The organism is Achromobacter insolitus, assembly GCF_002209555.1.
GTDB lineage: Bacteria > Pseudomonadota > Gammaproteobacteria > Burkholderiales > Burkholderiaceae_B > Achromobacter > Achromobacter insolitus.
On record NZ_NJIF01000007.1, the window covers coordinates 111079 to 225476 of the forward strand.

Sequence of the window (114398 nt, forward strand, 5' to 3'; positions counted from 1 at the left end):
AGCGTCCGACCGGTCCGGCTTGTCCCTTGCGGCTGAATTGCAGTTGTCCGCCGGGCCGCTTGAAGAACATCACCAGCTGGGAAGCGACGCTGGCAGCCAATTCCCGCCCCAGGTCTTCCTCGACCAAGGACAACGCCAGATCCAGGCCCGCCGTCACGCCGGCCGAGGTACGCACCTTGCCGTCGCGCACATGCAGGGCATCCTCCTCGACGGTCACCTTGGGATAGGCCTCGCGCAGCCGCGAGGCCGCGTTCCAATGGGTAGTCACCCGCCGGCCGTCCAGCAGGCCTGCCGCAGCCAGCATGAACGCGCCGGTACACACCGAGCCATAGCGCCTGGCGCCTTTGGCCGTCGCGCGCAGCCATCGCATGGCGGAGTTGCTGAGCACGGCGCCGGCCGCTTGCGGCGTGCCGGCCACAAGCAGGGTATCGAAACGGGGAGCCGGATCGCCCACCGCCATGTCGGGCAACAGGCGCGCGCCAGACGAACAGCGGATGGGACCGGCCTCGTAGCCCACCACGCGCAACGCGTACAGCTCACGTCCTAGCTCGGCATTGGCCTGGGCGAACACATCCAGGGGTCCGGAGACGTCGAGCATCTGCACGCCGGGCAGCGCAAGAATGGCAATGGTCTTGGTCATGACAGGAGCGCCTTGCCGCCAAGCGTCGCGAAATCGCATGTTTTGGCGGAATTTGGCGTATTACGACAATTGAAGCCATTCTAGTGCGGCGGGAGAATTTATCGACCTCTCCCCTTCCAAGGACTCCCGCCATGAATCCAGTCATCGACGGCATTCAGATTCCCGACAGCAAACTCGCCCGCGAGATCACAGAGCTGGTACGCGACACCGCCACGCCGCTGCTCTTTCATCATTCCAGCCGGGTCTATTACTTCGGCGCCCTGGCCGGCAAACGCCGCGGGCTGGCATTCGACCCGGAACTGCTTTATTGCGGCTGCATGTTCCACGACATGGGCCTGACGCATCAGCACGGCAGCGACTGCTGCCGCTTCGAAGTGGACGGCGCGAACGCCGCCCGCGATTTCCTGAAAAGCCGCGGCATTTCACAGCAGGACATCGATCTGGTGTGGACTGCCATTGCGCTGCACACAACCCCGGGCATTCCGGAGTTCATGCATCCCGTCATCGCGCTGGTTACGGCGGGCGTGGAAATGGACGTGCTGGGCTTGACCTATGGCGAATACGGCGATGCCCAGCGCGAAGCGGTGGTGGCGGCGCATCCGCGCGGGCCCCGCTTCAAGGAGGAAATCATTCAAGCCTTCTACGACGGTATCAAGCACAAGCCGCAGACGACGTTCGGCAACGTCAAGGCGGATGTCATTGCCGACAAGGAGCCCGCCTTCAGGCCCGGCAACTTCTGCAGCGTGATCCGCGGCTCGCGCTGGCCCGGCTGAAGCCGCTCGCGCCGCGACAGCGGCGCTTACGCTTCAATCCAGCGCAACCTTCAGCCGCGCCTGCACCAGTTGGCGCAGCACCAGCAGCTTGCCATGGAAAAAGTGCGATGCGCCCGGCACCACCACGACGGGAATGGAACGCGGGCGCGCCCAGTCCATGGCCTCGGACAGCGGCACCACCTCGTCTTCCTCGCCATGCACCATCAGCGTGTCGTCCGGCACCTGTACTTCGTGCGACTGGAAACGGTTCACGGCCGGGCCCATCAGCATCAAGGCGGAAGGCAGGACGGCGTCGCCCTGCTCTGCCAGCGCCGCATAAGTTTGCGCCGCAACCGCCGTGCCAAACGAAAAACCGGCCAGCACCCATGGCGCCTGGGCCAGATCGGGGTGCAGTTCACGCATCTGCGCCACCACCGCCAACATGTCCTGGGTCTCGCCCACGGACTTGTCGAACGTGCCTTCGGACTGTCCGACCCCGCGGAAATTGGGGCGCACGGCTACCAGGCCGTGCTGCACGCAGGCGCGCGACAAGGTCGTGACCACCTTGTTCTCGCGCGCACCGCCCTGCAGCGGATGCGGATGCAGGACCAGCGCCCAGCCTCGCGGCGTGCCCGCGGGCCAATCCACGGCGCAATCGATGCGGCCGGCGGCTCCAGTGAATGCGTGGGTTTCAGTGCGTGCGGACATGGCGAGACTCGGAATGCGGGAAAAATAGCGATGTTAACCGCCCGGTCGGGGCGTGGGCTTGAGGGTCGTGGCCAGCCACTGTGCCAATTGGTCGGCAGCCTCGTCCGTCGCTTGACGCAACGCCGCGACCCCGCCTTGCGCGTCCTGCGTGGGAGCGGGCGCCTGCGTCGCGATACGCGTCTGGCCCAGCACGTTGCGGCCGCTGAGCAAGACCGCTTGCAGCACCACGCGGCCTTCGCTGGCCTGGCCATCGGGCGCAAAAACCTGCTCGAACTGGGACAGGGACACCTGCAGCTGCGGCGTCTGGAGGGTGACGCGTTCGTCCAGCACGGGCCCCTGGCGCGACAACCGCTCCGTGAGTCTCTGACGCACCAGGTCCGCCGGCGGCGACGCCCAGCGATAGCCGGCATAGGCCTTGGGCGCGGCGCTATCGCCCACGCGCCAGATCACCCCGGTATCAGACAGGCTGGGCACGGCCTGGAAAACCAGCGCGACCGTGTCGCGGGCAGGCAATGCCGGCACCGGACGGGAATCCAGGCCCAGGTCGAACACCGAGGGCGGGGCAGCCACGCGGCCAATGCCGCATCCGGCCAAAGCCAGCGTCAGGATAAGAACGGCGCTACGCATCTTCATCATTTGGACGATCTCCCGAAGCCTGCAAAGCCGGCCTCGCCGGGTCCGGGCTCGCGGGGCGCCGGGCCGAACAGGAACGATTGCGGCGTGTTGTCCACACGGCGCAGGGTAACGGTCGCGCCTCGCGCGGCCGCGCTGACATTGGTGGCCATGCTGGTGATCGCCGGCAGGGTTTCGCCATCCAGCCGCGCGGCGGCCAGGGCGATGTCATTGAGGCTGCTGGTAGCGGCGGACAAGGGCCCGTCGGGCGCATTCAGCCGCGCCAGCGACTGGCGGGCCTGCTCGGCCAGGTCGGCGACTTCGCGCGCCGCGCGGTCGGCCTGGCGCGAAGTCTTGCCCAGCGAATCCATCAGAGGCCCAAGCTTGGCCAGCGTGGGCGCCAGATCCCGGCTGGCGTCCCTGAGCGATTGGGTGATGTCGGTGGCGTTCTGCAGGCTGGCGGTAAGCGCCTGCACGTTCTGCTCGCTCAGCACGCGCCGAAGCTGTTCGGTGACTTCTTCCACGTTCGAGATCAGCTTGCCGCCGCGCTGCTCGATGCGATCAAGAAAGCCGGGGCGCAGCGGAATGGCGGCGGGGTGCGCGGCCGACGACGCCAGCCGCTTCGTCGAGGTGCCGTCGTCGCGCAATTCCACGTTGGACATGCCCGTCACACCCTGCACGCCCAGCTCGGCCCAGGTCGATTCGGTGATCGGCGTATTCGGCGCAACGCCGATGCGGATGCGCACCTGCCCGGGCTTGTCCGGGTTCAGGGCCAGCGACTGCACCTTGCCCACCGGCACACCCTGATAGCGCACCGTGGACTGCGGATTCAGGCCGCTGACGGCGGTGGCGGAGATGATTTCGTATGGCTGCAGTTGGGTCCGGTCCCGTCCGATCCAGACGGCCACCAGCGCGGCGGCGGCCAGCAGGACCAGCGTGAAGATGCCGGCCATGAGCGCATGACTACGGTTTTCCATGATGCAATCCCTTCGGCGCCAGATCCCCGAGCGCGCGCAGGCCGCGCTCGCCAAGGAAGAACGTGTGAATGAACGGGTGATCGACCTTCAATACTTCCGGCACCGTGTCACACACGATCACCCGTTTGTCCGCGAGCACGGCGACGCGCGTGGCCAACGCCAACAGCGTGTCCAGGTCGTGCGTCACCATGACGACGGTAAATCCCAATTGCCGGTGCAGACTGCGCACCAGATCCACGAATTCGTCGGACCGCAGCGGATCCAGGCCGGCCGTGGGTTCGTCCAGGAACAGCAGTTCCGGATCCAGCGACAGCGCACGCGCCAGCGCCACGCGCTTGACCATGCCGCCCGACAGATCCGAAGGCCGTTTGTCGGCGTCGCGGGCCGACAGGCCCACCATGGCCAATCGGCACATGACGACGTCGCGCACCAGGTCTTCCGGCACCGTGCGCAACTCCCGCAGCGGCAAGGCCACATTGTCGAACACCGACAGCGCGGAAAACAACGCCCCCGCCTGGAACAGCATGCCCCAGCGGTAGGACAGCCGCCGGCGCTCGGCCGGCGTCAGCTCGAACAGCGAATGGCCCAGCACCCGCACCGTGCCGGCGGCGGGCTGGTCCAACCCGATGATCTGCCGCAGGAGCACCGTCTTGCCCGTCCCCGAGCCCCCCACCAACACGAGGATCTCGCCCGGAAAGACGGTCAGGTCCAGGTTGTCGTGCACCACGTGATCGCCGAATGCGGTGCGCAACCCGCGCACCGTGATGACGGGCTCTACGGTGACCCCGTCCTCCACGAACAGCTTGTGCTGGGTGGCGCTGTTCATCAGATGCCCACCGAACTGAAGATCACGGCGTAAAGCGCATCCAGCAGGATCACGCCGGTAATGGAAGTGACCACTGATGTGGTGGTGCCACGGCCCAGGCTTTCCGTGTTGGGCTGGATGCACAGGCCAAAATGGCAAGCGATCAGCGCAATCAGTATGCCGAACGTCACCCCTTTCAGGATACCGATCCAATAGTTGGTCAGCGAAATGGCATCCGGCAGCGACTGCAGGAACCATTGGGCCGATATGCCCAATTTCGCCTGGGCAGCCAGCATGCCTCCCATAAGCGCCATGGCATCTGTCCACAGCACCAGCAGCGGCATGGTCACGGCCAGGGCCACCACACGCGGCAGGATCAGGCGCTGTCCATGGGAAATACCCATGACCAGCATCGCGTCCAGCTCCTGGGTTACGCGCATGACGCCAATCTGCGCGGTGATAGCCGAACCCGAACGGCCAGCAACCAGAATGGCAGCCAACACCGGTCCCAATTCGCGCACGATCGACACGCCCAGCAGGCGGACGATGAAGCGATCGGCACCGAACATCTGCAACTGCTGCGCGGACAGATACGACAGGACCACGCCTATCAGGAAGCCGACCAGTGCCGTAATGCCGAGCGCTTGAGCCCCGGTGCGGTACACCTGCGCCGAGATCTCGCGCCATGGCCCCCTGCTCGGACGGCGCAGCATCCCGCCCAGGTCCAGGATGAGCTGCCCGAGCATGATCAACAAAGCGCGCCCGTTATCGAGGCCTTTGAATATGGCCTCGCCCACGGCGCGCAACCAGCTCCAGGGATCGCGTTTGGCAGCCGCAGCCGGGGCTTCGCCCTTGTTCATGGCCAACGCATTGAATACATCCTGCTGCCCGGCGGACCAGCGCACCCGTTCGGGCAGCTTGTGGCCCCAGGCCTCCCAGATCAACAGCGCGCCTATCGTGTCCAGGCGGCCAATGCCATGCAGATCCCAGCGCGCCCCGCCATCGGTCGCGCAGGCCAGCGCCTCCCGGCGGCGCTGCACCTCGCCCGGTTCGGCCAGCGCCAGCACGCTCCAGTCGCCGGCCACATGGCACACGCCTCCTTCGAAGCGGAAAGGCGCGGCGGCGGGTGCGGACGAAGCGGAATGCGGCATGCAGAGAGGCTACCAATGCAAAATGTGTCGTCAATGATATACGCAGATATGCGCCCCGCGCAGGCGCGCCGCCAGCGCGGCCGTACGCGGTGTGCCCTACAATCGCCGCCATGTCCGATCAAGTCCGCCCAATCGACCTGCCCGCGCCGCAAGCCCTGGCCCGGGAACTGGCCGCTCGCCTGCCCGCCTTCCAGGATATCGCCTGGACCGGCAGCACCGGGTCGACCAACGCCGACCTGCTGGCACGCGCCCGTGCGCGCGGGGTAGGCAAACCCTGGCTGCTGGGCACGCACCTGCAGGAAACGGGACGCGGACGCGCGGGTCGGCCCTGGCAGAACCGTTCGGGCTCCACCTTGATGTTCTCCTGCGCCTTCGACGTCCACCTGCCGGCCGTGCAACTGCCCGCGCTGTCCCCGCTGGCCGGCGTAGCCGCCTGCGAGGCCCTGCGCGCCGTCGCCGGGCCGGGCGCGGCGGGACTCTGCATGAAATGGCCCAACGACGTGCAATGGCGTGACGCCAAGCTCGCCGGCGTGTTGGTGGAAACCACCCGCAATCCTGGCGGCGCCGAAGCCGGCTACACGGTCGTCATCGGAATGGGCGTCAACCTGATCGATGCGGACCGGCTGTCGCTTGCGCTGGAACGTGAAGTCGCCGACTGGAGCCAGGTGCAGGCCCACGCTTCCCACATTGCCACCGCCGCCGATCTGGTCTGCGCCAGCGCTACCGCCTGGCATGAAGCCATCCAGACCCTGGAAAGCGAGGGGTTCGGCGCATTCAAGCGGCGTTTCGACCAGGTGGACGCCCTGGCCGGCCGCAAGGTCAACGTCCTGGACAAGGGCGCTATTCTTCTTAGCGGCACCGCATGCGGCGTGGACGATCATGGCCGCCTGCTGGTGCAAACGCCCGAGGGCGCCAAACCGATCCTGGTCGGTGAAATCTCGATTCGACGCCAAGCATGATTATTCTCATCGACTCCGGCAACAGCCGTCTCAAGGTGGGTTGGCTGGACGCCAGCAACCCCGACACGCCGCGCGAGCCTGCGGCGGTCGCCTTCGACGGCCTGGACCTGGACGCCCTGGACCGCTGGCTGGCCGCCCTGCCACGCCGCCCCTCGCGGGCGCTGGGCGTGAACGTGGCAGGCGAGGCCCGCGGCACGGCCATCGCCGCCATTCTGCAGAAGCACGGCTGCGAGGTGACTTGGTCGCCGTCGCAGGCGGCAACGTTGGGACTGGTCAATAGCTACAAGACACCCACGCAGCTGGGCGCCGACCGCTGGGCATCTTTGCTGGGCGTGCTGTCGCGCCTGCCCGGCGCGCACCCGCCCTTCGTGCTGGCCAGCTTCGGCACCGCCACCACCATCGATACTGTCGGCCCGGACAACGTCTTCGCCGGCGGCCTGATCCTTCCCGGCCCCGCCATGATGCGCAACGCGCTGGCCCACGGCACCGCAAACCTTCCCATCGCCAATGGCCAGGTCGTGGCCTACCCCACGGATACGCACGAGGCCATCGCCTCCGGCATCGCCGCCGCGCAGGCCGGCGCCGTGGTGCGCCAATGGCTGGCCGGACGCCAGCGCTACGGCCAGACCCCCCAGATCTACGCGGCGGGCGGTGGCTGGCCTGAAGTGCACCAGGAAATCGAACGCCTGCTGGCAGACGCGGGCGGCGCATTCGGCGCCGCGCCCGTACCCATCTATCTGGATCACCCCGTCCTGGACGGGCTGGCCGCGGTCGCCCGCGCCACCCTGGACGCCGAAGCCTGAACCGGAGCCCCGGCCATGCGCGTGCTCTTCATCCTCATCCTGCTTGCAAATCTGGGGGTCTATGCGTTGGGTCAGGGTTGGCTGGGGGTGCGCCCAGAGGACGAAGGCCGCGATCCGCGCCGCTTCAACCAGGAACTGAACCCGGGCGCCGTCACCTTGGTTCCCCGGACTACGCCCCCTCGCGCCGCGCCTTGATGCAGGATTCCGGGCTGGCGCCCCGTGGCGCAGGCAAACCGCAGCGCTATCCCGGAGTTTGCGTCTCCAGCCAGGGCGCCAATGCCTTGAGCGTGCGTCCCGTGGCGCCGGAATGCATGCGAAACCACGCCAGCGCCGCCTGCGCCGCGCGCCGCCGGCGCGCTTCGTCGCCCAGCAGCGCCATGGCGGCCTCCACTGCTTGGCCGGTATCGGGCGCGCGCAGCGCGGCGCCTGCCGCAATGGCGTCTTCCGCTGCCTGCTTGAAATTGAACGTATGCGGACCAACGATGACCGGCACGCCCGCTGCGCAGGCCTCGATCAGATTCTGGCCGCCCAGCGGCGCAAAGCTGCCTGCCACGATCGCGACATCCGCAGCCGCATAGTAGAAAGCCATCTCGCCCAGCGTATCCCCCAGCATGACCGCGGTATCCGGCCCAGGCTCCGCGCCCTGTGAGCGCCGGACATATGGCAGCCCGGCCTCCGACAAGAGGCGCGCGGCCTCGTCAAAACGCTGAGGATGCCGCGGAATCAGCAGGAACAGTGGTGCCCCCGGCAGCGCCGATTGGCCTTTGATGGCCTGGATGAAGCCGCCGTCCTCGCCCTCGCGCGTGCTGGCCACGGCCACCACGCGCCGGCCCAGCCGTTCGTGCCAGGCCTGCCCCGCGCCGACTTGCGCCGCAGGCAGGACGAGATCGAATTTCAGATTCCCCGTCACCACAGGTTGCGGCGCGCCCGCCTGCACCAGCCTGGCCGCATCCTCCGAGGTTTGCGCCAGCACCGCGTCCAGGCCTCCCAGGGCTTCGCGCATCACGCCGCCCATCCTGCCCGCTTGGCGCAAGGAAGACGCCGAGAACCGGGCGCTCACGAGCGCCATGGGTACTTTTGCCCCCCGGGCCGCGGCCAGCAGGTTCGGCCAGATTTCGCGCTCGATGAGCAACCCGCAGCGGGGCCGATAGGCCGCCATGAAGCGCCGCGCCGCGCCGGGAAAGTCGTAGGGCAGCCACGCCTGGCGCAACTGCCCGCGGGCGATGGCCTCGGCAAACAGGCGCGCGCCCTCGGCGCGGCCGGTGGCCGTCATGTGTGTAAGCAACACCGGCAAGCCGCGGTCCAGCAACGCCTGCAGCAGGGGCTGCGCCGCGCGGGTCTCGCCCAGGCTGACGGCGTGCACCCAGACGGGCGCGGTCCAAGATGCAGCATGCGCCCCGGCGACGCGGCCGAAGCGTTCCGGGGAAAAGATTTCCCATTGGCCCCCCGCGCGCCTGGCGCGGTGGCCCATCCAGAGCCAGACCAGCGGTGACAATGCCCTGAGCGCCAGCGAGTAGACGCCGCGGTTCATGTCACTGGGCGGCCAAAGCCTGCTCCACCGCCGCCATCACGGCCTCGCGCGACGGCGAAGCCCCGCGGTCGCCCAGGCTGGCGGTGTAGCTGGAGCCGACCAGCGGCGTGCGTACGGGTGTGGAAGCGCGGTAGATACCGATAGTGGGACGACCCAGGGCGGCCGATAGGTGGGTCAACCCGCTATCGAGCCCAACCATCAGGCGCGAACCGGCCAGCAGGCGCGCCACGGCAGTCAGATCCATGCGGGGCATCACCTCGGCGCCATCCATGCCGGCCACCAGCAAACGGGCGCGCTGGGCTTCCGCTTCGTTGCCGCACAGCAAGCGCAGCGTGCAGCCGGCATCGCGCAAGCGGCGGAATACTGCGCGCCAATCATCTTCCGGCCAGAGTTTGTCGTCGCGGCTGGCCGACGGCATGATGACTGCATAACCCCGGTCGGTATCCAGATGATGCAACCGCGGCGGATCGGCCGGCTCGTTTTCCGCCATGGCCTCTGCGTTCCCGGCCTGCGCTGCCTGGCGCGAAAACGCCTGCAGCCCGAAATCGGGCTGGCCGGCGTATTGGTAGCCGAATGTCAACGCGGCCAGCTTGCGCTGACGTATGACGGCCGGTTGCCAGAACTCGACCCGGTGTCGCACGTTATAGAAAAGCGACGCCAGCGGCTCGCGCGCCGAACGCCAGTCCAAGCCATGCCGCACGCCTCGCGCCTGGCGAACCAGCCAAGCGGATTTGAGCAGCGCCTGCATGTCGAGCACGATGTCATATTGCTTGGCGCGCAAGCGCTCTTTCAGTGCGTGCCGTTCGGCCCGGACCTGCGACGACCACCATGCCTTGCGCCAGCGTCGGTGCGCTACTTTGATGACCTCATTGACTGCGGGATGCCAACCGGGAATCTCGGCGAATGCTTCTTCTGCTATCCAGTCGATTTCGGCGTCCGGCACGTGGCGCGCGATGTCGGATATTGCCGGCAGCATGTGCACCAGATCGCCCAGGGACGAGGTTCGGACAATGAGAATGCGGGTTGGCATCAAATCATGAGCAATACGGTCGAAAGAGCGAATGTACAACAACATACGTTGTGCGCTGCGGGAGGGACGAGGCTGTCCCCGATAGCCCGCCACTTAGCACATTTTGATGGCCCCGCATAGCATCGCGCGCCCCACGCATCAGGTCACAATCTTCTAACAGATTTATGCATCATCATTGTGACGACACGGCGGGAGCCCGGCATAATGCCAAAAATCAGACTCCTCTCAAGCGCCACCGGTAAAAATCAGATTCGTCCTGCGCAAGGCGGGCAAAAATCTCTCATACCGAGTGCTTATGAGGAACTTGCTGGCGGCGATATTGCCGCGCATAGACGCCACGCGACGAATATCGATACGACGAAGACCATTATGAGTTCATCTCCTTACAGCGATTCTGAAAATGATCGCTTCCTGCAGAAAATCCTTATTTCGCACTGGCTGCCCATCATCGCTGGCGCATTGGTGGGCGTCGTTATTGCAGTCGCCATTGTTATGGCACAACCGAAATTGTGGCCAGCCATTGCACTGGCGAAAATTGGCCAGGTTGGCGGCTCAGGTCCCGTTACCGACCCTGCGGCTGTGCTCGCCCGCACTCAATTTCCGTCCTTCATCCAGGACGCGCTTCGCGCAGCCGAGATGCCCATCGATATATACGGCGATGAGAGGGCAAAGCTGGCAAGAAAAACGCTCACCACGCTAATCCAGAGAGGCCCCAGCCTTTTCCAGATGCAGGTGGATGGATATACCAAAGAAGATGCCCAAAAACTCCTGATGGGCGCTCTCGCCGTCCTGCAGCGCGAACACCAGGCCCTGTTGGATGTCGCCGTCGAGGAAAAGAAGGAACGGCTCGCGAGCTTGGCGAATTCGATCGAGAGCAACTTGAAGGAACGACAGACCATACTCAACAGCATAGAGAGCAATGCGGTGAAAAGCGGGCAATCACAGCCCGATCCGGTCATGGTTTCCTATCTGTTGCGGGCGAACGAAGTGGAACATGCGCGGTTTGTGGAACAGCAGACCATCCTGAAAGATCAACTCCAAGAGGCCAAGACATATAACACCCGCCTCGAAGCGCCGATCTACGTCACCGAAACGCCCCGGAGCCCCAGCAAGATCATTGCTGCCTTTGTCGGAGCGTTGTTAGGGTTTGCGTTCATGGTGGCCCTCTTCGCCTTCCGCGCGTGGCTTGTGCCCAGCCGCAACTGAAACCCGGCCCCGGCCACGCACCCGCCGCATTACCCGCCCCTGCTCCGGCCGCGCCGGTCGCGCCGCCGCTGCCAGGGACGGATTACGCAGCTAGATCATATGCCCGCTCGCCGCCTTCCGACTGCTTCGAAAGCTAGATTATTACTGCTGTGTTCCGTGCTGGTTTACGGAGCTTCGATTTCCGTATCGCATGCGCTCTATCTCAGTTCGGAGCAGGCTTATTGGGGGTTTTTCGAGCCATCGCTCGACATTGCAAAAATTGTCGCGATCATTGTTGCGCTGGTGATGCCCACGCTGGCCATGCCGCTCAAATTCAACCGGGCTTCTTCCGTCATCCTGCTGCTGTTGTTTCTGCTCGTTTTTGTTCCGGCCGTCGTCATTAATCTGGAAAATCACGACGAAAGCATAGATAAATATGGCTACCTGATGGGAGCCTTTTCGCTCGGCATGACTTTGCTGTTCGCCTCGGTGCGAGCCTTCGGCGCGGAACCGGCAGCCGCTCCGGCCTATATTCCCAGCAAACGGATTGTCTCGATATTCTTCCTGTCCTGGTTATTTTGCTGCTTAATGCTCGTGGCGATTTACCACAACAGCATGAGCTTCCAGAGCCTGGAAAACGTCTACGACCAGCGAGAAAAAGGTGCGGCCACTTCACTCGTCGTTGGCTATGCGCAGGTCTATTTTGCTTATCTCTTCAGCCCTTTCCTGTTTGCCTACGGTTTGGCAAATAAGCGCCCGCTCGCAATAGTGTTTGCATTGTGCGGTTTTCTTATTACCTACATGATTACCGCGGAGCGGACGGTATTCCTGCTTCCCATCGCGATGTATCTGCTTTACCAGATCGTGCGGCGCGGCCTGATGGAGGCGCGGCATGTGGCGGTGCTGACCCTGGGTTTCTCCACACTGACTTTGCTGATCGCCTTTCTCTGGCGCTTCATAGGAATATTCGAGAAGCTCGGTTTTTACTTCCTGACCCGGCTTATCGCTTACCCGGGCGTCTTTGTGGCGCAGTATTACGACTTGTTTTCGCGGCTGGGATACACCTACTGGTCCCACGTATCCGGTGTCAACAAGTTCGTTGCCGCGCCCAGCCTGCTCGATTTCGACAGGAAATGGCCGATGCTCGGGCGGATTCTCGCCGAGCGCTCGTTCAATGTGGAAAGCAACTCGAACGCCAGCCTCTTCGCCACTGACGGCGCCGCAGCCCTGGGCCCCATCGGCATCATCGTCATCAGCATCCTGCTGGCGGCGTGGTTGATCCTTCTGGATCGTGCAACCCGGGACTGGAACCGCCGACTCGTACTGCCGTTGCTGCTGCCTATCGGGCTCGCCCTGGTAAACGTCTCGTTCTTCACGATGCTGACGTCTTTCGGCGGCATCATCTGGCTGTTGTTCTTCTATGGCACCTGGATCACGGCAAATCAGGTCGGACAAGTGCGCCGGGCTTGAGCCCCTTCCACCGCAACCTTCCCAGATGGCGGCATTCCCGCCGCCACGCGCTCAGGCCGACACCGGTTTGCCTCCGACGGTTTGGCCGCATGCCGCCTTGTACTGCAGGACGAAGTGCAAGGCATACATGACGCAGTACGCCGCGACCAGGAACACCACGGAGTAGAACAGGGAATTCAGGAAATAATATCCTGCCCATATTCCCACGCCGACCAAGACAAGGCGGGTCACTTGCCAGATCAGATCCAGCCGGTACATCTTGGTCAGCAGAACCGTGTAGCTCAACGGCGAAACCACCGTCTGGAAAAAGATCAAGGCTCCCAAGACTGCCGCTATTTTTCCGGCTTCGGCCCAAGCGTCGCCGAAGACGATGGAAAAAAAGAACGGAGAGGCGGCCATGGTGACCACTGCGGGGACCGCTCCGAGTATCGCCAGTTTCTTGGCAGTCTTCAGGAATACGGAACGGCAGTTTCCAATGCGATTGAATGTGGCCGCAGCCTCTTGGCGATACACCTCTCCGATCGAGGACGCGATAAAGGCGCATGGCATGACCAGCACCCGTTCAGGCAGGGAATAGAGGCCAACGGCGTGAGAGTCATATAGAAACGCCAGAAGAATGACGGGCGCCTGGCCCGACACCACGTTCGCCAATTGGCCAATGACCATGAAACGCGGAAAGTCCTTGTAGCGCTTGGCCACGGCGACCACCCGCTTCAGGCTTGCCGTACGCCAGAACCTGCGAAATTCGTCTGCATACTCTTGCAAGAGCTTGAGCATCATGCAGGCTGCGCCAAGCGCATGTCCAAGGATCAAGCCGAAACCACTCAGGGAAAGCGCGCCGAGCGCCACCTGCCCCGAACACAGCGTCAGCGCCTGAATGACTCGGGCCTGCGAAATGCCTTTGTAGCGCTTGCGGCGAGTCCCCCAGGACGTCAGGATCAGGTTGGCAGTGGTCAGGAAGATGCCCACCGTCAACATCGGAAATATGACAAACGGGGGAATATGCCTGGCGATCAGATCGGGGATTGCCATCACGACGATCCCCGACAGAACGATAAAGCCAGCGCTGAAAATGCCTGTCAGCCCAAAGGCCAGGAGCAACAGATAATAGGCGTACCGGTCCGTTGGCGCCAAGACTATGGTCAGCTCGAACCGAAGTGAAGCGAAAACCGAGCCGATCGCTGCAAGCGACGCATAAACGGCAAGGTACCCGAACTGTTCCGGCGAAAAAAACCGCGACAACAGAGGGCTGAGCAGGAGCGCGATGAGCAATGCCAGCGAACTACCGCTGAGCACAGTGAGTACGTTCTTGGAAAAATCGCTTTTTAGTAATTTCACTGGCTTTCAGCACGCTTTAGAGATGAGCCGAGCCCGCGAGCCTGTTTCGCGCGGAGATTCGGACAGGAATACGGATTCCCTGGAAACCTGACTGCTCGGACAATGCGCTACTGCAGAATGCGGCGTGCCATCTGCGAATAGTCCAACAGGCGACGCGCCACTTCAAACGAGCCCTGGGACATCGCTTCCAGCTGCGATTTGTCTGCTTCGATGGCAAGAAAGACCTGTTGCAGATCGGCGCCATTGCGAACCAACCAGCCGTTGCCCGCCACAAAGGGCTGGTGGCTGAGCACATCGTCCACGATGACCGGACGCCGGCAGCACAGCGCGGCCTGCATGGATGCCGACTGGCTCCCCGGCTGCACGTAGACGTCGGCCGCGCACAGCAGTTCGTGCAGCTCCTCGGACGTCTTCCATCCCAGAAAACTGACTCTGGAATCGGCCGCCATCAGCGGGTTTATTTCGGGAGCGACCGTCTCGGAAATGGCCCCGGCCACGACAAACTTCAGTTTCGGATCCGACGTCCTGGCAAACGCCCGCAAACTGTCCGCCAATTTTTTCTTGGCGTCTATTTTTCCAGACTGGAGAAAAACCACCTCATCGTCGGCGAACCCGTACTTCTCGCGCGTGCGCTTGCGGACGTCCGCATAGGCGGCGTCGTCCAGCACATTTCCGCCCAAGGGAAAGAACTCCAGCTTTTCCCTCGGAATGCCGTACTGTGCATGACAGAATTCCATGGTCTCCAGCGAAATGCAGAGCACCTTCGCGATATAAGGCAGGCATGCCTGAATAATGCGCCGGTAATACTGGCCGTGCAGCAGATGCTTAGATATGAAGTTCGTCGCGCTGTTATTGGCGTCTTCGTGGCTATCGGCATAAAAGATCACGCCCGGATGCCGTTTCACGTATCGGGCCACCGTCAGCAGTTCCCAGCCACACAGGCCGTGGAACATGATGGCATCCGGCTTGATTTCTTCCAGAATGCGGTCAATGCCCGGATGCACCCGCAGCTTGCGTCGCACAGCGCTCGGGAATGGTCCTGAATAGGGCAACCGGATTACCTTGGCGCCCTCCGCGCCGACATAAGTGCCGGGCTCGGTATAGCCAAGGTCCATATTGTTCACGAAGGTTTCCGTGGACGCGACCACAGTGACTTCGTGCCCCGCCTTGACGTGCTCGCGGATCAGTTCGTTCTCTTGGTACCTGTAGCCGTCGATATAAAAACAGGAGACGCAAAAATGGACAATCTTCACAGCAGCCCTTTCTTCTTGAGGAGCGCGACGGGATCCACGAACAACGGCGCCATCTCTGTTATTTCTTCGTCGGTCAACGACCACCAGCGCAAACGCTCCAGCGCAGCGATCACGTCGTCCGGAAACCGGCGCCGGATCAATCGCGCGGGATTGCCGCCCACTATCGAATACGCTGGCACGTCCTTGGTTACGACGCTGCCCATGCCAATCACCGCGCCATCGCCGATCGATACGCCGCCCTTTATCAGCACCCGTTCGCCGATCCAGACATCGTTGCCGATCCGTGTTTCGGGCTCCCACGAGTAGACATGGCGCGAAAGCTTGGTTTTGACGCTGTCCTTGTGCGACAGGAACACGGGGCTGGTGGACACGTACTCGATTGGGTGCCGGGCTCCGCCCACCACCACGCCGTTGGCGATCGAACAAAACGCGCCAACGCGTGTATTCAGAAAGGTGCAGTCGTAGCCACAGAATGAATGACGATCAAAACTCGAATTGACGACGACGCTGCCGGACTCGACCTTGGAGGTTGAATGGATATTGGAATTCTGAATGGCGGAGCCACGCAATTTTCGCAACACTCGGGAATATATGTATGCAAGAGATCTCATAGAACTCTGGGCAGGCCGCTTCGATTTATAAAGTGTATCGACGAAAAGGTATGGTTTACATAGTGCAAATCAACTAATTGCACCTCGCCACTTGCGCCTGAATCGGAAAATTAAACGGTGACGGGCCATTTGAAATAGGAATATTCCCGTTTGTATTTTTCGGCAGCAAATTGCTAAATACCCGAAAGGGTCCGGCAAAAATCTTCAACGGCTTCCATGCGTATGATTTTGAGCATGAAAGCTCTACTACAAATGGCTGAGCATATGGCAGAACGCAGACGGCTATAGTATAGTCTTTGGGATTGCTGCGCGCGACTCTGCTACCTGCGAATGCCGCAAGTTCTGCCAACCAGCAATACCCCGCATCGGGTCCGTTCTCGCCTACTATTTCGCTCTATTGCCGCCAACATGAAGAACGTAGCTCAGGTGGACAAGTCGGGCCGGCAGGTGAACCTTCGTCCTGACAGCCTACCATGCTTCCCCCGCGTAAATGGGGACGCCAGAATCCCTACGTTCTCGCTCCGCGCCGTCACCGACCAAGATGGCGCTTATCAATTCGTAGCGCATAGTAGCCAGGCTGTAAGCCTGCCGTCAGTGTGTTGCAAAGACCCCACCATTGCGTGGCGCGGGCACATATACTTTCACCCGAATTCGAGCAACAAGGCATAGTTGCTCCTGGTCATTTTTGCGTTTGCCCCCGGCCCATTAATCTACCGCTAGACACACGACAATTCCATGAAGAATTTTGCCCTGATCGGCGCAGCTGGATACATCGCACCGCGCCACATGATTGCCATCAAGGAAACCGGCAACGAGTTGGTCGCCGCGTTGGACCCGAACGATTCCGTAGGCATTATCGATAGCCATTTTCCCACGGCCGACTTCTTTACCGAATTCGAGCGATTTGATCGCCATCTGGATAAACTGCGCCGAGCGGGCGACTCGAAGCGCGTGGATTATGTCTCCATCTGCTCGCCTAATTATCTTCATGATTCGCACATGCGGTTTGCATTGCGCTCAGGCGCCGATGCCATCTGTGAGAAGCCGTTGGTATTGAATCCCTGGAATATCGACGGCCTGCAAGACATCGAACGTGACACGGGCCGCAAGGTAAATACCATTCTGCAGTTGCGCGTGCACCCGGCAATCATGGCCTTGCGCGAAAAAGTACAAAAAGAGAAAAAGGCGACCAAGCATGAAGTCGACCTTACCTACATTACTTCGCGCGGCCACTGGTATCTGCAGTCATGGAAGGGCGACCTGAAGAAATCAGGCGGCATCGCCACCAATATCGGCGTGCACTTCTTCGACATGCTCCATTTTATTTTTGGCGCACTGCAGGAGAACATTGTCCATAAATCCGAAGACACCAAGGCCGCCGGCTACCTGGAATATGAGCACGCACGAGTGCGGTGGTTCCTTTCCGTGGATGTCGAAGACGTCCCGCAAGCGCAGCGCGAGGCCGGGCAGCGCACGTTCCGCTCCATTACCGTGGACGGCGAGGAAATCGAGTTTTCGGGTGGCTTCACCGACCTGCATACGCGCAGCTACCAGGAAATCCTGGCCGGCCGTGGTTTCGGCCTGGAAGAAAACCGAGTGGCCATCAGCACCGTTGCCGCGATCCGCCAAGCGCCCATCGCCCCGCTCGCAGGCGACTATCACCCGTTCCTGAAGAAATGAGCCACTACCAGCATCCCAGCGCCATCGTCGACGACGGCGCCCAAATCGGAGACGGCTCTCGCGTCTGGCATTTCGTGCATGTGTGCGGCGGCGCTCGCATCGGCACCGGCGTTTCGCTGGGCCAGAACGTCTTCGTGGGCAACAAGGTCGTTATCGGCAACGATTGCAAGGTGCAGAACAACGTGTCGGTCTACGACAACGTCACGCTTGAAGACGGCGTGTTCTGCGGCCCCAGCATGGTCTTCACGAACGTGTACAACCCCCGCTCGCTGATCGAACGCAAGGATCAGTATCGCGACACGCTGGTCAAGCGCGGCGCCACCCTGGGGGCTAATTGCACCGTGGTGTGCGGAGTCACCGTGGGCGCGTTCGCCTTCGTCGGCGCCGGCGCGGTCATCAACCGCGACGTTCCCGACTACGCATTGATGGTCGGCGTGCCCGCGCGGCAGATCGGCTGGATGAGCGAATTCGGTGAGCAGCTGGATCTGCCGTTGGAGGGTACGGGGGTCGCGGTCTGCCCCCATACCAATGCCCAATACGTCCTCAATGGCAACGTCGTGACCAAAACGGATACCAAAGCATGATCGATTTCGTCGACCTCAAAGCTCAGCAGAACCGCATCAAGGACAAGATCGATGCGGGCATCCAACGCGTGCTGGCGCACGGCCAGTTCATCCTGGGACCGGAAGTCGCGGAACTTGAACAGAAGCTGGCCGCCTATGCTGGCACCGAATTCTGCATCAGCTGCGCCAACGGCACGGACGCCCTGCAGATTGTGCAGATGGCGCTGGGCATCGGCCCGGGCGATGAAGTGATCACCCCTGGCTTCAATTACATCGCAACCGCCGAGAGCGTCGTCCTGCTGGGCGCCAAACCGGTCTACGTGGACGTCGACCCGCGGACCTGCAACCTCGACCCCGCGAAGCTCGAAGCCGCAATCACGCCGCGCACCAAGGCCATCATCCCGGTTTCGCTGTATGGCCAATGCGCTGACCTCGACGCGATCAACGCCGTCGCCGAACGGCATGGCATTCCCGTCATCGAGGACGCGGCGCAGAGCTACGGCGCGACGTACAAGGGCCGCAAGTCCTGCAACCTCAGCGCGATCTCGTGCACCAGCTTTTTCCCGAGCAAGCCGTTGGGCTGCTATGGCGATGGCGGCGCAATCTTCACCAACGATCCCGATCTGGCGCGCGTTATCCGCCAGATCGCTCGTCACGGCCAGGACCGGCGCTATCACCATGTCCGCATTGGCGTGAACAGCCGACTGGACACGCTGCAAGCTGCCATCCTGCTGCCGAAGCTGGAGCTGCTGGACGAAGAACTGGCCCTGCGCGATCAAGTCGCCGCCAGCTATACCGCAGCCTTCCACGCCGCCGGGTTTACCGATACGCCTTACGTCGCGGACGGAAACGTCAGCGCATGGGCGCAATACACGATCCTGGTGCCTCATCGGGCCGCGCTGCAGGAACACCTGAAAGCGCAGGGAATCCCCACGGCCGTGCACTACCCGATCCCGCTGAACAAGCAACCCGCGGTGCGCGACGACTCGGTCAGCCTGCCGATAGGCGACAGCCTGGCCGAAAAGGTCATGAGCCTGCCCATGCACCCTTACCTGACCACGGATCTCGTGCAGCAAATCGTTCAAGCCGTTGCACAGGGAATCGAACGCAACTCGCGAACCTGATGCCCCGCCAGGGGCGCTGGCGCGGCGGGCCCAGGCCTGCCGCGCCAGCGCCTCACGGCGCGCCGTCAATCAACATCGGGTTCAACCCGAAAGAACGGGGCGCCGGATCTTGCCGCAAGCCTCACGCCAGTACCGAAATAACATGAGCCAAAGTTACCGTATCTGCACACGCACCATCATGGACACCAGCGATCCGAACATTACGTTCGATGAACGCGGTGAATCCGACTACTGCGCAAATTTCGACACGCAGATCAAACCCAACTGGCACACCGATGCCCGCGGCGAAGCCGAGCTCATGCGCACGGCCGAAAAGATCAAGGCACAGGGCAAGGGCAAGGACTTCGACTGCATCATCGGTCTGAGCGGCGGCCTGGACAGCTCGTACACGGCTTACATCGCGAAGGAAAAGATGGGCTTGCGCCCCTTGCTGTTCCACGTCGACGCCGGTTGGGACACCGACCAGGCCGTGGGCAACGTGGAAAAGCTCGTCGATGGCCTGGGGCTGGAGCTGTACACCGAGGTCATCAACTGGGAAGAAATGAAGGACCTGCAGGTCGCTTTCCTGAAGTCGCAGATCCCCGACCAGGACCTGCCTCAAGACGTCGCATTCTTTTCGGGGCTGTATAAGTTCGCCAACAAGCACAAGCTCAAGTATGTGCTCACGGGCGGCAACTACTCGACCGAATGCTGCCGCGAACCCGAAGAATGGGGCGGCTATCCGGGTATCGACAAACGCCTCATCCTGGATATCCACAAGAAGTTCGGCAAGCGTCCGCTCAAGACCTTTCCGATCGTCGACATCCTGACCTACAAGCTCTACTACCGTTACGTGCTGGGCATGCAGGTCTTCAAGCCTCTGAACCTGGTGCCCTACATCAAGGCGGATGCGGAACAGGAACTGGAGACGCGCTTCGGCTGGAAGAAATTCCAGCACAAGCACCATGAATCGCGCTTCACGCGCTTCTACGAAGACTACTGGATGCCGCGCAAGTTCGGCTACGAAAAGCGTCGCGCCCACTTCTCCAGCCTGATCCTGACCGGCCAGATGACGCGCGATGAAGCATTGGACCGCATCTCCCGGCCAGAGCTCGACGAACACTTCGCGCGCCAGGAGTTCCGTTACGTCGCGCACAAGCTGGACCTGACCGAAGACGAACTGCAAGAGATATTCGAAGGCCCGAACCGGACCTTCCGCGATTACGCCAACAAGAAGGCGCTGATCGGCCTGGGCGCCAACGTCATGCAGAAGCTCGGCCTGGAAAAGAGGCTTTTCCGATGATCGCCATTATTGACTACGGCCTGGGCAACGTCCTGGCGTTCGCCAACATGTACCGCCGGATGGCGGTGCCCGTGTCCATCGCGCGTACCGCCGATGACGTGGCGGGCGCGACCAAGCTGATCTTGCCTGGCGTCGGCGCCTTCGACTACGCCATGGATTCGTTCCGCGAGTCCGGCATGTACGACATCGCGGTCAAGCGCGTGACGCAGGACAAGGTTCCGGTGCTGGGCATATGCGTCGGCATGCAGATGCTGGCGGGCGGTAGCGAGGAAGGCTCGGAGCCTGGCCTGAATTGGGTGCCGGGCATGGTCCGCAAGCTGGATACCACTCACTTCACGCAGCGCACCCAATTGCCTCACATGGGCTGGAACGACGTGCGGCCGCGCCAGGCCTCACCGTTGTTCAATGGCCTGGAAACGGATGCGCGCTTCTACTTCCTGCATTCGTACTACTTCGATTGCCAGAGCCAGGACGATGTCCTGGCGAGCGCTGAGTACGGCACCACATTCGCTTGCGCGGTCAATCACGAGAACGTGTATGGCGTGCAATTCCACCCCGAGAAAAGCCACGAATTCGGTGCGCAGCTCCTGAAGAACTTCGCGGATATCTAACGTGCTTCGTCCCAGAATCATTCCCTGCCTCCTCGTCCGAGATAAAGGTCTGGTCAAGACCGTGAAGTTCTCGTCCGATAAATACGTCGGCGACCCCATCAATGCGGTCCGGATCTTCAATGAAAAGGAAGTCGACGAATTGATCGTCGTCGACATCGACGCCACGACCAAGGGCCTCGGCCCCGATCTGAAAATGATCGAACGTCTCGCCGCCGAATGCCGTATGCCGTTCTGCTACGGTGGCGGCGTCAAGACGGTCGAACAGGCCCAGGCGATCATCAGCCTGGGCGTGGAAAAGGTCGCGCTCAGCTCCGCGCTGGTCGAGGACCCCACGCTGGCCAGCCGGATCGCCGAAAAGCTTGGCCGGCAAAGCGTTGTCGCCGTCCTGGACGTCAAGAAAAAGCGCTTCAGTTCGCGCTACGAGGTCTGGACGCACAATGCCACCAAGAACACGCACCTGAATCCGGTCGAACTCGCGCCCCTATTGCAACAGCACGGCGTGGGCGAGATCGTCATCAACTCCATCGACCACGACGGCGTCATGAAGGGCTATGACCTGGGCATCGTTGAACAGATTCGCAACGTGACGACCGTGCCGATGTCCGTGCTGGGCGGCGCGGGCTCCGTCGCAGACATCGGCGAACTCATCAAGCAGTTTGGAATCATCGGCGCCGGCGCCGGCAGCCTGTTCGTATTCAAGGGTGCGTACAAGGCCGTGCTGATCAATTACCCCACGCTGGCCGATCGCGAAGCGCTGGTGCGCGCGGCGCATCTGCGCAGCGCTTGAACGGCATTGCGTCGTTCCATAGAAAGAGACTTGCGAATATGTTGAAACCAAACGCCAAACTGCTCATCACCGGCGGCACGGGATCCTTCGGCAATGCCGTCCTGAAACGTTTCCTGCAGACCGACATCGGTGAAATCCGCATCTTCAGCCGCGACGAGAAGAAGCAGGACGACATGCGCAAGCGCTACTCGCATCCAAAGCTTAAGTTCTACATTGGCGACGTTCGCAACAGCCAGAGCCTGCTGAACGCCACGCGCGGCGTGGACTATATTTTTCACGCGGCGGCGCTCAAGCAGGTGCCCTCCTGCGAATTCCACCCGATGGAAGCGGTCTACACCAACATCCTCGGGACCGAAAACGTCCTGGAGGCCGCCATCCGCAACAAGGTCAGCAAGGTCGTCTGTCTCAGCACGGACAAGGCGGTCTATCCCATCAACGCCATGGGCATTTCCAAGGCCATGATGGAGAAGGTCATGGTCGCGAAATCGCGCGACCTGGACGCGACCGAGACGGTGATCTGTGGAACCCGTTACGGCAACGTCATGGCATCGCGCGGTTCGGTGATCCCCCTGTTCATTGAACAGATGCGGGCGGGCATACCGCTGTCCATCACCGACCCCGACATGACCCGCTTCATGATGACGCTGTCGGACGCGGTGGATCTGGTGCTGTATGCGTTCGAACACGGCAACAACGGCGACCTCTTCGTGCAGAAGGCGCCCGCGGCCACCGTCCAGACCCTGGCCAAGACCCTGGCGCGCATGGTCGGCAAGCCCGAGCATCCGATCAACGTCATCGGCACGCGGCACGGCGAAAAGCTGTATGAAGTCCTGCTGAGCCGCGAGGAAATGGCTTGCGCCGAAGACATGGGCGACTATTACCGCATCCCGCCCGATCTGCGCGACCTGAACTACGCGAAGTTCGTCGAGCAGGGCGAAGAAAAGATCTCGCGCAGCGAAGACTACAACTCGCACAATACCCAGCGTCTGGACACCCACGGCATGGAGCAACTGCTGCTCAAGCTGGAGTTCATGCAAGCCATCCAGCGTGGCGAGCAAGTGACGCCTGAGGAGTAAGCCATGAAGGTTCTCATTACCGGCAGCAACGGATTCGTTGCGCAGAATCTCATCGCCACGCTGGAAGAGCGCAAGGACGTCGAAGTCCTGCGCTTCACGCGTGGCGACAACGCCTCCCGGCTGGACGAACTGACGGCCCAGGCGGACTTCATCTTCCATCTGGCCGGCGTGAACCGGCCCAAGGACCCCGCCGATTTCCAGAGCGGCAACGCGGGACTGACCCAGCAGCTTTGCGAGAGCATCGTCCGCAGCGGCCGCCGCGCGCCCGTGATCTATTCCTCGTCGACCCAGGCCAGCCAGGACAACCCCTATGGCCAGAGCAAGCGAGAAGCAGAGGACGCGCTATCGCAATTGGCGGACAAACACGGCTCGCCGGTCTATCTGTTCCGACTGCCCAACGTATTCGGCAAATGGGCGCGCCCTAACTACAACTCCGCGGTGGCCACGTTCTGCCACAACATCAACCGCGGCCTGCCCATCCAGATCAATGATCCGGCCGCCGCGATCACGCTGGTCTATGTGGACGATGTCGTCGCCCGCTTCGTCGAACTGATGGATGGCGCCGTCGCCGACGACCGGTTCTGCAGCGTCGCGCCCCAATACCGCATCACGGTCGGCGACCTCGCCGCACAGCTGGAGACGTTCCGCGACAGCCGCCAGACACTGATCACCGCGGCCGTGGGTACCGGACTGACCCGGGCGCTCTACGCCACCTATGTCAGCTACCTGCCGCCCGAGCGCTTCTCCTACGAAGTGCCCAAGTACGGCGACCCGCGAGGCGTGTTCGTCGAAATGCTCAAGACGCAGGACAGCGGCCAGTTCTCGTACTTCACCGCCCATCCCGGCGTGACGCGCGGCGGCCACTACCACCACTCGAAAACCGAGAAATTCCTGGTCATCAAGGGACGCGCGCGCTTTCGCTTCCGCCATATCCTGACCGGCGAATTCCATGAACAGGACACGGATGGCGAAAAGCCGGAAATCGTGGAAACCGTGCCCGGCTGGACGCACGACATCACGAACATCGGCGACGACGAAATGGTCGTCATGCTGTGGGCCAACGAGATCTTCGACCGCGCCCGTCCCGACACTTACGCCCGCCCCCTCTGATATGAAAAAACTCAAAGTCGCCACCGTCGTCGGTACCCGGCCGGAAATCATCAGGCTGTCTCGCGTGCTCGCGAGCCTGGATCGCCATTGCGACCATGTCCTGGTCCACACCGGGCAGAACTACGACTACGAACTCAACGAGATCTTCTTCCAGGACCTGGGCATCCGCAAGCCGGACCACTTTCTGAACGCCGCAGGCGCCTCGGGCGCCGAGACCATCGGCAAGGTGATCATCGCCACCGACCAGGCGCTGGCCGACATCCAGCCCGATGCGGTCCTGGTGCTGGGCGACACGAACAGCTGCATGGCTGTGCTGCCCGCCAAGCGCCGCAAGATCCCGACTTTCCACATGGAAGCCGGCAACCGCTGCTTTGATCAGCGCGTGCCCGAAGAGATCAACCGCCGCATCGTCGATCACACTTCGGACATCAACCTCACGTACAGCGACATCGCACGCGAATACCTGCTGCGCGAAGGCCTGCCCGCCGACCGGATCATCAAGACCGGCAGCCCGATGTTCGAAGTGCTGAATCACTATCGCGACGGCATCGAAGCGTCCGACGTGCTCGACCGGCTTGGACTGACTCCCGGCCAGTTTTTCGTGGTCAGCGCGCACCGCGAAGAGAACGTGGATTCCGACCATAACTTCGCCAAGCTGGTCAACCTGCTGAATACGGTAGCGTCGACCTATGGCCTGCCGGTGATCGTCTCCACCCATCCGCGCACGCAGAAGCGCGTGGACGCGCTCGGCGCCAAGTTCCATGACAACGTGCGCCTGCTGAAGCCGTTGGGCTTCAAGGACTACAACAAGCTGCAAGTGTCCTCGCGCGCGGTGCTATCCGACAGCGGCACGATCACGGAAGAGTCCTCGATCCTGAATTTTCCGGCATTGAACATCCGCGAAGCGCACGAACGTCCTGAAGGCATGGAAGAGGCCTCCGTGATGATGGTCGGCCTGGAATCCGACCGCGCGCTGCAGGCGCTGGAGCTGCTGGCGCATCAATCCCGCGGCGCCGAGCGCGACTTCCGGCTGGTGGCGGACTACAGCATGCCCAACGTGTCCGAGAAGGTGGTGCGCATCATTCATAGCTACACCGACTACGTCAATCGCGTCGTATGGAAAAAGGCGAATTGAAGATCGCGCTCGTCACCCAGTACTTCTGGCCCGAGTCCTTCTCGATCAACGATCTGGTGGAAGCACTGGTCGCCCAGGGCCATACCGTGGAAGTCTTCACTGGGAAGCCGAACTATCCCGACGGGAAGATCTTCCCCGGATATCAGGCGGAAGGCGCGTCCGAAGAGGTGTTCGCCGGCTCCGTCGCCGTGCATCGCGCGCCGTTGCGGCCACGCGGCGCAGGCGGCGCGGCGAATCTTGCGCGCAACTATCTGTCGTTCGTCTGGAATGGCCTGCGATATTTCCCGCGGCAGGCCAAGGGCAAGTCGTTCGATATCGTCTTCGTCTTTTCGCTGTCTCCGATCACTGCCGCCATTCCGGCAATCTATCTGAAGTGGCGCCTGCGCAAGCCCATGGCAATGTGGGTGTTGGACCTGTGGCCAGAAAGCCTGAGCGCGACCGGATTCATCAAGAACAAGTTCGTGCTGAGCGCGATCGGCCTGATGGTGCGTGGCATCTACGCGTGCTCCGGCCTGATCATGGTGCAGTCGCGGGCGTTCATCGCAGCGGTCTCGCGCTACGCCAACCCCGCCAAGCTCGTCTACTACCCGAACTGCTCGCGGGACACACCCAGCACGCTGTCCGCGGATACGCAGGTGCCCCGCGCGCTGCTGGATGAACTGGACTCGCGCTTTTGCATCGTGTTCGCCGGCAATCTCGGCACGGCGCAAGCTGTCGAGACCCTGGCCGAGGCGGCCGAACGGCTCAAGCATCTGACCGATGTCCGCATCGTCCTGGTCGGCAGCGGCAGCATGTCGCCTTGGCTGGCGGAACAGAAGCAGTCCCGCAACCTGGACAACCTCATTCTCGCCGGACGCTATCCGTCCAGCGAGATGCCGCAGTTCCTGACGCGCGCGCAGGGGCTGATCGTTTCGCTCAAGCGCAGCGAAATCTACGCGCAAACGGTGCCTGCCAAGATCCAGTCCTATCTGAGCGCCGGCCGCCCCATACTCGCCTCGATCGACGGCGAGGGTGCTCGCGTCGTCGAAGAAGCCGGTGCCGGCCTGGTCAGTCCCGCCGAAGACGCCGTGCAGCTGGCCCGCAATATCGAACAACTGCATGGCATGTCCGCGCAAGCGCGTGCCGCCATGGGCGAACGCGGGCGCGCCTATTTCCTGGAGCATTTCGAGCTCGAGAAACAGGCTGCCCGCCTGGCCGAATTGCTGCAGCAACACATCGATCGGGGTGGACGATGAGCGATGCAATTACCGTGGGCGTCCTGGGCGCGACTTCCCCGGCCGGCCGGCAGGTGCTGGCCAAGCTCACCGCTGCCGGCCATCGCGTGGTGGCCTTTTCCCGCAGCCCCCAGCCGGCCGGCGACAACGACGCCGTGCAGTGGGTGTCGCTCGCCGACGCCCACGCGGAAGATGCCGCCAGCGCGGCAGGCCCCATCACCGTATGGATAGCGCTCTGCCACATCTGGGTCGTGGGCGAGCACTTCGAATTCATGCGCAGACTGGGCGCCCAGCGGGTCGTCTGCCTATCGTCCACCAGCCGCTACACCAAGGTCACTTCCCAGAATCCCTATGAAGAGGCGCTGGTGCAGCGTCTGTCCCAGGGAGAACAAGCGCTGGCGCAATGGGCGGAAGGCGCCGGCATCGGCTGGACCGTGCTGCGGCCCACGCTCATCTATGGGCGCAGCACCGATCGCAATCTGTCGGAGATCGTCCGCCTCATCCGCAAGCTCCATGTCTTCCCCGTCTTCGGACGCGCGGGCGGACAACGCCAGCCTGTGTATGTGGATGACGTGGCGCAAGCCGCTGTGCTTTCCGCGTTTGCGCCGGGCGCCGTCAACAAGGGCTACAACATTTCCGGGGCGGAGGTACTGAGCTACCGGGAAATGGTTGCGCGGATATTCAAAGCCATGGGCAGGACGCCGCGGCTGCTGACAGTCCCGATCTGGCTGTTCAACACCGGCCTGTTTTTCCTGCGCATGATTCCGCGTTACCGCAACTGGAATGCCGACATGGTGCAGCGCATGAATCGCGACATGGTATTTAGCCATGACGATGCGGCGCGGGATTTCGGCTTCAAGCCCCAGCCGTTCGTCCTGCGCGACGTCGACGTTCTCTGATTCCCGGAACGTATCCATTTTCCACTGGCCAGAATTCAGCCATTTCCGTATTTGACGACACGATGGATGCCATATCGTTACCCTGGTGGTTATTTGCAGTATTCGCAGTGCTGGCCTGGCTGTTGACCGGCGCGCTGCGCCGCTATGCGCTCACGCATAATGTGATCGATGTGCCGAACGCGCGCAGTTCCCACAAGACGCCCACTCCGCGCGGCGGCGGCATCGCGTTCGTCATCAGTTTCCTGGTGGGATTGGGGACCCTGGCGGCAACCGGAAACGTCGCGCCGGTGGACGCCTTGGCGCTCGGCGGCGCCGGCGCCTGGATTGCACTCATCGGCTTTCTGGACGACCACGGCCATATTCAGGCCCGCTGGAGACTGCTCGCCCACTTCGCCGGGGCGGCCTGGGTGCTTTACTGGATCGGCGGAGTTCCGTCCGTATCGCTCTGGGGCCTGGAGCTGCAAAGCGGCTGGATGCTCTCCATCCTGGGCGCCCTGTACCTGGTCTGGATGCTGAATCTCTACAATTTCATGGATGGCATCGACGGCATCGCCAGCATCGAGGCGCTCTGCGTCACGGTCGGCGGCTGCATCCTGTACGTGCTGGCGGGCCAACCGCTGGCGGCCGCTCCCAGCGCGCTGCTGGCAGCTACGGTGGCGGGCTTCCTGATCTGGAATTTCCCGCCTGCCAAAATCTTCATGGGCGATGGCGGCAGCGGCTTCCTGGGCCTGGTTCTCGGTGCCCTTTCCCTTCTGGCGGGCTGGCATTCTCCGGCCATGCTGTGGGCCTGGCTGGTGCTGCTGGGCGTATTCATCATCGATGCCACCGTGACCTTGATCCGCCGCCTGTGCCGCGGGGAAAAGGTATACGAGGCGCATCGCACTCATGCCTACCAATATGCAAGCCGAAAATATTCCAGCCACCGCCGGGTAACCCTGACGGTACTTGCGATAAACGTGCTGTGGCTGTTTCCCTGGGCAGTGGCAATATCGACCGGATATATCGAAGGCCTCACCGCAACGATATGCGCCTATATACCGCTTATCGCTCTGTCAATACTGCTTAAGGCTGGGACGCCCGAAGGCTCAAACTGAACGAAAGCTAGAACTGAACATTTAGTAGCCCGGCGCAGGAAACATCTTGAGTAGAATCCTGTCAGCGTGCGCTCGGCCGCTAGACATTAGCGAAAATGGCGTAAATATGAATTCGAAAGGCATCTTGCTCATCGTAGGCAGCGGCGGACATGGGCGCGCAGTCGCCGAAGCCGCCGCGCTGACGGGCGAGTGGACCGACATAGTCTTCGCCGATGACGCATACCCCGCCCAACAGCAATCGGGCGAGTGGCGCATCGCGGGCTCCACCGCGCAACTTCCGGAACTGGCCGGCAATTGCCAGGCGGCGCTCGTCGCCATCGGCAACCAGGCTGTGCGCCAGCGCCTGACCGATGCCCTGGCGGATCTCGGCATCCCGCTGGCGACCATCGTCCATCCGCGGGCCTGGGTCAGCAAACTGGCCGAGATCGGCCAAGGCAGCGCCATCATGGCGGGCGCGGTGGTCGGCGCCTGCGCGCGCCTGGGACGCGGCGTCATTGTGAATGCCAACGCCACTGCGGACCACGACACGGTGCTCGGCGACTTCGCCCACCTGGGAGTCGGGGTGCAACTGGCCGGCGGGGTGGTCGTCGAAGACCGCGCGTGGCTGCAAGCCGGCTCCTGTGCAGGATATCGCGTCCGTGTACCGGCGGACGCCGTGCTGCCTCCGGGCTCACGCCTGATCGCGGATTGATTTCAGACTCAAAGAAAAATGATCATCCCTACCCGCTTTCGAACCGCTCTGGTGTTCCTGTTTGACCTGGCGGCGATCATCATCGCCTGGTTTGGCGCGTTCCTGATTCGTTTCAATTTCGACTGGCCCACCGACTGGGAAGGTCCCATTGCCCGGGCGCTGCTCGTGCTGCTGCCCGTACAGATCATCGCCTGTCGCTGGGCGGGCTTGTATCGCGGCATGTGGATCTTCGCCAGCCTGCCGGACCTCAAACGTGTCCTGAACGTCGTGCTCGCGTCCACGGTCGCGCTGCTGCTATTCGCCTTCCTGAACCGCGGCCAGCCCGCATTGCCGCGCTCCATCCTGGTGCTGTATCCCCTCTTGCTGCTGTTGGTCATGGGCGGTGGACGCGCCGCTTGGCGCATGTGGAAGGAACACTGGCTGTACCGCGCCGGCTTGGGCCGGGGCACGCCCGTAGTCGTGGTCGGCGCGGGCACCGCCGGCGCCATGCTGGTCCGCGAACTGGGCCGCAGCTCCGATTGGCATGTGGTGGCGCTGGTCGACGACGATCCGGCAAAGCGCGGCCTGGAAATCTCCGGCTGCCGCGTGGCGGGCGGTACCAACAGGCTGCCCGAGATCCTCAACGACTACGGCGCCAAGCACGTGATCCTGGCCATCCCGTCGGCCAAGGCGCCGGCCCTGCGCCGCGTGTCCGACATCGCGACCCGCGCGGGCGCATCGTTGTTCACCGTGCCCGGCCTGAGCGAACTGATGAGCGGCCGCGTCGCCATCAACATGATGCGTCCCGTGAAGATCGAGGATCTGCTGGGCCGCGAGTCCGTGTATATCGACAACATCAATATTCACGAGATGATCGCCGGCAAACAGGTGCTTGTGACCGGCGCTGGCGGCTCTATCGGCAGCGAACTTTGCCGGCAGCTTGCGCGGTTCGCTCCGGCGACCATCATCCTGTACGAGGCAAGCGAGTTCGCCCTCTACACCATCGAACAATGGTTCACCGACAACCAGCCTTCCGTTCGCGTCATCCCGCTGGCGGGCGACGTGAAGGACCTGATCCGGGTGGAAGAGGTCTTTACCCGCTACAAGCCGGATATCGTGTTCCACGCGGCAGCCTACAAGCACGTGCCGCTCATGGAAATCGGAAATGCCTGGCAAGCCGTGCGCAACAACGTCCTCGGCACCCTGAACGTGGCTCAATGCGCCGAGCGCTTCCATGCGAAACGCTTCGTCCTGATCTCGACCGACAAGGCCGTGAACCCCACCAACGTGATGGGCGCCACCAAGCGCATGGCGGAAATGGTGTGCGAAGTGCTGCATGGGCGCGGCGGCACGACGCGGTTCCAGATCGTCCGCTTCGGAAACGTGCTGGGCAGCACGGGCAGCGTCATCCCCCGATTCCAGTCGCAGATCGCTCGCGGCGGACCGGTGTCGGTGACCCACCCCGACATTACGCGCTACTTCATGTCCATACCGGAAGCGGCGCGGCTGGTGCTGCAAGCCGCCGCCATGGGCAATGGCGGGGAAATCTTCGTGCTGGACATGGGCGAACCCGTCAAGATCGCCGATCTGGCGCGCAACATGATCCGCCTTTCGGGATTTACCGAAGAGGAAATCCGCATCGAATTCACGGGCTTGCGTCCGGGTGAAAAGCTCTATGAAGAGCTGCTCGCGGATTGCGAAGAGACGCTGGAGACCCCGCATCCCAAGCTGCGGATCGCCCGCTCGCGCCCCGTGCCCGAAGGCTTCCGCGAAAGGGGCATCGAGTGGATCACAGGCGCGGACCCGGTGGAAGACGAGGCGGTACGGGCAGAGCTGAAACGGTGGATGCCCGAATACGAGCCCTCGAAACAGCAATAAGCCGATAGCGCGTCTCGGCCGTGCGCTTCCTAGCGCGCGGCCTTCGCTGCGACGCAAGCGCGCACCGCGGCCGCCGTGTCGCGCGAGGGCTTGAGCACTTGCTGGCGCCGGGCCTCATCGGCGTGCGCAGCGTCCGCTTGCCTGACGATTTCACCCACCGGCACATAGTCCATCACGGCGTCGGCGCCATATCGGGCCAGCACGGCCTGTGGAATCGCGCGTGGCGACTCCGGCTCAAGCAGCAACCAGGACGAAGCCAGCACTTCACACGAAACGGAATCCAGGGCCTGCGATACGAAGCCGAGGCTCCCCGGATATCCGCCGATCAGCCATGGCTGCCCCACGTTGAGTGCGCCCCCCGCGTACAGCACGCCGGGGGCACGGCCCGTCAGATCTATCATCGGCGTGCCGGCGGAAAACCCCGCCTTGGCGGCTGCCTGCTTGAATTGTTCTATGTAACGATGGTCGGCTTCGGAAAGCAGCAAGGAAGATCCCCCGCCCGGTCCCAGCACGGTAGGATGCGCATTCGTACGCAGTGCCTCGAGCTGCCGATAAGGCCTGTCCATGGCCAGTTGCAGCAGCAAGGCCGCTACAACCAGCGCAATCGCCCCCATCGGCAACAGGCTGACCCAGGCCCCCGCTCTGGGTTTGGTCAGGCCCCATAATCCTGCTCCCGCCAACAGCCAGAAATAGCCGGTGGCCGCAGCGCCGACCCAGTAGTTGTTGTTGGTTCCGAACGCATAGGCAAACGGCAGCATGGCGCACAGCAAGAGCAAGGCCCATTTCTTCAGCTGCAATGCCTGCCAATGGCCCATGAGCCCGCGCGCGGCGAATACGCCCAGACCGGACAAGGGCGCCGCCAGCACCGCCATGCCCTGGAATTTGCCAAAATCCTGCGCGGGAAGCCAGCCCCAAGCCAGCCCGACTGCGTAGACCAAAGCCGCCAGCAGCGCCAGCGCGCCCACCGCTTGGCTGAACCACCCCGTCGCCCCGACCAGAAACGCAACGATCGCGGCCGCAGCGCCCGCCGCCAAGATAGACAGGGTCAACGGATCTGGCAGGAAAATGGGATCCACGCGCAGCATCTTGCCGAATTCATGGCCTCCACCCAGCGCCTGCGCCAGCGCCAGGCCGGACCGGATCCGCTGAATGAAGCCCTGAACGGAGCCGTCGATCAGCCAGGCGCTCACGACGAGCAACACCGCGGCGCCGAGCAGGCTGATGATCGCTCCACGCAGGCTCAATTTGCGAGCGCACAGTAAATACATGGCACAAAGCACCGCCAGGGCGAGCGCGGTGGTGGGCTTGGCCATGAATGCCATCCACCCGCCCAATGCCACCAGCAGCCATCCCGCGTCGCTTGCGCGCGCGCGCCTGCGGTCGGCCAGCAGAAGGCCGCTGAACGCCACCAGAATCGCCTGGAACGTCAAGCTGTTGTAGCTGGGAGACGGCAGCCAAAGCTGGAAGAAAATCAGGCTGGAGCCTGCAAATACGGCACTGATGACCAGCCGAGTGGTTTTGGTGGCCTGCTCGTTCAACATCGACGACAGAAACAGGTATGCCGCCACCCACGCCAGCCCCCAGGTCAACAACACGTTTGCCCGCCGGAGCAAGGCGATGTCTCCCCCGAGCAGCCAGTCCAAGGGGTGGTACACAAAACCGAATTGCGTGACCGAGGCCGCGTATGCGTGCGGACTATGCAGCCAGATCAGGTACAGGCTTTCGTCCGTGAAATCAAAGCCTCGGCCGCAAGCCCACAGGACCCACCCCAGCAATGCCGCCGTAACGGCGCCTGCTCCCAGTTGCATGCCACGGGCTATCAGCATCGTCGGCTTTATCGAGATGGTTGCATTGCAGCCGGCCGGGACATTTGGCCTTGCCGGTTTCCGTTAACGCGCATAGTGCTTCTCGACCCAGCTGCGATGATGGGCTCCGGTGATGATGTCCCGCACCCATTGCTCGTGGTCCAGATACCATTGCACGGTCTTGCGCAGTCCGGTTTCAAAGGTTTCCGCCGGCCGCCAGTTCAGCTCTTTATTGATTTTGGAGGCATCGATCGCGTAACGGCGGTCATGGCCGGGCCGATCCTGCACAAAGGTGATCTGCTGCTTGTACGGAATGCCATCCGCCCGAGGCCGCAACACGTCCAATAGGGCGCATACAGCCGTGACGATATCCAGGTTGGGATGCTCGTTCTCGCCGCCGATGTTGTAGGTTTCCCCAACACGGCCCGCCTCGAGCACGCGGCGCAGGCCGCTGCAATGGTCAGCCACGTACAACCAATCACGCACCTGCCGGCCATCGCCATAAACGGGCAGGGGCTTTCCGGCCAACGCGTTGGCTATCACCAGGGGAATCAGCTTCTCCGGGAATTGGAAAGGGCCATAGTTGTTGGAACAGTTCGTCGTCAGCAGCGGCAGGCCGTAGGTGTGGTGATAGGCGCGCACCAGATGATCGCTGGCAGCCTTGCTTGCCGAATATGGACTGTTGGGCTCGTACCGATGGGTTTCAGTAAAGCCATTGCCGTCCTCCGGCAACGAACCATAGACCTCATCGGTAGATACGTGCAGGAAGCGAAATTCGGCGCGTGCTGCCGGATCCAGTTCGTTCCAGTAGGCCCTCACCGATTCCAGCAACCGGAACGTGCCGACGATATTGGTCTGGATGAACGCTTCTGGCCCATGTATGGAACGGTCCACATGGGATTCCGCCGCCAGGTTGATGATGGCCCTCGGTCGATGCTGTTTCAACAGGCTGCCGACCAGCGAGGCATTACATATGTCGCCGACGATCAACTCATGCCGCTTATCCCCGTCCAGCGCCTGCAGGCTCTGCGGGTTGCCCGCGTAGGTAAGCTTGTCCAGGTTGATTACGGGTTCGTCAGTGCGGGCCAGCCAATCGAGCACAAAGTTGGCTCCGATAAAGCCAGCACCTCCGGTAACTAGGATAGTCATGGGTATTACAGGGGAAAAGGAGCGCCGGCTGTGGATGGCGGACAGAGCTTGATTCTACTCTGCGCATCCCTGATGGATTCGACGAGAGTCCAGAGGCAAAAAGGCCGATATTGGCGTTTTGCGCGAATTGGGTCCACAATGAAAGCGAGACTGTACCAAGCAAGGAGACAGCCATGCGCATTGCAGATGCCCAGTGGATTCCTTCAACCCAGCATCAGACTTGGGACGCTCTGACAGATCCGGCCGTGCTGCAGCGATGTATTCCCGGATGCATCGCTGTCGACAAGCGCAGCGACACGGAGTACGCAGTCACCCTCCGGGCAAAGATTGCTGGCCTGGACACCGACTACGAGGGCGAAATCCTGCTCTCGGACGTCAATCCCCCCGACAGTTGCACCCTGGTATTCGAGGGCAAGGGCCGCGCCGCCTGCTTGGCCATCGGCACCGCCCAGGTCAACCTCAGCACCAAGGATCAGGGCACCCGCGTCGCCTATACGGTGGCCGGCATGACCGGCGGCAAGCTGGCCGAATGCGGCGAGGGCCTGGTACTGAAGGCCGGCGAAAAGATCATTGAAAAATTCTTCGCCGCCTTCATCGATTACATGGCCGCCCAGCCCCGCCTGGCGCCGCCTCCCCCTCCCCCCGAACCGGAGCCGCGCGGCCTGTCCAATTCGCGCTGGTCCTGGATCATGGTGGTTCTGGTCATCGCGGTTTTCTGGGGTTACCACACCTTCTATAAGTGAAATCCCTGACGCGCCGGTGATATGCTCTGCGGCATGACGCCGCCACCTGAATCACCCCCGCCAACCGCCTCCGCCCCCGCCCCCGCCCATACACGACGTGACCTGCTGATGGGCATGGCGGGGGTTTCGGCAACGGTTGTGCTGGCCGCGCTGGATTCCACCATCATCAGCACCACCCTGCCGCGCGTGGCCGAGGCGCTGAATGGCATGGCCCTTTACGCCTGGGTCGGAACGGGCTACCTGCTGGCTACCGCCGCGTCCATCCTGATATTCGGCCGCCTGGGCGACATGTTCGGCCGCAAGCCCTTGATGTTGCTATCGGTTTTGATCGTGGCGCTGGGCTCGATCGCCTGTGGCCTGTCGCAAAGCATGATGCAGTTGATCATTTTCCGGTCGCTGCAGGGCATAGGCGGCGGCATGATGATCGCGACCGCATTCGCCGCGCCGGCGGACTTGTTCCCCGACGCCAAGCAGCGGGTGCGCTGGATGGCGCTGGTGTCGGCGGCGTTCGCCATGGCCAGCGGCATTGGCCCGGTGCTGGGGGGAGCGGCCACGCAGGCACTGGGCTGGCGGGCGGCCTTTTTCATTGCGCCGATCGCGGCGGCGGGCGCGTTCTTCCTGCTGGCCCGTTACTTCCCGCGCATCCGGCCCATCCATGATGGCAGCCGCAAGATCGACTGGCTGGGCGCCATCCTGCTGGTGCTCGCAGTAGGGGCGCCGCTGGCCGCGCTGGAGCTCGCCTTCGCCAGCGGCGACCATGCCCAGCCCATGCTCGGATTGGCGCTCGCCATAGTCGGCGTCGCGGCCATCGCCATCCTCATCCCCACGGAACGCCGCGTAAAGTCCCCCATCTTCCCGCTACGCGTGCTGGGCGGCGCGGAATCCCGGCTGTTGAATCTGGCGGCGATGATGGTGGGCGCCGTCATGTTCGTCCTGATCTTCTATAGCCCGCTGTTGCTGCAACAGGTGCTTAACTACACCCCCAGCGAAGCCGGGCTCTTGCTCACCCCGCTTGTGGCCGCCATTTCTGTGGGCAGCATTATCAATGGCCGCTTATTCCCCAAGCAGACCGAACCGCAGCGCTTGATGGTGTTCGGCGCCTGCCTGCTGGCGGCCGGCGCGCTGATGGTGCTGCTGATCTCGCCGGGCACCTCCGCCTGGTGGATTCTGGCTGCCTTCTTTGTCAACGGCTGTGCACTCGGCTTCCTGTTGCCGAACCTGACCCTGTTCATGCAGATGCTGAGCGAGCGGCGCGACGTGGGCGTGGCTTCGGCGCTGGTCCAGACCACCCGCGCCATCGGCAGCGCGCTGGGAACGGCCGTGGTCGGCATCATTATTTCCCATAGCACGGTACTAAACGGAGTGCGCGCGGGCCTGGTGCTCTGTATCGTCCTGTCCCTGAGCTGCGCCCTGCTGGCGCACCGCGTCAAGATGAAAAACCTGACCGCAAACCGCAAATGAGCCCCCGACGGGACTGACCATGCGTCAACGTAACCTGCTGGATCTGCTGCTCCTGGCCGCCGTCTGGGGCGGCTCCTTTCTGTTCATGCGCCTGGCAGTGCCGGAGTTCGGGCCGATCGCCCTGATCGAGCTGCGCGTTGGCCTGGCGGCACTGGTCTTGCTACCCGCCGCGCTGTGGCGGGGCAAGCTGCCCGTCATCGCACGGCACTGGAAGGCCTTGCTGATGGTGGGCGTGCTTAACGCAGCCGTGCCGTTCCTGCTGTTTGCCTATGCCGCGCAATCGCTGGGCGCCGGGTTCCTGTCGGTAGCCAATGCCGTGACGCCCGTCTGGGGCGCGGTCATCGGCTGGCTGTGGCTCAAGGACAAGCTTGCCTGGACCCGCTCCCTGGGCCTGATGATCGGCGTGGTCGGCATCGTAGTGCTGGTATGGGACAAGCTGAATTTCAACGACGGCGGCACGGGGCCGGCGGTCTTGGCCGCCGTGTCGGCGCCGGTGTTCTACGGCATCGCCGCCAACTGGACCAAACGCTTCCTGACGGGCGTGGATGCCCTGGCCAACGCCACCGGCAGCATGATAGGCGCGACGCTGGTATTGCTACCCATGGCGGTCACCCATTGGCCCGAGGCTCCCGCCTCCATGCAAGCCTGGATCGCCACCATTCTGCTGGCTGTGGTGTGCACGGGCGCGGCCTACATCATCTTTTTCCGATTGATCGCCAACGTCGGCCCGACCGGCGCCGTCAGCGTGACGTTTCTCGTGCCGATCTTCGGGGTGCTGTGGGGCTCGTGGTTCCTGGACGAGCGCATCACGCCATCCATCGCGGCGGGCGCCGCGATCATCCTGGCAGGCACCGCGCTGGCGCTGGGCCTATTGCGCTTCCGTCCTCGAGCGGGTTAGATCCGTTTCCGCAACGCGGCGTCCAGCACCTCGACCACCAGATCCTGCTGGGCGGCCGTCAAACCCACCCAGAACGGCAAGCGCAGCAACCGCTCGGAATAATCGTCGGTGACCGCCATGCTGCCGGCCGCACGCCCATAACGAAGACCTGCGGGCGCGGAGTGCAGAGGAACGTAGTGGGAGACGGGATAGATCTGGCGTGCCCGGAACTCTTCGATTACCTCGCGGCGGCTGACGGTCGCAGGCAGCAACACGTAGTACATGTGCGCATTGTGCTCGCAGCCTTCCGGCACGATGGGCCGGCGCAACCGTTCCTGGGCCTCCATAGGCGCCAGCGCCGCATGATAGCGGTCCCAGATCGCCAATCGCTGTTGCGTGATGTCCCGAGCGGACTCCAGCTGGGCCCAGAGAAACGCGGCAATCAGCTCGCTTGGCAGATAGGAAGAGCCCGCTTCCTGCCAAGTGTATTTGTCCACCTCGCCGCGGAAGAAGCGGCTCCTGTCCGTCCCTTTTTCACGGATGATCTCGGCCCGCAGCGCCAGATCGGGATGATTGACGAGCAGCGCCCCGCCTTCCCCCGAAATCACGTTCTTGGTTTCATGGAAACTGAACGTGCCAAGATCGCCAAGACTGCCTAGTGGACGACCTTTGTAACTGGCCATGATGCCCTGCGCCGCATCCTCAACCACCCGGATTCCATGTTGCGCCGCGATGGCCAGCAGTGTGTCCATTTCGCAGGCGACGCCGGCGTAATGCACCGGCACGATCACCTTCGTCCGCGGAGTAATGGCTTGCTCCAGGAGCATTTCGTCCAGATTCATCGTGTCCTGGCGCACGTCGACGAACACCGGCACCGCGCCGCGCAAGGCAAATGCATTCGCCGTGGACGCAAAGGTATACGAGGGCATGATCACCTCGTCGCCCGGCCCCACGTCACAAAGCATGGCGGACATTTCCAGGCTGGCGGTGCAGGAGTGCGTCAGCAAGCCTCGGGCGCATCCCACGTGCTGCTCGAACCAGTCGTGGCACAACTTGGTGAATGCGCCATCGCCCGCCAGCTTCTGGTTGGCCAGCGCCTGGGCGATGTATCCGGCTTCCTTGCCTGTCAGGTAGGGCTTGTTGAAATCAAGCCGCTGCGCGCTCATTGTGCGCCTCCAAATCGTTTGGTTTCGTCCGCGACGCTACGCAGGTAGTCCCGATATTGGCAATTGGGCAATTCGTTCACCAATTTTTCAAATGCTGCCAGACTGAGGAATCCGCGAACAAGCGCCGCTTCTTCGGGGCAGCCGATCTTGACGCCCTGGCGGCGTTCGACTGCCTCGATGTAGGCGGACGCTTCCTGCAGCGCAGAACTGGTGCCGGCATCCAGCCAGGCAAAACCCCGGCTGAGCCGGTTCACCTTGAGTTTTCCCCGACGCAGATACTCGATATTGACATCGGTGATCTCGAGTTCACCGCGAGGCGACGGCTTCAGCCCTCTCGCGATGTCCACGACGTTCTTATCGTAGATATACACGCCCGGCACGGCATAGCTGCTACGAGGCTTCACGGGCTTTTCCTCGAGCGAAAGAGCGTTGCCCTTCGCGTCGAATTCCACGACTCCATAGCGTTCGGGATCTCGCACGTGATAGGCGAAGATCGCGGCGCCATCGCGGAACTCCGCCATGGCTCGCGGGAAATCGCCGCCTCCGGAAAAGATGTTGTCGCCCAGCATGAGCACCACATCCTCTCCCGCGATGAAATCCTCGGCGATAAGGAACGCTTGCGCAATGCCTTCCGGTCTGGCCTGCTCCCGGTATTCGATACTGATTCCCCACTTGCGGCCATCTTCAAGAAGATTCTCGAATTTGGGCAGGTCCTGCGGTGTGGAGATTAGACAGAATTCGCGCACCCCCGCGGCGATGAGAACGGTCAGGGGGTAGTAAATCATCGGTTTGTCGAAGACCGCCTGCAACTGTTTGCTGGTTACCTGAGTCAGCGGATACAGCCTGGAACCGGTTCCGCCCGCAAGAATAATCGCCTTCATCGCTATTCAATCCGTTGAGCAATCACGAAGCGGGATCCGCCCGCCGCAAAATCGACACCCGCCCTGATCAGCGAGGCCTCTCCCTTCATCACGCGGTACAGCATGGCGTTCAACCCCGGAGAAAGCTTGAACTCGTCGGCAGCGTCGAACTCGCCTCCCTGTTTCCGCTTCTTCAGGCGGGACATCATCATCAAGGGCAACAACAAGGAGACGAAGGAGGTGCTGCGCACGATGTGGAATCCTGCGGCACGCAGCTTGGCATGGCAATCCCTGGATGAGTAGCGGCGGACATGGCAAGCATAATCGTCGCTGGGGCTCCACAGCCAGTCGTGCTGCGGCACCGTCAGCAATAACATGCCCTGCGGCTTGAGCGCCTGGCGAATCTGCTGCAGGACGGCTTCATCTTCCTGGATATGCTCCAGGACATCGAACGCGCCGATAACATCGAATTCCTCGCGAAATGGGATTTTGCGGGCATCCATCTGGATAAAAGCGGCCTGCTGCACGCGCTGTGCAGCGAAATGCAGTCCCTGGGAAAAAATCTCGCTACCAAGCATTTTTCCGAATGCAAACCGCTTGGCCATGCCGGCCAGTACAAAACCCGTGCCGCATCCGATTTCGAGGAAGTTGTCTCGCGTCGGGCAGTACTTTTCAATCGCCCAGGCGATCAGTTCGTTTCGCGCTTCAAACCAGAAATGTCCTTCCTCGAGGCTCGCGAGTTCAGCGAAATGGCTTTCCTTGAAGCCTCCGCCCTCGCGGGCGAGCTCCGGCGCGTATGCTTCAAAACCGTCCACCACTACGGGTTTGGCGTGGCACGACGGACACCCTGGTTCATCGCGGGAAAACGCGGCACCGCAGGTCAGACATTGCTTCATCCCATCTATCCTTTCGCCTTGTCGGCGAACACGAACCAGCGAAGCGCGCAGAACATGAATCCCGCCACGATGAAGACGGCGGCCAACTGGACCCACTGATGCGGTATGCCAAGGCGATCGGCAAAAAACGCCAGCAAGCCAATATTGATCAGGTATCCCACGCCGTGGGCCAGCACATACCGTAGTGCGGGCCCCAGGATACGGCCGTTGCTCTGGAAGGTCAGGCGACGGTTTCCAAAAAATGCCAATGCCGCCGTTACCGCATAGAGAAGTGTCACCGTAATCTTGGGCGCCATACCCAGGTGCGTGACCAGCAGATAGACCGCATATCCCAGGGCATTGCTCACCAGCCCGACCAAGGCATAGCGCAGCAACTGGAAGCGGTAGCCGGATCGTCCGGCACGTCGGTCCGGATTCAGCACGAGGGCGGTTCCGCTGCGGTGTTCGCCTTCACTTCCTGCCAAAACGTTTCGTCAGCCCATGCGTCCCCGGAGGACCCGAAGGGATTGAACATGACGTCCCTGCCGCACAGGCGCAGCAAGCGTGCACGTGGCTGCCCGGCGATACCCAGTTGGCTTCTCAAGGCTTCCAGCAAGGCGAGGCAGCCGGCGCGGAACACCAGGTCCATGACGTGATCGACGTCATCCCCGGCCTCGACCGGGATCGCCGCCTGAGCCAGCGGCCGGCCCGCATCGACTTCGGCCGAGACCCGATGCGCGGTCACGCCCAGCAGCGTGACGCCGTACTCCAGCGCGCGCCGCACGGGCTCGACGCCAATGGTCCCCCCAAAGGCCGGCAACAGGGAATAGTGCAGATTGAGCAAGGCGTGCTCGTATTCCGCGACAAAATCCGGGGTCAGGATCTTGTGGACATTCGTCACCACCGCATCAGGCGCGAGGCGCCGGAGCTCAAGCTGCACGTCCGCCTGGCCTGACCGCGAAAAATCCATGCAGCGCGTAAACAAGCCGTTGCCGCGCGCAAATTCGCTGGCGCCGCATTCGCGGTCGGTCAGCACGCCCACGATCCGCCCGCCGGGCAACCACCCTCGCTGCATGGCCGCCTGCACGAACCTGAGGTTGCCGCCGCCACCCGAGCATAGAAACACCACGCTTTTCATGGCGCGCCGTTCCGATAGATATCGCGGACTATCGTGTACGGACGTCCCTTCGCTTCCGTGTAGATCTTGGCCACGTAGATGCCAAGCACGCCCAGTGACGACATCAGCAGCCCCCCCAGCAACCAGATGGAAGCCATGACCGAAGTCCAGCCCGCCATGGACGTATCCTCCAGCCACCACCGCAGCACCAGGAAGACGATGTAGCACCCCGCCACCAGGGAAATCAACAATCCCAGGTAGAAGATACTGATCAGGGGTGCGTTGCTGAACGCGGTGACCGAATTCACGAGCAAGGACATTTTCTTGCGCAGCGTATAGGTCGAGGTCGAATTGCTCAGCTTGTCGACCTCGCAGGCCGATTGCCTGAACCCGGTGATGAACCAAAGCCCTGCGATGAAGACTTCGCGCTCTTGATGCTGCAACAAGGCCTGCACATAGCGCCGCGACATCAGGCGCGCGGTGGTGACGTTACCTGGCAAGGGCATGCCGGTCAGCTTTTTCAGCGAATACCAAAACAGCCGGCCGGTTACCCGTTCAAACCAAGCTCCTTTGCGTTGCCGCTGCACCCCGTACACCACGTCGCTGTCGGTCTCGGCGCGCAGGGCGGCAAATTCGGCAAGCCATTCAGGGGCCTCTTCAAGGTCGGTGTCGATAAGAAAGACCTCGTCGCCGCTGGCATGCGCCAAGCCTGTCATCATGGCCTTGTGATGGCCGAAATTGCGCGACAGGTCCACAACCACCAGCTTGGTATCGAGGGAGGCGATCTGCCTGGCGATTTCCAAGCTGTCGTCAGGCGAGCCGTCATTGACCAGGATGATTTCATAGTCATCGCCCGCGTGGTCTTTCGCGGCCAGTCGGACTCGGCGGCAGAATTCGTCGATATAGGGCGCGGACCGATACAGGGTGGCGACAACGGAGAGCTTCATTTCACGTATCTCATGTACTGGGACGATTCTGTGCCGCAGTTGAACAACAGATCCAATATGGAAACCCCATGTTCGAATTTTCCCCATAACTGAGGATATTCCGGATACCCGGCGTAATCGAACCATGCAACGCTGACGCCTGCCGCAGCAAACTCACCTTCATCGAGATAGGCCTTGGCAGCAGGACCCGATAGATAGCGGTCGGCGCCCGTCTGGCGGCATAGGCCGACCAGCCTTCCGGTTTTACCGGCCGAATACTCGAAATCCGCCGAATCGCTGATTTTCGTTTTGATTCCTAGATACGCGCAAATGGCCTTGATGAACGCGACGTTCAATTCAGATAGACGCTGATAACCTCCCTCGAGGTACAAGGGCTTCAGCCAACGCGCCACGTCTTCAAAACAATGGGCACGTCCGTAATTCGCAGCCAGGGTTTTCCAGTGCTTTTCGGCCCATGGGCCGGCAGGCAGTTCCACTTCGGAAATCCGCCGCTGGATATCCGAGCCAACTGGAATTGAGAGCCACTGTATGCCCTGCGGCGTCTTGATCTGGTTCCTGTTGCGCCAATCGTTCTTGGTGAACTGGACTTCATCATAAATAACGAATTCGTCCACCGCCGCGATCAGGTCAAAATATCCCTTCCACGGCACGTAGTTCGACTGCAGGATTGCCACTGTTTTCATGACCGCGTTCCCCTGTCCCCATCGTCGAAAATCAACCGCGGACATAGCTGTTCTCGACTCGCGCAATTTGTGCTGAATTCTACTCCAGCGCCCGCGCTCAGTACTTGTCGGAAGTTCCCGTCAGCGCCACTCCAATGCGCAACAACGTATAGGAAACCGCGTCGACCCAGCGCCGCAACCATCCCCGGCGCTGATACTCCAGCGGCCGGATGAAGCGCCCCCCCTCGCGGATGGCGGTCTCCAGCCGTTCCTGCAGGTCCCAGGAAAACGGCTGGTCGTCGACGACCACGTTGGCTTCGCGCGCCAGCAGCAGGCTGAACGGGTCCAGATTGGACGAACCCACGGTCGCGACGTTGTCGATGACAGCCACCTTCGCATGCAGGTAGCTCGGCATGTATTCGTAGATCTCGATGCCGTCACGCAGCAGCTGGTCGTACAGCGAGCGCGTGGCGTGGTACTGCATGCGGTATTCGATCTTGCCCTGCAGCAACAGGCGCACGCGCACGCCGCGTGCGGCCGCCTTGGCCAGCGCGCGGCGGAACTGCCGGCCGGGAAAGAAATAGGCGTTGGCGATCAGGATATCGCGGCGGGCATGCGCGATGCCATAAAGGTAGGCACGTTCAAAGGTCTGGCGGTACCGCAGGTTGTCACGCAGCACCAGCGCGGCGCGCAGGTTGCCGCAAGGCGCAACGGCAGCATGCCGCGGCTTCAGCAGCCGCATGCGGTTCCAATCACGAGGATGGCGGCGCAGACGCGCCCAGTTCAACCGTACCCACAGCAGTTCCTGGGCATAGGCGGCTTCGGTGACCAGCGGTCCCTGCACCTGCACCGCGAAGTCGAAGCGCGGTCCGGTAATGCCGTCCGTGGGGTCTCGGTCATCGTAGTCGTCGATGATGTTGATCCCGCCGATGAAGGCGATGCGTCCGTCCACCACCGTAACCTTGCGATGCAGGCGCCTCAGCCTGCTGCGCGACGGAATGTAGCGCGCGAACCAGCGAGGCTCAGGACGGAATATGCGGCACTGCGCGCCAGCGTTGGTCAGCCGCGTGCGCAAGGGCTCGACGAACCCGGCGCTGCCAAAGCCATCGAGCACGACGCGAACCTTGACCCCGCGTCGCGCGGCCGCCTCCAGACTGTCCAATACCAGGGAGCCGGTGCGGTCCGGCGTGAAGATATAGGTTTCCAGGTGCACGCTGACCTGGGCAGCATCGATGGCCGCGACCAACGCGGGAAAGAAGTCGGAGCCGTTCTGGAGCAACCGGACGTCGTTGCCCTCCGTCCAGTCCAGCTTGGACTGCTCAGCCCTCACGGCAGTTCCAGCTCGGCCAGCAAGGGAGAATGATCGGAAAGCCTGGCCCATTCGCGGCCGCGCAGCACGCGGGCGCTGCGCACGGCAAAGCCGCGCTGGTAGATGCGGTCCAGGCGGAACCACGGGAACACCGCCGGGAAAGTGCGCGGCGGCGGCAGCAGCAGTCGCGAATTGCCATCCATGCCGAGCTGGTTGGTGCGCTCCATGATGGACACGCCGCTATTGGGCAGCCCGCGCAGCGCGTTGCTCAACCGCTTCACGGAATCCCGCAGACGCGGCAGTTCGCCGCCATGGCTGCGCGGAGCATGCGAGAACACTTCATACAGGCCCAGCTGCTGCACGAACAGGGGCGCCAGGCGATCGCCCCAGTCATTGAAGTCGCCCGCGATCAGGATAGGCTCGCCGTCCGGCACCATGCGCCGGATGCGTTCGGTCAGTGCCAGTATCTGGCGGCTGCGGCTGGTAGCGAACAACCCCAGATGCACGACGAAGCAATGCACCGCCCGTCCGTCGAGCTCGATGCGCGCATGCAGCAAGCCGCGCTGCTCGAGCCGGTGATCGGAGATGTCCTGGTTTTCGTGGTCAAGAATGGGAAAGCGCGACAGCAACGCATTGCCGTGGTCGGTCTCGTGACGGACGGCGTTGCGGCCATAGGCGACATCCAGCCGCAACGCGGCGGCCAGGGACTCATGCTGGGCATCTAGCAGGGATTTCTGCTCATTTCGGCCCTGGACTTCCTGCAGGAAGACCAGATCCGGACGCAGGCCATACAGGCCCAGGCGCAATTCGTTCAGGGAGTCGCGCCGGCCCAATGCCGAGCGGCCCTTGTGAATGTTGTAGCTGACGACGCGGATGAGCGACATAGAAAATGGCGCCTTTCAAAGCTGGGGAACCGCCAGCCGCAGCAAAAAAGAAACCCGGCCAGCACCGCCCATAAGCGAGCGGCGTTTGCCAGATTACTCCAATTCAGAAGACAGTTGCTGCGCCTGCGACGCACTCCCGTTTTCCAGGAACAACTACTTTCTTTAACTGCCCAATCGAGGCACGAACGCCACAGCCGCACAACGCCCCTCAAGCCAGGCCGCACGGATCCGGCTCCGCCGGTCCGTAGCGGCGCCCCCCTGGGGGGGAAGCGCCTACGGCGCTTCGGGGGGGATCACTTCGTCTCTACGTTCCGCAAGCGGATGTGCAGCTCGCGCAGTTGCTTCTCGTCGACCTCGGACGGCGCTTGCGTCAGGAGACACTGGGCGCGCTGGGTCTTCGGGAAGGCAATTACGTCGCGGATCGATTCGGCGCCGGTCATCATCGTGACGATGCGGTCCAGGCCGAAGGCGATGCCGCCGTGCGGAGGCGCGCCGTATTGCAGCGCGTCCAGCAGGAAGCCGAACTTCTCGCGAGCTTCCTCGGCGCCGATCTTCAGCGCGCGGAACACCTTGCTCTGCACTTCCTCACGGTGGATACGGACCGAGCCGCCGCCGATTTCCCAACCGTTGAGCACCATGTCGTAGGCCTTCGCGAAAGCCTTGCTGGGATCGGATTCCAGGAAGTCTTCGTGACCGTCCTTCGGGCTGGTGAAGGGGTGGTGGGCTGCGGTGTAGCGGCCATCTTCCTCGTCGTACTCGAACATCGGGAAGTCGACGACCCACAGCGGCATCCAACCGGCGGTGGACAGGCCGGCCTTCTTGCCGAACTCGCTGTGGCCGATCTTCACGCGCAGCGCGCCGATAGCGTCGTTGACGACCTTCTCGCGGTCGGCGCCAAAGAAGATGATGTCGCCGTCCTGCGCGCCGGTGCGCTTGACCAGTTCGGCCAGGGCAGCGTCATGCAGGTTCTTGACGATGGGCGATTGCAGGCCGTCGCGGCCCTTGGCCACTTCGTTGACCTTGATGTAGGCCAGGCCCTTGGCACCGTAAATGCCGACGAACTGGGTGTAGCTGTCGATTTCGCTACGCGACATCTCGGCGCCACCGGGCACGCGCAGGGCGACCACGCGGCTGCCAGGCGCCGTGGCGGCGGCGGCGAACACCTTGAAGTCCACATCGCGCATGACGTCGGTCATGTCGGTGAATTCCAGGTTCACGCGCAGGTCCGGCTTGTCCGAACCGTAGCGGCGCATGGCTTCCGTCCAGGTCATGATCGGGAACGGCGTCGGCAGATCGACGTCCTGAACCACCTTGAACACGTGGCGGATCATGTTTTCGAAGATTTCACGGATCTCGAACTCGTTCAGGAACGAGGTTTCGCAGTCGATCTGGGTGAATTCGGGCTGGCGGTCAGCGCGCAGGTCTTCGTCGCGGAAGCACTTGGTGATCTGGTAGTAGCGGTCGAAACCGGACACCATCAGCATCTGCTTGAAGAGCTGCGGCGACTGCGGCAGCGCGAAGAAGTGGCCAGCATTCACACGCGAAGGCACGAGATAGTCGCGCGCGCCTTCAGGCGTGCTCTTGGTCAGCATCGGGGTTTCGATGTCGATGAAGCCCAGCTGGTCCAGGAACTTGCGCACTTCGATGGACACGCGATAGCGCAGCATCAGGTTGCGCTGCATCTGCGGACGGCGCAGGTCCAGTACGCGATGCGTGAGGCGCGTCGTTTCCGAGAGGTTGTCGTCGTCCAGCTGGAACGGCGGCGTGACCGACGCGTTCAGGATCTCGACTTCCTTGCAGAGCACTTCGACTTCGCCCGAAGCCAGCTCGGCGTTGGCGGTGCCCGCCGGACGCTCGCGCACCAGGCCGGTCACGCGGATGCAGAACTCGTTGCGCAGGCGCTCCGCGGTCGCGAAGGCGGCGTTGTCCGGATCGAACACGATCTGCGCCAGGCCCGCGCGGTCGCGCAGGTCGATGAAGATGACCCCGCCGTGGTCGCGGCGGCGGTTCACCCAGCCGTACAGGGTGACGGTCTGGCCGAGATGGTCACGGCAAACCTGGCCGGTGTAGCAGGTACGCATGCGGGATGACTCCGTTTATGTGCTTGGTTGTAGCGTAAGGGTTACGAATCGGCGCGAGGCGTGTCTTGCACGTCGGGCGCCGGAACGGGAGCGGCCGGCCGGGACACAGGCGTCGCCGCCTGGACCGGGGCGACAACGCCCATGGAAACGATGTACTTCAAAGCCGCGTCCACGCTCATCTGAAGATCCATCGCGTCTGCGCGCGGGACCATCAGGAAGAAGCCGGACGTCGGATTCGGCGTGGTCGGCACGTACACGCTGATGTGGTCGCCGGGAAGCTGGTCGGCCACTTCGCCGCTGGGCGTGCCGGTAACGAAAGCAATGGTCCAGCTGCCTGCGCGCGGGTACTGCACCAATACCGCCCGGCGAAACGCCTGGCCGTTGGGCGCAAGCACGGTATCGCTGACCTGCTTGACCGAGTTGTAGATGGAACGCACCAAGGGAATGCGGCCCAGCAGGCTTTCCCACTGGTCCACCATGGTACGGCCGATCAGGTTGGCCGCGAAAACGCCCGTCAGAAGAACCACTACCACCACCAGCACGAAGCGGAAGCCGGGAATGTCGATGCCGAACAGCGATTCGGACGACAGGAAGCCGGGCACGAACCCTTCCAGGGTCGCGACCAGCAAGCCCAGCACCCACACCGTGATGACCAGGGGAACCCAGATCAGCAGCCCGGTGATGAAGTACTTCTTGATGACGCGCATACGCATCGCGTGTGCTCTAGGAGGCGGCGCTACCGGCAGCGGGCGCCGCAGGAGCGGCCGGGGCTGCTGGCGCCGCGGCAGGCGCGGCGCTTTCAGCGGCCGCCGGCGTACTGGCCGAGGCCGCGCCCTGGCTGCCGCCGCTGCCGTTGCCACGGAAGTCCGTGACATACCAGCCGGAGCCCTTGAGCTGGAATCCAGCCGCGGTCACCTGCTTGGAGAACGTGCTTTGGCCGCATTCGGGACAAACCGAAAGCGGCGCATCGGAAATCTTCTGCAAGACGTCTTTGGCATGGCCGCAGGCGCTGCACTTGTAAGCGTAAATGGGCATCTAAAGCTCCCAGGCGGGGGCCCGGCGTATCAAAAGCCGCTATCCAAAAGCCGCTGGCGCCAGACGCAAGGTCCGGGGCCGGATCGGGTCGGGGACCTGGTCCGAACGGAAGCGGCCGGTGGGCGAGGCCGGAAAAAATACGGGAAAGTCTTGAATTTTAGCGGTTTTTCGTGAATGGCCGGTGTCCGCCCCCCGCGGACCGCCTTGGGGCGCGCCGCAAGGGCTCCGTCAGCGGCTCCGCCGGCGCTGCCGCCCTATACGGGAAGCAGGAACATGACGGCCGCCACCAGGGTCGGCGCGAGGGCAGACAGGAACAGCCGCCCCGACGAAATGCTGCCGTCCGGGAAGTGGTTCTTCAGGATGGCGAAGCCAGCCGGGTTGGGCGCGTTGGCGATCACGGTCAGCCCCCCGCCGGTGACCGCGCCGGCCACCAGCATGTAGCGCCAGGCCTCGCTGGTGCCCTCGACCAGCGAACCCAGGTAGGTCAGCGCGGCGTTGTCGGTAATGGCCGTAAGCGCCGTCGCGCCCCAGAACAGCACAAAGGGCTCCAGGCCACCCAGCAGATCCTGCAGCCACCATTTCTGCAGGCCGCCCAGCACCACCAGCCCCGCGAGGAAAAAGCCCACCATCAGGCCTTCTTTGATCATCAGGCGGCTCTGATAACGCTTATAGGCTTCGGCAAAGCCGATGAACATCATCAAGAGGCCCAGAAAGATGGCCGGATGATGCGCGCTGAGCACCACGGCGACCAGGAAGCCCAGGTGCACCAGCATGACCAGCACCGGCACAGGCCCGCGCCCGTCGCTGCCTTCAGGCGCATCCACGCCCCCGCCCGTGCCCACCGAGCGCTCCAGCAGCGCCTTGCGGCAGATGAACGTCAAGAGCGCCGCGTTCAAGCAGACGGCGATCGCGGCGCGCCAGCCGAAATGCTGGACCATGAAGGTCGAGTCCCAGCCAAAAGTGGAAGCCACCATCAATACCGGCGGCGCGGCATAGGAGGTCAGCACGCCGCCAATGGACACATTGACGAACAGCACCCCGAGGGTCAGATACTTGAAGCCCGCTCGTCCGCTGCTGCGGAAATAGGCATCGCGCAGCAGGATGGCGGCCAACGTCATCGCGGCGGGTTCGGTAATGAAGGAGCCGCCCAGCGGCACCAGCGACATAACGACGAAAAAGGTGGCGAGTTCGCGCGGCAGCGGCAGCACACGCGCCACCAGACGCACCAGCATGCCTACCAGCTCCAGGATCGGCCGGCTGGCAGCCACCACCATGATGACGAAGACGAACAGCGGCTCGGTGAAATTGCGCGTGTCCATGTACTCGATGGCGTGCGACGGGCCCGACAGCGCCGCCATCGCGACGATCAGCACAAAGGCCCAGACACCGAACACGGCCTCGACTTCGGAGAACAGATGCCAGATGCCCGCGTGCGGTCCGCCACGATGCGCAAGCCGCGCGAAAAAGGGAACCGAGAAGGTATGAAGAACCGCCACGGCGAACAGGATGGTGGCGATGACTTCAAGTGTCTGGGGCATGTAAACGACTTCCGGAAGAAGGATTCGACAGCGCGGACGCCGCCCGGCGGGCCTGCGGGACAAGGGTCGCAATATAGCGCAAGGCCCTTGCCGTGTAACGCAGGGTCAACACCGAGGCGCGCGGGCCCGCGCGCCTATTTCCGCAAGTCTTGCGCGTCGGTGGCGCCCATGCCCTGGCGCGCATGCCGGAACGGCAGCAGCCGCAGATCCAAGGCCGCGGGCCCCGGCGCGTCGACGTCGATGATCGCGGCGCACAGCGGCAGAAAAGCCGCCCGGAAGTGGTTCTTGGCCTTCACGCACAACAGGCGCACATGATCCAGATCGATACCGTGCAGCGCGAAGAAGCCTGGATCGTTGGCGGGCGCGACCCGTTCGGTCACGATGACCTGTACGTTCGGCCGATCGCGTAGCGACAGCAAGGCAGTGCGTCCGCAACTCGTGCGCACGCCTGTTTCCATCGGGCCGGTGTTGCTGAATTCACCGTCGGTATAGCGCTCGACCCGGAACGCCGCGCGCACCGCAGGCCCGAAATCGCCGCTCACGCGGCCGCCCAGGGCCAGTTCGCAATCGCCGCCCTGCCCGGCTTCGTGCGCGCGCCGGACCGCGTCAGGGTCCGCGAAGCTGGCGAATACGCAGGGCAGGTCGATTTGCGCATCGAGCAAGGCGCGAAACAGCGCCGGGGTATCGCACACTCCGCCCGACAGCGGGTTGTCGCCAGGATCGGTGACGGCGACCAGGCCGGCGCCCGAGCGCGCCGCCTCGACGGCCAACGCCAAGCCTTCCTGCGGCGTCGGCAGGCTGACCGCGAACGCGGGTGCCAGGCGCCGCATTGCCGCCATCATGGCCTCGGCCGCGGCGCTCGCCCCCGCGCCACCGGCGTCGCGGACCTTATCAGCCACCACCAGCACCGAAGCGCCGGTATCAACCGTGTCGGCATAGGGAAAACCGCCAAACACCGAGACTTCGGCCACGCGATCGTCCGCCAGGGCTGCGGCAAGATCCTGCAATTCGCGCATCGGGCCTGCATCGGTGCGCATGTTGAAACTGGGCAGCAACAGGTCCGGTTTGGCCACGAGCACGCGGGGCGACAGCTCGCCGGCCTGCATACGCAGCAGCATGTCGAGCACCCGCCGCGCCGCCTCGCGCATGTCGATGTGGGGGTAAGTCTTGTAGCCGCTGGCGCAGTCCAGCAGGCCGCCCAGCTCCGGGGACAGGTTGGCATGCAGGTCGAAGCTGGCGCCCAGGGGCACGCCGGGCAGCAATGCCCGCACCGCGCGCACGAAATCCAGATCGGGCGACTGCCGCCGGTCCGTGATGGCGGCGCCATGCAACGACAGGTATACGGCGTCCCAGCGGGACTCGCCCGCCGCCAGGTCTGCCAGCACCTCTTCCGTGAAGGCACGGTGCACGGCATCCTCGATCGGACCGCCCGGCAGGGCGGACGCGCAGCGCAGGGCCACGACTTCCCAGTCAGGATGCGTCCGGAGGAACTCGGCGACTTCACCCAGTTCGGTGGCCGTGCCGTCGGCGGCGGCCAAGGCGTCGCCGCCTTTGCGCCATTCGCGCAGCTCGAAATCCGCCATGGCGCAAGGCACCGGGCAGAAGGCGTTGCCTTCATACCAGAAGCGCGCCACTGCAAGCCGTTTTTTTATGCTCTTGCCCATGCGCTTTCCCGATTATTCCGGACGGATGTCCGTGCCCTCGATCAGGACGCGGTACTTCTCGCGCTCCGTCTGCAGATGCTGCGCCAGCGCCTGCGGCGTACCGCCCATGGGTTGCGCCGCAAGCGCGGCCAGCCGTTCGCGCGTGGCGGGCGAATCCAGCACCCGCTGCGCGGCGGCGTTGAGCTTATCGATGACCGGCTGCGGTGTGCCGGCGGGCGCCATCACCACGAACCACGAAGTCAGCTCGAAGCCCGGCACGGCCTGCGCGATGGCGGGCACGCCCGGCGCGGCGGGAACCGGCTGGGCCGAAGTCACGCCCAGCGCAATCAACTTGCCCGCCTTGATAAGCGGCAAGGCCGTGGGCAGATTGTCCGCGGACAGGTCGATCTGCCCGCCAAGCAGGTCATTATTGGCCTGGCTTGCCCCCTTGTACGGCACGTGGCGGATGTCCACCTTGCCCATGCGCTTGATCATCTCCAGCGCCAGGTGGCCCGAACTGCCCACGCCCGGCGAACCCCAATTCAGACGCCCGGGCTCCGCGCGCGCGGTGCGCAGCAGGTCCTCCATGTTTTTCAGGCCAGACCCGGGATGCGTCAGCACCACGTTAGGCACCTGCGCAACATAGGCCACCGGGGCGAAATCCTTGACGGGGTCGTAGCCGATCTTCTTGTAGACGTAGGCGTTGATGATCTGCGTGCCGGGCGTGCCCAGCAGCAGGGTATAGCCGTCCGCCTGCGCATGTGCCACCTCGGACGCTCCCAGGCTGCCGCCCGCGCCGGCCTTGTTCACCACCACCACGGACTGGCCGAGTTCAGCGCCCAGGCCCTCTGCCATCAGGCGTCCCAACAGATCGGTAGTGCCGCCGGCTGCGAACGGCACCACCAGCCGCACCGGCTGCTCCGGCCAGGCAGCACTGGCCGGAGCAGCCGCGCCCAACGCGGCGAGCGCCGCAATCCCGAAAGTCCAACGATGCAACAGACTGGAAAAGTTCATGACGCCCCCTTGAGCGAATGATGACGCAATGGCCTATATGGCGATAAAACCGTTTGGTTTATTTTTACAATAAATATACCATGTGTTTTATTCGATAACCCCATCCGCCAATACCGCACCACACCATGAGCCGCATCATCCATCGCAACGCCAGCCCCCTTCCCGTCGCCATCAAGGGCGAAGGCTGCTTCATCATCGACCAGGAGGGCCGGCGCTATTTCGACGCATCGGGCGGCGCGGCGGTCTCGTGCCTGGGCCATGCGCATCCCGAAGTGCGCGCCGCGGCCGTGGCGCAACTGGATGCGTTGGAATACGCGCACACCAGTTTCTTCACCACGCCCGCGGCGGAAGAACTGGCCGAGCTGCTGGCGGCCAACAGCCCGGCATGCCTGGGTAACGCCTACTTCGTCTCGGGGGGATCGGAAGCGGTCGAAACGGCCCTGAAAATGGCGCGCCAGTATCACGTCGAACGCGGCGAGCCCGAACGCTACCGCTACATCGCGCGCCGCCAGAGCTATCACGGCAACACGCTTGCGGCCTTGTCAGTGGGCGGCAATGCCGGCCGGCGCGCGCTCTACCAGCCCGTACTGATTGAAAGTCACCACGTTTCGCCCTGCTTCCCCCTGCACTACCGCGCGGCCGGGGAAAGCGATGAGCAGTACACCGACCGCCTGGCCGCGGAGCTGGACGCCGAGATCCTCCGGTTGGGTCCGGACACGGTGTCCGCCTTCATCGCCGAAACCGTGGTCGGCGCCACCGCAGGCACCGTCGCGCCCGTGCCCGGCTATTTCCGCAAGATCCGACAGGTGTGCGACCGCCACGGCGTGCTGCTGATCCTGGACGAGGTCATGTGCGGGCTGGGCCGCACGGGCAGCTATCACGCCTTCGAGCAGGAAGGCGTGGTGCCGGACCTGCTGACGCTGGCCAAGGGCCTGGGCGGCGGTTACCTGCCCATAGGCGCGGTGCTGGCGCATGACCGGGTCATTGGCGCCATCAATGCAGGCTCGGGCGCGTTCCAGCATGGCTATACCTATGTGGGCCACCCGGTGGCCTGCGCCGCAGCGCTGGCCGTGCAGCGCATCGTGCTGCGCGACAAACTGGTGGACCGCGTGGCAGAAATGGGCGGGAAGTTCGGCGCCATGCTGGCCGCGCGCCTGGGAAGCCACCCGCATGTGGCCGACATCCGCGGCCGGGGAATGTTCTGGAGCGTGGAGCTGGCCGAGGACCCCGGCAGCCTGCGCCCCTATGCGCCAGAGCGCCGCCTCCATGCGCGCATCAAGACGCAGGCGCGCAAGCTGGGCCTGCTGTGCTATCCGGGCGGAGGGACCATAGACGGCACGCACGGCGACCACGTGCTGCTGGCGCCGCCCTATCTCAGCACCGCCGATGAACTGGGGTTCGCCGCGGACGCGCTGGCCCGCGCCATCGATCTCGCGCTGAAGGACGATACGCCATAATACGCGGCACCTAACCCGGAGCGCAGATGGATAAAGCCGCCATCGACAAACTGATCGAAACCCAGTTTTCCGCCTTGCCGCCCAAGCTGCGGCAGGCGGCCCGCTACGCGATCGATCATCCCAAGGACATCGCCCTGGAATCGATGCGCGCCACAGCCGGCCATGCGGGTGTGCAGGCCGGCGTCATGCTGCGCCTGGCACGCCAACTGGGATTCGAATCCTACGAGGCGTTCCGGCAACCGTATCGCGACTGGCTGGCCGCGGGCGGTTCCAGTTTCTCGGGCCGCGCCACGGCGCTGCGCAAGCGTCCACAGCATGATGCCGATGCCGGGCTGGTCGCCGACATCCTCGATGCCGAAGTCCATAACCTGGGCAGCAGCCTCGGCCCCGCCGCCCTGCCCGCCCTGAAGGCCGCGCACGGCGTGCTGGCCGGCGCGCGCCGCATCTACGTCATAGGCCTGCGCAGCCTGTATCCCGCGGCCTATCACTTCAGCTATGCCTGCGGCATGTTCCTGGACAACGTAACGCTGCTTACCGGCGTGGGCGGCACACTGGCCGACGAATTGCGCCGCATTGGCCCGCGCGATGCCCTGGTCGCGTTCAGCCAGGCGCCCTATGCCCAGGTGGCGGTCGCGGCGGTGGAATTCGCGCGGGAGCGCGGCGCCAGCGTGGTCGCGGTCACCGACAGCGCGGTTTCACCCATAGCCCCCGGCGCGCGCGCACTGCTGCTGGTGGCCAATGACACGCCCTCGCTGTTTCCGTCCGTGGTGCCTGCCCTCTCCATCGCCCAGACGCTTACTGCCATGCTGGTCGCGCACAGCGGCGAGGAAAGCCTGCGCGAAATCGCCAATAGCGAAGCGCAACTGCAGCGCTTCGGCGTGTACGCCGAAAAACGCTGAGGCCCGGCGATCAGGCGATCGGCGCAGGCGGCTCGCCGCCTTGCTGCGCGTCCTTCATTTCCATCAGCAGGCTGTGCAGCATCTCCGTGGACAGCCCATGCAGCACCAGCCGATAGCCCGCGCGCAGGGTCGACATTGGCACCAGGGGATGGTTGTTGTTCACCAGGATCAGATGCTGCGGCGCGCCCAGCAGCTTGGCCGCATAGATGCCGATGGTCTCGTCCAGCTGCAATGAATTGGCTGCGCGCCAGAAGTCGTTGTCGGTCAGCATCAGCTGGTACAGCGGCGTAAAGAGCTCAATCGCGCTTTGCAGGTCCAGAAAATTCAGCTTGCCCTGCGGCATGTCTTCGAGCAGCAGATCGGGATCGCGGATCATTGAAAAATCCACCCGTGGCGGCGCGTGCATCTCTACGCCCGCATCGCGCAGCGCCTGGTTCAGGCGGATGACGAAGTTGAACAGGTTCAGGTCGTGCTTGACGAAGAGTTCATCCTTCAGGTCATCGATATCGCGCGGCTCCAGCGGCGTGGTCGTGATCGGCACCGGCGAGTTGGCGGCGATGAAGGACAGGATCTGCGCCCCCAGATGGAAATGGCGCAGGATCAGCCAGTTGGCCTCGGGGGATACGAAACGCTTCAGGCCCCATGCCAGGATCCGATGCAGCAGCTTCGAGTGCGACCAGCGGCGCGGCAGGAAGGTCTTGATGACCTGGATCAGGATGATAAAGGCCCGCGCGAGCGGCCGCAGGAACGGCAGCAGGTATTGGCGCGAGGCGCAGCTGGAATCCGTCAGCCAGGCCTTCTTCACCTTGTCGGGCAAGGGCGTGCTGCGATCCAGGTAGAGCGCCAGCCACGGGCTGGGGTCTGCCGGATCGTGCGGCTTGGCAAGGAATTCAGGCTCTTTGCTCATGACGCGTCGCCTTCCATCACGTGGTGAAACTGCATCAGGTACAGCGCGGCCGTGCGGCGCGCCGTGTCGACAATGCGCTGCTCGGCGCGGCCGTCCTCGTCGCAATCCAGCGCCAGCTCCACCGCCGACAGCCAGCGCGCCAGGTGATGCTCGTCGTTATGGCCGTGATATTCCAGGAAGCGGAAGGCGTCCGGCGGCAGCTTCAGGCTGGCCTTGAGCAGCGGCAGCAGCGCCGGCACGATGCGTTGGCCCGTGCCTTCAATGATGTAGATGGCGCCCAGCAGGCCGATGGGGTCGCGCGTGGCGGCCAGGCCGTGCAGATAGGCGTTGAGCGCTTCGCCCCCGGGGTTGCGGCGCAGCGCGTCGATATCCTCGACCGCGCCGCCCGCGTTGCGGTAGTCCTGGAACAGGATCAGGAAGTCGTTCTGTTCCTCGCCCGCATGCGTGTCGATCAGCGCCGCAAGGGGCGCGTATTGCTCCGTCAGCGAGGCCGCGCCTTCGCGCATCCACTTGCTGCCTTCGCGCACCTGCGGAATCCAGTTCTCCATCCAATTCAGATAGTCGGCCGTCTGGAATTCCCGATTGCGCAGGCGCCGCACCACCGGCGTGCGCCACACACGCGAGCGGTAGTCGTGCCAGATCGCGGCCAGCTCGGTCAGCAGCTGGCCCAGGCCCTGCGGCGCCATGTCCGGATCGTGCGGCGGCGCGATCGCGGCGGCATCGTCGCTGTTCGCATCCTCGCGCAGCGCAGACGCGGCGGGCGCGCCAGCGGCGATCTGCGGCGCATGCACGGCCTCGGCCTCCAGCAGCATGTAGGCCGCCATGAAGCGTCCCGACTCCGGGATGTAGCAGAAGATCTGCTCGCCCGGCTTCACTTCGCGCGTCTCCAGGAACTCGGCCAGCATGATCAGGATGGACGCCGCGCCGGTATTGCCACGCCACGCCAGGTTGCTGAACCAGCGCTCACGCGGGATCACGAGGCCTGCCTTCTCCATCAGGTCTTCCACGACCGGGATGAACTTCTCCGACGAGTAATGGCACAGGAAGTGGTCCACCTGGTCGGGATCCACCCAGCCGTCGCGCACCAGCTTGGCGTATTCATGGATGCCGATGTCGAACAGATGCGGCAGCAGGCGGATGTCCTGCCGCAAGGAAAGCGCGCCGTCCGCTTCGGCCTCGTTCCAGGAGGGATAGTCCAGATGGCCGCGGGCGCGATCCGCGGACAAGCCCAGCTGCATGCACACCGGGTAGTCGCCCGAGAACGAACGCTGGTGCACCCACTTCAGCCGCAGGCGCACGCCTTGCGAGGCCCCCGGCAAGGGCCGGCCGCTATTGCCCAGCAACACCGCTCCCGCGCCGTCCGACAGCATCCACCGCAGGAAATGCGCATCGAAGTCAGCGTCGTAGCCTCGCGCGGCGAAGCGTGAACGCTTGAACAGCCGCGACGGCAGCTCGCTGGCCACGGCCAGTGCGCTGCCGTGACCGCCCAGCTCCACGCCCTGCGCCGCCGTCTGGATGGCCGATACGCCTGCCGCGCAAATGCCATGCACCGACAGCGTCTCCATCGGATGCGCGGCCAGTTCGCCTTGGATCATGTTGGAAAAGCCCGGCATCAGCGCGTCTCCGCCCGACGAGCCGCTGGCCAGCAGCGATACCGCGGACAGGTCGCTGTCGTGGCGCCGCAGGCAGTCGCGGATGGCGTTGGCCGCTAGCTGCGCATTGGTAAACACCGTTGCGCCTTCAGGATCGATCGCGTAATAGCGCTGCTTGATGCCGTTTTCTGCCAGGATGCGGCTCTTGATGCGGCTGGACATGCGGTTCAGCGGCGCAATGTAGCTGTCCATGGCATCGTTGGACACGGGTTCGCCCGGCATGAAATAGCCGGCGCTTTCCAGATAGACACGATGAAACGCTATGGGCATGAGAGGCCTCTGGTGGATGTATGGAGTTCGGCGCTAGCGGATGTGCTCGGGCGCCATGCATGAGCGGCTGCGAAAGCGCGGCATCAAGGCGCCCAGCACGAACACGCGAAACATGTAGGGCGTCAAGCCGGGCTCGTTCAGGACCGGATCCACGCGGTTGCGGTATTGCTCCCGGTGCAGGCGCACCAGCTCGGACCAGTGCGCCCGCGGATGCTCGTGATGCGCCGTGTGCAGGCCGATATTGAAGAGCAGCGGATTGACCAGCCCTTCGAAGTTGCGCGCATAGTTCAGGCCTGCGACGGCCCGGGGGCCACCGTCGGCATGGGCATGCTGCAGGTAGTTGGTGGCCAGCAGCCAGTGCAGGCCGTGCAGCTGCGGCACGATGACAAACACCAGCGCCTTGATGGGATTCACGGCCAGCAGCCCGCCCCAGAGGCCCAGCCACACACCGTACTGCGCCATGCAATAGCGCCAGGCGCCCGGCCAGTGCCGGCGCAGGCGCCCCAGCCACGCGAAGAACAAGGGATACAGCACCCAACCGGCCTGGAAGGGATGGATCAGATAACCCCAGAGGTGGTTGGTGTCGCCGCCAAAACGGTAAGTGCGCGCCACGTCGCGCGCGCCGTGCTTGTAACGGTGGTGGTTGGCCACGTGCGCCGGGTAGAACACGAAGGTTGGGTGCCCTTGCAGCAACGTGATCCAGAAATCGGTGGCGCGATTGCTCCAGCGCCCGCGCCACATTCGGATATGCGTGTGGTTATGATGGATGACGCCCACGCCCAGGGTCAGGAACAGCATCAGGCCGTATAGCGGCCACCAGAAGCCATGGACCCATTGCCAGGCCGCCAGGGCGGGCAGCGCGGCCAGGTAGACGAGGCTTTGCCAGTCGCGCCGGTTGCGCAGCGACGGCAGCCGGCGTTGCCGCTTAAGCGCGCCCGCCAAGCGATTCTCGTTGTTGGTAGGCATTCAGCTGGGGCTGCGCCGCCTCGGCCTTCAGGCGGGTGCGGAACAAACGGTCCATGAAGGTGAACTGGAAGCCGTAATTGCCGTTGTAGCAGGCATGGTGCAGATGATGCCGGCGGCTGGCGGCGAACCAGTGCGCATAGGACACCTTGGGAAAAAAATCGTAGTTGGCGTGCCCGATGCAGTTGAAGAACAAACTGAACAGCGGCACGGAGGCCAGCGACCAGAAGCTGAAGTCATGCAGCACCATGGGCAGCATGATCACGTTGCCCAGCATCAGCGCTTCGATAGGATGGAAGCTGTAGGTTGAAAACGGCGTGGTCACGACCGAGCGGTGGTGCGGCAAGTGGAAGCGGCGCAGCAGCTTGGTGTGCAGGAGGCGGTGATTGATCCAAAAATGCACGTCGTTCCAGGCCACCAGCACCAGGATTTCGACTGTGATCTTTTGCCAGCTGGCGTCCGGGTCCAGATGCGCCCAACCCAACTGCAACAGGCCCCACGGAAAAATCATGCCGGTGCCAAACAACAAGATGGACAGGCCGGATTGGGCGAATTCGCGCCGCAACTGGCCCGGCGCCAGCGGGCGCGGATCCAGCGCACGCCCGATGCCCAGCGAAGGCAGGATGTAATGCGTCAGCAGCCAGGTGGCCGCACCGAAGACCAGATAGATGCCGCCGAAGAAAAGCAGGCCCGCCAGCATGACTTGCCAGGCGGACAAGGCTACAAAAGCTTGGGCCATGAACGTTCTGTTTCACCCGAAGAATGGGCGCATGATAAGCAATCCGTCAGCTTCCAGGTAGGACATTTATTACAAAATGAATCCGAAGACCACAAAGCTGGCGGACTGCTCACCAGGTTCCGGCTATTGGCAAGGATACTGGCGATTCAGTCCCGCCACGGCGGCGTCCATGCGCGAAGCCAGCCCCATGCTGGCGGGCGGCATGGGCAAGCGCAGCTCTTCGCTCAACAGGCCTTGACGCCCGAGCTGCGCCTTCAAGGGTCCGGGGTTGGGCTCGGCGAATGTCAACTGGATGATGGGAACCAGCGCGTGGAAGAGCTTTCTCGCTAAATCCAGCTGCTGTGCCCGCACGGCCTGGTACATGGCCACGAACAGGTCGGGGCGGATGTGCGCGGCCGCGGCGATCATGCCAGCGCCCCCCAGGCTCATCACGGACAGGGCCTGCAGATCCTCGCCCGCAAGCACGTTCATGTTGCCATCGGCGATCAGCGCGATCGTCTTCTCCAGTGAGCCGCCGCAGTCCTTGATGGCCGCAATGTTGGGATGCGCCGCCAACGCCAGCAGGGTCGCTGTATCCAGTGTGGTACCCGTGCGATATGGAATGTCGTAGAGCACCAGGGGGAAGCGCGAGGCATCGGCCAGGCAGCGGAAATACATGGCGGCGCCTTCCTGGCCTGGGCGAACGTAGTACGGCGCGGGCGCCAGGATGCCAGCGAGCGGCCGCGTGCCGAAGGCGACCAGGCGCTGCATCACGTGGCCATGGTGATTGCCGGCCAAACCCATGATGACGGGCATCCTGCCCGCCTCGGTCAGCACGGCCTCAAGCACGGCAAGTTGCTCGGCGTCGTCCAGCGACGCGGCCTCGCCGGTGCTGCCGCACACGACCAGGCCGTCCACCCCCGCGGCGGCATAGTGGCGCACCAGCCGCCGCAAGGCGCCGCCATCGACGGCGCCGCCGGAAAACGGCGTGACGAGAGGCACCCAGACGCCCTGGATCGGTGATTGATGAGATTGCATGTGAACACTCCTTCGGTGTAAGCGGACCGTGGTTGGACCGTACAGAAGTGCTCGGGATACTAGGGGTGCGCGGACGGCGCCATGCGCCGCCAGGAGGCCGCTGTTCCGTCGCCCATCTGACGGAACAGCATGCTCCGGTCAGATGAGCGGCTGTTTTTTGGATTTCAGGCCGACGCAAGCCAGCACCACGCCCAGGGCGCGGAACGGGAAAGCGGATTGGATGGCCTGATGAATCATGAATGGAACGGATGCGGTTGTCTGCAAGCGCAGATGCGGGAATCTACCGGGACGCCGCATCCGTGTCAACGCTGCGGCTCAGCCCAGGCTGGCCAGGAACACCGCGCACAGGGCTTCCATGCCCTGGCGGTCGTCTTCGTCGAAGCGGTCCGGCACCGGGCTGTCCACGTCCCAGACGCCAATCAGCTGGCCGTCACGCACCAGCGGCACGACGATCTCGGAACGCGAGGCCGCATCGCATGCGATGTGGCCGGGAAACGCATGCACGTCGGGTACGAGCTGCGTCTGGCGCTGGCTGGCGGCCGCGCCGCATACGCCGCGGTTCAGCGCAATGCGCACGCAGGCCGGCTTGCCCTGGAAAGGACCCAGCACCAATTCCGTGCCATCGAAGAAATAAAAGCCTGCCCAGTTCAGGTCGGGCAAGGCCTGGTAGGCCAGCGCGCTCAGATTGGCGGCGTTGGCAATGCGGTCATGCTCGCCATCCAGCAGGGCACGGGCCTGGGAGGCCAATCCGGCATACAGGGCGGCCTTGGAATCGGCGACGATCGGAGCGGCTTCAAACATGGGAAATGTAACTGTACAGGCGGTTATCGATGCAGGTGATTTTAGGGCTTGGCTGCTTTAAGGGGGCCAGGCTGCCGCCGTGTGGGACAATAGTTTTTCGAAATATTTTTTCCGCCGGGCCACCCAAGGGATCAACCGCCCGTATTTTCCTACCCTTCTTGATCAAGAAGCACTCCATGGACAAGCCTCTCGAACCTGCGTTTTCCTTTTCGGAACGCGCCCAGCAACTCACCAGCTCCGCCATCCGCGAGATCCTCAAGGTAACCGAGCGCCCCGAAGTCATCTCGTTCGCTGGCGGCCTGCCGGCGCCCGGCGGCTTCCCGGTAGAGGTAGTTCGCGCGGCATTCGACAAGGTACTGTCCACCAATGGCCGCGCCGCCCTGCAATACGGCCCCACGGAGGGCTTTGCGCCCCTGCGCCAATGGGTTGCCGACGACCTGAACAAGGCCGGCGCCAGCGTCGCCGCCGACCAGATCCTGATCGTGTCGGGTTCGCAGCAAGCGCTGGACCTGTTGGGCAAGGTGCTGATCGACAAGGACAGCAAAGTGCTGGTCGAAGACCCCAGCTACCTCGGCGCGCTGCAGTCGTTCAGCCTGTACCAGCCCAATTTCGTGCCGGTGCCCACCGATGAAGGCGGCCTGATCCCCGAAGCCATCACGCCCGAACTGGCCGCAGGCGCCCGCTTCCTGTACGCCCTGCCCAACTTCCAGAACCCCACTGGCCGCACGCTCAGCCTGGAACGCCGCATCGCGCTGGTCAAGCGCGCCGCCGAGCTGAACCTCACCATCGTCGAAGACGATCCCTACGGTGAACTGCGCTACGCGGGCGAACCGCAGCCCGGCCTGATCGCGCTGGCCGCCGAATACGGTGCCAACGTCGTGCGCCTGGGTACGTTCTCGAAGGTGCTGGCCCCCGGCCTGCGCCTGGGCTACATCGCCGCCGCGCGCCCGCTCATCAACAAGCTGGTGCAAGCCAAGCAGGCCACCGACCTGCACACGCCCACGCTGACGCAGATGGCCGTGTACGAGATCGTCAAGGAAGGCTTCCTGGATGAACACCTGCCCAACGTGCGTGAAATCTACCGCGCCCAAGGCAGCTGCATGCTGGACGCCATCAAGCAGGAATTCCCGGACACCGTGCGCTGGACCAAGCCGGAAGGCGGCATGTTCATCTGGCTGACGCTGCCCGAGCACATCGACACCACCAAGCTGCTGGAAAAGGCCATCGCGCAAAACGTGGCGTTCGTGCCCGGCGCGCCGTTCTACTGCGGCGCCGGCAAGACCAACACCCTGCGCCTGAGCTTCGCCACCGTGCCGGAAGACAAGATCCGCCGCGGCATTGCGATCCTGGGCAAGCTGCTGAAAGAGGCGTGACCCCCCGAAGCGCCTGCGGCGCTTCCCCCCAGGGGGTCGGCACGGACCGGCGGAGCCCGGATCCGTGCGGCCCCGCTTACGCCACGACAGTGGCGATATGACGCGGGCGCCTCGCAGGGGCTGCAGGACATGAACGGCGGCTGGGCGCGATGCCTGGCCGCCGTTGTTTTATGCTCTTGGTTTTCCCATTCCGTTTCGCCGTGACAGTGAGCGCCCCCCAACAAACTCCCGTCGACCTCAGCGACATCGTCTTCACCGACTGGGTCGAACGCTGGCTGCCCAAGTCCTGGCGGCCCTATGCCCGGCTGTGCCGCCTGGACCGTCCCATAGGCACCTGGCTGACCCTGCTGCCGGCCATCGCCGCGCTGGTCCAGGCCGCGGGTGGCCTGCCCGATCTGCAGCGGCTGATCGTATTCTCGCTGGGCGCGCTGTTGATGCGCGGCATCGGCTGCACCGTCAACGACATGTGCGACCGCAACTTCGACAAGCACGTCGAGCGCACGCGCTTCCGTCCGCTGACCAGCGGCCAGCTCACCATGAAGAACGCTGTCTGGTTCCTGCTTGGACAGTTGCTGGTCTGCGGGTCGCTGCTGTTTTTCCTGAACGAAATGAGCCGCTGGCTGGCCGTGGCCGTGCTGCCGTTCGTCTTCATCTATCCGCTGTGCAAGCGCGTCACTTACTGGCCGCAAGTGGTGCTGGGCATCTGCTTCAACTGGGGCATGCTGATGGCTTGGTCGGACACTCAGAACCACGTCCCGCTGGCAGCCATCGCCATGTGGGCGGGCGCGGTATTGTGGCAGGTGGGTTACGACAGCATCTATGCCTATGTGGACGTGCGCGACGACCGCAGCCTGGGCCTGCATTCGACCGCCATGCGCTTCGGCGACCAGGGCAAGCTCTGGATCGGCGGCTTCTATCTGGGCACCATCGTTCTATGGGCCTGGGGCGGCTATGCCATCGGCCTGTCGTGGGCTTACCAGGTCGGCATGGTCGCTGTTGCCGCGCATCTGGCGTGGCAACTGAAGGTGTTCGACATCCAGCGCCCCGACCGCAACTTCATGCTGTTTCGCGCCAACCTCTGGTTGGGCGCCCTGCTGGTCGCTGCCGCCCTGGCCGGCACCTTGATCCGCTGAGGCCGCGTCCGCGCCTCAGCCGCGCCCCGTTGACGCCGCGCATTGCCGGCGGCGCCGACTGGGCCCATGATGTAGCCTCCGAAACGCTTTACGGAGACCACGCATGCCCTCATTGCTCAAATCCCTTGCCGTGACGGCCGCCGCGGCCGCCGCGTTCATGGCGGTGCCAGCACAAGCCGCCAGCGATTGCTCGGCCCAACGCGGCTGCGCCGCCAAGTTCTGCGAAATCGAAAACGATATCGCGACCGCCAAGGCGCAGAACAATACTCGCCGCGAAGCCGGGCTGCGCAAGGCCTTGGCAGAAGCCAAGGCGCATTGCACCGACAGCCGCCTGCAATCGCAACGCGAGGCAGACGTACGCGACAAGCAGAGCAAGGTCGCCGAACGCGAAAGCGAACTCAAGCAGGCCCGCGCCAAGGGCAAGCAAGACAAGATCGAAAAGGCCCAGCGCAAGCTGGACGAGGCCCAGGCGGAATACAACGCCGCCCTGGCCGAACTGAACCGCTGATCCCCCTTCCTCCACGCCAGTCCCGGCACCTTGCCCGGGACTGCGCGCCCGCTGAGCCCCCCGCCGCCAAAAGAAGCTCCGCCGTCCCGCGCGGACCACCTCCTATGGTGTCATCAAATGGAAATTCCACCACCCATGGTGCCATTTGGTGAAATGGAAACCTATTAGTCTTCTTTTTGGAAAGATGTTTTCAGGGAATCAGGGTTTATCCGGAGATGTTTTGCGCCCAGAATGCAACTCATCGGGACACAGCAAGCGAACCCCAGGCAATCACGCCGGCGGTTCGGCTCCCAAGCTCAAGACATTGGAGGTCTGCCATGAAAACCCTTGCTACCGCTTTGATGCTGTCCATGTCCGTTCTGGCTGCCGGCGCCCAAGCCGCCGAGGCCGATCAGGGCCCCACCCGCGCTCAAGTCCAGGCCGAACTGCAACAAGCCAAGGTTTCGGGCCAATACACCTTCGGCGAAGAAGGCTACCCCGCCGCCATCGCTCCGAAGTCGACCCTGACCTCGCAGCAGGTGCAAGCTGAACTGCAACAAGCCAAGAATGCCGGCGAAGTGACCTTCGGCAACCTGGACTATCCGCCCGTCGCCGCCGCTGAACAAGCCACGTCGCTGACCCGCGCCCAAGTCCGCACCGAACTGGCTCAAGCCAAGTCGGAAGGCCTGGTCACCTTCGGCAACCTGGACTACCCGCCCCTGGGCAGCTGATCCCCCCCTGGCCTCCCCGGCCAGTCAGCGCCCCGAAGCCCTCCGGCCCCAAACCGGAGGGCTTTGTTTTTGACGATCCGACATTTAATTAAGTCGAAATAACGTTACCTACAGCCGATTCGACTATTTGGTCTCTACACATCGACAGCGTCCACGCATAGGATGAGCTCACCTCTCCCCTTCGATGCAGGAGCCGCACCATGTCCACCGTCTCTCCCCGGCCCGTCCTACTTCTCGGCGCTGGAAAAATCGGTTTCGCCATTGCCCTCATGCTGGAACGCAGCGGCGCCTATTCGGTCGTGGTCGCCGACCAGGATCCCGCGCGGTTGCGCATCGTGGCCGAACTAGGCTGCGAAACCCGCCAGGTCTCCGATGACGAGACCGTGGCGCAATGCATCGAAGGGCGTTACGCCGTGATCAATGCGCTGCCTTTTCACCGCGCCGCCGCCGTAGCCGCGCTGTGCGCCAAGGCGGGCGTGCACTACTTCGACCTGACGGAAGACGTGGCCAGCACGCACGCAATCCAGGCACTGGCGGAAAGCGCCGACAGTGTGCTGATGCCGCAGTGCGGCCTGGCCCCAGGCTTCATCGGCGTGGTCGGCAACGCACTCGCCCGCCGCTTCGACACCCTGCTGGACTTGCGCATGCGCGTGGGCGCACTACCGCGCTATCCCTCCAACAGCCTGCGCTACAACCTGACGTGGAGCACCGAGGGGCTCATCAACGAATACTGCAATCCCTGCGAGGCCATCGTCGACGGCCAACTGACCAGCGTACCCGCCCTGGAAGGCTATGAAACCTTCGCGTTGGACGGCGTGGAGTACGAGGCCTTCAACACTTCGGGCGGACTGGGCACCCTGCCCGCAACGCTGCGTGGCCGCGCCCGTAACGTGGACTATAAATCCGTGCGGTACCCGGGTCACTGCAGCATCATGAAGCTGCTCCTCAATGACCTGCGCCTGCGCGACCGCCGCGACCTGCTCAAGGAAATCTTCGAAGCCGCCATCCCCACGACCGAACAGGATGTCATCGTGATCCACGCCTCGGCCTCGGGCCACCGGCATGGACGCCTGGAAGAAGAGTCCTACCCCATCCGCATCTTCGGCACGGAGGTCGACGGCCACCGCCTCAGCGCCATCCAGCTGTCCACCGCTGCAGGCATCTGCGCGGCGCTGGACCTGGTGGCTCAGGGCGCGTTGCCGCAACGCGGGTTCGTGGGCCAGGAGGCCATAGACCTCGACGCTTTCATCAACAACCGATTCGGGCGGGTCTATGCGGGCAAACCGCTGGCCCTGGCAAGCAGCGGCGCGATGGCCGACCGTTAAGGCCGGCCGGCGGCGGGTGGGCTGGGGTAGGACGGGAACTAGCTCCAGCCTTCCAGCCGCAACGTCGCGCGCACCAGGCGCTGCTCTTCCTGTTCGATATCGGCCAGGCTTTGGCGCACGCTATCCACGTGGTCCGCGGCCGCCCTGCGCGCCTGCTCGGGCTGGCGCGCGGTTACCGCATTGAACAGACGCGTGTGCTGGCGGTCGATCTGGCGCTTCTCGGGCTGGCGGTGGTACAGGTTGTTGACGCAGGCAAAGACCGATCCAAGCAGCAAGTCCGTCAAGGACTGCAGCGTGTGCACCAGCACGGGATTGTGCGAGGCCTCGCAGATGGCCAAGTGAAACGCGTGGTCCAGGTGCGCATGCGTCGCCGTGTCGGTGGCTGTGCCCTGCGCGGCCACCATCTCGTCATAACGGCGGCGGATCATGATGAAATCCGCCTCGGTGCCACGTATGGCCGCCAATCGGGCCGACTCGGCCTCCAGCAGGGAACGTACTTCCAGCAGGTCGTAGAGCGTGCGCGGCTGCGAATTGAACAAGTGCATGAGCGGGCCGGCGTCAACCTTGGAGATGTGCGCCACATACGAACCCTTGCCCTGCGCGGTATGGATGATCTCGCGCGCGCGCAAGAGCTTCAGCCCTTCGCGCAACGCCGTGCGCGATACACCCAGCTTTTCCGTCAGCCGCCGCTCGGAAGGCAGCGCCTGGCCGGCCTTCAACACCCCGTCCAGGATCAGGCGCTCGATCCGCTCGGCGACCTCGTCCGCCACCTGACGGGGCTTTTCTTCAGTTTCCGCGTACATGCACTCTCCGCACCAGTGGTATGACCAAGTGCAGCCCCGATTGGAACCCCGCCACCACACCCCTGTAAGTAGCTGATATAAAACCATAAAAAATACGGCTGTGCGCATACGGCACTGCACAAACTGGTATGACCAGTGGGTTTTGATATGGACATTGCGACAGGCGCGAACGATGATGTCGGGACCAGATATACGCCCGGCGCGCGGCGTCGGCCAGTCCCTTACCGCTAGAGAACCGCATGACTCAACGCATCCAGCACCACGGCCTGCAAGTGGCGGCCAATCTCAATCAATTCATTGAACAGGAAGCCCTGCCCGGCACCGGCCTGGATGCCGAAAGCTTCTGGCAAGGCTTTGCGGCCCTGGTGGATGACCTGGCCCCCAAGAATCGCGCCTTGCTGGCCGAGCGCGACCGCTTGCAGGCCGAGCTCGACGCCTGGCATCGCGCCCATCCCGGCCCCATCGCCGACCCGGCCGCCTATCGCAAGTTCCTGGAGGGCATCGGCTATCTGCTGCCCCAGCCGGCCAGCGTGCGCGCCACCACCGACAACGTCGACACCGAGATCTCGCAGCAGGCCGGTCCGCAGCTGGTCGTGCCGATGTCCAACTCGCGCTACGCGCTGAACGCCGCCAATGCGCGCTGGGGCAGCCTGTATGACGCGCTCTATGGCACGGACGCCGTCCCGGCCACGCCGGGCGATACGGGTCGCGGCTATAACCCGGAACGCGGCGCCGCCGTCATCGCACGCGCCCGCAGCTTCCTCGACACCGCCGCCCCGCTGGCCCAGGGCTCGCACGCCGACGCCCGCGGCTACACCGTCGAAAACGGCAAACTGCGCGTGGCGCTGGCCAGCGGCTCCACCGAGCTCAAGCAACCCGCGCAGTTCGTTGGCTATCAAGGCGACGCCTCCGCACCGTCGGCCATCCTGCTCAAGAACAACGGCCTGCACTTCGAAATCCAGATCGACCGCAGCCACAGCATCGGCGCCACCGACGCCGCAGGCGTCAAGGACGTGCTGGTGGAAGCCGCGCTCACCACCATCATGGACTGCGAAGACTCCGTTGCCGCCGTGGATGCCGAGGACAAAGTCCACATCTACCGCAACTGGCTCGGCCTGATGAAGGGCGACCTGACCGAAGAAGTCACCAAAAACGGCAAGACCTTCACCCGCAAGCTCAACGCCGACCGCAACTACACGCAGCCGGATGGATCGCCGCTGACCCTGCACGGCCGCTCGCTCATGTTCGTGCGCAACGTCGGCCACCTGATGACCAACCCTGCCGTGCTGGACAGCGCCGGCCGCGAAATCCCCGAAGGCATCCTGGACGCCGTCGTCACCAGCCTGGCCGCGCTGCAGGACCGCAAACACAAGCTGAACTCGCGCACCGGCTCGGTCTACATCGTGAAGCCCAAGATGCACGGTCCAGCCGAAGCCGCCTTCGCCAGCGAGCTGTTCGACCGCGTCGAAGACCTGCTCAAGCTGCCGCGCAACACCCTGAAAATGGGCATCATGGACGAAGAGCGCCGCACCAGCATCAATCTGAAGGCGTGCATAGAAGCCGCCGCCGCGCGCGTTGCCTTCATCAACACCGGCTTCCTGGACCGCACGGGCGACGAAATGCACTCCAGCATGGAAGCAGGCCCCATGCTGCGCAAGGGCGACATGAAGTCCACCGCCTGGATCACCGCCTACGAACGCAACAACGTGCTGGTCGGCCTGGACGCGGGCCTGCGCGGCCGCGCGCAGATCGGCAAGGGCATGTGGGCCATGCCGGACCTGATGGCCGCCATGCTCGAACAGAAGATTGCCCATCCCAAAGCGGGCGCCAACACTGCCTGGGTGCCTTCGCCTACCGCCGCGACCTTGCATGCGCTGCACTACCATCAGGTCGACGTGCAGGCGGTGCAACAGGAACTGGAACGCACCAGGCTCGACAGCGTGCGCGACGAACTGTTGGGCGGCCTGCTGACCGTGCCGGTTGGCGACCCGTCCAAGTGGTCTGCCCAGGACATCCAACAAGAACTCGACAACAACGTCCAGGGCATCCTGGGTTATGTCGTGCGCTGGATCGACCAGGGCGTGGGCTGCTCCAAGGTGCCGGACATCCACAACGTCGGCCTGATGGAAGACCGCGCCACCCTGCGCATCTCCAGCCAGCACATCGCCAACTGGCTGCGCCATGGCGTGACCAACCGCGAGCAGGTCATGGAAACCTTCCAGCGCATGGCCAAGGTGGTCGACGGCCAGAACGCGGGCGACGCGCTCTACCGCCCCATGGCAGGCAACTTCGATACGTCGCTGGCGTTCAAGGCTGCCTGCGCGCTGGTGTTCGAAGGCCTGACCCAGCCCAACGGTTACACCGAGCCCCTGCTGCACAAGTACCGCCTGGAGTTCAAGGCCGCCCAGGCCTGACCACGCCAATCTCGCAGTAACGCAACCGGACAGCCCTGCTGTCCGGTTTTTTTTGGGGCGCGACCCCGTAAAAATCAGCTTGGGTGTTTTCGCACGGTCGTGCTAAATTTCTGGCATGACTGCCAAAACCGAAAAAAGCGAGCTGACCTTCGCGGCCATTGTGGACGCGGCCCTGGATATGGCCGCGGCGCAAGGCATGGAAAGTCTGTCGCTCGGCCAGATCGCCAAGCGCCTGGGCATCAGCAAAAGCGGCGTCTTCTCGCGCGTGGGTTCGCTGGAAGCCTTGCAACAGGCAGTGCTGGACGAGTATGACCGCCGTTTCATCGAGGCCGTGTTCACCCCGGCCATGGCATATCCCCGCGGCCTGCCGCGGCTGAACGCCCTGGTCTCGCTTTGGATCGAACGCGCCAGCAATGTCGAGACGCTGACCGGCTGCATCTATGTGGCGGGCGCCTTCGAATACGACGACGTGGAATCCCCATTGCGGTCGGTACTGGAAGACAATCTGCGGCGCTGGCGCGCCGCCATGCTGCGCACGGTCAACCAGGCGCTTGAAGCCGGGCATGTCCGCCCGGACACGGACCCCGAACAGCTCGTATTCGAGGTCTACAGCCTGATGATCGGATTGATGCACGACGCCCGCTTCCTGCGGGACCCCAAGGCCCCCCAGCGAGTGCGGGCGGCCTATGAGCGGTTGATTTCCACTTACCGCAGTTTCAAGTACCTCGAGTAGCGCTTTTATCGCGCCGGCCTGTGCCGGCAATTCTTTACCTTAATTTCGCACGATCGTGCGAAATTATCCGGGAGCCTGACATGTGGATCGTTATTGCAGTGATCGCGGTTTCAGCGGGGGCCAGAGTCTGGCTGCAATGGCGGGCCCTGCTGCGTCAATTGCCCGACCGCGCCGAACATCTCGTACTTTTCTAGAATGACATGGCCTTCTATATTTCAGGTTCGCCTCCCCCGAACGTCGTCATGCCGCGCTCCAATCATCTATTGATCATCGATCCGCAGAACGACTTCTGCGACCTGCCAGAGCCCTACCTGCCCAAGGATCCCGTGACTGGCCACACACATGCGCCCGCCCTGCCGGTGGCTGGCGCGCACGCCGACATGCAGCGGCTGGCGCGCTTCATCGACGCCACGGCGCCCGTCCTCACGTCGATCACGGTCACGCTGGACTCGCACCACCGCCTGGACATTGCCCACCCGACCTTCTGGTCCACCGGCGACGGCCAGCCCGTCGCTCCGTACACGCAGATCACGGCAGCCCAGCTGCGCGCCGGAGAGTTCCGGCCGCGCCACGCAGATGATCTGCCGCGCACCATGTCCTACCTGGACGAACTGGAAGCGCGCGGCCGCTACACGCTGATGGTGTGGCCGCTGCATTGCGAAATCGGCACATGGGGCCACAACGTGCACGCCGACGTGCGCGCCGCCTACAGCCGCTGGGAAGACGAACGCCAGTTCATCGTGCGCAAAGTACCCAAGGGTATGAACCCCTGGACCGAGCACTACAGCGCGCTGATGGCCGAAGTGCCGGACGCGGACGACCCCCGCAGCCAGCTCAACCGCAGCCTGCTGGATTCGCTGGACCGCGCCGAACTCATTCTTATTGCCGGTCAGGCCGGCAGCCATTGCGTGAAGGCCACCGTCGAACATCTGGCGGAGCACCTGCCCGGCCGCGATCTGTCGCGGCTGGTGCTGCTGACGGATTGCATGAGTCCCGTTGCCGGGTTCGAGGACGCGCAGGCCACATTTCAGCAGCGCATGCGCGACCTGGGCATCCAGGCGCGCACCAGCGTCGATATGGCACGGGCGCTGCTCGCCGCCTGATTTCTCCATGCAAAAGACAACGGCCGCCTGCTTGCGCATGGCGGCCGTGGAAACGTGTTGGGCAGGAAGCGCTCAGGCGCCGCCTTGTTTGTGTTCGCATTGCACGTACAAGGCGCCAATCGCCTCGCACAAGGCCGCCGGCTGCTGGAACAGGCGCGCAATCAGTATGCAGCCCTGGACCGTCGCGAACACCGCGCGGCCCGCTGCCTCGGGCGTGCCGGAGAATTTCATCGTGCCTTGCGCCGCGCCTTCGGCCAGCACACGGGCCAGCCAGGCTTCATGCGCGCGGAAGAATCCCTGCAATGCGCCCCGCACGCGCTCGGGCAACGAGTTGACCTCGGCCGCCAGCATGCCCGCCAGGCAGAGTTCGCCCGACCCGCAGGCACGCGATTCCATCATCGACAGATAGTGGTCGAGCTGTTCTTGCGCCGGTAGCGACGTATCGATACCTCGCACGGCAGCCAACGCGCGAGCGCTGTAGGCTTCGACAGCCTCGTAGAGCAAGTCGTCCTTGCCCGGAAAGTAATAGTGAATGCTGGACGTCTTCACGCCCACGTGCTCAGCCAGGTCGCGGTAGCTGAAACCGTTGCATCCGCGCGTGCGGATCAGCTTCTCGGCATGGGCCAAAAGCTGTTCGCGAGTGGTGTTGGAAGTAGGAGTGTCCATGGCTGAATATTACCTACTAATAGGTTGATTCGTCATCGGTTCCGGCAGCGTTTGCACTGCTCCAAAACCCTTGCGGACCCCGGCCGGGTACACCCCGTCCCCCGGGATCCGCATGTGCCGGCATAAGCTTCAGCCTTGCACGGGCGGGTAGTCGAGCTCGCCACTGTCGGTCAGGCCATGCGCGCGGGCGGCGGCCAGTTCTTTCTGGACCTGGGCGCGGCTCTTGTCACCCGAAGCAGCAAAGATCGTGGCGGCGTAGCCTTCTTCGCCGGACACTAATTCGCCATTGGCGCGAGCCTGGGCCAACTCTTGCTGCACCTGGGCGCGGGTCACCGTGCTTTCGGTGTTCAGGGGAGGCGGGTAGTCCAGCTCGCCGGCTTGGGCGGCGCCGATGAAGGAAGCGGACAGGATCAGGGCGGATACGAGGGTTTTCATGGTTGATCTCCAATAAGGATCGAGTGCTGCGTCAGGGGTTTCGGTAGCGCTATCTACTTATAGATAGATTCCCGAGGAAAAATAAGCTCAGCCTTGCACGGGCGGGTATGCCAGTTCGGCACTGTCGGTCAGGCCTTGGGCGCGGGCGGCAGCCAGCTCTTTCTGGACCTGGGCGCGGCTCTTGTCGCCCGAAGCGGCAAAGATCGTGGCGGCGTAGCCTTCTTCGCCAGACACCAGTTCGCCATTGGCGCGGGCCTGGGCCAGCTCTTGCTGCACCTGGGCGCGGGTCACCGTGCTTTCGGTGTTCAGGGCGGGCGGATAGTCCAGTTCGCCGGCTTGGGCGGCGCCAATAAAGGAGGCGGACAGGATCAGGGCGGATACGAGGGTCTTCATGGTTGATCTCCAGATAACGATTGCGTAGCGGTTCAAAAAACTATCTACTTATAGGTAGACGAGAAGGGAAATAAAAAGCGGTCCTACTGTATTTCTGGTTTCGACGGCGGCGGGTGGTTGGTTTGCTGCGTCGATGGATGAATCTTATCTACTACTAGGTAGACAGCGCAAGGGGTTTTTGCGAAACAAAATAATTCAATCCTCTGCGCCCGGTGGCGGCGAGCGTCCATCGCAGCGAAATCCAGCGCGTGGACGGGGCACTGATTACTGGGCAAGCTCCGGGGCGCTGCAAGCCCCGCGCATAGCAGGTCCACGGCACGCTTCTGGTTGGAAACAGGCAAGAAAAAGGCCTCTGCCCGAACGGGTAGAGGCCCTTCAACTGCAACCTTCCGATGAAGCGGAATCAGAACGGAATATCGTCGTCCATATCCGCCAGGTTGGCGCCGCTGCTGGCCGGAGCCGCTGCGGGAGCCGGACGCTGCTGCGGGGCCGGGCGTTGGGCCGGAGCGCGCTGCTGCGGCTGGCGCGCCGGGGCGTCGTCGTAGCCGCCACCGCCGCCGAAGCTTGCGCCACCGCCACCGCCGTCTTCGCGGCCGCCCAGCATTTGCATCTGGTCGGCGACGATTTCGGTGCTGTAACGGTCCGCGCCGGTGTCTTTGTCTTGCCACTTGCGCGTCTTCAGGCGGCCTTCGATGTAAACCGAGCGGCCCTTCTTCAGGTACTCGCCGGCGATTTCAGCCAGGCGGTTGTACATGACGACGCGGTGCCATTCCGTTTCTTCGCGGCGTTCGCCCGAAGCCTTGTCTTTCCAGGTGGAGGTGGTGGCAATGGACATATTGCAGATTGCCGCCCCTTCGGGGCTGTAGCGGACTTCCGGGTCGCGTCCCAGATTGCCCACGAGTATGACTTTGTTAACCGATGCCATGCCGTTGTCCCTCTGTTGTTGACAGCCTGCGTGTGCGTTGCCGCGGACGCGCCGGCAACAACATTAAAAGCGATGATGTTGAAGACCGGCTTCATGAAACACGCCGGTCACCGTAACGATGACCGGCGACGCCGGGTTGAACCCTGAGTGAAGCCCTATTTGATGCGTATTATCGACGAAAAGCGCCTGCCGCGCCAAACCAGGATGTGACAAAGCCGTCCATGCCGGCAAGCCGATTTTGGCGGCGGATACGCGCTTTTCGGGGCACGATCCGCCATTTTTCAGCCGGCCCGGGGCGAGGCCTGACGGTCCGGTTCGGGCAGCGGCCGCAGTGCCCAGGTCACGGCCAGCCAGACCGCCGACAACACGGCTGCCGCCATGAAAACGGCGCTGGAACCGGAATGGGCGGCCAGCCAGCCGCCCAGCGCGCCGCCCGCGAACAGGCCGGCGGCCTGGGCGGTGTTGTAGAAGCCCAGCGCAAGACCTTTGTAGGCCTGCGGCGCCACGCGGGATACCAGCGACGGCTGCAAGGCTTCCAGCACGTTGAAGGCCACGAAAAAGCCCGTGAGGGCGGCGGCCAGGGTGTAAAAGCCATGGCTCGCGGCGGGCAACAAGGCGCACACCAGCACCAGCCCGGCAACGGCGGCGCGCAGGGCGCCGCGATGGGCACGGCGCTTTTCCGCGATGAACACCACCGGCACCATCAACACAAAAGACACCAGGATGACCGGCAGATACACTTTCCAGAGTTCGCGGGCATCCAGGCCGCCCACCTTGGCCAGCAGCGCCGGCACCACGACGAACAGCGCAACCTGGATGAGGTGCAGGACGAACACGCCGAAATTCAGGCGCAGCAGATCGCTGTGGGTGAGGACTTCGCGCGGCTTGGCCGCCTGCATGGTCCGCGCCTGGGTCAGGGGCACCACGGGCACCACCCAGCCCGCTACGGCCAGGCAGACCACGCCCAGGCAGGCAATGGTCCAGAACAGGCCGGACAGGCCCCACCAGCCGACCAGCACGGGCGACAGCACCAGCGAGACGGCGAAGGACAGGCCGATCGAACCGCCCACCATGGCCATGGCCCGGGTGCGGACCTCGTCGCGGGTCGAGTCCGCGAGCCAGGCGGTCACGGCCGCCGAAATGGCGCCGGCGCCCTGGATGGCGCGGCCGATGGTGATCCAGTACACGTCGGACGCCAACGCACAGACGATGCTGCCCGCCACGAACAGCAGCAGGCCGAACAGCACGACCGGGCGGCGCCCCCAGCGGTCGGACGCCAGGCCGAAGGGAATCTGCATGAAGGCCTGCGTCAGGCCGTACATGCCCAGCGCCAGGCCCACCCGGGCAGGATCGTCCCCGCCCGGCATGCCGGCGGCGGCCACGGCAAAAACGGGCAGCAACAGGAACAGCCCCAGCATCCGCGCGGCGAACAGGCCGGCCAGCGCCACGCTGGCGCGGCGCTCGGACGGGGTCAATTTCAGTTTTTTATCTGCCTGCATGCGGAAGTTTCAACGATGACTAGGGCTGCTCACGCGCGTGGGTGTCACACGCTCAAGGTCTGATCTGGCGGTGCGGCGCCACCCCCGGGGCCATCCAGGCTGAAGTAACTGCCCCGAACGCAGGGGGATTCGGCGCGCTATAGTACCAAGTTGGCCTTTGAAACCGCTTAAAAGAGCCCGATAGACGTGACAATACGCATTCGGGGTGCGCGCACCCACAATCTCAAGAACGTCTCGCTGGACCTGCCGCGCCACAAATTGGTGGTCGTCACCGGCTTGTCCGGCTCGGGCAAATCCTCGCTCGCCTTCGACACGCTGTACGCGGAGGGCCAGCGCCGCTATGTCGAAAGCCTGTCCGCCTACGCCCGGCAGTTCCTGCAACTGATGGACAAGCCGGACGTGGACCTGATCGAAGGCCTGTCTCCGGCCATATCCATCGAGCAGAAGGCGGCGGGGCACAACCCCCGCTCCACCGTCGGTACCATCACCGAAATCCACGACTACCTGCGCCTGCTGTATGCGCGGGTCGGCACGCCCTACTGCCCGGACCATGGCCTGCCGCTGCAGGCCCAAAGCGTCAGCCAGATGGTGGACGCGGTGCTGTCCTGGACGCCCGAAACGCGCCTGGCCGTGCTGGCCCCGATCGCGCGCGGCAAAAAGGGCAGCTTCGAGGACGAGTGCGCCAGCCTGCAAGCGCAGGGCTACGTGCGGCTGCGCGTGGATGGGCAGATGACCGAAATCGACGGCATGGCGCCGCTGAAGAAGACCGAAAAGCACGACATCGATGTCGTGATCGACCGGCTGCGCATCAAGCCCGAAAGCAAGCAACGCCTGGCGGAAAGCTTCGAGACGGCCTTGCAGCTGGCCGAAGGCCGCGCCTTGGCCCTGGACATGGACAGCGGACGCGAACAGGTCTTCTCCAGCCGCTACGCGTGCCCGGTGTGCAGCCACAGCCTGCCGGAGCTGGAACCGCGCCTGTTCAGCTTCAATAATCCGATGGGCGCCTGCCCCAGCTGCGACGGCATCGGCCAAGTCGGCTTCTTCGACCCCAAGCGCGTGGTCGCCTTCCCGGAACTTAGCCTGGCGGCCGGCGCCATCCGCGGCTGGGACCGCCGCAACGCGTTCACCCATTCGCTTCTGACCAGCCTCGCCGCGCACTACGAATTCGACATCGAGGCCCCTTTCGAGGAACTGCCCGAAGCACTGCGCGACAAGGTCCTCTACGGCTCCGGCGACGAAGAGATCTCGTTCCTCTACCTGAACGAAAAAGGCCGCAGCACGGTCAAGCGCCACACATTCGAAGGGGTGATTCCGAACCTGGAACGCCGTTGGCGCGAAACCGATTCGGCCACTGTGCGCGAAGAGCTCGGCAAGTACCGCAACATCAAGACCTGCCCGGACTGCGGCGGCTCGCGTCTGCGGCCCGAGGCCCGCAACGTGCTGATCGGCCAGGATCCGCGCGGCGGCGAGCGCCATGGCCAGGCCATCTACGAGGTCGAGGCCATGCCGCTGTCGACGTGCCTGACCTGGTTCCGCGACTTGAGCCTGACGGGCGCCAAGCAGGAGATCGCGCAACGCATCGTGCGCGAGATCGAGGCGCGCCTGAGCTTCCTGAATAACGTGGGCCTGAACTACCTGTCGCTGGACCGCAGCGCCGACACCATCTCGGGCGGCGAGGCGCAACGCATCCGACTGGCCAGCCAGATCGGCTCCGGCCTGACCGGCGTGATGTACGTGCTGGACGAGCCGTCCATCGGCTTGCACCAGCGCGACAACGACCGCCTGATCGGCACCCTGCAGCATCTGCGCGACCTCGGCAATAGCGTCATCGTCGTCGAGCATGACGAAGACATGATCCGCATGGCCGACTGGGTCGTGGACATGGGACCGGGCGCGGGCGAGCATGGCGGCCAGGTGGTGGCGCAAGGCGACCCGGAAACCGTGCAGCGCGATCCAAATTCGCTGACCGGCCAGTACTTGAGCGGCGCTCGCGCCATCGCCATCCCGAAACGCCGTCCCGTCACCGACGAACTGTCCTGGCTGACCCTGACGGGCGCCAGCGGCAACAACCTGAAGAACGTGGACCTGCGCATCCCGTCGGGTCGCCTGGTGTGCGTGACCGGCGTGTCCGGATCGGGCAAATCCACCCTGGTGAACGACACGCTGGCGGTGGCGGTGTCACGCCAATTGCATCATGCGCAAAGCGAACCCGCCCCCTATGTGTCGATGCAGGGGCTGGAGAACTTCGACAAGATCATCAGCGTGGACCAGAGCCCCATCGGCCGCACGCCGCGCAGCAACCCAGCCACCTACACGGGGCTGTTTACGCCCATCCGCGAACTCTTCGCGGGCGTGCCAGAAGCGCGCACCCGCGGCTACGATCCTGGACGCTTCAGTTTCAACGTCAAGGGTGGACGCTGCGAAGCCTGCCAGGGCGACGGCGTGGTCAAGGTCGAAATGCACTTCCTGCCCGACATGTACGTGCCTTGCGACGTCTGCCACGGCAAGCGCTACAACCGCGAAACGCTGGAAATCCGCTACCGCGGCCGCAACATCAGCGAAGTGCTGGACCTGACGGTGGAGCAGGCGCTGGAATACTTCGAGTCCGTGCCGGCCATCGCGCGCAAGCTCCATACGCTGATCGACGTAGGCCTGTCCTATATCCGGCTGGGCCAAAGCGCGACCACCCTGTCGGGCGGCGAGGCGCAGCGCGTGAAGCTGTCGCAGGAACTGTCGCGGCGCAGCACGGGCCGCACGCTCTACATCCTGGACGAGCCCACCACAGGACTGCATTTCCGCGACATCGAGCTGCTGCTGCAAGTCCTGAACCAGCTGGTCGACAGCGGCAATACCGTGCTCATCATCGAACACAACCTTGACGTCATCAAGACGGCGGACTGGGTGGTCGACATGGGCCCGGAAGGCGGCGACGGCGGCGGCCGCGTGGTCGCGCAGGGCACGCCGGAAGACGTGGCCGGGACCTCCGCCAGCCACACCGGGCATTACCTGGGCAAGCTGCTGCGCCGCAATCCCGACGCGTAAACCATCACATCAACGGCTATAAGGCGCGTGATATGTACACCTTGATCATCGGCAACAAGAACTACTCGTCGTGGTCCCTGCGCCCCTGGATCGCCTTGCGCGCCACGGGCATTCCGTTCACGGAGCAGAAGCTCGGCTTCTTTACCGAGGAATTCTCGCGCCGCGTAAGCGCGGTGTCGCCCGCAGGCCTGGTGCCGGTGCTGCTGGACGGCGACTTCGCCGTCTGGGATTCGCTGGCGATCTGCGAGTACCTGGCCGAAAGCCATCCCGAAGCCGGGCTGTGGCCGCAAGACCCCAAGGCTCGCGCCCGCGCGCGCTCGCTCGCCGCGCAGATGCACAGCGGCTTCGGCGCGATGCGCCAGGCGCTGCCCATGAATGTCGAGGCGCAACTGCCCGGCATTGCGCTTCCCGAGGCCGCGCAACAGGACATCTCGCGCCTGCAAGCCATCTGGCACGACACGCGCGCAGAGTTCGGCCAGGGCGGCCCGTTTCTGTTCGGCAGGTTCTCGATCGCCGACGCGTTCTTCGCGCCGGTGGTCTCGCGCTTTACCACTTATGGCATTGCGGCCGCGGGCCCCGTGCGCGACTACATGGACGCGGTGCTGGCGTTGCCCGCCATGCAGGAATGGACCCGGGACGCGCTTGCGGAAGCCACCTTCGTGCCCGAGGACGAGCCCTACCGCAAGCATCGCTGAACCGCGATCAATCGCGCAGGCGCTGCGCCACGAATTCGCGCACCAAGGCCATCGCGGGAGCCTCGGTGCGGCCCGTCAAGGTCACCATGGCAAATAGCGCGTGACTGCGCAGCGGCGGATCCGTGGCCAGTTCGGTCAGCTCGCCTGCGGCAATGCCCAGGCGCGCCGCGCCCACGATGCCCAGGAACACCGCGTCCGACACGCGCACCGCTTCAAGCAGGCTGCCGATTTCGTCGCAGCGCAATCGCATCGAGGTCTGCGGGTCCGCCTCGATGCCGAAATGCTCCACCAGAATACGCCCGGTGTCGGCCGCCAGGAACGTGGACGCCAGCGGGTACGCGGCGATCTCCGCGAATCGAGCCGCTCTGCCCAGTTGGGCCAGCGGGTGGCCTCGTCGGCAGATGAACCCGGCCCGCATTTGCGACGTGGGCTCGATGCGCAGATCGGCCGCCGGCACGATGCCCCGGGTATCGACGATCAGCGCATCCAGGCGCCGCTGGCGCAACAGCGCCAGATGGGCCTCCAGCGAACCGCGCATCACGTCCAGCCGCAACTGCGGATAGCGCTGGGCCACATGCGCCAGCAGCGGCGTCATCAGCATGACGCCCGGACCCGATCCCAGGCCGAGGCTGATGCTGCCGCGATCCCCCTGTGTCAGCAGTTCCGCGCTGCGGCGCAACTCGCCCGATTCAAACAGGATGCGCCTGGCGCGGCTGGCAACGGTCAGCCCCAGCGGGGTCAGCTCCGTGCGCTTGCCCATGCGATCCAGCAGCCGCGCCCCCAGGTCTTCTTCCAGAAGACGGATGCTGCGGCTGAGCGCCGACTGCGTCAAATGCAGGTGTTCGGCCGCTCGGCTGAACGAGCCTGCCTCGGACACCGCCAGCAGATGTTCGAGCTGTTTGAGGTTCATGCCCGAGTTCTCATCCAAGTATGAGTTTTTTTTCTAGCTTCCAGAATAACAATTCGTTAGACAACTAGCGAGGCCAGTCCCTAGCATGCGGATCACGCTATATCCATTCCAAGGGGAAATTCGTGAGCATGCTTTCCAATAGCCTGCGCCTGGCCGGCTGTGCGCTGGCGCTGGGCGCGGCACTGCTGGGCCAGGGGGCCCGGGCCGCAGACTATCCCGATCGGCCAGTCATGATGATGGTGCCCTACCCGGCCGGCGGCGCGTCCGACTCCATCGCCCGGGTCGTGGCCACCCCTGTATCCAAGCAGCTTGGCCAGCCCGTGCTGGTGGAGAACCTGGGCGGCGTCAGCGGCGCGCTGGGCGCACAGAAGGTGCTGGGGGCAAAGGCCGACGGCTATTACCTGTTCCAGGGATCACCCAATGAGCTGATTCTTTCGCCCATTGCCAATCCCGCGGTGAAGCTCAAGAGCGAAGACTTCCGCCTGGTACAGATGATAGGCATGGCGCCGCTGGTGATCGTGGCGCGAGCCGATCTACCCGCCAACAGCGCCGACGAGCTGGTCGCGCTGGCGCGAGCGCGCTCGGCATCCCAGCCGTTGACGTTCGGCAGCGTGGGCGTGGGCTCGCTGTACCACGTGCTGGGCGAACACATGGCCCGCACCATCGGTGCCAACATGATGCACGTGCCCTACAAAGGCGGCGCGCCGCTGATGCAGGATATCGGCGGCGGCCAGGTCGACCTGGCCATCCTGCCGCTGTCGCAGCAACAAGTGGCGTTGGCCGAGCAGGGCCGCATCAAGCTGCTGGCCAGCCTGGACCCGCAGCGCAGCCAGCTGCCCGCGCTCAAGGCGGTGCCCTCGGTCAACGAAGGCCAACTGCTGAAGGGTTTCAACTTCACCACCTGGACCGGCTACTTCGTCAAGCGCGACACGCCGGAAGACGTAGTGTCGCGCCTGAATGCCGCGCTCAACACCGCCATGCAGGATCCCGCGGTGAAGGACAGCCTCGCCCATCAGAACATCGAAGTCTCCGCGCCCATGAGCGCGGAACAAGCCAACGCCATGTACCGCGCCGAAACCGAGCGCTTCCGCGAGATATCCAGCCACGTGAAGCTGGCCGGCAATCAGTGACCCGATTCAAGGAACGATCCGACATGCATCCCATCCTGCAGACCATGACCGCCCAGGCCGACGAGTTCGTCTCGATCCGGCGCGACATCCACCGCCATCCCGAGCTTGGCTTCCAGGAGTTCCGCACCAGCGATCTGGTGGCGCAATGCCTGACGCAATGGGGTTATGCAGTGGAACGCGGCCTGGGCGGCACCGGCGTGGTCGGGCAGCTGCGCCGCGGCAGCGGCGCCAGGCGCCTGGGTCTGCGCGCCGACATGGACGCCTTGCCCATCCAGGAGGCAACGGGCCTGGAGCATGCCAGCTGCAACGAGGGCGTGATGCATGCCTGCGGCCATGACGGCCATACGGCCATGTTGCTGGCGGCCGCGCATCACCTGGCCAAGCATGGCGACTTCGACGGCACGCTCAACCTGATCTTCCAGCCCGCCGAGGAAGGCCTGGGTGGCGCGAAGCGCATGATGGAAGATGGGCTGTTCCGCAAATATCCCTGCGACGCCATCTTCGCCATGCATAACATGCCGGGTCACCCGCAAGGCCGCCTGCTGCTGCGCGACGGCGCCGCCATGGCCTCTTCCGACAACGTCACCATCGTGCTGGAAGGCGTGGGCGGGCATGGCGCCATGCCGCATTGCGCAGCCGATCCGGTCGTGGCCGGCTCGGCCATCGTGCTGGGATTGCAGAGCATCGTCGCCCGCAATATCGATCCCCTGCACATGGCGGTGATAACGGTCGGCGCGTTCAACGCCGGCCGCGCCAATAACGTGATTCCGCAGACCGCCACGCTCAAGCTCAGCGTGCGCGCGCTGGACCGCGGCGTGCGCGACACGCTTCAGGCGCGCATCACCGAGCTGGTGCACAGCCAGGCGGCCAGCTACCAGGTGCGGGCGACCATCGACTACGGCCGCGGCTATCCCGTGCTGGTGAACACGCAGGAAGAAACCGATTTCGCGCGCCGGGTAGCGGTGGAACTGGTGGGCGCCGACAACGTGGAGCTCCAGACCCGTGCGCTGACGGGCAGCGAGGACTTCGCCTTCATGCTGGAGGAAGTGCCCGGCTCCTACTTGCTGGTGGGCAATGGCGACGGCTCGGCGGACGGCTTCAACAGCGGGCACGGGGCCTGCATGGTGCACAACCCGGGCTACGACTTCAACGACCACAGCCTGCCGGTGGGCGCGGCCTACTGGGTGCTACTGACGCAGCGCTTTCTGGCCGGCTGAGACAGCGCGTCCAAGGCGCGTGCCCGCACAACATGGCGGGCGCGCGCCTCAAGCCATCTCGAACAGACGCTTGTGCTCGCGGATGGCGTAGCGGTCGGTCATGCCAGCGATGTAATCGGCGATGGCGCGGGCCTGCTCATTGAACGCCGGCCTGCGATAGTCGGGCGGCAGCAAGCGCGGATCATCCAGGAAGGCGGCGAACAGTTCGCGCACAATGCGTCGCGCCTTGGTCGTCATGCGCAGCACGCGGTAATGGCGGTACAGGTTGTCGAAGAGGAACTTCTTCAGTTCGTCGGCCTCGCGGCGGATCTCGGGCGAAAACGTCGCCAGCGGCGGTGCCCGGCGCACGTCATCGGCGGTGGCCGGCGCGAACTCGCGGATGCGCGCCTGCGACGTGCGCGTCAGATCGCCGATCAGGGTATTGATCATGCGGCGTATGGTTTCGGCCACGGCGCGCCGCGGTGCCAGGCCGGGATAGCTTGCCAGCACATGGGCGTGATGCCGCTCGAAGATCGACACGTCCTTCAACTGTTCCAGCGTGATCAGGCCCGAACGCAAGCCATCGTCGATGTCGTGGTTGTTATAGGCGACTTCGTCGGCCAGGTTGGCCAACTGCGCTTCCAATGACGGCTGGGTGCGGTCCAGGAAGCGCTGGCCCACGTCGCCCAGCTGGCGCGCATGCGCAGCCGAGCAATGCTTCAGGATGCCTTCGCGCGTTTCAAAGCACAGGTTCAGGCCATTGAAGTCCGCATAGCGTTCTTCCAGCTCATCCACGACGCGCAGGCTTTGCAGGTTGTGCTCGAAGCCGCCCGCCTCGGGCGCGAGTTCGCGCATGCAGGCGTTGAGTTCGTCCTGACCGGCATGGCCGAACGGCGTATGCCCCAGGTCGTGCGCCAGCGAGATGGCTTCGGTCAGGTCTTCGGACAACCCCAGGCTGCGCGCCAGCGTGCGCGCGATCTGGGCGACTTCCAGGCTGTGGGTCAGGCGGGTGCGGAACAGGTCGCCTTCATGGTTCACGAAGACCTGGGTTTTGTATTCCAGGCGCCGGAACGCGCCGGAATGGACGATGCGATCGCGGTCGCGTTGGAATTCCGTCCGATTTTCCGGCGGGGGCTCGGCGTAGGCCCGCCCGCGCGATTGAGACGGGTGGGATGCATAGGAAGCCAGTTCTTTCATCTGCAACACCGTCTCCAGCGTGTCTATTGCGTGGTGCGGGCCAGGACGGCGCGCACGGCGTCGTCGGGGACTGCCCGCGTCAGGGCTTCACCGATGCGGGGCATGAGCACGTAGCGGATCGAGCCGCCCTCGGTCTTTTTGTCCACCTGCATCAGGTCCAGCCAGCGGTCCGCGCCCAGGTCAGGCGCCACGGCGGGACAGCCGATGGCGGTTACCAGCGCGCGCACGCGCTCCACGTCGGCGCGGTCAAAGCCGGCAACGTCCGCCGACAATTCGGCGGCCTGCACCATGCCGCAACCCACCGCCTCGCCGTGCAGCCAGGCGCCGTAGCCCAGGCCGGACTCGATGGCGTGGCCAAAGGTATGGCCCAGGTTCAGGATGGCGCGCAAGCCGGATTCGCGCTCGTCCTTGCCCACCACCTGCGCCTTCAGCTCGCAGGACCGGCGGATGGCGTAGGCGACGGCGTCCGGGTCCAGCGCGCGCAGCTTCTGCGCGTTTTCCTCGCACCAGGACCAGAAGGCCGGGTCCAGGATCAGGCCGTACTTGATCACTTCCGCCAGGCCGGCGGACACCTCGCGGGCAGGCAGGGTGTTCAGCACGTCGGTATCGATCTCGACGGCGACCGGCTGGTAGAACGCGCCGATCATGTTCTTGCCCAGCGGATGATTAACGGCGGTCTTGCCGCCCACCGACGAGTCGACCTGCGACAGCAGGGTCGTGGGCACTTGCAGGAAGCGCACGCCGCGCATATACACCGCGGCCGCGAAGCCCGTCATGTCGCCGATGACGCCACCGCCCAGCGCCACCAGCACGCAGCGGCGGTCCAGGCGGTTGCCCAGCAGCGCATCGAAGATCAGGTTCAGCGACTGCCAGTCCTTGTAGGCCTCGCCATCGGGCAATTCGATCCGCAGCACTCGCTTGCCTGTCCTGGCCAGCGCCGCCTCGGCGCGCTCGCCGTACAGGGCGGCGACGGTCGGGTTGGTCACCACGGCGATCGCGGTGGCGTCGGCGGGGATGCTCTGGTCCAGGGCGTCCAGGCGGCCGGGACCGATGTTGATCGGATAGCTTCCGCCCGGGGTGTCGACGTGTACAACGTTCATATGCGCTTCTCGAAGGCTTGCAGTTGCGGCAGCAGCGCCTTGACCAGGGTGTGTATGGGCATGGCGCCCGTTTCCACCACCAGATCGGCCACTTCCTTATAGAGGGGTTCCCGCAGGGTCATGAGTTCGCGCAGCGTGCCGCGCGGATCGGCGGTGGCCAACAGGGGACGGTTGCGGTCGCGGCAGGTGCGCCGGAACAATTCGTCCACGCTGGCCCGCAGGTAGACCACGATGCCACGCTCACGCAGGCGCTGGCGGTTTTCGGGTGCCAGGATCGCTCCGCCGCCGGTGGCGAGAATTATGTTGCGCCGTTGGGTACACTCTTCCAAGGCGGCAGATTCCCGGCGACGAAACCCGGCTTCGCCCTCGATTTCGAAGATTACCGGCACCCGCACGCCGCAACGCGCCTCGAGCTCATGATCCAAGTCCATAAACTCGCGCCCCAGCGCACGCGCCAGGCCACGTCCTATGGTCGTCTTGCCCGCGCCCATCATCCCGACCAGGAAAACCGGCAGGTCATGCGGCAGCGTGGCGGCCTTGCCTGTGCACTCGATCGCGCAAGGCGGGTTTTCGGGCGTCTCGCCGGAGGACGCCGGGTCCGGGTCAGCCTCCGGACATGAGTTAGCGGAAAAGTTCATGACGGCATTATCACATCAGCCGCCAGTTGCCCGCGTACCACACTGAACGATTTTGTTACAGAAACCGGTTCCCCGTGCCGGGACGGACCCGGAGATACCCGTAAAATCGCCGCGATGAGCAAGCCCCAGAATTCCTCCAAGAAAGACAAGCCCGCCAAGAGCGGTTCCCCGATACTGCGATTCTTCGTAAAGACCGGCATTTTTTTCGCCGGCCTCTTCCTGTGCGGCGTACTGCTGGCCGGGATGGCGTTGGCGCTGGCCTGGCCCAACCTGCCAGACCTGAACGCCATGACGGATTACCGCCCGCGGGTGCCGCTGCGCGTCTATACGGCGGATCGCGTCCTGATCGGCGAATTCGGCGAAGAACGCCGCAATGTGCTGCGCTTCAACGAGATCCCGGACGTCATGAAATCCGCGGTCCTCGCGGCAGAGGACGACCGCTTCTACCAGCACGGCGGGATCGACTGGATGGGCGTGGTGCGGGCGGGCCTGACCAACCTGGTCAGCATGTCGAAGTCGCAAGGCGCCAGCACGATCACGATGCAGGTGGCGCGCAACTTCTACCTGTCGTCCGAGAAGACCTATTCGCGCAAGTTCTACGAGCTGCTGCTGACCTTCAAGATCGAATCCGAGCTCACCAAGGACCAGATCCTCGAGCTCTACATGAACCAGATCTACCTGGGCCACCGCGCCTATGGTTTCGCGGCCGCCTCGCGTACCTACTTCGGCAAGCCCCTGTCCGAAGTCACGCCCGCGGAAGCCGCCATGCTTGCCGGCATCCCCAAGGCGCCGTCGCGCTTCAACCCGATCGCCAACCGTCCGCGCGCCGAGCTGCGCCAGCGCTATGTGCTGGGCCGCATGCACTCGCTGGGCTACCTGACCGAGCCTGAATACCAGCAGGCGCTGGCCCAGCCCATCGTCATGAAGTCCGCGGAGGGCACGCCCGCCGGCGGCTATTCCATCCATGGCGAATACGTGGCGGAACTGGCGCGCCAGTTGCTGTTCAACGTGTACCAGGACAACGTCTATTCGCGCGGCATCAATATCTATACCACCGTGCAGTCCAAGGACCAGGAAGCGGCCTACCGCGCCGTGCGCGAAGGCGTGCTCGAATACACGCGCCGCGCCCCCTACCCCGGCCCTGAAGAACAGCTGGACCTGCCCCCGGGCACCGAGAACAATCCGCAAGCACTCGACGAATTCCTGGACGGCGTGTTCGACAAGTTCAGCGACAGCGGCGACCTGCTGACGGCGCTGGTGCTGTCGGCCAGCCCCACCGAAGTGAAGCTGGCTCGCAGCTCGCGGGAGATCATCACCGTCACGGACAAGAAAGTGCTGGGCGTCGTGGCGCGTGCGCTCAACGACAAGGCCAAGCCCGAACAGCGCATCAAGCGCGGCTCCGTCGTCTACATCCGCAAGTTCGGCGATAACTGGGAAATCATCAACCTGCCCTCGGTGCAGGCGGCCTTCGTGGCGCTGTCGCCGCAAGATGGCGCCATTCGCGCCATGGTGGGCGGCTTCGATTTCTACCGAGGCAACTTCAACCGCGTCACGCAGGCCTGGCGCCAGCCCGGTTCGAACATCAAGCCCTTCATCTATGCGGCTTCGCTGGAGCGCGGCCTGACCCCGGGCACGCAGATTTCCGACCAGCCCTTCGAGCTGACGGCCGCGCAGACCGGTTCCAAGGCCTGGAATCCCAAGAACTACGGCAACCAGTACGAACCCATGCTGACGCTGCGCCAGGGTCTGTACAAATCCAAGAACATGGTGTCGATCCGTATCCTGCAGGCGATCGGCCCGCAGTACGCGCAGGACTACCTGACCCGCTTCGGCTTCGACAAGGCCCGCCAGCCCGCCGTGCTGCCGCTGGCGCTGGGCGCGGGCTCGGTAACGCCTCTGCAACTGGCCGGCGCGTTCTCGGTGTTCGCCAACGGCGGTTACCGTGTCACGCCTTACCTGATCGACCGCGTCACCGACAGCAGCGGCAAGGTCATCATGCAGTCCAAGCCGGTCGTTGCCGGCGACGCCGCGGCCCGCGCCATCGACCCGCGCACCGCCTGGGTCATGGACGACATCCTGCGCGGCGTGGCCACCTACGGCACTGCGGCGCGCGCGCGCGTCCTGCTCAAGCGCAACGACATCGCCGGCAAGACCGGCACCACCAACGAATCCGTCGATGCCTGGTTCTCCGGCTACACCCCGTCGCTGGTCGCCACCGCGTGGCTGGGTTTTGACCAGCCGAAATCGCTGGGTTCGCGTGAAACCGGCGGCGGCGTCGCCATGCCGATCTGGGTCGACTACATGCAGACGGTCCTCAAGGGCGTGCCCGAGGAAAAGCCGCGCCCCCGTCCCGACGGCCTTCTCGTGGAAAACGGCGAGTTCTACTTCTCCGAATTCCCGCCCGGGCAAGCCGTGGCCCGTCTGGGCCTGCCCGAGGCCGACACGCTGGGCGAATTCCTCAATGGCCTGAACGGCAGCACCAGCGAGGAAACCAAGATCAAGGTGGCGCCGGGCGTGGGCACGCAAAGCAACACGCCCTGGTCCCAGAAAATTCCGTTCTGACGCGCAAATGACAAGGCCGGCCCGATGGGCCGGCCTTTTTTTGCGCCGTGGCCTGCCCTTTTACAGGCGTATGGTCACGGGAACGCCAGCTGCTGCGGAGCAGATCTGAGACAAGGCGTCCGGCAGCTGTGGGCCGCCTCGGGTATCGTTCCAGTGCTGGCCATCGTAGCGGTAGTGAAAGCCGCCGCTGCGCGCCGCGACCCACAGCTCCTGCATGGCGGCCTGGCTGTTCACCACCACATGGGTGTTGTCTTCGAAAACCATTGTCAGCACATTGCCGCTGCGGCTGGTTTCGACATCGACGTCGAGCGAAGCCGCCCAGTCATCGGCCTGGCTTTCGATGCTGTTCAGCACCTGGTCGATCAACGCAAGAAATTCGGTTTCGGTCATAATCGAGCCTGCAAGAATTAGGAGTTCCCAGTGTTCCACTTGGCATTTCGCCGCATGGTCCTTCGCATTGTAGCCACGCTGATGGCGACCGGCATGGTTGCGGCCTGCGGGTACAAGGGTCCCTTGTACTTGCCGACGCCTGACGGCAAGCCGCCCGCGCGCACGCAGCAGCAATCGCAGCCGACGGTCATCCCGCCGACGCCCTCGCTTCCATGACTTCCCGATTCCCCGCGCAGCCTGAACTGGCCGGCCATCCGTACTTCCAGTTCCGCAACAATGTCCTGTACGCCGAGGACGTGCCGCTGGATCACCTGGCCGAAAAGCTCGGCACCCCGCTGTACGTATATTCGCGCGCCGCGCTCAGGGCCGCCTGGGAATCCTACCGCAACGCCGTCGGCGAGCGCCCCGTGCTGGTCTGCTACGGCATGAAGGCCAATTCCAACCTGGCCGTCCTGAAGGAATTCGCGCGGCTTGGCGCGGGTTTCGACATTGTTTCCGGCGGCGAGCTCAAGCGCGCCCTGGCAGCCGGCGCGGACCCGTCCCGGATCGTGTTTTCCGGCGTGGGCAAGCAGGCCTGGGAAATGCGCGACGCGCTCGCGGCCAAGGTCAAGTGCTTCAACGTCGAATCCGAAGCCGAACTGCGCCGGCTGTCGGAAATCGCGCATGGGATGGGCCTGCGCGCGCCCGTCTCGCTACGGGTCAACCCGGACGTGGATGCGCAGACGCATCCCTATATTTCCACCGGCTTGAAGGAAAACAAGTTCGGCATCGCCATCGGGTCGGCGCTGGACGTCTACCGCAGCGCCCAATCGCTGCCGGGCCTGGAAATCGTAGGCGTGGACTGCCACATCGGGTCGCAACTTACCGACATCAGTCCCTATTTCGACGCGCTAGAAAAGCTGCTGGACCTGATCGAAAGACTGGACCAAGAAGGCATCCGGATCGCGCACCTGGACCTGGGCGGCGGCCTGGGCATCCGCTACACCGACGAAATCCCTCCGTCGCCCAAGGCCCTGCTGGACCGCGTATTCGAACGCTTGAACGCGCGCGGCTTCGGCCATCTGCACCTGGTGCTGGAACCCGGCCGTTCGCTCGTGGGCAATGCCGGCGTGCTGCTCACCCGGGTCCAATACCTGAAGCACTCGGACGCGCGCAACTTCGCCGTTGTCGACGCCGCCATGAACGACCTGCTGCGCCCCGCGCTGTACGAGGCCTTTCACGGCGTGCGCCCCGTGCATCCGAGGGCGGGCGAGGACACCGTCTACGACATCGTCGGCCCGGTCTGCGAAAGCGCCGACTGGCTCGCCAGGCAGCGCAAGCTGGTCATCGAGCAAGGCGACCTGCTGGCCGTGGAATCCGCGGGCGCGTACAGCATGGCCATGGCCAGTAACTACAACGCGCGCCCGCGCGCGGCCGAAGCCATGGTCGACGGCGACAAATACTACGTTGTGCGCCAGCGCGAAACACTGGACGACCTGCTCAAGGGCGAATCCACCCTGCCCTGACCGGCCGCCGCAATCCGCGCCGTCACCCATGCACCGCATACGGGCGCGATATCTCGTCCCTCAGTTGAATTCATGCGTGATGGATGCCGGCCGGCCCGGCGCCACGGTCAGCGTCATGCGGTGGTCTCCTGCCGACGCGTTGCGCACGATCACCTGATAGCGGCCCGGCGCCAGCGACAGTTCGCGCAAGGGCGGACTCACACCGCGCGAGCGGCCATTGACCAACACCTCGCCCCAGGGACGCACCGCCACACGCACCAATACCGGTGCGGCGGGGGGTGGCGGCTGGGTCGCGGGCGCGGGCGGTTCCGACGCCGCAGGAGCCACGCCAGCCTGCGGCTCGGTGGTGGTCGCTGGTTTTGGTTCGTCAGGCAGCGCACCCGGTTCGACGGAGACTGATGGCGGCGGCGGATCCGGCTCGACTGCGGCGGGGGCTGGGGCGGTCTGCGGCGCGGGCTGCGGGGGGGACGGCGGCTGCGGCTGGACCGGGGCTTGAGGTTCAGGCTGAGGTTCCGGCCGGGCCTGCGCCTGCGGCGAGCCAGCCAGTTCGACGGGCGCCTGGGTCGGCTTCAGCCAGGCATACGTGCCCGCTGCAAGCAAAAGGACGACCGCCAAGGCTAGCGGCAGGACGCGCCGCGCCCGCGCCGGATGTTCCGACCGCATTGCCGTCAGGCGCACGGCGGGCGGTGGCATAGCGGCAGGCTCGTCCGCGCGCGCGTCCGCCATCAGGGTAGGCATGGCCATGTCCGACTCCTGGCCTGACTCCTCCGCGGGCGGCAAAGACGCTCCCATTGCCGCCGCCAGTTCTGCCACCGTCTGCGGCCGCGCCTGTGCCGCCATCGCCAGACCGTCGTCGACCGCAGCACAGAACTGCTGACCATAGGCACCCGGCTCCCATACGCCCAACGGCAGGTAGTCGTCGCACACGCGGCGTGCCAGCGCGTCAGGCGGAGCCGACCCGGTCGCCAGGAAATACGTCAGCGCAGCCAGTCCGTACACGTCGGTCCATGGGCCGCAAGGATAGGCCGGATCATCCGTGTACTGCTCGAATGCGGCATAACCGGGGTGCCGGATGGCGTCTTCATCATCGGGCGCCGCCGCAGGCGGCCGCAGGTTGGCGGATCCGCGCGCGTCATCGACCACGGCATCGGGGCATATGCCGCCGTGCATCCGGCCAGCCCCGTGCCAGGCTGCCAGGGACAGGGTCAGGTCGGCGATCACCCGCAGGATCTTCTCTTCGCGCCGTGGCCCGGGCGGCAGGCGCAGGATTTCGTCCAGGCGCGCCGCGTCCATGGCGGCTGGCGAGCGGGCCAGGCCCGGCTCTGGTGGCACAGCGGAAGTTCGAAGCATGCGCGTTCCTCCGGCGGCTTCAGGGATGCCAGGTAGGCAAGGAAGAGAACAACCTGGCGAACAGCGTGGCGTTCAGCGCCCCGCCGTGGACATAGGTCTGCAAGGCTGCGCCGTCCGCCTGATTGGTCCACCAGTAACTGGTGTGCGAACTGGGGTTGAAGCAGAAAGGCAGATCAGGCCAGGCGCCCAGCGCGCGGCGCGCCAGTGGCACGGAATCCTGCTCCCGGCCAGCGCTCAGGATGTCCATGATGTCGTTGCCTCCGCATGGCGCGGGCGCGCCTGGCGCCACTGCGGGCGTACGCACTTGCTGGAGGCTGCGGTCGAACTGTTCCGCCGGGCACCCATGGCGCACCGCCGCCAGCATGCTGGTGCCGACTTGCCGGTAGTAGTCGCTGGCGCCGTCCAGGATGCTGCTGTGGTATTGCGCGGGCGGCAGGGCCATGACCACGCACAGGGGATAACCTCGGCCTACGCGGTCGCGGCTGGGCGTGATGCAGCCCAACTGCGCAACGCCCGCGCCGGGACCGGCTGGAATCGCGAAATTCCAGATGGGCGCCGACGCGAAGCCGCGCGCGGCGTTGACGTCCGGCGCCTGCTTCAGCGCCGCCAGCCCGAACTGCAGCCAGCGGTCCCACCACGTGATCAGTTCGCGCGGCAGGCGGCGGTGCACGAAGTCGCCCGCCGCCGGAATCTTGCCGTACCAGCCCACACGCCCACGCTCCAATCCTAGCTCCATGTCCATGTCCTGTTCACGACGCGCCCGGGCAGGCAAAGGCCTGCATCTCGGCCAGATGAAAGGGGCTCTTGACGCTGCTGGCGGTAATTTCCAGCACCACCTTGCGTCCGCCCAGGTCGAAGGTGGCCAGCGTGACTTCCGGTGTCGGCCCGCGCCGCAGTTGGGCACGGTCCAGCATGCGGTTCAACGCCCAGGGCCCTGACGTGGTCATGCCGGCGGCGCCTTCTTGCGGCGTGAGTTCGATGCGCACCTGGTTGCTGCCGCGCGGGCCGGGCCATTGCACCGTGGTCGCCACCTGGGGGCCGTGCGCATATCGCACGGCCTGTCCGTCCACGTCCATCACGAATTGGGTAATGCCCGCGTCCATTTCCACCGGCCTGATGGCCACCCGGTACGACGGCATGGGGTTGCCCGCCATGAAGTACACGTCGCGGATGACGCCCGCGCGCTGGAAGGCGTCCAGCGTGGTGGAGTTTTCTCCCGACTTGCCGTCTATGCCGGGCTTGAAGCGCCAGCGCTGGCCAGACACGTCGATCTGGTTTGCGAGGTTCTTCTGGAAGAAATCGTCCATCAGACCATTGGGGCCGAACAGCCGGGCCATATCGTTAGGCGCCACGTCCCGCGCGGACCGGCTGGAGAACGGATAGCGTCCCGCCACGGACTGACCACAGAACATGCCGATGGTGGCGGATACGGTCTCGCCCATGCGTGCCCGGGCGACGTCGGACACTTCGCCGGACGCGTTCACGGACAGCGAGTTGAGCACGTCGCGCAAGGGCCCCGGCAAGCGTCCCGCCTCGGCGCGCAGCTTGGTCACCGCATCCGAGCTGGGTGCGGGGCTGCCGCTGCGCAGGGCCGCGTCCGCCGCCGTCAGGTAGGTATAGAGCTCGTTAATGAGTCCCGTGGTGGCGGCGATCGGCGTGGAGGTGCCGCCCGATCCGCCCTCGCCCTGCGCCAGACGGCGATATGGCTCGAAGTGCTGGTCCACGATGCGCTCCAGCTTCTCGTCGGATGCGTCGGCCCGCAACGCTGCGCCCGGTCCCGTGGGTCCGAACATCTGTTCCAGCGCCTCGCGCGTGCTGCTGACGCGGTCTCGCGCCTGGTCCACCAGCGACCGGTCATCCTTGCCGGTATCGCGCAGCAAGGAGGTTTCGCGAGCGACGCCGCGCACCAGCTGCACCAAAGGTGATTCCGGCGCTGACAAGGTCCGCGCCATCTGGATGTTCTGCAGCAGGGACTTGCTTGGCGCAAGCTGCAGGTCATTCAGGTAGCCGTCCCATTGCGCAACGTAGTCGTTCATGTACAGCCGCTTGATATCGGCCACCAGCTGGCGTTGCGCGCCCTGGTCCAGCGGGCCGCGCAACGGGATATTCAATATCCATGCATCGTCCGACCGCAGCACCTCGGCCACGCCGGTCACACGCTTGTTGAACACATCCCAGTAGCCGCGATAGCTGTAGAGCGCCGGGATTCCCTGGCTCAGCGGCTTGCCGCTCTTGCGCACGAACACGGCGCTCGCCTGGGCGCCGCCCAGCGTGACCACCGTGTTCTCGGGCACCGCATCCGCATTGGCCAGAGTGCGGCGCAAGCGGCTATAGGCGCGTTGGGCAAGGGTATAGCGCGCCAGCTTCTCGCGCGCCTGCGCCACCAACGCATCATCCTTGGGAAAGGGCGAAGCCAGCACGTGGCTCTGCGTCAGGTTGCGTAAATGCAGCGACAACTGCTCATACTGGCGCCGTGTGTAGCCTTCGGGCAGGGTGGCCTGCATGTCCGACAGCAGCCACGCATGCATGAACTCCGCATCGTATCGGTCGGCCTCGTACAGCATGAGATAGGCACGCAGTGCCTCGTAGGAATACTCGAGGTCGCTGGCCGAGGCGTCGCGAAGCGCGGTCTCGACGCGCCGCGCCACTTGCGGCAGCAGCACCTGGTCCAGCGTATTGCCATACACGCCCTGTGCGGCCGCCTTGAGCTTCATGCCCTGGTAGAGCCCATAGCGATAGCTTAGCGGCGGATTATCGATATCGAAGCCCTCATGCTGCGGCAGATACCACAGGCTGTCCAGGAAGGGCATCAGGCCAAGCAGGTCCCCTGTGCGCGTGATCTTGATATCGCGGCTCAGCTTTTCCACGGCCGGCACGCGGCGCGCCACTTCTTCCACATAGTCGGCGTTATTGCGATAGCTCATCGCCCAACCCGCGATCAAGGCAACGAAGGCCGCAGTTACCAGGCCGTAGCCGGCCCAATGCAGCTGCCGGTAGCGGCGCTCCCAGCGCAGGTTGCGACTCGCCAGGCCCGCTTCGCGAAAGATGACGTCCTGCAGCAGGTTTTTCAGGAAGTAGCTGCGGCCCTCTCCTTCCCCCGGAACGCTGACTGCGGGCGCGGCGCCGCCGTCTATGCGCAGATAGCGCTTCAAGTGGCCGGTCACCTGGTCGAAGGTCTCTCCGCCCTGCGTGCCGCTGGTGAAGTAGACCCCGCGAGGAATGACGCGCGCCTCGAACTTCGAGGTGGCAAACACATCGCTCAGGAAGTGGCCAAGGATGGCCTGCAGGCCGGCAAACTGCTGCGGCAACATGTAGGCGAGCGCGCGCCTCGCCGGATCGGGTTCCGCGGCCACCACCTCGGGCAAGGCGTCGTCCAGACGCCGCTGCAACAAGGCATATTCTTCATGAAAGGCCTCGTACAGATCAAAGCCCGGATCCTGCGCCCGCGCATACGGCAGCGTAAAGCCCCAGATCTGCGCCAGCTCTTCGCGCGTGAACGACGCAAAGTATTCTTCGAAGCCCGACAACAGGTCGGTCTTTGTCACCAGCACATAGACCGGAAACGCGATGCCCAGCTGCTCGCGCAGTTCCTGCAGGCGGCGCCGCAATACCGCGGCGTGCTGCGCCCGTTCCGCGTCGGACGCCGACAGCAGGTCCTCGACGCTGACGGTAAGCATCGCTCCATTGATGGGCTGCCGGCCGCGATACTTGGACAGCAGGCCGAGAAAGCCGCGCCATTCTTCTTCGTCGCCAGTCGGATCGCTTTCGTGCGTGGTGTAGCGTCCCGCAGTGTCCAGCAGCACGGCATCATCCGTAAACCACCAATCGCAATTGCGCGTGCCGCCCACCCCACGCAAGGCAACCTTGCCATAGCGCTCCGCCAACGGGAAATTGAGTCCAGAATTGACGAGCGCGGTGGTCTTGCCCGCGCCCGGCGCGCCAATGATCACGTACCAAGGCAGCTGATACAGGTATTGCTTGGAAAACCGGTCCAACGCGCCGCGTTTGCCCCGGCTTTCGAAGCGGGTCTTGCGCAGCAGTTCCACCGCCTCGTGGAATCGTGCCTCCAACTGGCGGATCTCGTCATTGCCGGCAGCCTCGTCCAGCGGCTTGTCCGCTTTCGGCTTCGGACGGCGCAGCTGACTCAGTAGCTGCGCATTCAAGCGCCCTTCGCGCCACTTGCGCCACAAGAGCCGCAGCAGCCAGATCGCGAACATCGCCACGATCACCGCAATGCGCACCGTCTCGCTTTCCAGCGGACGCACCGTGCCTATCGCGATCAGCGGGCCAGCAATCCAGATCAGCACCGCCAGGGCCACCAGGCCCAGGAAGTTCCACACGCGGCGGCTGAAAAACCATCCGAACAGCCTGTAGATCATTCCTGTCCTCCCTGCTCGTGAGCCACCGGCGGCACGAGCACCGTAATCTCCACTCTCCGGTTCAGCGCGCGACCTGCGGCCGTATCGTTTGGCGCGACCGGATCGGCGTCGCCGCGGCCCTCTGCCCGCACCCTCGCGGTCTGCCCCAGGCGTTGCTCCAGCATGTCCTTGACAGCGTCCGCACGCGCCTGTGACAGATGCCAATTCGACGGGAAACGTGCGCTGCGCATCGGCGTGTTATCGGTATAGCCGCGCACCAGGATGCTGCCCTGGGTCTCACGCAAGGCGTCGGCAACGCGTGACAGCACCGGCAGGTATTGGTCGCGCACGGAGCTGGCGCCCGACTCGAACACACCGTCCCCGCGCAGCACCACCACGCTGCGGTCAACCTCGTCGCGCACGCTGACCAGTTGGTCCCGGATTTCCGGCGCCAGGAACACAGCCAGCCGAGGCGCGGGCGCCGGCCGCTTGGCTGCGGTCGGCGCGATCTGCACGGTGGGCGGCCGGAGTTTTGCGATGGACGCGAATACCTCGTCGGATTGGCCGCCCAGGCGCCAGCCCAAACCCCAATACAGCGCCAGCGCCAGGACGGCGGCCAGCGCGCCGAACACCCACAGCGGCACCGGCAGCCTGCGCAACGGTGTCTGCGCCGGTTCGTCGCGCCAATGGGGCGACAGCGCCAAGGGATAATCGCCGCGCGCGCCGCGCAAGATCCTGAGCAGCCGCTGGCGCAACGTTTCCAGTTGAGAGCGGCCGTTGTCGATCACGCGGTAACGGCCTTCAAAGCCCAACAGCAGGCAGTAGTACAACAGTTCCAACAGGTCCAGATGCTGCCCCGGATTCTGCGACAGCTTGGCCAGCAGCTGGAAAAATTTCTCCCCGCCCCAGGTCTCGTTGTGGAAGGTGACGAGCAGGCTGTGCGCGGACCACACGCCACCGCCGCCCCAAGGTGTGAGCGCGGCGGCTTCGTCCAGCGCCGTGCACAGGCAATAGCGCGCACCGAGTATGGTCTCGTTCGATATGCCAGCCTGCTGCGCGCGCAGTTCGAACTGACGCACCTCGTCCAACAGATGCTCGCGCAGCATCGCGGGCGACGGGTGGGTCGCCGTGGCGCGGATCTGCGGAATCAGGTCCAGCAGCGGGTTTGCCGCGGCCACCAGCGGATTGGTGCCGCTGATGACGTAATCGTGAGGACGCAGCCTGCCCGCCGAACCGGCGGCGCCTTCGCCCATGCCGCCCGGAGGCCCGGCCAGCGTGTGATCCGAAGCATGCATAATTGTCTCCGCCTGGTTGGCCGCGCTCAATCGCGCAGCGCCCAGAACTCCATCGTCAGCCCGGGGAAATCGCCCGCCAGATGCAACGCGAGCGCACCGGTGCGCTCCAGCTGCTTCCAGAATTCGCCGCTCTTATCCAATTCAAAGTAAACGTGTCCTGCGCTGTAGGGAATCTGCCGCGGCGCCACCGGCAGCGCGCGGACCGCAACGCCGGGCAATTGCAGGTGCACCAGATCCCGGATGCGTTCCACGGGCCCGATCTTGACCTGCGCCGGAAAGCGCGCGCGTACCGTCTCCACCGCCAGGTCCGCATGCACCGCCAGCACGAAGCCAGCCGACTGCAACAGCTCCGCATCCTGGACCTGCGCCACGCGCACGCCCTGGCCCCGGTCCTGCAGGGGAATCTGCAAGGCGCGCTGCTCCAGCACCGCCGACAGCGATCGGCGCAGCTCGTTCATCAAGGGCGTAAAGCTGCCCTGCAGATCGTCATGCGCATACCCGGGCAACACACCTGGCCGCCGCGTGACCGCAGTAAAGGTAGCGAGGTCGCAGGCCAGCATCAGCCAATCGTGGAATAACCTCTCCGGATGCAATGAGGGACTTTGCCGCGCATGCCAGATGGATCCCATGTAGCGATTGACGGTCTCCAGCAGCATGAAGTCGGATACTTCGGACACGCCTCCACGGCCGGGCTGCGACAGGCGTGCAGCGAGCGCCTCGCTGCGGGCGTCGAGCAAGCCTTGCAGCTCATCGACGAAACCGCGCAGAACGGGGTGCTCGCCCGCGGCCAGCCACGGCGCCACATACGCTTCGTCCAATACCACCCGGTTATCCGAACGTCGCTCCAGGACTCGCGCCACGCCCAATCCGATCCAGTCGTCGGTCAGCTCGTCCTCCAGCATCAGCCGCAGCCGCAACCGGCCCAGCTGCATCAAGACGGGTTCCAATGCGACGGAGCCGCTGTCCTCCACCTCGGCCTCGTGCACCAGATAGCGCGCCAGCGTATCTTCTTCACCCTCGTAGATCACATCGCTGGCGCCCGCGCGCATGCGCGGCAAGACCAACATGACGCGAGCGCCACGGGTTTGCACTGGCACTTCGAACGCCGCGGGCGCCGTGTCGGGGTGCGAGAAATCGAAGGGCGTGCCATCGGGCATGACGCCTTGCGCCTGGCTCAGCGCCACTTTGCCGATCGCCAGCGCGTCGCGGTCCAGCGACAGCTGGCCGAATCCCCAGAAAAATCCCTGTAGCGCCGCCGCACGCTGTTGCGCGGCATGCAGCATATGGCGTTCAAATTGCTGGAAATGCTGCGGCCGCAGGAACATGCCCTCCGACCAGATCACTTTATCTCTGCTCACCATGTCCGGTTCTCTTTGCGTCTAAAAAGGCCACCACGATCGGCTGCGATCCACCTCTTCCAGTCCATCGCGCTTGACCGCGACTTTCACCGTCTCCTCATTGGGCGAAAATTGCCAGACCTTGTACATGTTGGTGTTCTGCGCTTCGGGCAGCGGCACCAGCAGCCGCCACTTGCTTTGCTCCAGTTCGCGATAGGCTGCCACCACCCCCACCACGCGCGCCTCGGGGTTGCCGGGGTACTGCACCACCTTGGTTTCGCCGGGCTTGAGAATCACCTGGTCGACGTTGAGCAATTCCGCGCCCAGCGCCGCGTGCGCGTCGCCCTGCAAAGTAAAGAAATCACGCGATTCGAAGATGCTGGCGGACTTCAGTTCATAGATCGTCACCTGCACAGGCGACGGTCTGCCGCTGGCGTTCTGGTTCACTTTCGGATCCGCGCGCAACTCAATCGCGTACGGCACAGGCACGCGCTTGGCGGTCGAAGAACATGCCGCGAGCATCACCGCCGCCATCACACCCGCAACGATGGCGGCGCTGCGGCGCCTCGCTATCGGAATCCTTCGTAGGCATGGACTGCTCATAAGACCTCGGAAATAAAAGTACACACGTCTGTTACGCCGCGACGCATACGTGGCGCGGCAGGCCGCTATCATCGGCGGAATGACCAGGCCTACTCACCCCAAACGACACGCCCGCGCCATGAAACAGCCCGTACGCATGTGCTTGATGTCCACGCTCGCGCTGCTTGCCGCCTGCGCTTCCACGCCCTCGCCGCAAGCCGTGGAGGCTTTGCAGCAGGTCCGCGACGAATATGCCGCCAGCCGCTTCGGCGCCGTCGTGCGCACCGTGGCCACCTCCGACGCGCTTGCCACCGCGCCCACGGCCGTACGGGTCGAAGCTCTCAAACTCCAGGCTTTCAGCTACTGCGTCACTAACTACCGCCAGCTGTGCGAGGACAGCTTCGTGCGCATCCTGCAGTTGCAGCCCTCGTTCCAACTCGCGCCGAATGAGGCCGGGCACCCCCAGTGGGGACCGGCGTTCCAGGCAGCGCAGGCGTCCCAGACCCGTTAACGCGCCGCAGGCGCCCAGGAGACAGGCGTGAAGCTCACCGTGTTCCAGCATGCCGGCGATCCGGCCTTCGAACCTATCCATGTCGTGTTCACCGCGCCGGGCGGCACGATAGGCCGCAGTTTCGACAACCAGCTCACCCTGGCCGATCCCACGGGCGGCATCTGCCGCGTGCAGGCGGCAATCCGCGTCAACGACATGGACGCGGGCTTTCTCCTGAACCTGAGCGACATGAGCACCGTCAGCGTCAATGGGCGGGCGCTCGCACGGGAGCAGGAGGTCCCGCTGAATCCGGGCGACGAGCTGGAAATCGGCGACTACCGGCTGCGTGCCGAAACGGCCCCGCACGCGGCAGAACCGGCCGCTCCGGCTTCGTTGGCCGCCGTGGCCGACGAAGACATCTTCAGCGACCTCATCGGCCCAGGTACCCTGCCCGTCGGCAGCGCGCCGGACGTCTCCACACACCCCTTCGATCTGGACTCCGCGCAGGCGCGCAACCCGGAGGATCCCCTGCGCCACCTGCCCCCCGGCGACGGTGTGGTGTCGCGCGCGGCCACCGACCCGCTGGCGCTGTTCGACGGGCCGGGAGACGGCACGCCCAGCATCTTCTCTGACGGCACGCCGTCCACCCTGCCCGCCCACGACGCGCTGGCCGAACACCGCACCCATCCCGTTGATGACGCCTTGGGCGGCCCGCGCGACGCCGGCGAACGCCACAGCGCGCCCGATCACCTGCGGGAAATTGGCGGCTACATGCGACCAGCGTCCATCAAGCCGGATCCGGGCGACAAGACCGGCTGACGTCTCAAGCGTAGTCATAACGGAACTCTCCCTCCGCGGCTGACAGGCCTACCCGGGCGAGCCTGCGATCCTGCATCGACGCGCCCAGCAGCTCCCGGCTGATGCGGGGCAGCACCGTGTTGGTCAGCACGGCATCCACCATGCGGGCGCCCGATTCCACCTCCGCGCAGCGCGCAACAACCAGCGCGATCGCCTCGGGCGTCACCTCCAGCACAATGCCGTGGTGCTCAAGGAGGCGGCGGCGCACGCGTTCGAACTGCAGGTCCACGATGCGCGCCAGCATGGCGTCCGGCAGCGGCAGGTAAGGCACCGCCACCAGCCGGCCCAGCAGCGCCGCGGGAAAAGCCTGCAACAGCGGCTCGCGCAGGGCCGTGGCCAGCGCGGCGGCGTCGGGCAACAACTCGGGATCGCGGCACAACGCCGCAATACGATCCGCGCCCACGTTAGACGTAAGGATGATGACCGCATTGCGGAAGTCGATATAGCGCCCCTCGCCGTCCTCCATCCATCCCTTGTCGAAGACCTGGAAGAAAATCTCGTGCACGTCGGCGTGCGCCTTCTCCACCTCGTCCAGCAGCACCACGCTGTACGGTCGCCTGCGCACCGCCTCGGTCAGCACACCGCCCTCGCCATAACCGACGTAACCCGGCGGCGCCCCTTTCAGGGTGGATACCGTGTGCGACTCCTGGAACTCGCTCATGTTGATGGTGATCAGGTTCTGTTCACCGCCGTACAACGCCTCGGCCAGCGCCAACGCGGTCTCCGTCTTGCCGACACCGCTCGGACCGCAGAGCAGGAAGACGCCCACCGGTTTGCCGGGGTCTGTCAATCCGGCGCGTGAAGTCTGAATCCGCCGCGCCACGGCCTCCAGCGCGTCACGCTGTCCGATCACCCGCCTCTCCAGAGTGTCCGCCAGGTCCAGCACCGCGCGCGCCTCGTCGCGCAGCATGCGCCCCACGGGTATGCCCGTCCAGTCGGCCACCACCGCTGCCACCGCGGCGGCATCAACCGCGCAATGCACCATCGCCGTCTCATCCTGGCTGGCGGCCAGCGCTTCGCGCGCCTGCGCCAGCGCGCGGCGCTGGTCGTCCTGCGCGTCGGAAGAGGCAAGATCCAGCGTCTGGCGCAACGTCAGCACGCGCCCGGCCAGAGCGCGCTCCGACTCCCAGCGCACCGCCAACACCCGCTCGTAGTCCGCGGCGTCGGACTGCTCGTCAATCAGCCGCTGGACCCGTTGCGCGTCGCCTTCGCCCAGGCGCAGCTCGCGCTCCGCGATGCCCCTGGCCAGCTCCAGCGCCTGCACTCGCCTGCGCGCGTCCTCCAGGCTGGGCGGCATGGCATGCTGGCTTACCGCCACGCGCGCGCAAGCGGTGTCCAGCAGCGCAACAGCCTTGTCCGGCAGTTGCCGCGCGGGAATGTACCGGTGCGACAACGTAACCGCCGCTACGATGGCTTCATCCAGCACCAGCACGCCATGATGCGCCTGTAGCGTTTCGGCAAGCCCGCGCAACATGCCGAAGGCGCGCGCCTCATCGGGTTCGTGCACCTGTATGACCTGGAAGCGGCGGCTGAGCGCAGGATCCTTCTCGATGTACTTCTTGTATTCCGACCAGGTCGTGGCCCCGATGGTGCGTAGCTCTCCGCGCGCTAGCGCAGGCTTCAACAGGTTGGCCGCGTCGCCCGTGCCCGCGGCGCCACCGGCGCCCACCAGCGTGTGGATTTCATCGATGAACAATACGATGGGCCTCTCGCTGGCCTGCACCTCGTCGATAACGCTGCGCAACCGTTGCTCGAACTCGCCCTTCACACCCGCGCCCGCCTGCAACAGGCCTATATCGAGCAGATACAGCGCGACGTCGCGCAGTTGCGGCGGCACCTCGCCCGCTGCCAAGCGCAGCGCCAGGCCTTCCACGACGGCCGTCTTGCCCACACCGGCTTCTCCGGCCAGCAGCGGATTGTTCTGGCGGCGCCGCATCAGCACGTCGATGAGCTGGCGGATTTCCTCGTCGCGCCCCGACACCGGATCGATCGCCCCCTCGCGCGCCCTGGCGGTCAGGTCCACGGCGAATCGCCCAAGCGCAGACCCGCCCTCGTCCGGCGGCCCGGCCGCGGCGGAAGCGGGCTCGGTTTGGCCCGTGCCCTCCGGGGATCCCTGCACGATCTCTTCCAGCTGTTCCAGCAGCGTATCCGGCGCAATCTTCGAGAACTGCCCGGACATGCCCACCAGCACATGTCGCAGCGCATAGGTGCGGGTCAGGCCCGCCAGGAGATGCGCGCTGCGGATGCGCGCCGAGCCATAGCGCAGCGATCCCAGCACCCAGGCTCTCTCGACCGCGTGATCAATATGTTCGGACAGGTCGGAGACCGAGCCCGCCCCCGCCGGCAGGCGGTCCAGTTCCGCCGTCAGATCGGCCTGCAATCTGCCCATATCAAGTTCGAAGCGGCGAGCGATCCGATGCAGGTCGCTGTCCTGCGCGTGCAGGATCTGATGCATCCAATGCACCAGCTCGACATAGGGATTGCCGCGCAGCTTGCAGAACGCAGTGGCGCCCTCCAGCGTCTGGTAGAGCAGCGGATTGAGTTTTCCGAAGAGGTCGATGCGGCCGATATCCGACATGGCATGTGGGCGCGTCAGGCGCGCGCAGTCGTTGAGGTGGAGGCCCGAGGACGGCCACGTTGCGGGGCGCTGCCGCGGCTTTCATAGTCCAGCAGGAGATCGCGCGCCGCACCTTGCTCCGGCCGCCGCTTACCCAGCCACGAGGCCAGGCCCAGCGGACGCTGCGCGCCCAGGGTCAATCCGCGCGCATCCGGCGCGCGCAAAACCGGCCTCAGGTCCCAGGCCAGCTCCATGCCGATGTAGTGCCGGACCCAATGTGTCAGCTGACGGGCGCGCGTGCCCCCAGGGAGGAAGCTCTGGTAATCCTCAAGCGCCAGGGGACCAATTTCAATGCGGAACTTGTGCTGGGCATCGCGCACCGCCACCCCCAGTACCGTGTCGCGCCCCAGCCCCGAGCAACCGCCCAAGCCCAAGCGCTGCTCGGGCTCCAGCCGGATCCACTGCGGCACGAACTCGCGGATACGTACTGGCAGGCCGAAGAACGACTGCAGGATGTGTTTGAGGCCTTCGGGATTCCGGGTCTGTCGCGTCAGATGGCCCGCCATGAAGTACTTGGCATGGTCCAGCACGGCGTCGCGGCGCCGCATCGACGGCTCGCCCATATGCAACAGGCTGGCCACGTAACGCGTGAAGCGCTCGTCCTTACGGTCCAGGCTGACCGTGCTCTGGGCGTCTGCCCAGGCGCGGTAGAACAGCAGGATGAGCCGGTGATGGAACACGTCTGCAAATGCCGACAGCGTGCGGTCCCCATGATGCGCCATGCGCTCGCGGGCGTGCTCGGTCAGGTGCAGGGGCAAGGGGCCATTCGGGCCGAACAGGCCGAAACTGTATATCGACAGCTCCGCGGGCCGTCCGCCTTCGGCGGCGCGCGCGCTTGCCACGGTGGACGGCGCAAACGCCATCGACGGTTCCTGCCGCAGCCGGACGGGTTCGTGGCGCGCCACCGTGTCGCGTCCCAGGGGCTTACGCGCCCCGGACAGCGCGTCTATCCAGCGCAAGGCATGGAACAGATCGTGGGCATGCGGTTCGCGCTCCACCGCGCGCCACCACCGCGCCAGCACGTCGGATGGCGTAGCGGGCGGGCGGACGGCAGGAGGGGCGGATTGGGCGATATCCACCGTCCTACCCCATGTGGATCTGCTTGGCGTCCACCTTGACCAGGTCCCCGCCCGTCACCACCGTATAGGCCGCGTGCAGCCGCGCCGTGTGATCGGCCTGGAAATCGATCGCACCGGCGCGCACCTGATCCATCTCGCTGACGCTGCGCAGCGACAGCCGCGCCATCACGGTCAGGCGGTCCAGCACGGCTTCGTAACTGCGGCCCACCAGTCGCACCTCGCCCACGGTGGCATGCAATTGCTTCGCCACCATGCGAATGCGTCCGCAAGTATGGCGTTCGTCCTCCGCCTCTATCGCATAGTCGGGTGTGCGCACTCGCACGGCGCGCCCGCTCTCCAGCAGCACGTCCCCCGTGCATGAACGCAATATCAGGTCGCCCTCGGCTTGCATCGTGCTGCGCGTCGCGTCGGCTTGCACGGTTACGGCGATCAGGTAGATCCGCGCGGGATCCGGGCCGCTGATCAGCACCTCGTCCCCGGGCTGAGGCTCCAACAGGCAGCTGGCCGCTCTCTGCACGGTCCAGACCCGGCCGTCGCAGGCAACGGCATAGCTGCCGTCGGGTTCGCGGTGCAGCAGCTCGCCCAGCAAATGGACGGGATCGTAGGCCATGCGGTTCAAACGTGCGGCGGACTTCATCATGCGCTCCTGTGCTTGGCGAACGCTGGCCTAGACCACGGGCCGACGCCCCATGCGGGGTCGGTAGCGGGCTATCTCGCCACGCTGCAAGGTCGAAAGGACCAGCTCCGACATCAAGTTGATCGATACATGGCGCGCGAAAAACTGCTCCAGCACGGCGCCAAACAGATAGGGGCTGATGCCCGAAAACGCGGCCTCGTCCACCTGCAAGGCGATGCGAACGCCCCGCCCATGAACGATGGGGCCGGGCACGGGCAGGCGGTGATGCACGGGCGTCGCACTGACATGCCGAAGCCCGGAGATATGACGGCGCACCGCGGGTTCCGCCAAGTGGCCGTAGACGTGCAGCATTTCGCGCAAGGTCTGGGCCCCCTGCTCCGCATCCAGATCGGTCAGGCTGAGGTAATTCAGGCCCAGGTGGCTGATCAGATGCCAGGTAGCGGCATTCTCCGCCAGCGCCGCGCGCGGCCGCGTAGGCCCATGCAGCACCTTTACCGCGCGTACCGGCGCCGATACGCGCAAGGTCATGTCGGTATCGCCGCCCAGCGGCAACAGCAGCGCCAGGTCCCGGTTCGTGCACAAGGTTTCCAAGGTCAAGTGACGCAGATCGCCGGAGAACGGTGCCTCCTGCCTGTCCACCAACGACAGGAACACCTCGCTGCCCAGGTAGCCGCTACGAGTACCGTTGCGTTGCGCCGTGTCGGACACCAGCCGCGGTTCGCGGCGCATGGAAAAATATGCGCCATGTTCGTCCGGATCGCTGCCCAGCGACCCGTAGAACGGCCGGAACTCCTGCTCCTGGCGCTGGGCGGAAGCATGCCCCGCGACGCGCGTCACGCCGTAGACCTCGTAGTCCAGCGGACGGCTGCGGTCGATTACCACGTGGTACTCGGCGGTCCGGGGCGTTACCGCCACCCGGTCCGCCCGCTTGGCGAACAGGTTGATCACCGGAGCGCAATTCAGCGCCAGGTTGGCGGCCGATATCGCGCCTTCCAGTTCCGGCGCCGCCATCGAAAACAGGAGGGTCAGGTCGAACGCGCGGGTCTCGCGCTGCGCGCCCTGCGGCATCGCAGGAGTGCGCAAGCCTTGCTTCAACCCGTTAACGCTGAAGAACAGATAGCGCTGCGCGAACGCGAAGTACTCCTGCAGCAGGCGATAACCCTGGAACACCCGGGCATCGCCCGGCAACAGGGCCTGGTCATCGGCAAAGCCTTCGTGGCGCACCGCGCTTGCGGCCAGGCTATTGATCCAGCCGACCGGGCGCGCGGTGTCGTGACCCAATACCGCCACGGTGTGGCCCATCACGACTTCCAATAGGCGCTGCATCTGCAGGTCCTGCCCATTCAAGTGGAAGACCAGCTGATCCAGGTCCAGGTCCTCCAGCCGCTGCCCCCCGCAGACCTCTATCCGGATGCGCAGCGCGCTCAGCACGCGCGCGGCCCGCCCCGTGAGGCCCAATCGCGCCAGTGGTAGATCCTGCGGCGCCGCAGTGAACTCCGCCTGCGTGACCTGCAGGGGCCACAGGCGCACGGCGTGGCCAGTCGTAAAGTCGCAGGGCGTCTGCTCGCCACGCGCCACGCGGCCGCGCAGCAGCGTACCGCGAGGCAGCTCGAACCCTCCCGCCAGTGTTCCCTCGTTCATGCTGGGGGAGAACTGCACGATGGCCATGGCCGGCGTGGGCGCCAGGTAATTGGGGTACACCACCTCCAGCAGCCGCTGCGAAAAACGCGGAAACTCGGCATCCATCTTCATGTGGATGCGGGCGGTCAGAAAGCTGAAGCCCTCGAGCAAGCGCTCGACGTAAGGATCGGCCACTTCAGTGGCGTTCATGCCCAATCGGCCCGCCACCTTGGGATGAGCCTGAGCAAACTCCGCGCCCAGTTCCCGCAGATAGACCAGCTCCCGGTTGTAGTAATCCAGCAAACGGTCGTCCATCAGGCACCACCCAGATCGCGCAGATCCATGTGGCCGCTCTCCAGGTCGATATCCGTGCGGAACAGGAACTCGAGCGGCTGCGGCACGCACCACAGCATGCCGCGTATTTCCAGGCTCAGTACGTTGTGATGCTCCAGCGTGCCCGCATCCGACACGCAACGCACTTCGACCGATGAATCCAGGATGCGCGGCTCGAAGGCGGATATCGCTTCGCGGATCGACTCTTCGACATCGATCCAGTCGATCTCCGACATGCGCTTGCCCGCCATGGCGCGCACACCGAAATTGAGCGTCGAGGTGGCCACGGGCCGATGCGCCGACAGGTCCTGGGACGCCTGCAAGTTGACGGTATTGAGTAGCCAGCGCAGGTCCCGCAGCACGGCCGCGCGCAGCGCCTCATGCGTCAGCATGGCGTTTTCCCGCGGCTCCTCGCGCTTGGCGGGATCGTTGTCCATCAGGCGATCCAGCAGCGACGGCTGCAGGCGGTCCCGCGCGGCGCGCTGGCCACGCGACAGCGGCTCCCAAGCGCCGGGACGATCAGCGTGGCCCATTACGCCAGCTCCAGGCTACGGACCTCGAGCAGTGCAGTTTCCGCGGCATCGGTCAGCCACATTTTCTGCCCCACGCCCGCATAGGTGTCGCCATGCAAGGCGCGCCAGTCGGTCGTCCTGCCCAGCTTGGCCGAGTCCGACAGTTCGGCCATGCGGGCGCCCGGCGCCGCCGGATAGCGCGCTGGCACCAGCCCCTGCCGCACCCGCCCGTCATCCAGCTCGATCTCGGCTTGCGCCCAGATCAAGTCGCACAGGCCCTCGGGCGCGAGCAAACGGACGCGCTTGAGTGCGGCGAAGGGCAGCCAGACGTAACGTCCTCCGGCCAGGAACTCGAATACCGGCCCGAGGCGGCTGTCCGCATCGCAGATCCACTGGAACGGCTGAGCGGCTTCTTGCGTAGCCACCTCCAGCGCCCCCCCCCGCGCACCGGCGTCCTCAAAGGCCTTGCCACGCAGTTCCGCGGCTTGAGCCGGCGACGTCCCATCCAGGCGCAGCGCCGATATCATGGCCCGCAACCAATCGCACGGTTCGTCCAGCAGAGCGGGTTCAGCCTGTCCGCCAAGCACGGATTCGCGCTCGCGTTCCGCCGCGATGGCGCTGGCGTAGAGCACCTGCGTCGGACGGGCCTGCGCATTGAGATGCCCGCAGACGTTGAGTTGCTCGGCCGCGCGCGCCCAATCGCCCTGCACCGCCAGCAGCTGGAACAGCTGGGCGCGCAGGTCCGCGTCGGCGGGCTGCCGGCGCACCTGCGCCTGCAGCTCGTCCAACTGGCCGGCCAGGCTCAATGCGCCGAAAGGAACGGCAGCGATGGACATGGGCGCCCCGTCCTAGCCCACTTCCTTGTTCTGCTTGATGTCCCAGGCCACCAGGCTTTCGGCGCCCTTGCCGCCCTTGTCGGTCTGCTCCCAGTACTGCTGCTTGACCTTGGCCGCCTGGAAGGCAAAGTTCACCACCACGCCTTCGGCGCTGCGGTCGCCGGAAATCTGCACCGACGACACCAGCACGTCCTCCAGCGTGATCTTGGAATACTCGATCTGCTCGCCGCCCGCCTTGCACATGGACAACTCGATCTTGCTGAGATGCTTGCCGCTGGCGCAGTGCTTCATCACGGCCGGCGCAGCCTTGTCGATCCGCGCCACCACGTGCAGGTCGTTGAAGCTGGCCTTGCCCGCGCCCAGGCCGCCGCCGCTGGCCAGGTTGCCTGGCTGAGTGGCTCCCCACGAGAAGGACACGATGTCGGTCCAGTCTTTGTGGTTGGCGTCCTTGGATTCGCCATTGGCTCCATCGATTTTCATGAACATGTCCACTGCCACATCTGTCTCCCGGAGTTATGGGGCGCGGTCGCACCCCGACTTGTCAGCTCCACTCAGCCTTCGTTCTGTTTGAGCGAGGGCAGCTTGGAAACCAGCCGCAGCGACACCGTCAGCCCTTCCAGCTGATAGTGCGGCCGCAAGAAAAATTTGGCGGAGTAATAGCCCGGGTTGTCCTCGATCTCCTGCACCTGCACCTCGGCGGCGGCCAGCGGCTTGCGCGCCTTGGTTTCCTGGGAAGAGTTCACCGGATCGCCGTCGACGTAATTCATGATCCAGTCGTTCAACCAGCGCTCCATGTCGTCGCGCTCGCGGAACGAACCGATCTTGTCGCGCACGATGCACTTCAGGTAGTGGGCGAAGCGGCAGCATGCAAACAGGTAGGGCAGGCGCGCGGCGAGCTTGGCGTTGGCCGAGGCATCAGCCTCGTAATAGTCATGCGGTTTTTGCAGCGACTGCGCGCCGATGAAGGCGGCAAAATCGGAGTTCTTCCGGTGCACCAGCGGCATGAAACCGTTCTTGGCCAGTTCGGCTTCGCGCCGGTCGCTGATGGCGATCTCGGTCGGACACTTCAGGTCCACGCCACCGTCATCCGTGGGAAAGCTATGGCACGGCAGGTTCTCCACGGCGCCGCCCGACTCCACGCCACGGATCGAGGTGCACCAACCGTACAGCTTGAACGAGCGGTTCACGTTGGCCGCCATGGCATACGCGGAATTGGTCCAGGTGTAGCGATCGTGGTTCGCGCCGTCGGTGTCTTCCTCGAAGTCGAACTCGTCCACAGGATTGGTCCGCGCGCCATAAGGCAGCCGGGCCAGGAATCGCGGCATCGCCAAACCGATGTAGCGGGAATCTTCCGACTCCCGCAGGCTGCGCCAAGCCGCGTACTCGGTGTTGGTGAATATCTTGGTCAAGTCGCGCGGGTTGGCGAGCTCCTGCCAGGAATCCATCTGCATCACGTTGGGCGAAGCGCCCGCAATGAAGGGGCAATGCGCAGCCGAAGATATCTTGGCAATTTCTCCCAGCAGCTCTACGTCGGGCGGGCTGTGATCGAAGTAATAATCGCCGACCAGGCAGCCGATGGGCTCTCCGCCGAACTGGCCGTACTCTTCCTCATACACACGCTTGAAGATGGGGCTCTGATCCCAGCCCACGCCCTTGTGCCGTTTAAGCGTGCGGCCCAGTTCCGCCTTGGACATGCACATCACGCGGATCTTCAGGAGTTCGTCGGTTTCTGTGTTGGTGACGAGGTAATGCAGGCCGCGCCACGCCCCCTCCAACTGCTGGAAATCGGGGTGATGCATCACGCGATTGATCTGCTCCGACATCTTTCGATCGATCTCGGCGATGATGGCCTGGATGGTGCGATAGGCGTCCGAGGACAGGCCGACGCCGCTGTTCTCCAGCGCCTGGTGCGCCAGCGTGCGCACGGCATGTTCCACTGCCTCCTGCGCCTGCTCGGTCTTGGGCTTGAATTCCTTCTTCAGCAGGGCGGACAAGTCATCCGCCTGCAAGGTCTCGACAGCGCGCGCGTCGGCGCGTTTGGCCACTGCGGTCATGGCATTCTCCGAAAATCGATTCGAGCGGATATCAGGCGGCCGGATCCGGGGCGTCGGATGCCCGCGTTTCCTCTTGCGGCTTCGGCGCGGCCGCCAGCGCGTTCATCAGCGCCGGATTCTTGAGCACGCTGCCGATCAGTTCCTCGGCCCCGGTCTTGCCGTCCATGTAGGTCAGCAGATTGGCCAGCTGTGTGCGCGCGCTGAGCAGTTCATTCAGCGCCCCGACCTTTCTGGCAACGGTGGCGGGAGAAAAATCGTCGATGCTCTCGAACGTGATATCCACGTTCAGATTGCCTTCGCCGGTCAGCGTGTTGGGTACCTGGAACGCCGCGCGCGGCTGGATGGAGCGCATGCGTTCATCGAAGTTATCGATATCGATGTCCAGGAATTTGCGCTCGCCCACGTCCGGCTGCGGCGTTTCAGACTTGCCGGCCAGATCCGCCAGCACGCCCATCACGAACGGCAGCTGAATCTTGCGCTCCGCGCCATAGATCTCCACGTCGTACTCGATCTGCACCCGCGGCGCGCGGTTTCTTGCGATGAACTTCTGGCCGCTTCCCTTCAGGCTGGTCGCCATGGTGTCGTCTCCTCTTGTTGGTGCGGCGGCTGGCCCGCCTCAGGGTTCCTGCCGGTTTGCTTCCGCCCGCGGCAACCACGCCTCGAACTGCTCCAGGCCTTGGGGCGCCAGATTCCTGATGATGTCGTGAAAGCTCATCGGTATGAGCTGCTGGGCGCGGCGGATGAGATATGGCGCTGGATGGCCGGGCTCATTGGCCTCGAAGTACGCGCACACCTTGGACAGCATCGCCACGGCCTCGTCGCGTGACTGGATGGGCAGGTCCTGCCTGCGCCCCGGTCCGCCCGCCGTTGCAGCGGCCTGCGCGCCCGCTGCGGGCGGGTCTTCCGCCCGCGCTTCGTCCGCGAGGGGTTCCGCGGGCTGTGCAGGGTACGAGTCCCGCGTCGCGTCCAACACGAGATCCAGGGTGCGCAGCATGGCGGCGTAATCCGGCGTCCACGACGCACCCAGTTTGTCCGTCACGAGCTTCTGCATGCGCCGCAGCGCTTCGGCGGCGGACTGCAACGCGTGCACATCCGTGTTGCCTTGCGCCCAGGCCTGGCGCAAGCGTTCCACCAGGCGAGGCCGTCCGCCCGGATAGGCATCGGCATCCTGGCGGCTGCCATCGAGCAAAGCCTCGGTATCGCGTAGGCTCAGTTGTCCGTGCACGCCACTGACCAGGCTGGCCGAGCGCACGCTGCGCGCGCAGCCTTGCATGTCGCCAAAGGCGGCCAGCGCGTTCATGCGGGGCATGGGGTCGTTTTCGCCGACGCTGTCCAACCGGGGATGCACTGGCTCCCAATAGCGCTCCAGGGTGTCCACGGCCAGCGCGAGACCATCGCTGTAGCCTGGCAGGCCGCGGATTTCGGTCCAGGCGGAGGTCAATAGGGCGATGATGCGCAGATCGCGGGTGCGCTCCAGCAGCGCGCGCGCCAGGCGTTCCACCTCGCGCCAGTCAGGCGGCTGCGCGGCAATGATGGTCGAGCCGAACTGCTGTTCGTCGCGGCCCGCCGCGGCTTGCTGCAGCTGCAGGAAGTCGGCGTCGTATTCGAGGTCTTCCCCGCAGGGCAGACGTGAATCGAGTGTATTGAGGATGTCGGCGAATTCCATAGTCATCACTTAAATGCCTGCTGGGATGCTGCCTGGATACAACCACTACGCTCCGCGCTGCTTCACGGAAGGGTGAATTCTAGGCATGTCTTTCCGCATGCAACGGCAACCTAACAACTCCAGATTTTTCTTACAGATAGCTAACACCCGAGTAAACAATTGAACACTTGTCTCCCTGCTGCATTGATTTTTAGACACAGACCTTACGGAAACGGCCACGACACGGAAGGACTGTTACCGAAGCGTAAAAAACACAAAAGCATGTGATTGCGCTTCTCGCGCGCTTTGCGCGCTGCCTACAATCGGCGCTCACGCTGGCGGCAGACCGGCGCGCTACAGACTCAGAGACAGAATTCCCCGGTGGCAGGCCCGCTCGTGACGAGCCTTTGCCCACCCTTTGCAAGCGGCCCCATCGCGTGGCCTTTCATCCCATTGCAGTCATCGCGACGCGCCCTGCGCGCCCGCGCGGAAATCCAAAGCAGCACACGCAGCAACAGGCGAAGCATTCTCATAAGGAGACGGTGAGATGGACCGCAACGTGCCGAGCGAACGTGTCGTCAAGGCGCATACGCCCCTGCCGCCCGAGGCTCTGAAGTTCCGCGCCATGCATGGCGCCGAAAGCCTTTCGCAGCTGTTCGAGCTGGAGATCGAATTGGTCTCGGAGTCCTATTCACTGGACATGAAATCCCTGCTGGGCAAGCCGCTGACGCTGGAGATCGAAACGGGCGCCGCCAAGCCGCGCTATCTCGGCGGACACATTACGCGCTGCGTGCTGGTGGGCCGCGAGAACAACACCTCGCGCTACACGATCTACCGCGCCACGGTGCGGCCGTGGCTCTGGTACCTGACCCAGACCTCGGACAACAAGATATTCCAGAACAAGAACGTGCCCGACGTCATTCGTGAAGTGCTGAAGGACTATGACTACCCCGTCGAGTTCAAGCTGGTGGACAGCTACCGCAACTGGGAATACTGCGTTCAGTATCAGGAGACCGACTATGCCTTCATCAGCCGCTTGATGGAGCATGAAGGCATCTACTTCTGGTTCAAGCACGATAAAGGCAAGCACACGCTGGTACTCACCGACGACATCACGCAGCACGAACCTGTCGCCGGCTACGAGCAGATCCCCTACTACGGGCCCGACCGCATCACCATCCCGCGCGAAGACCATGTCTACAAGTGGGAAGTGGCCGAACAGATCACGCCCGGCGCATTCGCCACCACCGACTACCACCCGCTCACGCCCGCGGCCAGCCTGGAAGCGCGCCGCAACAATCCGGGCGCGCATGACCACGGCGACCTGGAGATGTATGAATGGCAAGGCGGCTACACCAACCCCGATGACGCGGAGCATTACACGCGCGTGCGGCTCGAGGACCTGCAATGCAGGAAGGAACAAAGCACGGGCGGCTCCAATGCCCGCGGGCTGGCCACGGGACACCTCTTCACGCTGCGCAATCATCCGCGCCAGGCCGAGAACCGCGAGTATCTCGTCGTCAGCACCTACTACAGGATCCGTGAAACAGGCTACGCCAGCGGCCAGCCCGATCCGGGAGATTTCGACCTGGAGTTCGTGGTGCTGCCATCCAGCACGCAATTCCGCGCGCCACGCGTTACCCCCATCCCCCGCACCCATGGCCCGCAGACCGCGACCGTGGTGGGCAAGGAAGGCGAAGAAATCTGGACCGACAAGATGGGCCGCGTCAAAGTGCAGTTCCATTGGGACCGCTATGGCAAGAAGGATGAGAACAGCTCGTGCTGGGTGCGGGTTTCCAGCCCGTGGGCTGGTGGCGGATTTGGCGGCATCCAGCTGCCGCGCGTGCGCGACGAAGTGATCGTCGACTTCATCGGTGGCCAGCCGGACCGCCCCATCGTGATCGGTCGTGTCTTCAATGCCAACAATCTGCCGCCTTGGGATCTGCCGGACAACGCCACGCAAAGCGGCTTTCTGAGCCGTTCCAAGAGCGGCACGCCCGCGACGGCGAATGCGCTCATGTTCGAAGACAAAAGCGGCAGTGAACGCATCTGGCTGCACGCTGAGCGTGAACTGTGCACCGAAGTGGAAGCCAACGAATTCCACTCGACGGACGAAAACCGCACCACCACCATCGGCGATAACGACACCACCAAGATTGGCGGCAACCGCGACATCAAGGTCACCGGTACCGACAATCTGCGCGTGGAAAAGCGGCGCGACGTCTTCGTCAAGGGACACGAGGAATACACCGTCAAGGCATCTCGCACCGTCAATGTGAAAGACGGCCTGATGGATGAGAAGTTCGACAACGGCTTGAAGACCACGGTCGCAGCCAAGGGCGAGGAACGCGAGATCACCGGCCTCTTCAAGGAAACGCTGAAGAACGGCGAACAGGTCTACGTGAACGAGGGCGATTCGCTGCACCACGTGAAGACGGGCGCGCTGACCGAAAAGGCCAAGGGCAAAGTCGAACTGCTTTCGACCGACGCGAACATGGACGTCAAGGCCAAGACCGCGATGTGGGTGGAATCCGAAACCTCCACCATGGATCTCAAGGCCAAGGGCAAGATAGACATGGAGTCCGTGGGATCCACCGTGCTGGTCAAAGCGGACGGCAACATAACGTTGAAGACACCCGCCGACGTCGTGATGGACGCGGCCAACGTCAAGGATCTTTCCAAGGAAAGCTGGCTGCAGGCCACGCCGTTCTCCATAGGCCTCGCGGTAGCCAAAGCGGAATTCGGCATGCACCGCCTGGCCTTGTTCCGCACGACGGTCATGCTGAACATCTCCTTCACCAACTACGCCATGGTCAGCAGCATCGGCCAGATGGTGTCCTACCGCACCACGGGCGCCAGTTATCAGTTCGACGCCGTCGCCGCGGAAAAGGTCGGCCTGGGCGCGTCGATGGTTGGCCTCTGGAGCATCATCTGAGACCCCCATGTCCGACTTCTTCGATGCATGGCCAAGCTGGGCAAAGTGGGTATGGCTGGGCTTGCTGCTATCCCTGGCGCAGGCAGCGTATATGTTGTGGCGCGAGCGCCAGCGGCGCGCGGCGGGACGCCGGGACGTGCAGCGGCAGGATGCCGTGCGCGCCCACGGCGTCGCCAGCACGGCGCTCGTGACCGCTGCGCGCGACACGCGGCGCCGCATCGGCGATACGCTCTACTTCATCGTCGAACTGGACCTGGAAGTCGCTGCAACCAGCGCCACGCCCGCTCTCTCACGCACGCTCAGCGTCCCGCTATCGCCGCTGCACCTTGCCGATTTCAGCGCAGGCAAGACCATCCAGGTGCGCGTCGATCCGGCAAGCCGTGAAGTCGCCGTGGACCAGGCCACGGGATAGCCATGAAGACCATCAAGCCGTTCCGCCTGGGAGTGCTGACTCGTCCCTACCGTTGGCAACGCCGCGACGTGTTGGGCGTGGCGGTGTTCGCGCTGGTCGACATTGGCCGCACGCCCATGCTGCTCATGGACCAGGAGCTCTGGAAACTGGCTGGAGCCGAGGCCGGCGGTCTGCTGGACCTGGCCACGCCCAAGCTTTGTCCGGAAGTGCTCGTCTCGGGCCACGCTTATCCGCATGATCCGGC

At 64.3% G+C, this 114398-nt stretch carries 106 protein-coding genes (2 of these 106 only partly in view); 45 read left to right on the top strand and 61 right to left on the bottom strand.

The features are described 5' to 3' along the window. Positions 1 to 640: the 5' portion of a GlxA family transcriptional regulator gene (locus CEY08_RS21055; protein ID WP_076816731.1), read on the bottom strand. The gene continues 326 nt to the left of window position 1, outside the view; the window shows 640 of its 966 coding nt (coding positions 1–640); its start codon is at positions 638 to 640; its stop codon lies beyond the left edge, outside the window. 131 nt (positions 641 to 771) lie between these two features. Between CEY08_RS21055 and CEY08_RS21060 the strand changes: the two genes are divergently transcribed. Further along, a complete protein-coding gene (locus tag CEY08_RS21060; protein WP_076816734.1) occupies positions 772 to 1413 on the top strand; it encodes an HD domain-containing protein in 642 nt (213 codons plus the stop codon). Between the two features lie 33 nt (positions 1414 to 1446). Here CEY08_RS21060 and CEY08_RS21065 read toward each other — a convergent pair whose 3' ends face one another. From CEY08_RS21065 to CEY08_RS21085, 5 genes are read right to left on the bottom strand one after another with little or no spacing between them, the layout of a single operon-like run. Then, complete coding sequence (locus CEY08_RS21065) at positions 1447 to 2100, bottom strand: alpha/beta hydrolase (RefSeq protein ID WP_042796006.1); 654 nt, start codon at positions 2098 to 2100, stop codon at positions 1447 to 1449. A 33-nt stretch (positions 2101 to 2133) separates the two neighbouring features. Further along, positions 2134 to 2733, bottom strand: coding sequence for an ABC-type transport auxiliary lipoprotein family protein (locus CEY08_RS21070; protein ID WP_063961796.1), 600 nt, complete (start codon positions 2731 to 2733; stop codon positions 2134 to 2136). Continuing rightward, complete coding sequence (locus CEY08_RS21075; RefSeq protein ID WP_063961793.1) at positions 2733 to 3689, bottom strand: MlaD family protein; 957 nt, start codon at positions 3687 to 3689, stop codon at positions 2733 to 2735. Before CEY08_RS21075 ends, CEY08_RS21070 begins: the two co-directional genes overlap by 1 nt. After that, positions 3676 to 4515, bottom strand: a complete 840-nt coding sequence (locus CEY08_RS21080) for an ABC transporter ATP-binding protein (protein WP_042796005.1) — start codon at positions 4513 to 4515, stop codon at positions 3676 to 3678. Before CEY08_RS21080 ends, CEY08_RS21075 begins: the two co-directional genes overlap by 14 nt. After that, positions 4515 to 5645, bottom strand: coding sequence for an MlaE family ABC transporter permease (locus CEY08_RS21085; protein WP_076816736.1), 1131 nt, complete (start codon positions 5643 to 5645; stop codon positions 4515 to 4517). Before CEY08_RS21085 ends, CEY08_RS21080 begins: the two co-directional genes overlap by 1 nt. A 110-nt stretch (positions 5646 to 5755) precedes the next feature. Between CEY08_RS21085 and CEY08_RS21090 the strand changes: the two genes are divergently transcribed. From CEY08_RS21090 to CEY08_RS21100, 3 genes are read left to right on the top strand one after another with little or no spacing between them, the layout of a single operon-like run. Then, positions 5756 to 6604 carry a biotin--[acetyl-CoA-carboxylase] ligase gene (locus CEY08_RS21090; RefSeq protein WP_063641473.1) on the top strand — a complete coding sequence of 283 codons (849 nt, stop codon included), beginning with the start codon at positions 5756 to 5758 and terminating at the stop codon, positions 6602 to 6604. After that, entirely contained in the window at positions 6601 to 7407 is an 807-nt protein-coding gene (locus CEY08_RS21095; RefSeq protein ID WP_063961792.1) for a type III pantothenate kinase, read from the top strand. The genes CEY08_RS21090 and CEY08_RS21095 overlap by 4 nt, the downstream gene beginning before the upstream one ends. Before the next feature lie 15 nt (positions 7408 to 7422). Then, the gene (locus tag CEY08_RS21100; protein WP_042796002.1) at positions 7423 to 7602 is read left to right on the top strand and encodes a hypothetical protein; all 180 of its coding nucleotides are present in this window, start codon (positions 7423 to 7425) and stop codon (positions 7600 to 7602) included. A gap of 46 nt (positions 7603 to 7648) precedes the next feature. On the opposite strand, the gene CEY08_RS21105 is transcribed toward CEY08_RS21100, so the two are convergent. Next, positions 7649 to 8938, bottom strand: coding sequence for a 3-deoxy-D-manno-octulosonic acid transferase (locus tag CEY08_RS21105; protein ID WP_088607784.1), 1290 nt, complete (start codon positions 8936 to 8938; stop codon positions 7649 to 7651). 1 nt (position 8939) lies between these two features. Beyond that, the gene (gene waaC / locus CEY08_RS21110) at positions 8940 to 9968 is read right to left on the bottom strand and encodes a lipopolysaccharide heptosyltransferase I (RefSeq protein WP_042796000.1); all 1029 of its coding nucleotides are present in this window, start codon (positions 9966 to 9968) and stop codon (positions 8940 to 8942) included. A 204-nt stretch (positions 9969 to 10172) separates the two neighbouring features. Here waaC and CEY08_RS21115 point away from each other — a divergent pair, with 204 nt between their 5' ends. Together CEY08_RS21115 and CEY08_RS21120 are read left to right on the top strand one after the other, a co-directional pair. Continuing rightward, positions 10173 to 11174 (top strand): hypothetical protein, encoded by a 1002-nt coding sequence (locus CEY08_RS21115; protein WP_126389678.1) that lies wholly within the window; start codon positions 10173 to 10175, stop codon positions 11172 to 11174. A gap of 99 nt (positions 11175 to 11273) precedes the next feature. Then, entirely contained in the window at positions 11274 to 12623 is a 1350-nt protein-coding gene (locus CEY08_RS21120) for a hypothetical protein (protein WP_076816741.1), read from the top strand. Between the two features lie 51 nt (positions 12624 to 12674). Here CEY08_RS21120 and CEY08_RS21125 read toward each other — a convergent pair whose 3' ends face one another. The 3 genes from CEY08_RS21125 to CEY08_RS30010 all read right to left on the bottom strand — a co-directional run bounded on the left by CEY08_RS21125 (position 12675) and on the right by CEY08_RS30010 (position 15795). After that, the gene (locus CEY08_RS21125) at positions 12675 to 13961 is read right to left on the bottom strand and encodes a lipopolysaccharide biosynthesis protein (RefSeq protein WP_063961789.1); all 1287 of its coding nucleotides are present in this window, start codon (positions 13959 to 13961) and stop codon (positions 12675 to 12677) included. A 107-nt stretch (positions 13962 to 14068) separates the two neighbouring features. Then, positions 14069 to 15214, bottom strand: coding sequence for a glycosyltransferase family 4 protein (locus CEY08_RS21130; protein WP_076816743.1), 1146 nt, complete (start codon positions 15212 to 15214; stop codon positions 14069 to 14071). Next, positions 15211 to 15795, bottom strand: coding sequence for a CatB-related O-acetyltransferase (locus tag CEY08_RS30010; protein WP_232033767.1), 585 nt, complete (start codon positions 15793 to 15795; stop codon positions 15211 to 15213). The genes CEY08_RS21130 and CEY08_RS30010 overlap by 4 nt, the downstream gene beginning before the upstream one ends. Positions 15796 to 16560: 765 nt before the next feature. Here CEY08_RS30010 and CEY08_RS21140 point away from each other — a divergent pair. From CEY08_RS21140 to CEY08_RS21205, 14 genes are all read left to right on the top strand, one after another. Next, positions 16561 to 17505 carry a Gfo/Idh/MocA family oxidoreductase gene (locus tag CEY08_RS21140; protein ID WP_063641481.1) on the top strand — a complete coding sequence of 315 codons (945 nt, stop codon included), beginning with the start codon at positions 16561 to 16563 and terminating at the stop codon, positions 17503 to 17505. Further along, on the top strand, positions 17502 to 18089 hold the full coding sequence (gene wbpD, locus CEY08_RS21145) for a UDP-2-acetamido-3-amino-2,3-dideoxy-D-glucuronate N-acetyltransferase (RefSeq protein ID WP_063641482.1): 588 nt from the start codon (positions 17502 to 17504) through the stop codon (positions 18087 to 18089). The genes CEY08_RS21140 and wbpD overlap by 4 nt, the downstream gene beginning before the upstream one ends. Further along, positions 18086 to 19192 carry a DegT/DnrJ/EryC1/StrS family aminotransferase gene (locus CEY08_RS21150; protein WP_076816746.1) on the top strand — a complete coding sequence of 369 codons (1107 nt, stop codon included), beginning with the start codon at positions 18086 to 18088 and terminating at the stop codon, positions 19190 to 19192. Before wbpD ends, CEY08_RS21150 begins: the two co-directional genes overlap by 4 nt. A 142-nt stretch (positions 19193 to 19334) precedes the next feature. Continuing rightward, positions 19335 to 20474: an N-acetyl sugar amidotransferase gene (locus CEY08_RS21155; protein WP_063641484.1), complete on the top strand. Its 1140-nt coding sequence runs from the start codon at positions 19335 to 19337 to the stop codon at positions 20472 to 20474. After that, a complete protein-coding gene (hisH, locus tag CEY08_RS21160; RefSeq protein WP_076816749.1) occupies positions 20471 to 21085 on the top strand; it encodes an imidazole glycerol phosphate synthase subunit HisH in 615 nt (204 codons plus the stop codon). Before CEY08_RS21155 ends, hisH begins: the two co-directional genes overlap by 4 nt. 1 nt (position 21086) lies before the next feature. Further along, on the top strand, positions 21087 to 21872 hold the full coding sequence (locus CEY08_RS21165) for an AglZ/HisF2 family acetamidino modification protein (RefSeq protein WP_063641486.1): 786 nt from the start codon (positions 21087 to 21089) through the stop codon (positions 21870 to 21872). 38 nt (positions 21873 to 21910) lie between these two features. After that, positions 21911 to 22948, top strand: coding sequence for a polysaccharide biosynthesis protein (locus CEY08_RS21170; RefSeq protein ID WP_063641487.1), 1038 nt, complete (start codon positions 21911 to 21913; stop codon positions 22946 to 22948). Positions 22949 to 22951: 3 nt separating this feature from the next. Further along, on the top strand, positions 22952 to 24058 hold the full coding sequence (wbjC, locus tag CEY08_RS21175; protein WP_063641488.1) for a UDP-2-acetamido-2,6-beta-L-arabino-hexul-4-ose reductase: 1107 nt from the start codon (positions 22952 to 22954) through the stop codon (positions 24056 to 24058). A 1-nt stretch (position 24059) separates the two neighbouring features. Next, on the top strand, positions 24060 to 25193 hold the full coding sequence (gene wecB / locus CEY08_RS21180) for a non-hydrolyzing UDP-N-acetylglucosamine 2-epimerase (RefSeq protein ID WP_063641489.1): 1134 nt from the start codon (positions 24060 to 24062) through the stop codon (positions 25191 to 25193). Continuing rightward, complete coding sequence (locus CEY08_RS21185; protein ID WP_063641490.1) at positions 25190 to 26428, top strand: glycosyltransferase family 4 protein; 1239 nt, start codon at positions 25190 to 25192, stop codon at positions 26426 to 26428. Before wecB ends, CEY08_RS21185 begins: the two co-directional genes overlap by 4 nt. Next, a complete protein-coding gene (locus CEY08_RS21190; protein ID WP_063961787.1) occupies positions 26425 to 27306 on the top strand; it encodes an NAD-dependent epimerase/dehydratase family protein in 882 nt (293 codons plus the stop codon). The genes CEY08_RS21185 and CEY08_RS21190 overlap by 4 nt, the downstream gene beginning before the upstream one ends. Before the next feature lie 107 nt (positions 27307 to 27413). Then, positions 27414 to 28400, top strand: coding sequence for an MraY family glycosyltransferase (locus CEY08_RS21195; RefSeq protein WP_232033768.1), 987 nt, complete (start codon positions 27414 to 27416; stop codon positions 28398 to 28400). 106 nt (positions 28401 to 28506) lie between these two features. Then, on the top strand, positions 28507 to 29091 hold the full coding sequence (locus tag CEY08_RS21200; protein WP_063961785.1) for an acetyltransferase: 585 nt from the start codon (positions 28507 to 28509) through the stop codon (positions 29089 to 29091). Positions 29092 to 29109: 18 nt separating this feature from the next. Then, positions 29110 to 30948: a polysaccharide biosynthesis protein gene (locus tag CEY08_RS21205; RefSeq protein ID WP_063641494.1), complete on the top strand. Its 1839-nt coding sequence runs from the start codon at positions 29110 to 29112 to the stop codon at positions 30946 to 30948. Between the two features lie 29 nt (positions 30949 to 30977). On the opposite strand, the gene CEY08_RS21210 is transcribed toward CEY08_RS21205, so the two are convergent. After that, entirely contained in the window at positions 30978 to 32774 is a 1797-nt protein-coding gene (locus tag CEY08_RS21210; protein ID WP_088607785.1) for a hypothetical protein, read from the bottom strand. Between the two features lie 63 nt (positions 32775 to 32837). Further along, on the bottom strand, positions 32838 to 33902 hold the full coding sequence (gene rfbB / locus CEY08_RS21215) for a dTDP-glucose 4,6-dehydratase (protein WP_076816756.1): 1065 nt from the start codon (positions 33900 to 33902) through the stop codon (positions 32838 to 32840). Positions 33903 to 34075: 173 nt separating this feature from the next. On the opposite strand from rfbB, the gene CEY08_RS21220 reads away from it, so the two are divergent. The 3 genes from CEY08_RS21220 (at position 34076) to CEY08_RS21230 (ending at position 37004) form a co-directional block, all read left to right on the top strand. After that, positions 34076 to 34645 (top strand): SRPBCC family protein, encoded by a 570-nt coding sequence (locus CEY08_RS21220; RefSeq protein ID WP_063641497.1) that lies wholly within the window; start codon positions 34076 to 34078, stop codon positions 34643 to 34645. Between the two features lie 108 nt (positions 34646 to 34753). Continuing rightward, positions 34754 to 36106: an MFS transporter gene (locus CEY08_RS21225; RefSeq protein WP_042795985.1), complete on the top strand. Its 1353-nt coding sequence runs from the start codon at positions 34754 to 34756 to the stop codon at positions 36104 to 36106. A 19-nt stretch (positions 36107 to 36125) separates the two neighbouring features. Next, positions 36126 to 37004, top strand: a complete 879-nt coding sequence (locus tag CEY08_RS21230) for a DMT family transporter (RefSeq protein ID WP_042795984.1) — start codon at positions 36126 to 36128, stop codon at positions 37002 to 37004. Here the strand turns inward: CEY08_RS21230 and rffA are convergent. From rffA to CEY08_RS21305, 15 genes are all read right to left on the bottom strand, one after another. Next, the gene (gene rffA, locus CEY08_RS21235; protein WP_042795983.1) at positions 37001 to 38149 is read right to left on the bottom strand and encodes a dTDP-4-amino-4,6-dideoxygalactose transaminase; all 1149 of its coding nucleotides are present in this window, start codon (positions 38147 to 38149) and stop codon (positions 37001 to 37003) included. The genes CEY08_RS21230 and rffA overlap by 4 nt on opposite strands. Next, a complete protein-coding gene (gene rfbA / locus CEY08_RS21240) occupies positions 38146 to 39030 on the bottom strand; it encodes a glucose-1-phosphate thymidylyltransferase RfbA (protein ID WP_042795982.1) in 885 nt (294 codons plus the stop codon). Before rfbA ends, rffA begins: the two co-directional genes overlap by 4 nt. A gap of 2 nt (positions 39031 to 39032) precedes the next feature. Continuing rightward, positions 39033 to 39905, bottom strand: coding sequence for a class I SAM-dependent methyltransferase (locus CEY08_RS21245; protein WP_084738639.1), 873 nt, complete (start codon positions 39903 to 39905; stop codon positions 39033 to 39035). Positions 39906 to 39910: 5 nt separating this feature from the next. Beyond that, entirely contained in the window at positions 39911 to 40327 is a 417-nt protein-coding gene (locus CEY08_RS21250) for a GtrA family protein (RefSeq protein WP_063641500.1), read from the bottom strand. Beyond that, a complete protein-coding gene (purN, locus tag CEY08_RS21255) occupies positions 40321 to 41022 on the bottom strand; it encodes a phosphoribosylglycinamide formyltransferase (protein WP_076816761.1) in 702 nt (233 codons plus the stop codon). Before purN ends, CEY08_RS21250 begins: the two co-directional genes overlap by 7 nt. After that, positions 41019 to 41948: a glycosyltransferase family 2 protein gene (locus tag CEY08_RS21260; protein ID WP_063641502.1), complete on the bottom strand. Its 930-nt coding sequence runs from the start codon at positions 41946 to 41948 to the stop codon at positions 41019 to 41021. Before CEY08_RS21260 ends, purN begins: the two co-directional genes overlap by 4 nt. Then, positions 41945 to 42631 carry a WbqC family protein gene (locus CEY08_RS21265; RefSeq protein ID WP_042795980.1) on the bottom strand — a complete coding sequence of 229 codons (687 nt, stop codon included), beginning with the start codon at positions 42629 to 42631 and terminating at the stop codon, positions 41945 to 41947. The genes CEY08_RS21260 and CEY08_RS21265 overlap by 4 nt, the downstream gene beginning before the upstream one ends. 97 nt (positions 42632 to 42728) lie before the next feature. Beyond that, positions 42729 to 43940, bottom strand: coding sequence for a cardiolipin synthase ClsB (gene clsB, locus CEY08_RS21270; protein WP_063641503.1), 1212 nt, complete (start codon positions 43938 to 43940; stop codon positions 42729 to 42731). Then, positions 43937 to 44803 (bottom strand): endonuclease/exonuclease/phosphatase family protein, encoded by an 867-nt coding sequence (locus CEY08_RS21275; protein WP_042795979.1) that lies wholly within the window; start codon positions 44801 to 44803, stop codon positions 43937 to 43939. The genes clsB and CEY08_RS21275 overlap by 4 nt, the downstream gene beginning before the upstream one ends. Before the next feature lie 293 nt (positions 44804 to 45096). Then, positions 45097 to 46884: an aspartate--tRNA ligase gene (gene aspS / locus CEY08_RS21280; RefSeq protein ID WP_042795978.1), complete on the bottom strand. Its 1788-nt coding sequence runs from the start codon at positions 46882 to 46884 to the stop codon at positions 45097 to 45099. A 41-nt stretch (positions 46885 to 46925) separates the two neighbouring features. After that, positions 46926 to 47591, bottom strand: a complete 666-nt coding sequence (locus tag CEY08_RS21285) for a DUF502 domain-containing protein (protein WP_042795977.1) — start codon at positions 47589 to 47591, stop codon at positions 46926 to 46928. A gap of 16 nt (positions 47592 to 47607) precedes the next feature. Then, positions 47608 to 47919, bottom strand: coding sequence for an FmdB family zinc ribbon protein (locus CEY08_RS21290; RefSeq protein ID WP_076816763.1), 312 nt, complete (start codon positions 47917 to 47919; stop codon positions 47608 to 47610). 254 nt (positions 47920 to 48173) lie between these two features. Beyond that, complete coding sequence (locus CEY08_RS21295; protein ID WP_063961419.1) at positions 48174 to 49457, bottom strand: putative Na+/H+ antiporter; 1284 nt, start codon at positions 49455 to 49457, stop codon at positions 48174 to 48176. A 134-nt stretch (positions 49458 to 49591) separates the two neighbouring features. Next, positions 49592 to 51121, bottom strand: coding sequence for a M81 family metallopeptidase (locus CEY08_RS21300; RefSeq protein ID WP_063961420.1), 1530 nt, complete (start codon positions 51119 to 51121; stop codon positions 49592 to 49594). A 12-nt stretch (positions 51122 to 51133) separates the two neighbouring features. Next, positions 51134 to 52114, bottom strand: a complete 981-nt coding sequence (locus tag CEY08_RS21305; protein ID WP_063961421.1) for a Bug family tripartite tricarboxylate transporter substrate binding protein — start codon at positions 52112 to 52114, stop codon at positions 51134 to 51136. Between the two features lie 125 nt (positions 52115 to 52239). On the opposite strand from CEY08_RS21305, the gene CEY08_RS21310 reads away from it, so the two are divergent. Continuing rightward, positions 52240 to 53571, top strand: a complete 1332-nt coding sequence (locus CEY08_RS21310; RefSeq protein ID WP_042795972.1) for an aspartate aminotransferase family protein — start codon at positions 52240 to 52242, stop codon at positions 53569 to 53571. Between the two features lie 26 nt (positions 53572 to 53597). Then, positions 53598 to 54470, top strand: a complete 873-nt coding sequence (locus tag CEY08_RS21315; RefSeq protein WP_042795971.1) for a MurR/RpiR family transcriptional regulator — start codon at positions 53598 to 53600, stop codon at positions 54468 to 54470. A 10-nt stretch (positions 54471 to 54480) separates the two neighbouring features. Here the strand turns inward: CEY08_RS21315 and CEY08_RS21320 are convergent, their stop codons facing one another. The 6 genes from CEY08_RS21320 to CEY08_RS21345 all read right to left on the bottom strand — a co-directional run bounded on the left by CEY08_RS21320 (position 54481) and on the right by CEY08_RS21345 (position 60819). Continuing rightward, positions 54481 to 55377, bottom strand: a complete 897-nt coding sequence (locus CEY08_RS21320; RefSeq protein ID WP_042795970.1) for a DUF6999 family protein — start codon at positions 55375 to 55377, stop codon at positions 54481 to 54483. Then, positions 55374 to 57299, bottom strand: a complete 1926-nt coding sequence (locus CEY08_RS21325; protein ID WP_076816765.1) for a StlD/DarB family beta-ketosynthase — start codon at positions 57297 to 57299, stop codon at positions 55374 to 55376. The genes CEY08_RS21320 and CEY08_RS21325 overlap by 4 nt, the downstream gene beginning before the upstream one ends. A 33-nt stretch (positions 57300 to 57332) precedes the next feature. Beyond that, positions 57333 to 58265 carry a fatty acid desaturase gene (locus CEY08_RS21330; protein WP_232033769.1) on the bottom strand — a complete coding sequence of 311 codons (933 nt, stop codon included), beginning with the start codon at positions 58263 to 58265 and terminating at the stop codon, positions 57333 to 57335. Then, positions 58225 to 59001, bottom strand: a complete 777-nt coding sequence (locus CEY08_RS21335; protein ID WP_076816770.1) for a sterol desaturase family protein — start codon at positions 58999 to 59001, stop codon at positions 58225 to 58227. Before CEY08_RS21335 ends, CEY08_RS21330 begins: the two co-directional genes overlap by 41 nt. Before the next feature lie 123 nt (positions 59002 to 59124). Continuing rightward, positions 59125 to 60018 (bottom strand): 4-hydroxy-tetrahydrodipicolinate synthase, encoded by an 894-nt coding sequence (gene dapA / locus CEY08_RS21340; RefSeq protein ID WP_076816772.1) that lies wholly within the window; start codon positions 60016 to 60018, stop codon positions 59125 to 59127. Between the two features lie 315 nt (positions 60019 to 60333). Then, a complete protein-coding gene (locus CEY08_RS21345; RefSeq protein ID WP_063641512.1) occupies positions 60334 to 60819 on the bottom strand; it encodes a GAF domain-containing protein in 486 nt (161 codons plus the stop codon). A gap of 176 nt (positions 60820 to 60995) precedes the next feature. Between CEY08_RS21345 and CEY08_RS21350 the strand changes: the two genes are divergently transcribed. From CEY08_RS21350 to CEY08_RS21370, 5 genes are all read left to right on the top strand, one after another. After that, positions 60996 to 62192 (top strand): aminotransferase-like domain-containing protein, encoded by a 1197-nt coding sequence (locus tag CEY08_RS21350; protein WP_076816775.1) that lies wholly within the window; start codon positions 60996 to 60998, stop codon positions 62190 to 62192. Positions 62193 to 62398: 206 nt separating this feature from the next. Then, on the top strand, positions 62399 to 63325 hold the full coding sequence (gene ubiA / locus CEY08_RS21355; protein WP_063641577.1) for a 4-hydroxybenzoate octaprenyltransferase: 927 nt from the start codon (positions 62399 to 62401) through the stop codon (positions 63323 to 63325). Between the two features lie 103 nt (positions 63326 to 63428). Continuing rightward, positions 63429 to 63833, top strand: coding sequence for a DUF1090 domain-containing protein (locus tag CEY08_RS21360; protein WP_076816777.1), 405 nt, complete (start codon positions 63429 to 63431; stop codon positions 63831 to 63833). A gap of 317 nt (positions 63834 to 64150) precedes the next feature. Beyond that, positions 64151 to 64543, top strand: coding sequence for a DUF4148 domain-containing protein (locus tag CEY08_RS21365; protein WP_063641514.1), 393 nt, complete (start codon positions 64151 to 64153; stop codon positions 64541 to 64543). Between the two features lie 200 nt (positions 64544 to 64743). Beyond that, positions 64744 to 65868, top strand: a complete 1125-nt coding sequence (locus CEY08_RS21370) for a saccharopine dehydrogenase family protein (protein ID WP_063641515.1) — start codon at positions 64744 to 64746, stop codon at positions 65866 to 65868. A gap of 38 nt (positions 65869 to 65906) precedes the next feature. Here CEY08_RS21370 and glcC read toward each other — a convergent pair whose 3' ends face one another. Then, positions 65907 to 66671 carry a transcriptional regulator GlcC gene (glcC, locus tag CEY08_RS21375; RefSeq protein WP_076816780.1) on the bottom strand — a complete coding sequence of 255 codons (765 nt, stop codon included), beginning with the start codon at positions 66669 to 66671 and terminating at the stop codon, positions 65907 to 65909. A gap of 239 nt (positions 66672 to 66910) precedes the next feature. On the opposite strand from glcC, the gene CEY08_RS21380 reads away from it, so the two are divergent. From CEY08_RS21380 to CEY08_RS21390, 3 genes are all read left to right on the top strand, one after another. Next, positions 66911 to 69085, top strand: coding sequence for a malate synthase G (locus tag CEY08_RS21380; protein WP_063641516.1), 2175 nt, complete (start codon positions 66911 to 66913; stop codon positions 69083 to 69085). Positions 69086 to 69200: 115 nt separating this feature from the next. Continuing rightward, positions 69201 to 69818: a TetR/AcrR family transcriptional regulator gene (locus CEY08_RS21385; RefSeq protein ID WP_076816782.1), complete on the top strand. Its 618-nt coding sequence runs from the start codon at positions 69201 to 69203 to the stop codon at positions 69816 to 69818. Between the two features lie 242 nt (positions 69819 to 70060). Further along, the gene (locus tag CEY08_RS21390; protein WP_042797489.1) at positions 70061 to 70921 is read left to right on the top strand and encodes a cysteine hydrolase family protein; all 861 of its coding nucleotides are present in this window, start codon (positions 70061 to 70063) and stop codon (positions 70919 to 70921) included. 72 nt (positions 70922 to 70993) lie between these two features. On the opposite strand, the gene CEY08_RS21395 is transcribed toward CEY08_RS21390, so the two are convergent. From CEY08_RS21395 to CEY08_RS21415, 5 genes are all read right to left on the bottom strand, one after another. After that, complete coding sequence (locus CEY08_RS21395) at positions 70994 to 71587, bottom strand: TetR/AcrR family transcriptional regulator (RefSeq protein ID WP_042795959.1); 594 nt, start codon at positions 71585 to 71587, stop codon at positions 70994 to 70996. Between the two features lie 129 nt (positions 71588 to 71716). Further along, a complete protein-coding gene (locus tag CEY08_RS21400) occupies positions 71717 to 72022 on the bottom strand; it encodes a DUF4148 domain-containing protein (RefSeq protein ID WP_042795958.1) in 306 nt (101 codons plus the stop codon). An 87-nt stretch (positions 72023 to 72109) separates the two neighbouring features. Further along, a complete protein-coding gene (locus CEY08_RS21405) occupies positions 72110 to 72415 on the bottom strand; it encodes a DUF4148 domain-containing protein (RefSeq protein WP_042795957.1) in 306 nt (101 codons plus the stop codon). A 403-nt stretch (positions 72416 to 72818) separates the two neighbouring features. Further along, positions 72819 to 73340, bottom strand: coding sequence for a single-stranded DNA-binding protein (gene ssb, locus CEY08_RS21410; RefSeq protein WP_042795956.1), 522 nt, complete (start codon positions 73338 to 73340; stop codon positions 72819 to 72821). 281 nt (positions 73341 to 73621) lie between these two features. Next, on the bottom strand, positions 73622 to 74839 hold the full coding sequence (locus CEY08_RS21415; RefSeq protein WP_042795955.1) for an MFS transporter: 1218 nt from the start codon (positions 74837 to 74839) through the stop codon (positions 73622 to 73624). A gap of 186 nt (positions 74840 to 75025) precedes the next feature. Between CEY08_RS21415 and uvrA the strand changes: the two genes are divergently transcribed. Together uvrA and CEY08_RS21425 are read left to right on the top strand one after the other, a co-directional pair. Continuing rightward, positions 75026 to 77881: an excinuclease ABC subunit UvrA gene (gene uvrA / locus CEY08_RS21420; protein WP_376785068.1), complete on the top strand. Its 2856-nt coding sequence runs from the start codon at positions 75026 to 75028 to the stop codon at positions 77879 to 77881. 32 nt (positions 77882 to 77913) lie between these two features. Continuing rightward, positions 77914 to 78576 (top strand): glutathione S-transferase family protein, encoded by a 663-nt coding sequence (locus CEY08_RS21425; protein WP_076816784.1) that lies wholly within the window; start codon positions 77914 to 77916, stop codon positions 78574 to 78576. 7 nt (positions 78577 to 78583) lie between these two features. On the opposite strand, the gene CEY08_RS21430 is transcribed toward CEY08_RS21425, so the two are convergent. Next, positions 78584 to 79486, bottom strand: coding sequence for a LysR family transcriptional regulator (locus CEY08_RS21430; RefSeq protein WP_042795952.1), 903 nt, complete (start codon positions 79484 to 79486; stop codon positions 78584 to 78586). Between the two features lie 128 nt (positions 79487 to 79614). On the opposite strand from CEY08_RS21430, the gene CEY08_RS21435 reads away from it, so the two are divergent. Both CEY08_RS21435 and CEY08_RS21440 read left to right on the top strand, forming a co-directional pair. Beyond that, positions 79615 to 80616, top strand: coding sequence for a tripartite tricarboxylate transporter substrate binding protein (locus CEY08_RS21435; RefSeq protein WP_042795951.1), 1002 nt, complete (start codon positions 79615 to 79617; stop codon positions 80614 to 80616). 23 nt (positions 80617 to 80639) lie between these two features. Then, positions 80640 to 81833 carry a M20 aminoacylase family protein gene (locus CEY08_RS21440; protein WP_063641523.1) on the top strand — a complete coding sequence of 398 codons (1194 nt, stop codon included), beginning with the start codon at positions 80640 to 80642 and terminating at the stop codon, positions 81831 to 81833. 48 nt (positions 81834 to 81881) lie between these two features. On the opposite strand, the gene CEY08_RS21445 is transcribed toward CEY08_RS21440, so the two are convergent. Genes CEY08_RS21445 through CEY08_RS21455 form a run of 3 tightly spaced genes read right to left on the bottom strand, consistent with a single transcriptional unit; the run spans position 81882 to position 84747 of the window. Further along, positions 81882 to 83009, bottom strand: coding sequence for a deoxyguanosinetriphosphate triphosphohydrolase (locus CEY08_RS21445; RefSeq protein ID WP_076818052.1), 1128 nt, complete (start codon positions 83007 to 83009; stop codon positions 81882 to 81884). Positions 83010 to 83032: 23 nt separating this feature from the next. Next, complete coding sequence (gene aroB, locus CEY08_RS21450) at positions 83033 to 84109, bottom strand: 3-dehydroquinate synthase (protein ID WP_063641524.1); 1077 nt, start codon at positions 84107 to 84109, stop codon at positions 83033 to 83035. Continuing rightward, positions 84106 to 84747 (bottom strand): shikimate kinase, encoded by a 642-nt coding sequence (locus tag CEY08_RS21455; protein WP_042795950.1) that lies wholly within the window; start codon positions 84745 to 84747, stop codon positions 84106 to 84108. The genes aroB and CEY08_RS21455 overlap by 4 nt, the downstream gene beginning before the upstream one ends. 114 nt (positions 84748 to 84861) lie before the next feature. On the opposite strand from CEY08_RS21455, the gene CEY08_RS21460 reads away from it, so the two are divergent. Next, positions 84862 to 87309 (top strand): penicillin-binding protein 1A, encoded by a 2448-nt coding sequence (locus tag CEY08_RS21460; protein WP_063641525.1) that lies wholly within the window; start codon positions 84862 to 84864, stop codon positions 87307 to 87309. A gap of 60 nt (positions 87310 to 87369) precedes the next feature. On the opposite strand, the gene cyaY is transcribed toward CEY08_RS21460, so the two are convergent. Continuing rightward, on the bottom strand, positions 87370 to 87699 hold the full coding sequence (cyaY, locus tag CEY08_RS21465) for an iron donor protein CyaY (RefSeq protein WP_013396958.1): 330 nt from the start codon (positions 87697 to 87699) through the stop codon (positions 87370 to 87372). A 54-nt stretch (positions 87700 to 87753) separates the two neighbouring features. Here cyaY and lptM point away from each other — a divergent pair, with 54 nt between their 5' ends. Next, complete coding sequence (gene lptM / locus CEY08_RS21470; protein ID WP_232033770.1) at positions 87754 to 87915, top strand: LPS translocon maturation chaperone LptM; 162 nt, start codon at positions 87754 to 87756, stop codon at positions 87913 to 87915. Next, the gene (lysA, locus tag CEY08_RS21475; protein WP_076816786.1) at positions 87912 to 89204 is read left to right on the top strand and encodes a diaminopimelate decarboxylase; all 1293 of its coding nucleotides are present in this window, start codon (positions 87912 to 87914) and stop codon (positions 89202 to 89204) included. Before lptM ends, lysA begins: the two co-directional genes overlap by 4 nt. A 60-nt stretch (positions 89205 to 89264) precedes the next feature. On the opposite strand, the gene CEY08_RS21480 is transcribed toward lysA, so the two are convergent. From CEY08_RS21480 to tssJ, 6 genes are read right to left on the bottom strand one after another with little or no spacing between them, the layout of a single operon-like run. Further along, positions 89265 to 90554, bottom strand: coding sequence for a serine/threonine-protein kinase (locus CEY08_RS21480; protein ID WP_126389681.1), 1290 nt, complete (start codon positions 90552 to 90554; stop codon positions 89265 to 89267). A gap of 19 nt (positions 90555 to 90573) precedes the next feature. Continuing rightward, positions 90574 to 91290, bottom strand: a complete 717-nt coding sequence (gene tagF, locus CEY08_RS21485) for a type VI secretion system-associated protein TagF (RefSeq protein WP_076818054.1) — start codon at positions 91288 to 91290, stop codon at positions 90574 to 90576. Positions 91291 to 91303: 13 nt separating this feature from the next. After that, entirely contained in the window at positions 91304 to 94933 is a 3630-nt protein-coding gene (tssM, locus tag CEY08_RS21490) for a type VI secretion system membrane subunit TssM (RefSeq protein WP_063641527.1), read from the bottom strand. Further along, entirely contained in the window at positions 94930 to 96207 is a 1278-nt protein-coding gene (locus CEY08_RS21495) for a DotU family type VI secretion system protein (RefSeq protein ID WP_063961652.1), read from the bottom strand. The genes tssM and CEY08_RS21495 overlap by 4 nt, the downstream gene beginning before the upstream one ends. A 26-nt stretch (positions 96208 to 96233) precedes the next feature. Further along, complete coding sequence (tssK, locus tag CEY08_RS21500) at positions 96234 to 97568, bottom strand: type VI secretion system baseplate subunit TssK (protein ID WP_063961651.1); 1335 nt, start codon at positions 97566 to 97568, stop codon at positions 96234 to 96236. Between the two features lie 18 nt (positions 97569 to 97586). Continuing rightward, complete coding sequence (gene tssJ / locus CEY08_RS21505; protein ID WP_063641529.1) at positions 97587 to 98147, bottom strand: type VI secretion system lipoprotein TssJ; 561 nt, start codon at positions 98145 to 98147, stop codon at positions 97587 to 97589. A 136-nt stretch (positions 98148 to 98283) separates the two neighbouring features. Here tssJ and CEY08_RS21510 point away from each other — a divergent pair, with 136 nt between their 5' ends. Then, on the top strand, positions 98284 to 98637 hold the full coding sequence (locus CEY08_RS21510) for a TssQ family T6SS-associated lipoprotein (RefSeq protein ID WP_223306561.1): 354 nt from the start codon (positions 98284 to 98286) through the stop codon (positions 98635 to 98637). Between the two features lie 27 nt (positions 98638 to 98664). Further along, complete coding sequence (locus CEY08_RS21515) at positions 98665 to 99435, top strand: FHA domain-containing protein (RefSeq protein ID WP_042795944.1); 771 nt, start codon at positions 98665 to 98667, stop codon at positions 99433 to 99435. 4 nt (positions 99436 to 99439) lie between these two features. Here CEY08_RS21515 and tssH read toward each other — a convergent pair whose 3' ends face one another. The 10 genes from tssH to tssA form a co-directional block, all read right to left on the bottom strand. Then, a complete protein-coding gene (gene tssH, locus CEY08_RS21520; RefSeq protein ID WP_076816791.1) occupies positions 99440 to 102052 on the bottom strand; it encodes a type VI secretion system ATPase TssH in 2613 nt (870 codons plus the stop codon). Positions 102053 to 102066: 14 nt separating this feature from the next. After that, on the bottom strand, positions 102067 to 103170 hold the full coding sequence (gene tssG, locus CEY08_RS21525) for a type VI secretion system baseplate subunit TssG (protein WP_076816794.1): 1104 nt from the start codon (positions 103168 to 103170) through the stop codon (positions 102067 to 102069). 4 nt (positions 103171 to 103174) lie between these two features. Next, complete coding sequence (locus CEY08_RS21530) at positions 103175 to 103810, bottom strand: DUF3540 domain-containing protein (protein WP_232033771.1); 636 nt, start codon at positions 103808 to 103810, stop codon at positions 103175 to 103177. A gap of 27 nt (positions 103811 to 103837) precedes the next feature. Beyond that, positions 103838 to 105742 (bottom strand): type VI secretion system baseplate subunit TssF, encoded by a 1905-nt coding sequence (gene tssF, locus CEY08_RS21535; protein ID WP_076816798.1) that lies wholly within the window; start codon positions 105740 to 105742, stop codon positions 103838 to 103840. Beyond that, positions 105742 to 106293 (bottom strand): type VI secretion system baseplate subunit TssE, encoded by a 552-nt coding sequence (tssE, locus tag CEY08_RS21540; RefSeq protein ID WP_063641536.1) that lies wholly within the window; start codon positions 106291 to 106293, stop codon positions 105742 to 105744. Before tssE ends, tssF begins: the two co-directional genes overlap by 1 nt. Continuing rightward, positions 106293 to 107108, bottom strand: coding sequence for a type VI secretion system accessory protein TagJ (locus CEY08_RS21545; protein WP_076816800.1), 816 nt, complete (start codon positions 107106 to 107108; stop codon positions 106293 to 106295). The genes tssE and CEY08_RS21545 overlap by 1 nt, the downstream gene beginning before the upstream one ends. Positions 107109 to 107120: 12 nt before the next feature. Further along, complete coding sequence (locus CEY08_RS21550) at positions 107121 to 107588, bottom strand: Hcp family type VI secretion system effector (RefSeq protein WP_088607795.1); 468 nt, start codon at positions 107586 to 107588, stop codon at positions 107121 to 107123. Between the two features lie 71 nt (positions 107589 to 107659). Beyond that, positions 107660 to 109162 carry a type VI secretion system contractile sheath large subunit gene (tssC, locus tag CEY08_RS21555; RefSeq protein ID WP_042795940.1) on the bottom strand — a complete coding sequence of 501 codons (1503 nt, stop codon included), beginning with the start codon at positions 109160 to 109162 and terminating at the stop codon, positions 107660 to 107662. 31 nt (positions 109163 to 109193) lie between these two features. Further along, the gene (gene tssB, locus CEY08_RS21560; RefSeq protein ID WP_042795939.1) at positions 109194 to 109739 is read right to left on the bottom strand and encodes a type VI secretion system contractile sheath small subunit; all 546 of its coding nucleotides are present in this window, start codon (positions 109737 to 109739) and stop codon (positions 109194 to 109196) included. A gap of 39 nt (positions 109740 to 109778) precedes the next feature. Continuing rightward, entirely contained in the window at positions 109779 to 110828 is a 1050-nt protein-coding gene (gene tssA / locus CEY08_RS21565; protein WP_084738640.1) for a type VI secretion system protein TssA, read from the bottom strand. A 526-nt stretch (positions 110829 to 111354) separates the two neighbouring features. Between tssA and CEY08_RS21570 the strand changes: the two genes are divergently transcribed. The 3 genes in view from CEY08_RS21570 to CEY08_RS21580 are tightly spaced (at most 7 nt apart) and all read left to right on the top strand, a layout consistent with a single transcriptional unit that may run on beyond the window. After that, positions 111355 to 113742 (top strand): type VI secretion system Vgr family protein, encoded by a 2388-nt coding sequence (locus CEY08_RS21570; RefSeq protein WP_063961646.1) that lies wholly within the window; start codon positions 111355 to 111357, stop codon positions 113740 to 113742. 7 nt (positions 113743 to 113749) lie between these two features. Beyond that, complete coding sequence (locus tag CEY08_RS21575) at positions 113750 to 114154, top strand: hypothetical protein (protein ID WP_063641540.1); 405 nt, start codon at positions 113750 to 113752, stop codon at positions 114152 to 114154. Between the two features lie 2 nt (positions 114155 to 114156). Continuing rightward, positions 114157 to 114398, top strand: the 5' portion of a protein-coding gene (locus tag CEY08_RS21580; protein WP_076816802.1) for a DUF2169 family type VI secretion system accessory protein. It continues 2386 nt past the right edge of the window; the window shows 242 of its 2628 coding nt (coding positions 1–242); it begins with the start codon at positions 114157 to 114159; the stop codon falls past the right edge of the window.

Coding starts and splice junctions, on each gene's coding strand:
- CEY08_RS21075 (WP_063961793.1), bottom strand. CDS start 3,689: ATGGAAAACCGTAGTCATGCGCTCATGGCCGGCATCTTCACGCTGGTC.
- CEY08_RS21155 (WP_063641484.1), top strand. CDS start 19,335: ATGAGCCAAAGTTACCGTATCTGCACACGCACCATCATGGACACCAGC.
- wbpD (WP_063641482.1), top strand. CDS start 17,502: ATGAGCCACTACCAGCATCCCAGCGCCATCGTCGACGACGGCGCCCAA.
- tssE (WP_063641536.1), bottom strand. CDS start 106,293: ATGGGCCACGCTGATCGTCCCGGCGCTTGGGAGCCGCTGTCGCGTGGC.
- tssK (WP_063961651.1), bottom strand. CDS start 97,568: ATGGTGAGCAGAGATAAAGTGATCTGGTCGGAGGGCATGTTCCTGCGG.
- CEY08_RS21105 (WP_088607784.1), bottom strand. CDS start 8,938: ATGAACCGCGGCGTCTACTCGCTGGCGCTCAGGGCATTGTCACCGCTG.
- rfbB (WP_076816756.1), bottom strand. CDS start 33,902: ATGACTATCCTAGTTACCGGAGGTGCTGGCTTTATCGGAGCCAACTTT.
- tssA (WP_084738640.1), bottom strand. CDS start 110,828: ATGGAATTCGCCGACATCCTCAATACACTCGATTCACGTCTGCCCTGC.
- CEY08_RS21190 (WP_063961787.1), top strand. CDS start 26,425: ATGAGCGATGCAATTACCGTGGGCGTCCTGGGCGCGACTTCCCCGGCC.
- CEY08_RS21210 (WP_088607785.1), bottom strand. CDS start 32,774: ATGCTGATAGCCCGTGGCATGCAACTGGGAGCAGGCGCCGTTACGGCG.
- tssC (WP_042795940.1), bottom strand. CDS start 109,162: ATGACCGCAGTGGCCAAACGCGCCGACGCGCGCGCTGTCGAGACCTTG.
- CEY08_RS21265 (WP_042795980.1), bottom strand. CDS start 42,631: ATGAAAACAGTGGCAATCCTGCAGTCGAACTACGTGCCGTGGAAGGGA.
- waaC (WP_042796000.1), bottom strand. CDS start 9,968: ATGCCAACCCGCATTCTCATTGTCCGAACCTCGTCCCTGGGCGATCTG.
- CEY08_RS21080 (WP_042796005.1), bottom strand. CDS start 4,515: ATGAACAGCGCCACCCAGCACAAGCTGTTCGTGGAGGACGGGGTCACC.
- tssB (WP_042795939.1), bottom strand. CDS start 109,739: ATGGCGACCAGCCTGAAGGGAAGCGGCCAGAAGTTCATCGCAAGAAAC.
- CEY08_RS21570 (WP_063961646.1), top strand. CDS start 111,355: ATGGACCGCAACGTGCCGAGCGAACGTGTCGTCAAGGCGCATACGCCC.
- CEY08_RS21120 (WP_076816741.1), top strand. CDS start 11,274: ATGCCCGCTCGCCGCCTTCCGACTGCTTCGAAAGCTAGATTATTACTG.
- CEY08_RS21205 (WP_063641494.1), top strand. CDS start 29,110: ATGATCATCCCTACCCGCTTTCGAACCGCTCTGGTGTTCCTGTTTGAC.
- CEY08_RS21310 (WP_042795972.1), top strand. CDS start 52,240: ATGAGCCGCATCATCCATCGCAACGCCAGCCCCCTTCCCGTCGCCATC.
- CEY08_RS21090 (WP_063641473.1), top strand. CDS start 5,756: ATGTCCGATCAAGTCCGCCCAATCGACCTGCCCGCGCCGCAAGCCCTG.
- CEY08_RS21325 (WP_076816765.1), bottom strand. CDS start 57,299: ATGCCCATAGCGTTTCATCGTGTCTATCTGGAAAGCGCCGGCTATTTC.
- rfbA (WP_042795982.1), bottom strand. CDS start 39,030: ATGAAGGCGATTATTCTTGCGGGCGGAACCGGTTCCAGGCTGTATCCG.
- CEY08_RS21085 (WP_076816736.1), bottom strand. CDS start 5,645: ATGCCGCATTCCGCTTCGTCCGCACCCGCCGCCGCGCCTTTCCGCTTC.
- CEY08_RS21100 (WP_042796002.1), top strand. CDS start 7,423: ATGCGCGTGCTCTTCATCCTCATCCTGCTTGCAAATCTGGGGGTCTAT.
- CEY08_RS21225 (WP_042795985.1), top strand. CDS start 34,754: ATGGGCATGGCGGGGGTTTCGGCAACGGTTGTGCTGGCCGCGCTGGAT.
- dapA (WP_076816772.1), bottom strand. CDS start 60,018: ATGCAATCTCATCAATCACCGATCCAGGGCGTCTGGGTGCCTCTCGTC.
- CEY08_RS21290 (WP_076816763.1), bottom strand. CDS start 47,919: ATGCCCATTTACGCTTACAAGTGCAGCGCCTGCGGCCATGCCAAAGAC.
- CEY08_RS21440 (WP_063641523.1), top strand. CDS start 80,640: ATGCATCCCATCCTGCAGACCATGACCGCCCAGGCCGACGAGTTCGTC.
- CEY08_RS21510 (WP_223306561.1), top strand. CDS start 98,284: ATGTGCTTGATGTCCACGCTCGCGCTGCTTGCCGCCTGCGCTTCCACG.
- wecB (WP_063641489.1), top strand. CDS start 24,060: ATGAAAAAACTCAAAGTCGCCACCGTCGTCGGTACCCGGCCGGAAATC.
- tssF (WP_076816798.1), bottom strand. CDS start 105,742: ATGGACGACCGTTTGCTGGATTACTACAACCGGGAGCTGGTCTATCTG.
- wbjC (WP_063641488.1), top strand. CDS start 22,952: ATGAAGGTTCTCATTACCGGCAGCAACGGATTCGTTGCGCAGAATCTC.
- CEY08_RS21065 (WP_042796006.1), bottom strand. CDS start 2,100: ATGTCCGCACGCACTGAAACCCACGCATTCACTGGAGCCGCCGGCCGC.
- CEY08_RS21370 (WP_063641515.1), top strand. CDS start 64,744: ATGTCCACCGTCTCTCCCCGGCCCGTCCTACTTCTCGGCGCTGGAAAA.
- tagF (WP_076818054.1), bottom strand. CDS start 91,290: ATGGAGCTAGGATTGGAGCGTGGGCGTGTGGGCTGGTACGGCAAGATT.
- CEY08_RS21435 (WP_042795951.1), top strand. CDS start 79,615: ATGCTTTCCAATAGCCTGCGCCTGGCCGGCTGTGCGCTGGCGCTGGGC.
- CEY08_RS21305 (WP_063961421.1), bottom strand. CDS start 52,114: ATGAACTTTTCCAGTCTGTTGCATCGTTGGACTTTCGGGATTGCGGCG.
- aroB (WP_063641524.1), bottom strand. CDS start 84,109: ATGAACGTTGTACACGTCGACACCCCGGGCGGAAGCTATCCGATCAAC.
- CEY08_RS21480 (WP_126389681.1), bottom strand. CDS start 90,554: ATGCTTCGAACTTCCGCTGTGCCACCAGAGCCGGGCCTGGCCCGCTCG.
- tssM (WP_063641527.1), bottom strand. CDS start 94,933: ATGATCTACAGGCTGTTCGGATGGTTTTTCAGCCGCCGCGTGTGGAAC.
- CEY08_RS21460 (WP_063641525.1), top strand. CDS start 84,862: ATGAGCAAGCCCCAGAATTCCTCCAAGAAAGACAAGCCCGCCAAGAGC.
- lptM (WP_232033770.1), top strand. CDS start 87,754: ATGGTCCTTCGCATTGTAGCCACGCTGATGGCGACCGGCATGGTTGCG.
- CEY08_RS21320 (WP_042795970.1), bottom strand. CDS start 55,377: ATGAGCAAAGAGCCTGAATTCCTTGCCAAGCCGCACGATCCGGCAGAC.
- CEY08_RS21315 (WP_042795971.1), top strand. CDS start 53,598: ATGGATAAAGCCGCCATCGACAAACTGATCGAAACCCAGTTTTCCGCC.
- CEY08_RS21245 (WP_084738639.1), bottom strand. CDS start 39,905: ATGAAGCAATGTCTGACCTGCGGTGCCGCGTTTTCCCGCGATGAACCA.
- rffA (WP_042795983.1), bottom strand. CDS start 38,149: ATGAGCGCGCAGCGGCTTGATTTCAACAAGCCCTACCTGACAGGCAAG.
- CEY08_RS21350 (WP_076816775.1), top strand. CDS start 60,996: ATGGACAAGCCTCTCGAACCTGCGTTTTCCTTTTCGGAACGCGCCCAG.
- CEY08_RS21285 (WP_042795977.1), bottom strand. CDS start 47,591: ATGCGCGTCATCAAGAAGTACTTCATCACCGGGCTGCTGATCTGGGTT.
- CEY08_RS21060 (WP_076816734.1), top strand. CDS start 772: ATGAATCCAGTCATCGACGGCATTCAGATTCCCGACAGCAAACTCGCC.
- CEY08_RS21445 (WP_076818052.1), bottom strand. CDS start 83,009: ATGAAAGAACTGGCTTCCTATGCATCCCACCCGTCTCAATCGCGCGGG.
- CEY08_RS21365 (WP_063641514.1), top strand. CDS start 64,151: ATGAAAACCCTTGCTACCGCTTTGATGCTGTCCATGTCCGTTCTGGCT.
- CEY08_RS21550 (WP_088607795.1), bottom strand. CDS start 107,588: ATGAAAATCGATGGAGCCAATGGCGAATCCAAGGACGCCAACCACAAA.
- CEY08_RS21360 (WP_076816777.1), top strand. CDS start 63,429: ATGCCCTCATTGCTCAAATCCCTTGCCGTGACGGCCGCCGCGGCCGCC.
- CEY08_RS21295 (WP_063961419.1), bottom strand. CDS start 49,457: ATGCCCCAGACACTTGAAGTCATCGCCACCATCCTGTTCGCCGTGGCG.
- hisH (WP_076816749.1), top strand. CDS start 20,471: ATGATCGCCATTATTGACTACGGCCTGGGCAACGTCCTGGCGTTCGCC.
- CEY08_RS21095 (WP_063961792.1), top strand. CDS start 6,601: ATGATTATTCTCATCGACTCCGGCAACAGCCGTCTCAAGGTGGGTTGG.
- CEY08_RS21140 (WP_063641481.1), top strand. CDS start 16,561: ATGAAGAATTTTGCCCTGATCGGCGCAGCTGGATACATCGCACCGCGC.
- CEY08_RS21115 (WP_126389678.1), top strand. CDS start 10,173: ATGCCAAAAATCAGACTCCTCTCAAGCGCCACCGGTAAAAATCAGATT.
- CEY08_RS21385 (WP_076816782.1), top strand. CDS start 69,201: ATGACTGCCAAAACCGAAAAAAGCGAGCTGACCTTCGCGGCCATTGTG.
- purN (WP_076816761.1), bottom strand. CDS start 41,022: ATGAAAAGCGTGGTGTTTCTATGCTCGGGTGGCGGCGGCAACCTCAGG.
- CEY08_RS21330 (WP_232033769.1), bottom strand. CDS start 58,265: ATGCCTACCAACAACGAGAATCGCTTGGCGGGCGCGCTTAAGCGGCAA.
- CEY08_RS21275 (WP_042795979.1), bottom strand. CDS start 44,803: ATGTCGCTCATCCGCGTCGTCAGCTACAACATTCACAAGGGCCGCTCG.
- CEY08_RS21400 (WP_042795958.1), bottom strand. CDS start 72,022: ATGAAAACCCTCGTATCCGCCCTGATCCTGTCCGCTTCCTTCATCGGC.
- CEY08_RS21230 (WP_042795984.1), top strand. CDS start 36,126: ATGCGTCAACGTAACCTGCTGGATCTGCTGCTCCTGGCCGCCGTCTGG.
- aspS (WP_042795978.1), bottom strand. CDS start 46,884: ATGCGTACCTGCTACACCGGCCAGGTTTGCCGTGACCATCTCGGCCAG.
- ssb (WP_042795956.1), bottom strand. CDS start 73,340: ATGGCATCGGTTAACAAAGTCATACTCGTGGGCAATCTGGGACGCGAC.
- CEY08_RS21380 (WP_063641516.1), top strand. CDS start 66,911: ATGACTCAACGCATCCAGCACCACGGCCTGCAAGTGGCGGCCAATCTC.
- CEY08_RS21455 (WP_042795950.1), bottom strand. CDS start 84,747: ATGAACTTTTCCGCTAACTCATGTCCGGAGGCTGACCCGGACCCGGCG.
- CEY08_RS21390 (WP_042797489.1), top strand. CDS start 70,061: ATGCCGCGCTCCAATCATCTATTGATCATCGATCCGCAGAACGACTTC.
- glcC (WP_076816780.1), bottom strand. CDS start 66,671: ATGTACGCGGAAACTGAAGAAAAGCCCCGTCAGGTGGCGGACGAGGTC.
- tssH (WP_076816791.1), bottom strand. CDS start 102,052: ATGTCGGATATCGGCCGCATCGACCTCTTCGGAAAACTCAATCCGCTG.
- CEY08_RS21300 (WP_063961420.1), bottom strand. CDS start 51,121: ATGGGCAAGAGCATAAAAAAACGGCTTGCAGTGGCGCGCTTCTGGTAT.
- CEY08_RS21405 (WP_042795957.1), bottom strand. CDS start 72,415: ATGAAGACCCTCGTATCCGCCCTGATCCTGTCCGCCTCCTTTATTGGC.
- cyaY (WP_013396958.1), bottom strand. CDS start 87,699: ATGACCGAAACCGAATTTCTTGCGTTGATCGACCAGGTGCTGAACAGC.
- CEY08_RS21170 (WP_063641487.1), top strand. CDS start 21,911: ATGTTGAAACCAAACGCCAAACTGCTCATCACCGGCGGCACGGGATCC.
- lysA (WP_076816786.1), top strand. CDS start 87,912: ATGACTTCCCGATTCCCCGCGCAGCCTGAACTGGCCGGCCATCCGTAC.
- CEY08_RS21150 (WP_076816746.1), top strand. CDS start 18,086: ATGATCGATTTCGTCGACCTCAAAGCTCAGCAGAACCGCATCAAGGAC.
- CEY08_RS21345 (WP_063641512.1), bottom strand. CDS start 60,819: ATGTTTGAAGCCGCTCCGATCGTCGCCGATTCCAAGGCCGCCCTGTAT.
- CEY08_RS21575 (WP_063641540.1), top strand. CDS start 113,750: ATGTCCGACTTCTTCGATGCATGGCCAAGCTGGGCAAAGTGGGTATGG.
- CEY08_RS21415 (WP_042795955.1), bottom strand. CDS start 74,839: ATGCAGGCAGATAAAAAACTGAAATTGACCCCGTCCGAGCGCCGCGCC.
- CEY08_RS21495 (WP_063961652.1), bottom strand. CDS start 96,207: ATGCATGCTTCGGATCACACGCTGGCCGGGCCTCCGGGCGGCATGGGC.
- CEY08_RS21260 (WP_063641502.1), bottom strand. CDS start 41,948: ATGAAGCTCTCCGTTGTCGCCACCCTGTATCGGTCCGCGCCCTATATC.
- CEY08_RS21070 (WP_063961796.1), bottom strand. CDS start 2,733: ATGAAGATGCGTAGCGCCGTTCTTATCCTGACGCTGGCTTTGGCCGGA.
- CEY08_RS21395 (WP_042795959.1), bottom strand. CDS start 71,587: ATGGACACTCCTACTTCCAACACCACTCGCGAACAGCTTTTGGCCCAT.
- CEY08_RS21200 (WP_063961785.1), top strand. CDS start 28,507: ATGAATTCGAAAGGCATCTTGCTCATCGTAGGCAGCGGCGGACATGGG.
- CEY08_RS21220 (WP_063641497.1), top strand. CDS start 34,076: ATGCGCATTGCAGATGCCCAGTGGATTCCTTCAACCCAGCATCAGACT.
- CEY08_RS21530 (WP_232033771.1), bottom strand. CDS start 103,810: ATGATGAAGTCCGCCGCACGTTTGAACCGCATGGCCTACGATCCCGTC.
- CEY08_RS21335 (WP_076816770.1), bottom strand. CDS start 59,001: ATGGCCCAAGCTTTTGTAGCCTTGTCCGCCTGGCAAGTCATGCTGGCG.
- CEY08_RS21430 (WP_042795952.1), bottom strand. CDS start 79,486: ATGAACCTCAAACAGCTCGAACATCTGCTGGCGGTGTCCGAGGCAGGC.
- CEY08_RS21425 (WP_076816784.1), top strand. CDS start 77,914: ATGTACACCTTGATCATCGGCAACAAGAACTACTCGTCGTGGTCCCTG.
- tssJ (WP_063641529.1), bottom strand. CDS start 98,147: ATGAGCAGTCCATGCCTACGAAGGATTCCGATAGCGAGGCGCCGCAGC.
- CEY08_RS21545 (WP_076816800.1), bottom strand. CDS start 107,108: ATGTCCATCGCTGCCGTTCCTTTCGGCGCATTGAGCCTGGCCGGCCAG.